The organism is Brevundimonas sp. TWP2-3-4b1, assembly GCF_049897665.1.
Classification (GTDB): domain Bacteria; phylum Pseudomonadota; class Alphaproteobacteria; order Caulobacterales; family Caulobacteraceae; genus Brevundimonas; species Brevundimonas subvibrioides_B.
In genome coordinates, this window is record NZ_JAFCWQ010000004.1 from 1 (window position 1) to 111,338 (window position 111,338).

Below are 111,338 nucleotides of genomic sequence, written 5' to 3' on the forward strand. Positions count from 1 at the left end.
GCCTGGCTCAGCGCCAGATCCAGCCAGCCCAAGTCATCGCATGGTCCCTATGGCGAAGAGCACACCAGGCCGTCGCTCGACGGGCCCACCTCCATATGAAAGCGCAACTGTAATGCTAGCGCTCGCGGGCGGAGCGGCGCTTTACATCCAGCGTAGGCGAATGACTGCCTGAGGCCCAGGCCAATACGAAACAGAAGCGGCCTCGCTGGCGACGGCGGGGCCGTTTGCATGTCCGGTTTCCACCCCTAACAGCCCTGCGGAAGGTCTGCTTTTGGCGCTGGCGCAAGAGGATCCTGCTGCCCACTTCGAAAAGGGCGATTTTGTCCCCGTCGCCCTTGAACTCGTCCGGTGCGGATCGCCTGAATGGCCACGCTCAGAGCGCGTGAGCGGCCGTCTCACTTAGGAGCAACTCGACTGCTGGGGGTCATTTTAGGGGTCACAGTCGAATCGAGCTCCTAAGTAAAAGATAAAATACAAGTGCATAAAACACTTTTTAGATGCCTCTCCTGGCACCAGATTCAAACGGCGTCGCATCGCAAGATGCGGCGCCGTTTTTGTTTCTGCCCTCTCCCCTTGCGGGAGAGGGAGGCCGCGCACGGCGGCGTAGCCGTCGTCCTGGCGCGGTCGGGTGAGGGGTGACACCCTGTCTGATGGGCGAGCCGCAAAACCCCTCACCCTTTCGCGCAAGTCCGATCGCGGGGCTCCCGGGCGCTCAAGCCCTCTCCCGCAAGGGGAGAGGGACTGCTAGACCGCGTCCATGACCGTTTATCTGCATGAAGGCGACCTCCCGGACGGCCTGGACCTGGGTCCCGAGGTCGCCGTCGATTCCGAGACCATGGGGCTGCGCTTCCGCCGTGACCCGTTGTGCGTGGTCCAGCTCTCGGCCGGGGACGGCGACGCCCATATCGTGCGGATGAACCGCCCCGGCTACGACTGCCCGAACCTGAAGCGGCTGATGGCCGATCCCGACGTGCTGAAGATCTTCCACTTCGGCCGGTTCGACATCGGCATGGTGGAACTGCACCTCGGGGTCGAGACGCGGCCGGTCTACTGTACCAAGATCGCGTCCAAACTGGCCCGGACCTATACCGACCGGCATGGGTTGAAGGACGTGGCGCGCGAGATGGCGGGCATCGACCTCAGCAAGGCGCAGCAGTCTTCGGACTGGGGCGCGCCCGAGCTGTCGCAGGCCCAGCTGGAATACGCCGCCTCCGACGTCCTGCACCTGCACGTCATCATGCGCCGGCTGGACGAGATGCTGGTCCGCGAAGGCCGGATGGAACTGGCCCAGGCCTGTTTCGACTTCCTGCCGATCCGCGCGCGGCTTGACCTGCGCGGCTGGGACGAGATGGATATCTTCGCGCACACATGACCTTCGACCCCGGCGAGGACAGGAAGCGGGCCGACGAGGCGCGACTGGCCCAGCAGGCCGGTCGCTGGCGCTCGCGCTCCCGCCGGGTTCATCTGTACCGCCGCCTTCTGCCCATACTCATCGTGGTGCTGGCGGGCGGGGCCCTGACCTGGACCGTGTTCCGCACGGTGATGTCGGGGGTCGAACGCGAGGCGAGCCAGTCGAAGGAGATCCGCCTCGACAATCCCATGTTCCACGGCCAGGACGCGGCGGGCCGGTCCTTCATCATCGGCGCCCAGGGTGCGGTGCGCGATCCGGCGACGGGACGATTCCGGCTCAATGGTCCGGTGCTCAGGCTCAACCTCGGCGGCACCAAGGTGACCGAGATGACCGCCGACGCCGGCATCTACAACGAGCAGGCGCGCAGCGTGACGATCGGGCCGAACGTGCGGATTTCCGACGGCGGATCGGGCTTTGTCCTGACGACGCCGGAGGCCGTGGTCGATACGGCGTCGGGCGTGGTGACGGGCGACAAGGGCGTTCAGGGGCGCGGCCCTCTTGGAACCATCTCGGCAACGTCCTATGCCATCTATGAACAGGGCCAACGGGTCGTGTTCAGGGGCTCTGGCGACAACAAGGTGCAGGGGACCATCAACCCCGCTTCCGGTGAATGACATGAAGACCAGCCACCTCATCCTGACCGGCGCGAGCGTCCTGGCCCTCGGCCTGGGCGGTGCAGCGCTGGCGCAAACTCGTTCCAACGTCAGCAACCAGCCGATCGGCTACGGCGCCGATACGGGCGAGTTGACGAATACGGCGGTGTCGTTGCGTGGCCGGGCCGAGATCACGCAAGGCGACACCCGTCTGCGAGCCAACGCCATCCAGGGCGTGCGTGACGCCTCCGGCGGACTGACGCGGATCGAGGCAACCGGCGAGGTCTATTACGTCACGCCCAATGAGACGATCCGGGGGGACCGGGCGATCTACACCGTATCGAACGCCACCGTTGTGGTGACCGGCGACGTCATCCTGACCCAGGGCCAGAACGTCCTGACGGGCGCCAGCCTGAGCTACAACGTCGATACCGGCGAAGCGCGGGTCGCGGGCGGGACGGCGGCCAACGGCGGCCGGGTGCGCGGGGTCTTCTATCCCGAAGGCGCCAACTAGCTCCTGATGGCCCGCAAGGAACTCTCCGCCCTCAATCTCGAAGACCGCGAGGCCGGCAAGGTCGTCGCGCACGAAGCCGCGCCTGAAAAAGGCCTGAGGGTCCGCAACATCGCCAGGGCCTTCGGCGCGCGTCAGGTCGTCTCCGACGTCTCCCTGACGGTGCAGCGCGGCGAGGTCGCGGGTCTGCTGGGCCCCAACGGCGCCGGCAAGACCACCTGCTTCTACATGATCACCGGCCTGATCCCGGCGGACAGCGGCTCCATCTGGCTGGACGGCGAGGACATCACGGCCCAGCCGATGTACCAGCGCGCCCGCATGGGGCTGGGCTATCTGGCGCAGGAGGCCTCGATCTTTCGCGGCATGACGGTCGAGCAGAACGTCATGGCGGTGGTCGAACTGAACGAGACTGGCAAGGCCATCGAGACCGAGACGACCCGCCTGCTGGAAGAACTGCACATCGACCATCTGCGCCATGCGCCGGCGACCGGTCTGTCGGGCGGCGAACGCCGACGCGTCGAGATTGCACGCTCCCTTGCCGGCAAGCCCAGCTTCATGCTGCTGGACGAGCCCTTCGCCGGTATCGATCCCCTGGCCATCGCCGACATCCGCCAGGTCATCGGCTATCTGGCCGGCGAGGGCATCGGGGTTCTGATTACCGATCATAATGTGCGCGAGACGCTCGACATCATCGACCGCGCCTCGATCATCTCGAACGGCTCGGTCCTGTTCGAAGGCACCGCCGACGAGGTCATTCACGACCCCGAGGTGCGCCGCGTCTATCTCGGCGATCTCTACGGCTGACGCGTAACGGCATCGGTTGGATCTGGCCGTGAACCGTCTCCCGCGCATACGCCGGACGTGCGAAAGCCCGCGTTAACCGGTCGCGTTCATCCTGACAGCAAGGTCCGGGCCACAAAGGCTCGCGGGGGGGCGTTCAGGGTGATTGGTCAGAGGCTCGAGGTTCGGCAGGGGCAGGGGCTGGTCATCACGCCCCAGCTGCAGCAGGCGATCAAGCTGCTGCAATTGTCTAACCAGGAGCTGGACGAATACGTCGAGGCCGAGCTCGAAAAGAACCCGCTGCTGCAGCGCGAGGAGCCGGAGGCCGGCGCGGAGGCTGCGCGCGAGGCGCCGACCGATTCCACCGAGCTGAGCTTCTCAGAGGCCGAGGCGTCGGAGCGGTCCTCGACCGTCGATGCGCGCGAGGACGACGTCTATGGCGACGCGACGCCGGGCGAACGCACCTCCGACCGTCTGTCCGACGAGGCGGCCGAACAACCGGGGCTGTCGGACTGGTCGGCAGCGGGCAAGGGCGGGTCGTTCAATGACGGCGACGGGGGCGAACGCCCGGAACGCCACGACCCCACCCTGTGGGAGCATCTGCAGGAGCAGGCGTCCTCGGCCGGGTTCTCGGCCACGGACCACGCCATCGCCCTGTCGCTGATCGACGGCGTCGACGAGGGCGGCTATCTGCGGGGCGAGCTGGCCGAGATCGCCGACCGTCTGGGCTGCGGCCTTGAGCGGGTCGAGGCGGTGCTGTCGGTCTGCCACGGGTTCGAGCCGACGGGAGTCATGGCGCGGTCGGTGCCGGAATGCCTGAAGGTCCAGCTGGTCGAACGGAACCGGTTCGATCCGGCCATGGGCGCCCTGCTCGACAATCTGGACCTGCTGGCCAAACGCGACCTGTCGGCCTTGCGCAGTGTCTGCGGCGTCGATGCCGAGGATCTGTCGGAGATGATCTCCGAGCTGAAGGCCCTCACGCCCCGGCCCGGCGCGGGTTTCGCCGGCGAGATCGCCCAGACGGTGATCCCCGACGTCCATGTCAGGCCCGATCCGGCCGGCGGCTGGCGGGTGGAGCTGAACTCCGACACCCTGCCGCGGCTGCTCGTCGACAAACGCTACCACGCCTCGGTTTCCGCCGGCGCGCGGACCGAGACGGAGAAGACCTTCGTCGCCGACTGCGCGGCCCAGGCCAACTGGCTGGTCAAGTCTCTCGACCAGCGGGCCAGGACCATCCTGAAGGTCGGGTCCGAGATCGTGCGCCAGCAGGATGCCTTCCTCGCCTTCGGCGTGGAGTTCCTGCGCCCCCTGAATTTGAGAACCGTGGCTGACGCCATCGGCATGCATGAATCGACGGTCAGCCGGGTCACCTCGAACAAATACGTCTCGACCCCGCGCGGCGTGTTCGAGCTGAAATTCTTCTTCACTGCCGCGATCCAGGCGACCGACGGGGGCGCCAGCCACTCCGCCGAGGCCGTGCGTCACCGGATCAAGTCGATGATCGACCACGAAGGTCGCGATGGCGACGTTTTGTCCGACGACCGGATCGTGGAGATCCTCAAGGAAGCCGGCATCGACATCGCCCGCCGCACGGTGGCCAAGTACCGGGAAGCGCTCAGAATTCCGTCGTCGGTCGAGCGCCGGCGCATGCTGAAGACGGGCTGACCGAACAACAAAGCGTGACCGTGAAAACGGTGTTCCCGATTGACACTTTTCGCGGTCGGTCGCGTTCTATCCCTATGCAAGTCCAAGTCAGCGGCAAGCAAGTGGATGTCGGCGAAGCGTTAGGCTCGCGCATCTCCCAGGAACTCGAAGACGGAGTCGGAAAATACTTTGATCGCGGCGGCCAGGACGCCGAGGTCGTGGTGTCCAAGGACGGCTACGGCTTCAAGGTGGACTGTTGGGTCCGCCTCGCGTCCGGGCAATCGCTCGTGACCACAGGCTCGGGCGGCGACGCCCATGCGGCCTTCACCGACAGCCTCGAAAAGCTGGAGAAGAGGGTCCGACGCTACAAGCGTCGGCTCAAGGATCACCACATCGGACCCAAGGGCCTGTCACCCGAGAAGACCGAGATGGCCGCCGCCTCGGTGGCGCGCAGCATGGTGCTGCGCAATCCCGACGATGACGTCGAGGATTCCCTGTTCGAAACGGCCGGCGACGACGACGGACCACCGCCCACGGGCATGGTCATCGCCGAAAGCATTTCGGAAATCCGCACCATCACGGTCGGACGGGCGGTGCTGGAACTCGACATGACCGGCTACCCGGTCGTGCTGTTCAAGAACGCGGCGCACGGCGGCCTGTCAGTCGTCTATCGCCGCCCGGACGGCAATGTTGGGTGGATAGACCCTGAACGCACCGCGTCGCTTAATGGACACGGTTCTGTAAACGGTTCTGGCGCATAAGACTTCCCAGGGGCGCGTGAACCGGATAGACGGCGCGCGCCCCCTCAAGGGGGCCTGCCCACAACCTCGAGTATGAGTCGGGACGATCATGGACATTGGTGAACTGCTGATTCGGGACGGAATCGTCCTGAAGAGCGGCGCGTCATCGAAGCGGCAGGCCTTGCATGTGCTGGCCTCCGCTGCGGCCCAGGCCATGGGCCTGGACGAGATTCGCGTCTTCGACGCATTGATGGAGCGCGAGGCGCTGGGCTCGACCGGTCTGGGTTCCGGCGTGGCGGTCCCGCATGCGCGCCTCGCCGGTCTGGACCGCGTCAAGGCGGTGTTCGTGCGCCTGGACACCCCCGTCGCGTATGACTCGGTGGACGATCGCCCGGTCGATCTGATGTTCGCCCTGTTCGCGCCGCCGCGCGACGGCGCTGAACATCTGCGCGCCCTCGCGGCGGTCTCACGGGCGATGCGCTCACCGGAGCTGCGCGAACAACTGCGTCAGGCCCGGACCGAGGACGCGATCCACGCCCTGTTCGTGCGCGACGCCAACGTGCCGGCGACGGCGGCCTGACGTCCAACCGTTCATCCCGGCCTTCGCCGGCGTGCACGGTGATGGCGCCTAGTGCACCGAAACCGGCGCGAATTCGTGCGCCACGGCGGCGGCGAAGGCTGCCTCGCGATCCATCATGACCGCCAGCCGCTCACCGTCCGCACCGTGCACGGCATAGAGGGTTTGATCGGGATCGATGACCAGCCCGCTGGCGTCTTCCAGGGGCGCGTCGGAGATCGCATCCGCCATCACGTCAGCGGCGGTGATCTCGCGCACGTAAACGAGGTCGGGCGCGCCCAGGCCGGCGAAATCCTTGTTGTTCATCATCGGCGTCATAAAGACCGCCTCCTTTTCAATTAGACAACGCCCGGATGCGCTGCGAGTTCGCAGGCGCGTCATGGCGACCGTTTTCGGTTGAGATCAGCCGACGCTGATCGGGATTCGACGGACCGGTTCGACGTTCTCGGGCCGGAGCAGATCGACGTGCAGCAGGCCGTGCTCCAGCCGGGCGCCCTCGACCTCCAGACCGTCGGCGAGGACGAAGCTGCGGACGAAGCCGCGCGCGGCGATGCCGCGATGCAGAAAGGCCTGGTCCGGCGAGGCGCCTTCGCGCTTGCCGGCGATGGTCAGCTGGCGGCCTTCCATGGTGATCGCCAGGTCGTCGGGCGAAAAGCCGGCCACGGCCAGCGAGATGCGCACCGCGTTGTCGCCCCGCTGTTCGACATTGTAGGGCGGATAGCTCTCGGCCGCGGCCTTGGCGGCGCGGTCGATCAGGGCGCGGGTCTGGTCGAAGCCCAGAAGGAAGGGGCTGTCGAACAGCACGGTTCGGGTCGTCATGGTTCAGTCCTCGACAAGCGACTGCGGCCTTGATGCCCCCCGGGATCGGCGAGGCGTCGGCCGTGATCCGATATGGGCAGGCGCGGCAGAGTGAGCAAGTCCACGCGGGATCTGACTACTGTTCCGTACCCGACCGCCACAGGTTCCGGGTCAGGGGCTCGATCAGATAGGACAGGGCGGTGCGCTTGCGCAGCAACACCACGACCTCGACCGGAAAGCCCGGACGAATCTCGCTGGCCGCGCGTCCCAGTCGCTCCATCTCGGCCGGGGGCACGGAAATCTCCGCGCGATAGTGGCGGACGCCGCTCTGTTGGTTGGTGAAGGTGTCGGGCGAGAGCCGGGTGACCCGGCCATGGATGATCGGCGGGTCGCGCTCGCGAAGACCGGGGAACTTGACTTCCGTGTCCAGACCGACACGGACGTTGTCGATGTCGGCTGGATTGATCTCGGCCACGATGACCTGCGCTGCGGCGTCGGGCACGACTTCCATCAGCACCTGGCCGGCCTGGATCACCCCGCCCTGGGTGAAGACGGCCAGGCCCACGACCTCGCCGGTCGCCGGGCTCCGGATCCGGCTGCGCTCGATCTGATCGCGCAACGAGGAAAGCCGCGGCTGGGTCTCGTTCAACTGAACCTCTATGGCGCGCAGCTGATCGGAGACGTCCTCGTTCATGCCGGTGGTGATGGTCAGCATCTGCAGCCGGGTCTCGCCGATCTGCTGCCGGGTGCCGGCGACCTCGGCCCGCAGCGAGCCGAGCTGGCCGTTGAGGCCGGCGGCGTCACGTTCCAGTGCGCGGACGCGGGTCTGGGGCGCATAGCCCTGGGCCGCCAGGGAGCGCAGACCGTCCAGCTCCTCGGCGATCAGCCGGCTCTGTTCGATGTTGGATTCGATCTGGCGCTGATAGCCCTGGATCCGCTCCTCCAGCTGGCCGATGCGCTGGCGCAGCACCCCGACCTCGGTCGAGCGGCCGGCGCTGCGGGCGCCGTACTGCAGCCGTTGCAGGCGCATGGCCTCGTCGGCCAGGGCGCGGTCTTCGGGCGACAGATTGGCGAACTCTGCGGGAACGGGAATGACGGCCAGCTTGTCGCGCTCGGCGATCAGGCGGGCGCGCTGCGCCGCCAGGGCATAGACCTGTCCGGACAGGCCCCGCTCGGCGGCGGTCAGTTCGCCGGTCGACAGTTCGACCAGGACCTGGCCCTGCTGGACCTTGTCGCCCTCGGCGACGTGCAGGGCGGTCACCGTGCCGCCTTCGCGATGCTGGACCGCCTGGCGGTTGCCGGTCACGGCGACCTGACCGGGTGCGTAGGCGCCCGAATCGAGCGGGGCGATGGCCGCCCAGCCCAGGAACAGGACGAAGAAGAGGGCGATGATGACGCCGCCGAGGATCAGTTCGCGACGCGGCGACGCGGTCTGGGGCTCGACGTGGCCGGGCTCCGGGAAGGCTGCCGATGTAGGAGACCGGAGGCTCATCCCGCCTTGACCTCGTGCAGGCCGCCGGGACGCGGACCGCGCAGGCGGGCCAGGACGTCTTCCCTCGGCCCTTCGGCCTGAACCATGCCGTCGCGCAGCGCCAGCAGGCGGTCGGCCCTGGCCAGGACGCCCGCGCGGTGGGCGACCAGGACCACGGCGGCGCCGCGGGAGGCGGCGGCCTCGACGGCGGCGATCAAGGCGTTTTCGCCGTCCTGGTCGACGCTGGCGTTCGGCTCGTCCAGCACCAGCAGAACCGGGTCGCCATAGAGGGCGCGGGCCAGGCCGATGCGTTGGGATTGCCCCGCCGACAGGCCAGATCCCTGCGGTCCCAGAACGGTGTCATAACCATTGGGCAGGCGCTGGATCAGGTCGTGCACGCCGGCCGCCTGGGCCGCGCGGACGGCGGCGGCGTCGACCTCGGCCGACGGATCGGCGAAGCGCGAGATGTTCTCCTTGACCGTGCCCGCAAACAGGGTCGGGCTCTGCGGCAGATAGCCGATGTGGCGGGCGAGGCTGTCGGAGTCGCGCGCGCCATAGTCCGCGCCGTCCAACCGGATCGAGCCGGTATCGGGCGACAGGGCGCCGGCCATGACCCGGGCGAGGGTCGTCTTGCCCGATCCGCTGGCCCCGATGATGCCCAGCACCTGACCCGGTTCGACGGCCACGGTAACAGTGCGAAGCTGGGGGGTCTCCGCGCCCGGCAGACGGACGCCGACCCCTTCAACCGAGACGCGGCCTGTCGGGGCGGGCAGGGCGGTGCGCGGCTGGCCGTGGCCGGCGGTCTTGATGAACAGGTCGATCAGGCTCTTCCAGCTGGTCCGGGCCTGGACCAGGCTCGGCCAGGCCCCGACCAGCTGTTCGATCGGCATGACCGCGCGGCTGAGCAGGACCGAGGATGCGATGATCGCACCGGGCGACATCTGTCCCCTGACCACCAGGAAGGCGGCCAGGCCGAGAGCCGCCGACTGCAGCGCCAGACGCACGAATTTGATCGCACCGGAATAACGGCCGCCCGTCAGCTGGGCCTCGGCCTGGGCGTCGGTGGCGGTGCGGCGCCCCTCCATCTGGCGAGCGATGATGGCGCGGCGCATGCCCATCGCCTGGACCACCTCGGACTCGCCGGACAGGGCCTCCTGGGCGGCGTAGGCGGCGTTGCCGGCGCGACTGGCGCGGCCCAGACGCGGACGGGTGTCGCGCTCGTTCAGCCAGGCCAGGAGCGCGAGCACGATCCCGCCGACCAGGGTCAGCACGCCGATGGACGGGTGCAGCAGGAAACAGCAGGCGAGGTAGATCGGCGTCCACGGCGCGTCGAACAGGGCCAGCGCTCCCTGACCCGACACGGCGCCGCGCAGGGCGTCGAAGTCGCGCAGGGCCTGAACTCCCTGGGTCCGCCCGCCCGCCTCGGTCACCCGCGCCAGGATGGTACCGGCCAGATCGCGATCCAGCTGGATTCCCGCACGGATCAGGATGCGGGTCCGCAACCAGTCCAGCGCCGCCAGCGACCCGAGCGCCAGGACGGCCACGGCGCTGACCAGCACCAGGGTCGTCAGCCCGGCGGTCGGAACCACCCGGTCATAGACCTGCATCATGTAAAGGGTCGGGGTCAGGTAGAGCAGATTGACCAGGGCGCTGAACGCCGCCGCCCCGATGAAATGGACACGGCACTGCCTCAGCGCCGCAAACAGCGGCTCTGAACCGGGACGTTTGCCGAGAAAGGCGTCCAGCACGGGTCGATCGAGCTCCTTGGCCTGCCGCTGCGACCGCGCAATGCCAGTCTGAGCTATAGGGCCTAACGTCCGCACGACAAAGGCGATGCTCCGTGGGGACGAACTTGGTGGACCGGAAAGGCGAAGCGGGCCGACAACCGCGGGCGCGAACTGGAAGACATGCAGGGCTGACCCTGGCTAATCGTCAGACAAATGAAGGGGCGGCGCTCCCCCACCGCCCCGTTTCCACGATAAGGCTGAACCCATGACCGACACCCTGGACCTGTCCCACTGGATCAATGGCGAGAAGGTCAACGCCGACCGGCCGGGCGAAAGCCATAACCCGTCCAACACCAACGAGATCGTCGCCCGGACGCCCAAGGGCGGCGCCGGCGAGGTCGATGCCGCCGTCGCCGCCGCCAAGGCCGCCTTCCCCGGCTGGTCCGAGGCCTCGCCCGAGGTTCGGTCCGACATCCTGGACCGCGCGTCCAACATCCTGATGGATCGTCGCGAACAGGTCGGCCGGTTGCTGTCGCGCGAGGAGGGCAAGACCCTGCCCGAGGGCATAGGCGAGACAGCCCGCGCCGCCCGGATTCTGAGATATTTCGCCGGCGAGGCTCTGCGGGTTCACGGCCAGAACCTGATGTCGGTCCGGCCGGGTGTGGAGATCCAGACCTATCGCCAGGCTGTCGGGGTGTTCGGCCTGATCACCCCGTGGAACTTCCCCATCGCCATCCCGGCCTGGAAGATCGCTCCGGCCATCGCCTTCGGCAACACGGTCGTGATCAAGCCGGCCGGCCCGACGCCTGCGACGGCCGAGGTCCTGATCGCCATCCTGCATGAGGCCGGCCTGCCCAGGGGCGTGGTCAACATGGTCATCGGCGACGGAGCCGTCGGCCGGGCCATCGTGGCGCATCGTGACGTCGACGGCCTCAGCTTCACCGGCTCGCAGACGGTCGGCGCGGGGGTCGGCAAGGGCGCGATGGAGCGCCAGGCGCGGGTGCAGCTCGAGATGGGCGGCAAGAACCCGCTGATCGTGCTCGACGATGCGGATCTGGAGCGCGCCGTGGCCATCGCCCTGGACGGCTCCTTCTTCGCCACGGGCCAGCGCTGCACGGCGTCGAGCCGGTTGATCGTCCAGGACGGCATCCACGACCGATTCGTCGCCGCGCTGGGCGAGAAGGTTCGGGCGCTCAAGGTCGGCGACGCGCTGGATCCGACGACCCAGATCGGGCCGGCCGTGTCCGAGAGCCAGATGCAAATCTCCTACAGGTACATCGACATCGCCCGCTCGGCCGGCGGCCGGATCGTCACCGGCGGCGATCGGCTGAGCCTCGAAAATCCCGGCTGGTACGTTCAGCCGACCCTGATCGCCGACACGGATGCGACGTCCCGGATCAACAACGAGGAGGTCTTCGGCCCCGTCGCCTCGACCATCCGCGTCAAGGATTACGAAGAGGCCCTGGCCATCGCCAACGGTGTCGAGTTCGGCCTGTCGGCGGGGATCGCCACAACCTCGCTGAAATACGCCCGCGACTTCCAGCGTCGGGCCAGGGCGGGGATGGTGATGGTCAACCTGGCCACCGCCGGCGTCGATTATCACGTCGGCTTCGGCGGCTCCAAGAAGTCCAGCTATGGCGCGCGCGAACAGGGCTTCGCTGCGGCCGAGTTCTTCACCCAGCATAAGACCGCCTACAGCTGGAGCTGAACGTGACGGGCGAGCCGGAACTTGTGTGGGACGTCCAGGCCCAGCTGGGGAGGGGCCGGGATGGTGCGCCCGCGAACGCCGACTGTTGTCCCGCCGGGGTTAACCCGAACGAACAAGGGGCTAGCAGTTTCCTGCTAGCCCCTTGGGAAATTGGTGGAGCTTAGCGGAGTCGAACCGCTGACCTCTTGCATGCCATGCAAGCGCTCTACCAGCTGAGCTAAAGCCCCAGACCTCAAGACGCTAGGTCTTTCGGTTGGTCCGCCGGGTCTGGTGTGGCCCCCGGCGAGGCGGCGGAACCTATGTCGGGTCGTTTTTCAGATCAACCCGGTTCCACATTTTATTTTCGACTTTCGCGAAGGCCCGGGGACGGACCGAAATCCGCCCCCGAAATCCTTTGGAAAACAGGCCTCAGGCCGACCTAGTGATCGTCGTCCTTGCTGCCCTTGGCGATGTCGCCGTCGAAGGCGTCGTCGTCTTCGTCCTCGATGAAGGGAACGGAGTCGTCGTCATCGTCGTCGTCGGCCAGGACGTCGTCGTCGCCATCGGTCGTGCCCATGCCGGCTTCTTCGGACGGATCTGCGGTCGTGTCGTCCTCGTCGTTGGGCGTCAGGATCGGCTCGTGGCCTTCCTGGTCGATCTCGGGGGTGACGACTTCCTCTTCTTCATCGTCGTCGTCGGTCGGCTTCTTCTCGACGACCTGATCTTCGGCGTCGTCGGCGGCATAGCCGCCCGGACGGCCGCGACGGCTGCGCAGCTTGATCGCTTCTTCGGGATCGAACTCGTGCTCGCACTTCGGGCAGTGCGCCGGGCGACGGCCCAGGTCGTAGAATTTGGCCTGGCAGTTCGGGCAGACCTGCTTGGCGCCAAGTTTGGGATCGGCCACGGGTGATGGAGACCTTTGGATGGAGGAGGGGATTTCGGCCGCGTCCCTTGCCACCATGGGGGCCCGCTGTCAAAAGCCGTCTTTGGCGTGGCCGTGGTCCGCTCCCTCCCACATTGCATCCTGCGGAGCCTCCGTGGCCTCCAACGCCCCCCATCTGACCGCGCGTCCCGGCCATCCCTTGCTAGGGACCGTGCGCGCCCCCGGCGACAAATCCATCTCTCACCGCTCGATGATCCTGGGCGCCATGGCGACTGGCGTGACCGAGGTCGAGGGCCTGCTGGAAGGCGACGATGTCCTGGCTACGGCGCGGGCCGTCGAAGCCTTCGGCGCGACGGTCGAGCGGCCGGGCGAAGGACGCTGGCGCATCACCGGCCAAGGCGGCTTCCTGACCCCGGCCGGCGTCATCGACTGTGGCAATGCCGGCACCGGCGTGCGGTTGTTGATGGGAGCGGCGGCCGGATATCCGATCGCGGCCACCTTCGACGGCGACGGTTCGCTGCGGTCGCGGCCGATGGGCCGCGTCACCGACCACCTGACCCGGATGGGCGCGCGCTTCTCCTGGAGCGGCAAGCCGGGCCTGTTACCGGCGACCCTGACCGGCGGAACGCTCCACGCCATCGACCACGTCCAGACCGTCGCCTCGGCCCAGGTGAAGTCGGCCATCCTGCTGGCCGGCCTGAACGCGGACGGCGTCACCTCGGTGACCGAGCCGGAGAAGAGCCGCGACCACACCGAGCGGATGCTGCGGGCCTTCGGGGCGACCGTCGATGTCGAGGACAATGCCGAGGGCTGGGTCATTCGTCTCAAAGGCGGCCAGCCCCTGACGGGGACCACCGTCTCCGTGCCGGGCGATCCGTCCTCGGCCGCCTTCCCTTTGGCGGCGGGGCTGATCGTTCCGGGATCGGAAGTGACCGTTAAGGCGGTCATGCTGAACCCGCTCCGCACCGGCCTGTTCGACACCTGGGTCGAGATGGGCGCGGACCTGACCATCGCCAACCGCCGCGTCTCGGGCGGAGAGGAGGTCGGCGACATCACCGCGCGTCACTCTGCGCTGAAGGGCGTCATCGTGCCGGAGAGCCGCGCCGCCTCGATGATCGACGAATATCCGATCCTGGCCGCCACCGCTGCTTTCGCAACGGGCCGGACCGTCATGCGCGGCGTCGGCGAGATGCGGGTCAAGGAAAGCGACCGCATCCGCCTGATGGTCGACGGACTGCGCGCCTGCGGCGTCGCCGTGGAGGAAGAACCCGAGGGTTTCATCGTCGCCGGCGGACCGGCTCCGGGCGGGGCGACGGTCCACACCGCCCACGATCACCGCATCGCCATGAGCCATCTGGTGCTCGGCCTCGCCGCCGCGAACCCCGTCACGGTCGATGAGCCCGACATGATCGCCACCTCCTTCCCCGGCTTTGTCGAGATGATGCAGGGGCTTGGCGGCGACGTCGGGTGACACAGCGTCCACTGGCGTCGAGCGTCGGTCTGTGCTTCGTCACACCGGAATGAGCAATCCGTTCGTCATCGCCGTCGACGGGCCCGCCGCCTCGGGCAAGGGGACGATCGCCTCGCGTCTGGCGCGCGAGTATGGCCTGCCGTTCCTCGACACGGGCCTGCTGTACCGCGCCGTGGGTCTGGACGTGCTGACCGGTGGAGGCGACCTCGGCGACGCCAGGGCGGCGGAGGCCGCAGCCCGCGCCCTCGACGCCGGGCGGCTTTCGGACGATGCGGCCCTGACCAGCGGAGACGCCGGCGAGGCCGCCAGCCGGGTCGCGGGCTTCCCCGGCGTCCGCGCGGCCCTGCTGGATCTGCAACAGGCCTTCGCGCGTCAGGCAGGCGGCGCCGTGCTGGATGGCCGCGACATCGGCACGGTCATCGCCCCGGAAGCCCAGTCCAAACTGTTCGTCACCGCCACGCCCGAAACCCGCGCGCGACGCCGCTGGCTGCAGCTGAACGGTCGCGGCGATCCCATCACCTACGAGGCCATGCTGGCCGATATCCAGCGTCGCGACGAACGCGACGCCGGCCGCGGCTCGGCCCCCATGGTCCAGGCCGGGGACGCGGTCTTGCTGGATACGACCGATATGGATATAGAGGCGGCCTTCGATGCGGCCCGCCGTATCGTCGAGGCGGCGCGAGCGAAACACGGCCTCTAGGCTCGTTTCGCAAATCCAGCGCTCCGTCCTCGGCTTCCGCGGGCGCTCTGGTTCAGCTGAGCCTCGCGTCCCACGACCGACTTCCCATTCCAACTTTCACCTCGCGCGGGGCCGTTCGGTCGCGCGCCACAGCCCTATCGGAAACACCAGAGCTTCATGTCTGATACCCTCAACCCCACCCGCGACGACTTCTCCGCCCTGCTCGACGAGCAGCTGCAAGGCCGCGACCTCGGCGAAGGCCAGGTCGTTCACGGCCGCGTCGTCGGCATCGAAAAAGACATCATCATCATCGACGTCGGTCTGAAGACCGAAGGTCGCATCCCCGCCCGCGAGTTCGGTCAGGGCGAAGGCGCCGTCATCCCCAAGATCGGCGATGACGTCGAGGTCTACCTGGAGCGCGTCGAGAACGCCCTGGGCGAGGCCGTCATCAGCCGCGACAAGGCCCGTCGCGAAGAGGCCTGGACCCGTCTGGAAGTGGTCTTCGCCGAAGGTCACCCGGTCAACGGGGCCATCGTCGGTCGCGTCAAGGGCGGCTTCACCGTCGACCTGGGCGGCGCCTCGGCCTTCCTGCCCGGCTCGCAGGTCGACATCCGCCCGGTGCGCGACGTCGGCCCGCTGATGGGCAAGGAACAGCCGTTCCAGATCCTCAAGATGGACCGCCCGCGCGGCAACATCGTCGTCTCGCGTCGTGCGATCCTGGAAGAAGCCCGCGCCGAACAGCGCACCGAGCTGGTCGGCCAGCTGCAAGAGGGTGAAGTCCGCGACGGCGTCGTCAAGAACATCACCGACTACGGCGCCTTCGTGGACCTGGGTGGCATCGACGGCCTGCTGCACGTCACCGACATGAGCTGGAAGCGCGTCTCCCACCCGTCGCAGGTGCTCGCCGTCGGCGACACCGTCCAGGTCCAGATCGTCAAGATCAACCCGGACACCCAGCGCATCAGCCTCGGCATGAAGCAGCTGCAGTCCGATCCGTGGGACGGCGTCGAAGCCAAATACCCGCCGGGCGCCAAATACACCGGCCGCATTACCAACATCACCGACTACGGCGCGTTTGTTGAGCTGGAAGCCGGCGTCGAGGGCCTGGTCCACGTCTCGGAAATGTCCTGGACCAAGAAGAACGTCCACCCCGGCAAGATCGTCTCGACCTCGCAGGAAGTCGACGTCGTGGTTCTGGATGTCGACGCCTCCAAGCGCCGCATCTCGCTGGGCCTCAAGCAGGCCCAGGACAATCCGTGGGATGCCTTCGTCGCCGCCAACCCGATCGGTTCGACCGTCGAGGGCGAGGTCAAGAACGCCACCGAGTTCGGCCTGTTCATCGGCCTGGACAACGACATCGACGGCATGGTGCACCTGTCCGACCTCGACTGGTCGGTCTCGGGTGAGGAAGCCATCCAGCGCTACCGCAAGGGCGAGATGGTCAAGGCCAAGGTCCTGGACGTCGACGTCGAGAAGGAACGCGTCTCGCTCGGCATCAAGCAGCTGGGCGGCGATCCCGTCGGCGAAGGCGACACCTACAAGAAGGGCCAGACCGTCACCCTGACCGTCACGTCCATCGAGTCGGGCGGCATCGAAGTGAAGTTCGGCGAAGACGACGCGCCGGTCTCCTCCTTCGTGCGCAAGTCGGACATCAGCCGCGACCGCAACGAGCAGCGCCCCGAGCGCTACGCCGTCGGCGACCGCGTCGACGCCCAGATCACGGGCATCGACAAGGCCACGCGCCGTGTCTCGGTCTCGATCAAGGCCCTGGAAATGGCCGACGAGAAGGAAGCCATCGATCAGTTCGGGTCCTCGGACTCGGGCGCCTCGCTGGGCGACATCCTCGGCGCGGCCCTGCGCGAGAAGGCCGGCAAGGAGTAATCCTTCCGATCTGATCGGGCGTCAGGCTCAACAGGAATGAAGGGCGGCCGGAGCGATCCGGCCGCCTTTTTTCGTGCGTGTTCGCGCCGGCCGAAATGCCGTGTCGCAAGCGGTTGCAACGCGATCTGGCGAGGTTGTCCTTGTACGGTTGTCGACTTTTAATGATCTTCCCTGACGGAAACTGACAATCAGGCCTTTTTCGCTCGCCGGGCGAAGGCTAGGGTGTCCCGGCAACCCGATTGAAGTTGCACCCAATTTGCTCGGTGTGAGCAGGAAAGGGCGAGGGCCTGGCGATGATTAAGTCTGAGCTCATCGAGAAGCTGGCGGCTGAGAACACGCATCTGACCCACGCCGAGGTCGAGCGCGTGGTCAATGTCGTGCTCGGACGCATGACCGAGGCCATGGCCGAGGGAGGCCGTGTCGAGCTTCGCGGCTTCGGGGCATTCTCGGTTCGCGCCCGGCCCGCCCGGGCCGGACGCAACCCGCGAACCGGCGAGACCGTGGACGTTCCCGCCAAGTCGGTCCCGTTCTTCAAGAGCGGCAAGGAGCTGCGCGAGCGGCTCAATGCATCCGGGGACGACTGAGCCCGGTCTGTCACGAGCACGCCCGACGAAACTGAAGGGGAGACGCTGTGAGCTTGCTGAGCGAGTTCAAGGAGTTCGCCGCACGCGGCAACGTCATCGACCTGGCGGTCGGCGTCATCATCGGCGCCTCCTTTGGCAAGATCGTCACCAGTCTGGTCGAACAGGTCGTGATGCCCCCGATCGGCCTGTTGCTCGGCCGGGTCGATTTCTCCGAACTGAAATGGGTGCTGGCGCCCGAAAACCCGGCCACGGAAGCGGTCGAGGAGGTCGCCATCCAGTATGGCGCCTTCATCAACACCTTGATCCAGTTCGTGATCGTAGCCTTCGTGGTCTTCCTGGTGGTCAAGGGCATCAACCGGATGCGCCGCGCCGAGGCGGCCGCCCCCGAACCGGCGACGCCGCCCGCCCCGACCCCGACCGAGGCCCTGCTGGCCGAAATCCGAGACGAACTGAAGGCGCGGAAGTAGGTTCGGGCAGTAGCGAGGTTGAGCGGAGTCTGGAGACGGTCAGCAGCTATCGCGGTCTGGCAGCGCGCGATGGACCTGGCGGTCCTCCTCTGTGACCTGACCCGCATTTTTCCAGAGCGCGAGCAATTCGGGCTGACGTCTCAAGCGCGACGGGCGTCCGTCTCGGTCGCCGCCGACATCGCCTGCCTGCTGCCTGCAGCCTTTCTCAGGCCGCCCGCCGCTCTTCCCCGGTCACTGGCACAGGTCTCAAACAGATGCCGTAGTCGCCGTCGAAGGGCGTCGGTGACCAGGTGTCGACGCCTGGCGTATCCGGGTCGAACTTCACATGACAATGCCCCCAGCCGCCCTCGCGTCGTGCTGAATCCGCAAGCGGGCCGAGGCGGCGCAGCAGGTCCGGGTTGACCGTCTGTATGCGGAGCTTCGCCGCGCCGAGGCTGCGGGTATTGGCCAGCAGCGCCTGCATCAGGGCCGGAATGGCGCGGGGTTCGTCCTCCAGGGCCATCAGATCGATGATCTCCAGCATCGGCGGCTCGATCGGATTGCCCTTGGACATCATCGCCATGGCATAGCCGCCGATGGCCTTGCCGCGATTGAAGGCCAGCAGCAGGGGGCGCAGGGTCAGGTCGGGGTCCGACAGCCGCCAGCGCAGCATGGCCGGGCTGCGGTCAGAAATCATCCGGCCCTCGGTCCTCAGGGCTTCCCAGAAATCCGCATAGCGCGACCGGTCCGCCAGATCGGTCAGGACGGTCACGCCCGTCGGCAGGTCGAGGGCGTCGGGATCGCGCAGGCGTGGGTTCAGCAGTCGCTCGTGTCGAGCCTGCGTCAGACGCGGGGCGTGGCGGTCGATCTCGCGCCACATCCGTCCGCCGGCGCAGGCCAGGGCGTCGACCCGCCAGGACAGTTTCACATCGTGCGTTTCCGGCGGCCAGGCGACCATGCCGTGGCGGCTGTAGAGCGGGCTGGACGCCGGATTGGCGTTGAAGGTGTAGCGGGCGAACAGGTTCCTCTGGCCCGCGAAGGCGGCCAGCAGTTTCCGGCTGTTGCCACGTGCCCGTGGCGTGACGATGATCGAGAATGCCGTGGCGCCGTGGATCGTCCGGTCGCCTTGGTGGAAACGCTGGACGAAATTGCCCGTGAAGCCGCAGGCCTCGCCGGTGTCGGACTCCAGCAGCCAGCCGGCCGGCGCGTTCGTCTCCTGCAGCGCCGGATTGCTCGCCAGCCAGACCCAGCCGGCTTCCGAGCGCTTGGGCCAGCCCACGGAATGGTGCAGGGCGTTGACGGCGTCGTGGTCCCTCGTGTCGATGGGTCGAACTGAAAAACTCATTGGTCTGGTTCCAGAGCGATACAGGCCGCCCCCTCCACCGGACGTCCCTGCACGAGGCAGGCCAACAAGGACATGCTTGAGTAGAGCGGGCAGGGAATCTTCCCGCCGGAGCGATTCCGGTTTGACTCCGGCGACGGCGGAACAAATAATGAACATGGAGTTTTCTATCGCCATGTCCGCCCGTCCGTCGCCAGAGCCAGAAGCCGTCCCGCCGCCCCTTTCGCGACTCTCCGAAGGGCTGGAGGAGGTGTGCGCGGGCGGTATCCGCGACATGGCGGCGGCCCTGGCCTTCACCCTCGGCCGGGCCGTGGTCGGCGAAGGGCGGGGCGTTGTCATGAGCGCCACCCGGGCGTGGCTGGGTGAGAACGGACGGCCCTATGGTCCCGGCCTGGCGGGCTTTCGGACGCGCGACGCCTTCGTCCTGATCGAGACCCGGACGGAGGCGCTGGCCCTGTGGGCCATGGAACAGGCGCTGCGGTCCGGCGGCGCCGCCCTGGTGATCGGCACGGTCGATGGAGCCGAACTGGCCCAGACCCGGCGGCTGGAATTCGCCGCCCGCGACGGGGGTTGTTCCGGCCTTCTGCTGCGCGCCCGCTCCGGCGACCTCAGCGCCGCGCGTCGGCGCTGGCGCATCACAACTCTTGCGGGCAATGGCGACGCCTTCGACGACCGCGCGCCGGGGCGGATGACGATCCGTGCCGAAATGACCCGCAGCCGGATGGAGCGACCGGGCGTCTGGATGCTGGAGCAGGATGATGAGACGCATCGTCTCCGTCTGGCTGATCGACTGGCCGGTGACGGTCTGGACCCGATCGGCCGGACCCAATACGCCTGAGTCTTCCCGGCCTGACCCGTTCGCGGCCGGGGCAGGTCCGCTGGCCCTGATCCTGCGCACGGCGCGGGGGGCGGTGATCCATGCCCTGAACCCGGCCGCCCGGACCCTGAACCTGTCGCGCGGCCAGACCCAGGCCGACGCCCTCGCCATGGTCCCGCATCTGGTCTGTCATCCCGCCGATCCCGCCGCGGACCTGCGCGCGCTGGAGGCCCTGGCCTTCTGGGGCGAGCGCTGGTCTCCGGCCGTCACCGTCGATCCCTCGGAAGGCGGGCTGGAGGGGCTGTTCCTCGACCTGACCGGCGCGACCCATCTGTTCGGCGGCGAGGACGGGGCGATCGACCGCATCGAGCAGCGTCTGGCCGAGGCCGGCATCCGCGCCCGCGCCGCCATGGCCCCGTCTCCCGGCGCGGCCTGGGCCCTGGCGCGCTGGGGCAATGCGACCCGCATCGCCTCCGACGCGGACGTGCGCGAGGCTCTGGCCCCCTTGCCGGTCGACTCCCTGCGCATCGACGACGCGGCCCTGAAACAGACGCGGCGGTTCGGGCTGAAGCGGATCGGTGATCTCTATCCCATGCCGCGCGCAGGTCTGGCCCGCCGCTTCCGCGACGGCGCCGGGGTCGGTCTGGTCCGCCGTCTGGATCAGGCCCTGGGCGCCACGGCCGAGGCCCTGATCCCCACCCGCGCCCCGCCTCGCTACCGCGGGTGGGAAGCCTATGCCGATCCCCTGACCGACACGGCCGGGATCGAGGCGCGCCTGCCCGGGCTCGCCGAAAGCCTGGCCCGGACCATGGAGAGCGACGGGCAGGGGGCGAGGGCCCTGACCCTGACCGCCTTCCGTGTCGACGGCCGGGCCAGCGCCGTCTCGGTGCGCATGGGGCGGGCGCTGCGTGATGTCTCCATCTGGATGCGGCTGTTCCGCGAGACGGGGATCGAGCGGATCGACCCCGGCTTCGGCATCGACGCCCTGATGCTCACTGCCGACCTGACCGAGCCCATGGTCGCGCTCCAGGTCTCTATGGGCGAGGAGCAGCAGGCGCGTCACGCCGAGGGCATGGCCGCCCTGATCGACCGGCTGTCGGCGCGTCTGGGCGAGGCCTCGGTGCGGGTCGCGACGCCTCAGGGGTCGTGGATGCCGGAGCGGGCCGAACGCTGGGCGCCGGCCCTGACGTCCGCCCCGGTCAGGGACAGGCACGATCCCGGCCGGGCCCGTCCCCTGCTGTTGCTCGACCCGCCCGAGCCGGTTGAGACCCTCGCCGACCTGCCCGACGGCGCCCCGGCCCGGTTCACCTGGCGGCGCGTGACCCGCCGCGTGACCCGCGCTGACGGCCCCGAACGCCTGTCGCCCGAATGGTGGCGTCCCCGCCCGGACGGCCGCCAGTCCCGCACCCGCGACTACTACCGCATCGAGGACGATCAGGGCCTGCGCTACTGGCTGTTCCGCGAAGGCCTCTACGGCGCGGAATACACCGGCGCGAAGGACGAGCGCGCCCCCTCATGGTGGATGCACGGGATGTTCCCGTGACGGGCCGGCCCCACCCCGACTGGAACGGCGAGTACGCCGAGCTCGGCGCCATGACCAACTTCAGCTTCCTCGAGGGCGCCTCCCATCCGGGGGAGATGACGATGCAGGCGAAAGCCCTGGGCCTCGCTGCCGTCGGCGTCGCCGACCGCAACACCCTGGCCGGAATGGTCCGTGCCCTGATGGGGGCCGAGGACCATGCCATCCGTCTGGTCGTCGGGGTCCGGCTGGGCTTTCTCGACGGGACTGAACTGATCGTCTTCCCCCGCGACCGCGCCGCCTACGGCCGCCTGTGCCGCCTGCTGACCCTGGGCAAGAGCGAGGTGCTGGACGGGCCTTCGACCAATGTCGTCCCTCTGCGACCGGATGTCGTCGTGGACGGCGAGCCGCATGAGCCCGCCCCCGACCGCACCGCCAAGGGCGAGACCCGGCTGACCTTCGAACAGGCCGCGGCCCACGGCGAGGGGATGATCGCCCTCGCCGTCGCGCCCGAGGCTCCCGACACGGCGTTCGAGTCCCGCCTCCTGACGTGGCGCAAGGCGTGGCCCGACATCCTCTATCTGGCCGCCCAGCCCCTGTGGCGCGGCGACGACCGGGCGCGTCTGAACCGGCTGGCGGCGATGGCGACCCGGACCGGCGCCCCGATGATCGCCACCAATGCGGCCCTGTACCACCACCCCGACCGGCGCCCGCTTCAGGACGTCCTGACCTGCATCCGCGAGGGGATGACCATCGACGCCGCCGGCCTGCGCCTCCAGGCCAATGCCGAACGCCATCTGAAGCCCGCCTCCGAAATGAGCCGCCTGTTCAAAGGCCACGAGGCGGCGCTGGAGCGGACCATGGAGGTCGTGCGGGCCTGCACCTTCTCCCTGCGTGAGCTCAGCTATCAGTACCCGGACGAACCTGTGCCGGGGGGCTGGTCGCCGCAGGGTTGGCTGATCCGCCTGACCTGCAGGGGCGCCCGCGAAAAATGGCCCCGGGAAAACGGGCCGGTTCCGACCTCCGTGGTCAAGACGATCCGCAAGGAACTCCGTCTGGTCCGGGAAAGGAAATACGCGCCCTATTTCCTCACCGTCCACGAGATCGTCGCCTGGGCGCGGCATCCCGATCGCGACATTCTCTGTCAGGGACGGGGCTCCGCGGCCAACTCCGTCATCTGTTTCTGCCTCGGCATCACGAACGTCGATCCCACCGCTCAGGACATGCTGATCGAGCGGTTCATCTCGTCCGAACGCTCCGAGCCGCCTGACATCGACGTCGATTTCGAACACGAACGGCGCGAGCTGGTCATGCAGCATGTCTATGACCGCTACGGCCGCGACCGGGCCGGCATCGTGGCGACCATCATCCACTACCGGCCGCGCTCCGCCATCCGCGACGTCGGCAAGGCCCTGGGGCTGACCGAGGACGTCACCGCCCGTCTCGCCGACACCGTCTGGGGCTCCTACGGCGCGGAGGTGAAGGACGAACACGTCGACCATGCCGGCGTCAGCCGCGACGATGTCCGCATGAAGCTGGCGCTCGACCTGACCGCCGAGCTGATCCAATTCCCCCGCCACCTGTCGCAGCACGTCGGCGGCTTTGTTCTCAGTCAGGGGCCGTTGTGCGAGATCGTCCCCATCGGCAATGCGGCGATGAAGGACCGCACCTTCATCGAATGGGACAAGGACGACATCGATCATCTGCAACTGATGAAGGTCGATGTCCTGGCCCTGGGCATGCTGACGGCGCTGAAGCGCGCTTTCGGCATGATCGCGCAGAGCTACGGGCGATCCCTGGAACTGCACACGGTGCCGAGGGAGGACCCCGAGGTCTACGAGATGCTCTGCAAGGCGGATTCCGTCGGGGTCTTCCAGGTCGAGAGCCGGGCCCAGATGGCCATGTTGCCCCGGCTGCAGCCGCGCGAGTTCTACGATCTGGTGGTCCAGGTCGCGATCGTCCGGCCCGGTCCGATCCAGGGCGGCATGGTCCACCCCTATCTCAAGCGACGAACGGAGCGTCGGGCGGCGGAGGCGCGCGGGAAGGTCTATGATTTCGAGATGCCGGGGCCGGCCGGCGGCGACCCGAACGAGCTCAGGAATGTCCTTCGCAAGACCCTGGGCGTGCCCCTGTTCCAGGAACAGGCGATGCGGATCGCCATGGTCGCGGCCGAGTTCAGCGGCGGAGAGGCCAACGGTCTGCGCCGCGCCATGGCCACCTTCCGGCACATGGGCACGATCGGTCATTATGAGGATATGATGGTCGGCCGGATGATCGGGCGGGGCTATGAGGCCGGGTTTGCCCGGCGCTGTTTTGACCAGATCAAGGGCTTCGGGGAGTATGGCTTTCCCGAAAGCCACGCCTGTTCGTTCGCCTTCCTCGTCTACATCTCGGCCTGGGTGAAATGCGTCTACCCGGAGGTCTTCGCCGCCTGTCTTCTGAACAGCCAGCCGATGGGATTCTACGCCCCGGCCCAGCTCGTGCGTGACGCCCGCGAGCACGGGGTCGAGGTGCGCCACCCGGACGTCAATGCGAGCGGCTGGGACGCGTCGCTCGAGACTCGGGGCGAGGGTGAGGCCTGCGCCATACGCCTCGGCTTCCGCTCCATCGACGGTTTCCGGGAGGCGTGGGCCGAGACCATCGTTCAGCAACGGGCTATCGCCCCCTTCCGCGATCTGGAGGACCTTCGCATCCGCGCCGATCTTTCCCCTCCCGCCCTCGACCGGCTGGCGGAGGCGGACGCCTATGGATCGCTGGACCTGTCGCGGCGCCGGGGAATGTGGGCGGCCAGGGGGGCGGCGCCGGCGTCGACGGCGCCCCTGTTCGCGGCCATGGGGCTGGACGAGGCGGACGGGGCGCCCCCGGCCGCCCTGCCGCGCCTGACCGATGCGGAGGAGGTGGTCGGCGACTATCAGACCATCCGGCTGTCGCTGAAGGGCCACCCCGTCGCCTTCCTGCGCGAACGGCTGACGCGGGCCGGGGCGATGACGGCCGAGGCCTACAGGACGGCGAAGGACAACCGTCGCGTTTCGGTCGGGGGAGTCGTGCTGGTGCGCCAGCGGCCGGGATCGGCCAGGGGGGTGGTGTTCCTGACCATCGAGGACGAGACGGCCGTCGCCAACCTCGTCGTCTGGCCCGATGTGTTCGAGCGGCTACGCCCCGTCGTCATGGGCGCGCGTATGGTTCTGGTCACCGGCAAGGTCCAGCGGGCCGAGGGGGTGGCCCATCTGGTGGTCGAGGACATGGTCGACTGGACGCCCATGCTGGGCCATCTGTCCACGGACCAGACGCCGGGATCGGGCCACGCCCCGACGCGGGGACGGCACCCGCGGGACGTGCGCATCCTGCCGGGGTCGCGGGATTTTCACTAAAAAGTTCCCTCTCCCCCTTGCGGGAGAGGGAGAGCGCGCACGGCGGCGACAGCCGTCGTTCTGGCGCGATCGGCTGAGGGGTGACTCCCGTCGTTGAAGATTTGCGCCGACAAATCCCTCACCGGCCAGGCCGGAGTCACCCCTCATCCGGTCCCCCGTAACGCGAAAGCAGGGGGCCACATCGGTTCCGGGCGACCGCCCGGGCTCCGCCGGCTTCCCCACCCATTCACAGCGGACGAACGATGACTCACGTCCAACCTTCTCCCTCCCCCTCGGGGGAGCAAAAGCGCCCGCGACCCCGGTTGACCTGCGTTCATCGCCGCCTTGTGACGGTTCGATTATCCATAAGGCTTGTCCGGTCTTGCCCGGCGTGCTGCTTATGCCAGCTTGTGCGCGTCCGTTCGGCGCGATGTTAGGGAGTGGGCGGTTGATCAAGACCGACGAGGGAGCCGCAAAAGGGCTTCGACGACTTGTGAACAGTGCAGGAGGTCAGGCGTGAACATCGTCATCCTTCTGGGGGTGATCATCACCCTGGCGACCGGGCTTCCGGTCCTGCTTCAGATCCTCAAAACCCACCCCAAGGGGCTGCTGGTCTGCTTCTTCGCCGAGATGTGGGAACGGTTCTCCTTCTACGGCATGCGCGGTCTGCTGATCTTCTATCTGACCCAGCACTTCCTCTTCGACGACGGTTTCGCCTCGGGCCAGTACGGCTCCTACGCCTCCCTCGTTTACCTGTTGCCGCTGATCGGCGGCATCGTGGCCGACCGTTACATCGGCACGCGCAAGGCGATCATGTTCGGGGCGGTCCTGCTGGTCGCCGGTCACGGCCTGATGGCCTTCGAGGGCAATCCCGCGACCCAGAGCCTGACCTATGGCGGCGCCGTCTATGACATCCAGATCGACGGACGCGGCGACACCCAGACGTCCCAGGTCGTGGTCGGCGGACAGCCGTACCACTTCACCCCCGCCGACGGCGGCGGCCTGACCATCACCGACCTGCCGGCCGGATCGGTCGTCCCCGGCACGCTCGCCGAAGGCAGCTACGAGCTGACCGCCGCGCGCGATCCGATGGGCGTCAACATCTTCTACCTGTCCCTGTCCCTGATCATCATGGGCGTCGGCTTCCTGAAGCCGAACATCTCGACCCTGGTCGGACAGCTCTATCCGCAAGGCGATCCGCGTCGGGATTCCGGCTTCACCCTCTATTACTACGGCATCAATCTGGGGGCCTTCTGGGCCGCCGTGCTGTGCGGCCTGCTGGGCCAGCGTTTCGGCTGGAGCTGGGGCTTCGGCCTGGCCGGCATCGGCATGTTCGCCGGCCTGATCGTCTTCTGGCTGGGCAAGCCCCTGCTTCAGGGCAAGGGCGAAAGCCCGTTCCCCGACCTGATCAAGAAGCCCGTCCTGGGTCCGATCAACCGCGAGGGGTTGATCTATATCCTCGGCTTCGTCGGCGTCGCGGCCCTGTGGTTCATCGTTCCGAACCACGAACTGGTCGGAACAGGACTGATCCTCTCGACGATCGCCTCGCTGGCCTTCATCACCTGGTTCATCGGCTTCAAGCTCAAGGGCGACAAGGTCGCGCGTGAGCGGATGATGCTGGCCATGGTCCTGGTGTTCGGCTCGGTGATCTTCTTCACCCTGTTCGAACAGGCGGGCACCTCGCTGAACCTGTTCGCCGACCGCAACGTCGACCTGTCCCTGACCAGCCAGGCCTACACCTTCCTCGGCATCCCGGTGGGCTCGCCGGACCAGGTGGCCGCCGCGGGCTTCTCGACCTCGCAGTGGTGGGGCTGGATCGACACCTCGATGTCGGCCTCCCAGACCCAGTCGTTCAATGCGGGCTTCATCCTGATCTTCGCGCCGGTCTTCGCGGCGCTGTGGGTCTGGCTGGCCAAACGCAAGATGGACCCCAACCCGGTGGTCAAGTTCGGCCTGGGCATCATCCAGGTCGGCCTCGGCTTCCTGATCGTGGTCTGGGGCGCCCAGTCGGGCCTGGTGGACGACGCCTTCCGCACCCCGATCGTGCTGCTGGCGCTGCTCTACATGTTCCACACCCTGGGCGAGCTGTTCCTGTCGCCGGTCGGACTGTCGGAGATCACCAAGCTGTCGGTGCCGGCCATCGTCAGCTTCATGATGGCCGTCTGGTTCATGGCGTCTTCGATCGCCCACTTTGTCGGCGGCATCATTGCGGGCGCCGCCGGGACCGAAACCGTCGGCGGCCAGGTTCTGGATCCGGAGGTGGCGCTGAACACGTCCCTGGCGTCCTTCAACCTGTTGGGCCTGTGGGGCGTCGGCATCGGCGTCGCCTTCATCGTCGCCAGCGTCTTCATCTCGAAATGGTCGAACGGCGTGAATGACCCGGACAACCACCCGGGACCGTCGCTGACCGATCGGGGCACGGAAGACGGCAGCGTCGCTCGCCCCGGAGCCACCACGACGGGCTGACCGCCTGTCGGCAAGACAAAGGGCGGCGTCCTCGCGGACGTCGCCCTTTTTCACGCAAGGAGCTAGGAATTAATTCGTTCCGCGGCTCTTGTGTCGCGAAACCGGGCCGCCCTCTGTCGTGACGGTCTTTGACATCGCCTGCCGACCCTAAAGGGTCTTGCGAATCTGGATGAACAGCCAGGGGCTCATCCTGGCGCCCCGCTCCTCGCGGAACGAAAGAGGGGCGCTGTTGCGCGGGCCGGAATAGACGAGGCGTTCGCGGCGCTGCTCGCGGTCGGTGGCGTTGCCCAGGTCGAGACGGACGGTCAGGTCGGGCCGGGGCTTCCACTGGCCGTAGACGGTCACGAACGGTTCTTCCTCGATGTTGCGCACTTCGCGGATCCGGTACTGGACCGGGTCGTCGAGATTGCAGCCGTGCTGGAACCCATAGGACCAGCGGCCGCCCCCCAGATCCTGATTGAAGTCGATGCCACACCCGAAGGCGATCTGGCCCGAGAAACGGCGCCCTTCGCCGGTCAGAGGATCTGTCACGCTGGACTGGGAGACGGTGGCCCTGGCCACCAGGCGGGCATTGGGCAGGCCCAGCCGATCCATCGGCAGCGTGACCGCAATCTGCTGATAGCTGGACGAACCATCGCCAATGTTTCCGACGGCCTCGAAGCCGCCGGTCAGGGGAATGACGTCGATCAGGTCTTCCCAACGCTTGATCTGGGCCGTCAGGGTCAGGGCGCCCTCGCCCCAGAAACGGCGCTCGTAGACGGCTTCAAGAACCCAGGCCTTGGCCGGCTCCAGTTCGGGGTTGCCGCCCTCGACCTGGTTCAGATCGACGTCGGCCGAGGCGACGAAGTCGCCGAAGTCGAGCTGGCCGATCTCGCGTTCGGCGCGCAGACGAAACTGGTGGTCGGCGACCGGGGTCCAGGTCACCTGCAGGCGCGGCTTGGGATAGACGAAGGTCCTGGTCAGGTCGCTGTCGCCCGACTGGCTGATCTCCGACACCTCGACCCGCAGGGCCGCCTCGACGGTCAGCCTGGGATCGGGCCGCCAGCTCGTCTGGCCGAAGACCTCGCCGCGCAACTCCTCGACCTTCACCGAGGCGGAAGGCAGCGCCACGGGGACGCCGTTCTCGACATAGGTCGTGGCGCTGTCGAGGAAGTTGTAGGCCGCCTCCCCGCCGCCTTCGAAGGCCCAGCGATCTGACGGGCGGAAGCGCAGGACGGCCCGGCCGATGGTTTCACCGGCTGTTCCTTCGCCACCGAAGGCGACGCTGTTCAGGCCGGAGAAGGAGCGCGATTCGTCGTTGTCGACCTCGTAGCGCTGCAGACCGGTCAGTTCCAGCTCCGCGCGCTCACCCAGGGCACGCGCCCAGTTCAGGCCCAGTTCCGCCTCGACCTCGTCGCCTTCGTTCTCGACCCTCTCGTTCCGGCCGGCTCCGGTGCGGATCAAGGTGTCAATCGAGTTTTCAGCCTTGTTCCAGCCCAGCACGCCGTTGACCCTCAACCGGCCGCCGCCGGTCAGTCCCTGCCAGGCGGCTGTGCTCCGCACATTGCGGAACCGGTCCCAGCGGTCGAGATCGGCGGTCTGGATCGGGACGCCCGCCGCGTTGTAGCGACGACGATAGCCGTCGCCGGTGTCGTCGGTCCGGTCTGTGGTGGCGCTCAGCGAGGCCTCCAGCTGGCTTTCGCCCTCACGGCGGGACCAGGACGCCTGAAGCAGCGGCCCCAGGTGGCCGTCGGGATAGACGTAGGTATTGGCTTCCAGAACGGTCTGGATCTGAACCGTGCGCTTCAGCACGACATTGGCCACGACCGAGCGGCCCTGCATGTCGATGCCAGGAGCCCCGCCCCGGATGAGTTCGATTCGCTCCACGCTCGCAGCGGAGATCCGACGGAGGATCCCATCCAGACTGTCGGACTTGGAGGAGGGGCGGTCCCCGTCGATCAGGACGTTACCGGCGGCGCCCGCGAAGCCCCGGGTGTTGTTGTTGCCCGTGTCCAGGCCGAAGCCCGGCAGGCGGGCGATCATGTCCAGAGCCGTATTCGGACTGCCGTCTGCGAAGAAGGCGGGTTCGAAGACGAGGACGCCCTGTTGCACCGTATCGACGGCTGGCGCGTCGCTTTGGGCGGCGGCGGCGGCGGCGGCGGCGGCGGCGGCGGCGGCGGCGGCGGTGAACGGAGCCGCGACGAGTATCGTCGTCGCCAGCAAGAGCGCCTTGGTCATATGGAATCCCTCTTCCTGAAAGGACCCTTACGGCCGGCTTCGTTCACCGCCAGTTACAAGCGGTTCAGGTGGAAAAGATTGCCGAAAGAGTCGCGGCGATGCTGTGGCGGAGCGCTCAGAAGGTCTTCCGCACGCGGATCTGCCAGAAGGTTCTGGGGTCGATCGGGCGCACTTCGGTGAAAGCGATGGGCCGCGCGGGAGTCCGGTCCGCATACTGGATCCGTTCGACCTGGAAGTCGTTCCAGACGTTGACCTTGACCATGACCGAGAGGGTCGGGGTCGGCTTGTATTCGACGAAGCCCTCGAAATAATCGCTGCCGGTGAAGCCAGAGGTCTGGTCGGGGTCGTATGAGAACTGGCGCAACCCTTCGAGATAGGTGGCCGACCAGTTGACCTTCCAGCTGGTGATGTCCTGGGAGATGGTGAAGCCGGGCTGCGAGGCGCGCACGCCGGAGATCTGGCGCTCACTGCCTGTGGTGGGATCGGTGACGGCCGTGTTGTTCCAGGTGTTGCGGAAGGCGAACTGCCCGCCCGAGAAGCCGGTCCAGTCGAGCGGCACGACGACGTTGACCGCCAGTTGGTCCAGTGTGCCGTCACCGATATTGCCGGTCGCCGACAGGTTGCCGGGCAGGGGCAGGCGGTCGATCACGCCGATGATCTCATCGTGCCGGTAGCCGACCGAGACGATGCCGTCGCCGAGGAATCGGCGTTCGTAGACCAGTTCGGAGATCCAGCGCTGTTCCGGCTCCAGATCGACGTTGCCGCCGAAGACCTGGTCGTCGCCGAGGTCAGCGGATGCGGCGAAGTCTCCGAAGTCGAGCTGGCCGAGCTCACGCTCGAAGCGGAAGCGCAGCTGGTTCTGGGGCATGGGCGTCCAGGTCACCTGAACGCGTGGCTTGGCGAAGAAGAAGCTTTTCTCCTGATCCGCATCGCCCGACTGGGTGATGGTCGAGGCTTCCAGCCGCAGGCCGCCCTCGATGGTCAGGTTCGGTCGGACGCGCCAGGTCGTCTTGGCGAACAGCTCGCCCCGGGTCTCCTCGACCTTTATCTGGTCGGACGGAAGCGGAACGGCGACGCCGCCCTGGAGGAAGGCCTGATCGACCTCCAGCATGTTGTAAGCCACCTCGCCGCCGCCCTCGATGGTCATCGACGACGACCGTTCCCAGCGCAGCAGCGAGCGCAGGATGGTCTCCGAGGAGCTGCCTTCGGATTCGAACCGTTGCTCCGGGCTGACGACGGCGCCGACACGGTTGTTGGAAAGCGACGCGTTTTCGAAATCGCCCCATTCGCGGATGAAACGCGTTTCCGACACCAGGCCCTGACGTAGCGGACGGGTGAAGACGGCGCCGACCTCGCCGCTCGTGCCTTCCTCGTCGAAGCGGTTCTCGCGCAGGGTGCCGGGCGCGTCCTGGCGGCTCCACTGGCTGTAGTCGTTCTGGCCGACCCGGCCCGTCAGGTCGATCTTGCCGCCCAGGAAGGCGTTGGCATAGTTGCCGCGAATGCTCTGTCCGCCGCCCTGCTGGTCGTTGAAATAGCCCTCGTCACGCAGGATCGTGCCGTCGGGACGGGTACGGATGACGCGGCCGACGCCGTTGGAGTCGTTGACGCTGACGCCGTCCGACAGGGTGAAGCCCATGACCCGTTCGCCGTCGCGGGCGGTGAACTGATAGCTGCCGTTGGCGGCGTCCTGGCCCCCCTCGAACAGGAAAGCCGTGCCGGTCAGGATATGTTCGCGGCTGGACTGGGTCCTGGTGATCACGTTCACGACGACCGAATAGCCCTGCATGTCGATCCCAGGAGCGCCGCCGCGAATCAGTTCGATACGCTCGACCTGGGCGACCAGGGTGCGGCCGAGGACGTTGGAGCCGGCGTCGTTCTTGGACGCGGGGCGGGCACCGTTGATCAGAATATTGCCGACGGCGCCTTCGAAGCCACGCGAACCGTCGCCATCCTGGACCGAGAAGCCGGGGATGCGATTGACCATGTCGAGCGCCGTGTTCGGGCGCTGGCCGGCGAAGAAGCCGGGGGTGAACACCAGCACGCCCTGCTGGCTGGGGTCCGCAGTGGGAGCCTGAGTGGCCGAAGCCGGGGAAGGGGGCGCACTTTGCGGCGCGGTCTGCGCCAGAGCGCCGCCGGCGCTGAACATGATGGCCGTCGTGGCCAGAAGAATGGTCTTGGTCATCGCCTGGGGTTCCCCTCGTTGCTGGAGAGAGGTGTGACGACCGGCCGCATTCATCTCCAGTTACAAGCTGGACAGGTGGATTAAATCTCCGACAGCATTACAGGGCCGCAATCTTCGTGGCTTATTCTGGCGAATACTGGAGCGGTTCAGTGTCTTCATTGGCGGCAGTCGATGCAGGACTTTGCGTAGCGGCGATTTCCAGCCGGTGCCAGCGTAGCGCGCGCTCCCCGGCGTAGTCCGGGCGGGGAGTGTCGAAGCCGAAGGCGCGGGATCCGTCGGCCAGGGGATCGGCGGGCGGCGTGGCGACCTTGATGCCCCCCCTGTCGATGACCGGTGTCGGCATGGGCATGCGAGGGGTGGCGTCGCCCAGGGACTCATCGCCGATCCAGGCGGGCGGCGGCAGGGTATCGTCGAGTGGCCGTTCGACGATCCGTTCCAGGGCGGCGCGGTCGAAGCCGTCATTGAGGGCGCCGACCTCCATGGTCTCGCCGGGCAGGACCTCGTGTTCGACAGGGGGGACCACGGCGATGGCCAGGCCCCGGCCGAGCGCCCGACCCGTTTCCGATCCGCCCAGCATGAAGGCGCCGGTTCCGATGACGCCGACCATGGCGACGGCGGCGAGGCCGAGGCGAACCTCGGTGCGGGACAGGGGATGGGCCATGGCGGTCGGGACCTGACGGAAGGATGCGGCGTTAGCGGAACACGGCGGCGGCGGCGCGGTTCCGCCACCAAGGCCACGCTTGAGCCACAACCGATCCCGATATTCCAGTTCGGACATACGGAGAGAATTCGGACATGCGGAAATGGCTCACAGGGCTGGCGCTGCTTGCGACCCTCGCGGGGGCCGCGCCTGCGTTTGCCCAGGATCCCGTCTCCCGGGACGAAGACCGGGTCGAGGATGTCGTGGTCATCGCGCGCCGGGCGGGCGCACCGATGTGGACGGTGAAACGGGGCGACAGCACAGTGATCCTGGTCGGATCGATCCGGGGCCTGCCGCGCGACTTCCAGTGGCGGCCCGAGGCACTGGAAGAGGCGACGGGACGGGCCGACCGAATCCTCTATCCACCCTATGCCCGTGTCTCCGCCGGTGACTTCATGCGTCTGCTCTGGCGCAGCCGCACGATCACGCGATTGCCGGACGACACGACATCGGCGGACCATCTGCCGGTCGGTCTTCAGGCGCGTCTCGAGGCCGTCATGGTCGGGGAAAGGAACGAGGACTGGCGCCGCCGGAGCTTCCTGATCACCAGCGACGACCTGCTGAAGCGGGCGGGGCTGGTGCGGGGCGGACGCGACGCCGACGACGTCGTCCGGGGCGCGGCCCGACGCGCCGATGTTGAGGTCGAGGCGGTCGGCTTCGTGCGGGGCGACGAGATCATCGACAATCTGATCACCCAGTCGCCGTCCGCCTATGAGCCCTGCATGGCCGCCAGCATCGCGGCGGCCGAGGCGGGCGGCGGCCTGTTCGCGGAACGGGCCGACGACTGGCGCAGCCTGCGCGTGGCCGAGGTGATCGCCAACCCTCTGGATGTGGCGCTGGGCCAGTGCTGGCCATGGGGCGATCCGACGATCGGGCCGCAACTGCGAGGGCAATGGCTGACGGCCCTGTCGACGGCGCTGGACGCGCCGGGCGTGACCCTGGCCGTCGCCCCGCTGCGCCTGCTCGCAGAGCCCGGCGGGGTGCTGGACGGACTGGAGGCGGACGGCCTGGACGTGCGGGGGCCGGACTGGACGGCGGAACCCTGACCGGACTCCAAAACACAGTCCGAAGCGACCGAAGCGACCGAAGCGTCCGGACATCCGAAGGGATGGCGAGTTCAAGACCGTAACCGGTCACTCCTAGCAGGTCGCGGCGTCAGATCCGGTCGTGGGCCCCTGGACCATCGTCCGTCCGGTCGACGTTATCGTGCGATCAGCAACGGCCCCAAAGCCGATCCGGCCGGGACCGGCGTGGCCCAGACGGAGCCGTCGGATCGCCAGCCCGTGTCGATGTTGAAGGCGATCTCCCGTTTGGCGGTGGCGACGAAATCGATCAGCAGGCCGGGACCGAAGGCTGTCTGCACGATTGCGCCGGGCGGCGTCGAATCGGTGGCGAAAAGCGCCAGGATCCGATCGGTCGGGGCGAGCATCCCCATGGCGTGACCGTGCAGAGGGAAGACGCAAAAGGGAGCCATCTGGTCCGCGATCGTCCGGCACAGGCCCCAGGTCCAGGCCTGATCGTCCCTGTTGATCAGGGCGGCGGTGTCAGGCAAGCCCGAGACGGTGGCCGTCAACTGCCGACCGTCGTTCAGCAAGGCCGTCTGGCCCAGCGCGGTATCGACCTGCGCGCCGACCACGACGACGGCGTTCGGCTCGATCTCCGTAGACGACAGATAGATGTTCAGCGCGTCTTCGAACGTGAGCGTCGTCGTCTGCAACAGGCGCGTTCGCCTCAGCCAGACCAGCGGCGCGCCGCCCGCCGTCCCTGGGGCGCCAGACGCGAAGGGGCCGTGCCGGACGGCGGCGAACAGATAGAGGGCCATGTCCTCCCGGTTCAGCGACTGGACCGTGTGCGGGGACAGGGTGATCGTCAGATGGCGGGTCACAGCGCTCTCCGGAAGGACATGGAAGCGAGAGCGTCGGGGCGGATCGGGCCCGCCCCGACCGACCTCAGTAGACGCAGGACAGGCCGGAGGTTGAGTTGTTGAAGATCGCCAGGGTGTTTCCGTTCACCGGCAGGACGAAGCTGTGAACCTGATTGCCGGCGAACGGGACGACCACCGGCCCCTGGGCGGCCAGGGTGTAGGTGACGTTGCCTGTCGCAGGATTGGTTGTGGTCGCCGTGACGTTACCGGGGATGATGCCGCCGGCGAAGGCGTGCTGCTGTCCCTTGAGGATGATGGTTTGGGGCATGATTGTGATCCTTGATGAGAGGGAGAGAAAAAAGGACGCGGACGTCCGATGGGGGCGACCGCCCGCGTCAGGTCGGTCAGCAGGGGTCAGGCGTCCTCGATCAAGAGGGGCACCAGGCTCTCGTTCGCCTTGACCGGCACGCCCCAGGTGCCGCCGTCCCAGGCCCAGCCCTTGTTGATGTCGAAGGAGACGGCGCGGGTGTTGTCGGCGGTCAGGTCGATCAGCAGGCCCGACGCATAGGCCTTGTAGATCACCGTGCCGGTGTTGACGGTGTTGGAGGCGAAGGTCAGCAGGACCTTCTCGATCGGCACCACGACATCCAGCATGTTGCCGTGCAGGGGGATGGCGCACATCGGATTGGCTGACCCGTTGTTCATCTGCGAGATGCCGGCCGTCAGGGGCATGCTGGACTGATTGAAGATGGAAATCGCCAGCGGCGTGCCTTCGCTGACCGGAGTCAGGTTCTGGTCCTCATCGACATTGGCGGTCTGGCCCAGATTGATGTCGACATTGGCGCTGGCGTCGATGACGCCGTTCGAGATGATCTGATCCGTCGAGATGTAGGCCTGATACTGCTCGGTCCATTTGACCCTGGTGGTGTTCAGGAAGTTCAGATCGGTGAACCAGACCCGCGGCGCCGACCACGGTGCTCTTGACGGCCTTGAACCCATACAGGGCGTAGCCGCCGTCCTTCAGCTCTTTGACGGTCTCGGGGGACAGGGAGATATCGATTTCATAGGGCGTGGACATGGCGGATCTCGTGGCGAAGGGTCGCCCCGGCAGGGCCGGGCGTGGATGGCGAAATGCAATCCATGCGATAATCGTCGCCGCTATTTACTACTTTAGGTAGGATTGTTCCTTGTGTCCCGCACACGAAAGCGGGCGACCTCTTGCGCGCGGCGCTTCAGGGGGGGGGGCACGGACGGGTTTGAGAATTCTGACGAGGCCGGCCAGCGCGTCGATCGCTTCAGAGGCGCGATCTTCGGACAGGTCCGCCAGAAGCTCTCGGGTCAACCGATCGAGCTTCGCCTCCTCGTCCCGGTGGGCATGGACATGGCCGCGCCCGGTCAGGAGCCAGTCCAGAGAGACATCCAGCGCGCGACAAAGTTTGACGGCGTTGTCCAGCGAGATCGATGGACCCCGGCGCCATCGGCTGATGGCGCTTTCATCGACGCCCAGCTCGACGGCCAGCGCGTATGACTTGTGAATCCTTTGCGCTTTCAGCGCCTGATCCAGTCGTTCCTTCCAGCCCTGCATTGTTCAAACCCCGCATCGCGCCGCGTCCCGAGGCATTCGGGCCGACCTGCAGGACCATAGAACATTTGGTGAACGTCAGGGAGGCACAAGGCGAAGACGGGTGTGTCGGGGACGTCTCAGACCGCCGTGCCACCGACGGTCAGGCCGCCGATCTTGAGCGAGGGCTGGCCGATGCCGACCGGCACCCCCTGGCCTGCCTTGCCGCAGACGCCGACGCCGGGGTCGAAGGCGAAGTCGTCGCCGATCATCGAGACATTGGTCAGGGCTGTTGCGCCGTCGCCGATCAGGGTCGCGCCGCGCACGGGGGCGGTGATCTTCCCGTCCTCGATCAGATAGGCCTCGGTGCACTGGAAGACGAACTTGCCGTTGGTGATGTCGACCTGGCCGCCGCCGAAGTTGGCGGCATAGAGGCCTCGTTTCGTCGAGGCGATCATGTCGGCCTGCTTATCCTTGCCGCCCTCCATGAAGGTGTTGGTCATGCGCGGCATGGGCTGGTGGGCAAACGACTGGCGCCGGCCGTTGCCGGTGGCGCGCTGGCCCAGCTGACGCGCCGACAGACGGTCGTTCATCAGCCCGACCATGATGCCGTCCTCGATCAGCACAGTGCGCGAGGTCGGGGTGCCTTCGTCATCGACGCTGAGTGACCCTCGCCGGCCGGCGATGGAGCCGTCATCGACGATGGTGACGCCGGGGGCGGCGACGCGCTGGCCCATCATGCCGGAGAAGACCGACGAGCCCTTGCGGTGGAAATCACCCTCGAAGCCGTGGCCGATCGCCTCGTGCAGCAGGACGCCGGGCCAGCCGGCGGCGAGAACGACATCCATCTCTCCGGCCGGGCAGTCGACGGCCTCGAGATTGACCAGGGCGCCGCGCAGGGCCTCATCCACCTGGGCTTGCCAGCGGTCGGGCGTGATCCAGTTTTCGAACCCGGCCCGGCCGCCGGCTCCGTTGGACATGGTCTCACGCCGGCCGTCCTTCTCCACCGTGATGGAGACGTTCAGCCGCACGAGCGGGCGCACGTCGCGCACGGTCAGGGCGTCGGCCCGCAGGATCTCGATGGCGCGACGCTCGCCGACGATGGAGGCCGAGACCTGGACGACGCGCGGGTCGCGGGCGCGGGCCCAGGCGTCGATCTCCTGCAGCAGGGCGATCTTGTCAGAGAAGGCGGGCGAGGCGAGGGGATCAACCGCGTCGTAGAGCTTCTGGTTGGTGGCGCGGGGCCCCTCGGCGGAGACGCCGGCATGGCCGGACTTGGCCAGCGCCGCCGAATCGGCGGCGCGTCGGAGGGCGGCCGAGCTGATCTCGTTGGCGTGGGCGTAGCCGGCGGTCTCACCAGCGACGACGCGCAGGCCGAAGCCCTCGGTGGCGTCATAGGCGGCGGCCTTCAGACGGCCGTCGTCGAAGACGAGCGATTCGGACTCGGAGCGTTCGAGGAACAGTTCGCCGTCGTCGGCGCCCTGCAGCGCCTCCCGGAGGATCGACAGGGCTTCGTCAGGATCGACGCCCGAGGTTTCGAGCAGGGGCGGCGGGGGGATGTGGACGGTCATCTCATATAGGTAGGCGCTGGGGCGTCGGACGCCAATCCTCCCCCGTCGGGGGAGCCATCAACCACGAAGTGGTGGAGGGGGCCGGCTTCAGACACCGGGACTGTGGCGGGCCCCCTCCGTCACTACGCTGCGCTGCGCGCCACCTCCCCCCGACGGGGGAGGATTTCGTTCGCGATCAGCGGGCGGGAACCGTGGTGCTGGTGCTGACCGAGACGCCGGGGCCTTGGGCGATCTGACGTGTGGTCGTGACGGTGGTCTCTTCCGAAACGCTGGCGTAGTCGACCTCGCCGGAGCCCGAGACCTGCTGGTTGACCGTCGCGGGCCGGGTGTTCAGTTGCACGTCGCCGGAACCGGCGATGGAGATGTCGGCCCGGCCGGTCGGGGCGACGACGGCGTCCCCCGATCCTGCAATGGCGACATTGGCGTCGATGGCTGCGAGCGACCCGAGATCGGCGTCGCCGGAGCCGGAGATGTCGACTTCCAGAGCGCGGGTGCGGCCCGTCGCCGTGACCTCTCCCGAACCGGAGATGTCGATCGCCAGGGTGTCCTGGTCATAGTCGCTCAGCATCAGATTGGCCGAACCCTCCAGGTTGAAGCTGTTGATGGCGGGCGCCGTGACGACGATCTTCACCTCTTCGGAATGGACCCAGATGCCCCGGCCGTGTTCATTCCGGCCGAAGACGACCGTCTCGTGGTTGGGGCCGTCTGTGTCCGCCCAGGTCAGGCGTCCATCGACCAGTCGCACCTTCTCTACCAGTTGGGCCGGGCCCGTGACGGTGACGCCCGGGGTAGCGCCCTGGACATATTCGACGTCGGCGGACAGATCGACGGTCAGGGTCTGTCCGCCGGTCCATTCCAGGGTCCGGGTCACATCCGGACCGCGCGTGCCGTCGTCGCGCTCGAAGGAGACGGTGTCCCCATCCTTGTCGTGGAAGGTCCACTCCCAGCCGTGGCGGGCCATGTCGCGGCCCCCGAGTGCAAAGGCGCCGCCGAGGGAAGCCGTGGCCAGGACGAGACCGGCGGCGGCGATGATGAGAAGGGTCCGGATCATGCGGGGTCTCCCGTGACAACGTTGGCTTGGGGCGTAAGCGCAGGCTTGAGCAGGCGGTAGTGCAGGCGGGCGAACCAGACGATGCCGTTGACCAGCCAGATGGTGAGGATGGCCAGCAAGGCCCCGGCCGAGGCGGCCCCGGCCATCAGGCCGAGACCCGCCAGCAGTGCTGCGGCGACGCCACCCGGGAACCCGGCGAACGGCCCCGCAACCATGATGGCGCCACCTGAAACGAACAGCGCGATCACAGCGATGAACATGCCGAACAGGGTGCCGATCACGCCCATCAGGATGGGCAGCAGGATCAGGATGTCGATGGCGCCCAGGCCGAGCACCGCGAAGACGGCGGCGGCGGCGGCGGAGGGGTTCTTCTCCTGATGCCAGCGCTGGGCGCCGGCCTCGGCACGGAGTTCACGAGCGAGGCGAGCCGGATCACCGAGCGCGGTCGCCACCTCGGACTCCGAGCGGCCGGCGGCTATGCCGTCGTCGAAATGCGTCTCGTAGTCCGCGACGATCTCGGCGGCCACGGACATCGGCAGGCCGACGAGGCCCTGCCTCAGGCGACTGAGAAATTCGGTTCGTGTCATGCTGCTTCTCCCGGAGCAGGAGCCACGGGTGCTTCGTCGTTGGCGACGATCGCATCCACGGCGCGAGTGAAATGGGTCCATTCGGCGGACTGGGCGACCAGCGCGTCGCGCCCGGCCGGGCTGAGCCGATAGTATTTGCGCGACGGCCCCGACGATGATTCGACCAGATAGGTCTCCACCAGCCCGTCGGTCTGCATGCGGCGCATGAGCGGGTAGATGGTGCCTTCGCCCATGTCGATCGCATCCGACAGGCGGCTGGCGATCTCGTAGGCATAGCTGTCGGCGCGGGCCAGGAGGGCCAGGACACACAGTCCGAGCACTCCCTTCTTCAACTGGATCTCTATGGTTTCGGGCATGTCCGAACACCTCCTTTGATTTCCACAGGCTATCGCAAGGTATCTTGCGGCGCAAGGTAGCTGTTTAAACATGACAGCGATTTAAGAATCCCGCGCCGCGGCGCCGCCGCGACGAAATCGCGCCTGCGACGCCCAATCGCTTGGCAACCGCGAACCGGGGCGATATGGACCGGCCCTTAAACGCCGCGTCTCCAGAGAGCCCGGCCAAGTATATGCGAGTGGATCGCAAATACTTGATGCAGATGACTTTGATGAGGATTTCTCGCATGGGACTGGGCACTCGAGCCCTGAGCACGGCCGGTGGCATTCTGGCCTCCGCATCGCTCGCCGTCTTCTTCGCCACCCCGACGTGGGCGCAGGACCTGATGGGCCAGCCGACGCCGGGCGGCATCGGCCTGCAGCCGGCTGCGTCGCCGCTGAAGCATCAGGCGCATATCTTCCACGATGCCATCCTGATGCCGATCATCACCGCGATCTGCTTGCTGGTGCTGGGCCTGATCATCTGGATCGCCATCCGCTATAACGAGAAGGCCAATCCGGTTCCGGCGAAGTGGAGCCACAACACCCTGATCGAGATCATCTGGACGGTCCTGCCCGTCATGATCCTGGTCGGCATCTCGCTGTTCTCGTTCCGCCTGTTGTTCGCCTATCACGACATGCCGACGCCGGACCTGACGGTGAAAGCCACGGGCAACCAGTGGAACTGGGCCTATGAGTACCCGGACCAGGGCATCGCCGAATACATCTCGGCCATGCTTCCGGAAGACGAGGCCCGCGCCCGGAACGTTCCGTACCGCCTGGCCGCCAGCGAGCCGATCGTGGTGCCGGTCGGCAAGACCGTCCGCGTGCTGGTGACAGCCGCCGACGTGATCCACGCCTTCGCCCTGCCGGCCTTCGGCCTGAAGACCGACGCCGTCCCCGGCCGGGTCAACGAGACCTGGTTCCGCGCCGAGCGTACGGGCGTCTTCTACGGTCAGTGCTCGGAACTTTGCGGCGTCGACCATGCCTTCATGCCGATTCAGATCAATGTCGTGACGGAGGCCGAGTTCGCGGCCTGGGTCGCCTCCAAGGGCGGCTCGATGACCCCGGCCACGCCCGCTGAAGCGCCGGGTGGCACCGCCGCCCAGGTCGCGGTCGGCACGACCGAAGCGACCGCTCCGGCAGCTCCCGTCGCCGGCGCGATCCCGACCGCCCAGACTGCAACCACGCCGACGGCTCCCGCCGCCGGAACCGCTCCTGCTGCGACGGCCCCCGCCGCCGCGGCCCCGGCCGCCCAGTAACCGCGAGCCAGAGACCGAAATGGCCACCGACATCACCGCTGACACGCATTCCAATCCGGGCCACGATGCCCATGCGGAGCATGACCACAAGCCGGGCTTCTTCACCCGCTGGTTCCTGTCCACCAACCACAAGGACATCGGGACCCTCTACCTGCTGTTCGCCATCATGGCGGGCCTGGTCGGCGGTTTCCTGTCCGGCCTGATTCGCCTGGAACTGGCCGCACCCGGAATCCAGTATTTCGTCGAAGGCGGCCTGATCCAGCAGCTGGGCATCGTTGAAGCCTCCAAGCATGGCTACAACGTCACCGTCACGGCCCACGCCCTGATCATGATCTTCTTCATGGTCATGCCGGCCATGATTGGCGGCTTCGGCAACTGGTTCGTTCCGATCATGATCGGCGCGCCGGACATGGCCTTCCCGCGCATGAACAACATCTCCTTCTGGCTGCTGGTCGCGGCCTGGGTGCTGCTGTGCCTGTCGATGTTCGTCGACGGCGGCCCGGGCAAGGGCTTCGGCGGCGGCTGGACCATCTATCCGCCGCTCTCGACCGTCGGCCACACCGGCCCGGCCATGGATCTGGCGATCTTCTCGCTGCACGTCGCGGGGGCCTCGTCGATCCTCGGCGCGATCAACTTCATCACCACCATCTTCAACATGCGGGCGCCGGGCATGACCCTTCACCGGATGCCCCTGTTCGCCTGGTCGGTGCTGGTCACCGCCTTCCTGCTGCTGCTGTCGCTGCCCGTTCTGGCAGGCGCCATCACCATGCTGCTGACGGACCGGAACTTCGGCACCCACTTCTTCGATCCGGCCGGCGGCGGGGATCCGGTGATGTTCCAGCACCTGTTCTGGTTCTTCGGTCACCCCGAGGTCTACATTCTGATCCTGCCAGGCTTCGGCATCATCTCGCACATCGTCTCGACCTTCTCGAAGAAGCCCGTGTTCGGCTACCTCGCCATGGCCTACGCCATGGTCGCCATCGGCTTCGTCGGTTTCATCGTGTGGGCGCACCACATGTACACGGTCGGCATGAGCGTGAACCTGCGCGCCTATTTCATCGCCGCGACCATGATCATCGCCGTGCCCACGGGCGTGAAGATCTTCAGCTGGATCGCAACTATGTGGGGCGGTTCGGTCAGCTTCAAGACCCCCATGCTGTGGGCCATCGGCTTCATTTTCCTGTTCACGGTCGGCGGCGTGACCGGCGTGGTCCTGTCCAATGCGGGCATCGATTACAGCCTGCACGACACCTATTATGTGGTGGCCCACTTCCACTATGTGCTGTCGCTGGGCGCCGTGTTCGCGATCTTTGCCGGCTTCTACTACTGGTTCGAGAAGATGTTCGGCGTGAAATACAACGAATATCTGGGTGCGACGCACTTCTGGATCATGTTCATCGGCGTGAACATCGTCTTCTTCCCGCAGCACTTCCTGGGTCTGCAGGGCATGCCGCGCCGCTACGTCGACTATCCGGAAGCCTTTACCCTCTGGAACCAGGTCTCCTCGGTCGGCTATGCGATCACGGTTGTCGGCGTGCTGGTCTTCCTGATCATGCTGGTCGAGGCCGCCGTTCGTCGTCGTCCGGGTGTCGCCAACCCCTGGGGTGAAGGCGCCACGACCCTGGAGTGGACCCTGTCCTCGCCGCCGCCGCATCACCAGTTCAACGAACTGCCGGTGGTGAAGGGCGACAGCCACTAACCCCTCCCGTCCGTGTTAGGATGAGGGCCGCCTTCCGACCCCGGGAGGCGGCCCCTCTCATTTGATGACTCAAACCCCAGCCCCCCTCCAGGTCCACGTCCCGTCGACAACCCAGCCGGAAGACTTCTTCCAGCTGCTGAAGCCGCGCGTGATGTCGCTGGTGGTGTTCACCGCCGCGACCGGCCTGGTCGTCGCGCCGGGTTCAATCAACCCGCTGGTCGCCGCCATCGCCATCCTGTGCATCGCCGTCGGTGCGGGCGCGGCGGGCGCGCTGAACATGGCGATCGAGGGCGAGACCGACGCCTTGATGCGTCGCACGCGAGGCCGTCCTGTCGCCGCGGGGAGACTGAAGCGCAACGACGCCATCGCCTTCGGCATCGTCCTCTCGGTCTTTTCGGTCATGCTGCTGGGCATGAACACCAACTGGTTTGCGGCCGGTCTGCTGGCCATGACCATCGTCTATTACGCCGTCTTCTACACGATGATGTTGAAGCGCCGGACGCCGCAGAACATCGTCATCGGCGGAGCGGCGGGCGCCTTCCCGCCCGTGATCGGCTGGGCCGCCGCGACCGGATCGGCGCCGTGGCAGGCCTGGCTGCTGTTCCTGATCATCTTCCTGTGGACCCCGCCGCACAGCTGGGCCCTGGCCCTGTATTCGGCCGGCGACTACGCCAAGGCCGGCATCCCGATGATGCCGGTGGCCAAGGGGGCGAAATCGACCCGGCTGCAGATCCTGCTCTACAGCCTGATCTTCGTGCCGGTCGCGATCGCCCCGGGCGTCGTCGGCATGGGGGGGGGCATCTATCTGACCGTCTCGACCGTCGGCGGCCTGGCCTTCCTGGCCCTGGCCGCACGGCTGTGGCGGTCCCGGGCCGGGGACGCGCCCGACAAGGCAGAGGCCGTGGGGCGAGAGGCCGCATTGTATGATGTCCGCGCCGAGGCCAAACCGGCGCGGAACCTGTTCGCCTTCTCGATCCTGTATCTGATGGCGCTGTTCGCGGCCCTTCTGGTCGAGAGCTTCGTCGTTCCCGGAACCTGAGCCCATGCCCGTTTATCTGACGCCTGAACAACTCGCGGCCCGCAACAAGCGCAGTCTGTGGATCGCTGTGGGGCTGGTCGCCTTCATCGTGCTGATCTTCACCACGACCTTCATGCGGATGCAGGCGAACATGACGGCCCGTACGGCCCAGGACCGCGCATTGGCGTCCGCGCCTGCGCAGCCTGCGTCGATGGCGGAAGCCTCCAACTGATGGCCGCGCCCCGATCCGCGAAACTGATCGCCCTGCTGTGCGCCGGGGTGGTCGTGACGATGACCGGCGCCGCCTTCGCGGCGGTGCCGCTGTACCGCATGTTCTGCCAGGTCACCGGCTTCAACGGCACGACGATGAAGGCGGACAAGGCTCCGACCGAGACGCTGGACCGGGAAGTCACCATCCGCTTCGACACCAATGTCCGTGGCCTGCCGATGGTGTTCAAGGCCGAACAGGTTACTCAGCGGGTGAAGATCGGCGAGACCGGCATCGCGTATTTCGACGTCACCAACACCTCGGACAAGCCGATCCTGGCCCGCGCCAGCTACAACGTCGTGCCCGAGCAGACGGGAGCCTATTTCCAGAAGCTGGAATGCTTCTGCTTCGACGATCAGACGATCGCGGCGGGCGAGACCCGCCAGTTCCCGATGCAGTATTTCATCGCGCCCGAGATGGTCGATGACCGCGAGGTCGCGGGCGTCAACGAGATCACCCTGAGCTACACCTTCTATCCCGTGCAGGACGATCAGGGGACTCCTAATCAGAACGCCTCCCGCGGGGGCACTGGCGCGGGCTGAACGCCGACGCTATAGCCCGTTCGAACTTCTCCTCTCTCGCCGATTCAGAGACACGACGCATGGCCCACGCCGCTCCACACCACGACTATCACCTGGTCGATCCCAGCCCCTATCCGCTGGTCGCCTCGATCGCGACGACCGTGATGATGGTCGGCGCTGTGACCTGGATGAAGGGCCTCTTCGGCCTGCCGGAAGGCACGTCGTGGCTGTTCTTCGCCGGTCTGGCCGGCGTGCTCTACTCGGCCTTCGGCTGGTGGTCGGACGTGATCAAGGAAAGCCGCCGCGGCGATCACACACCGGTCGTCTCGATCGGCCTGCGCTACGGCATGGTGCTGTTCATCGCGTCGGAGATCATGTTCTTCGCCGCCTTCTTCTGGATGTTCTTCGAGATGGCGGTCTTCAACGAAGCCCGCGCCCACATCCCGGAAATCTCCAACTGGGCCGATACCGCCGCCGCCTGGTCGACCTGGCCGCCCAAGGGCGTCGAGGTTCTGGATCCGTGGCAGCTGCCGCTGTTGAACACTGTCATCCTGCTGCTGTCCGGCACGACCGTCACCTGGGCGCACCACGCCCTTCAGGTCGGCGACCGCAAGGGCGCCCAGATGGGGCTGATCATCACCGTGGTCCTGGGCGCGCTGTTCACCGCCGTTCAGGTCTATGAATACCAGCACATCCTCCACGAGAACCTGTTCTTCAACGCGGAAGCCGCCAACTCGGGCCTGTACGGTTCGATCTTCTTCATGGCGACGGGTTTCCACGGCTTCCACGTCCTGCTCGGCACCATCTTCCTGGCCGTCTGCCTGCTGCGCCTGCTGGCCGGCCAGATGACGCCTCAGAAGCATTTCGGCTTCGAGGCCGCCGCCTGGTACTGGCATTTCGTCGACGTGGTCTGGCTGTTCCTGTTCGCCTTCGTCTATGTGACGTTCGGCTAGGGACGGCGTTGGACAGCGGTCCACTCCAGCCTGACACTCCTGCGCCGGCGCGGATCGACCCGATCCGCGCCGGTTTGCTTTGCCGCTGCCCGAACTGTGGCAAGGGGCCGTTATTTTCGGGCTTCCTGAAGGTGGTCGAGCGCTGCGCCGTCTGCGGCTTCGACTTCACCCGGCTGGACACCGGCGACGGGGCTGCCATCTTCGTCATGCAGATCGCCGGTGGTCTGGTGGTGTTCGGGGCGCTGTTCGTCCAGATCGCCTATGACCCGCCGATCTGGGCCATGCTGGTCGTCGCCCTGCCTCTGGTCGTGGGGCTGTCGCTGGGACTGATGCGGCCGGGCAAGGGGGTGATGATCGCCCTGCAGATGCGCCACCGGGCGGGACAGACGCGCAACAATGACTGAGCAAGATCCACAATCCTCCCCCATCGGGGGAGGGGGCCAACCCCGGACGCCGAACGTGGAGCGGCCGCCCTCCGTCCCTCCGCTTCGCTCCGGGCCGCCCTCCGTCCCTCCGCTTCGCTCCGGGCCGCCTCCCCCGACGGCGGAGGATCTGGTCCGTGCGCGGTTCCCCATCCTGCTGACCGCGTTCATCGCTGCGTGCGTGCTTGTCCTGTGCGGGCTCGGGACCTGGCAGGTGCAGCGGATGCACTGGAAGGAACAGCTGATGGCCCAGGCCGAGGCGGCGGCCCGACTGCCGCCCGCGCCATTGCCCGAGGTTCTGACCGCTGCCGATCCGGAGTTCCGCAAGGCTCTGGTCGTTTGTCGCGGACTGCCGACCGCAGCCTATGTCGAGTTGCAGTCGATCCATGACGGCCAGCCCGGCAGCCGGCTGATCTCGGCCTGCGTGCCTGAGGGGATGACCCAGACCTTCCTCGTCGATCGGGGCTTCGTGGCCGACAGCGTCCCGGCGCGGCCACGTGTGCTGGCCTCGACCTTGCCTCTGGCCATGGCGGTGGAGCTGCGCCGTTCGCCTCCGCCCGGAGCCATGACGCCGGCGCCGTCGCAGGGGCGGTTCTACGGCCGCGACAACCTCGCCATCGCCACCCAGCTCAGCGCCGCCGCGCCGTCCGAGTTCACCCTGTTCGCCCTGACCTCGCCCAATCCGGAGATCGCGGCGCTGATCGCCTCGGCCCCCCCGGCGGCCTTCTCGAACAACCATCTGGGATACGCCCTGACCTGGTACGGGCTGGCGCTGGCCCTCGTGGGTTTCTATGTGGCCGTGCTCGTCCGACGCTACCGAAAGCCCATCCCCTGACCGCTTCTATTCATACCTTGTCCAACGGCGTCCGCGTCGGTTGCGATCCCATGCCCGGCCTGCGCACCCTGGCCCTGACCGTGGCGGTCAAGGGCGGGGCCCGGTGGGAGAGCGAGAGCCGCTCCGGTTGGTCGCACCTGCTCGAACACCTCGTATTCAAGGGCGCCGGCGACATGGGCGCGCGCGACATCGTCGAACGGATCGAAGCCGAGGGCGGGTCGATCAACGCCGCCACCGGCTATGAGCGGACCAGTTTCGAGATCCGGGCCCTGGACGGATCGCTGGGCCTCGCCATGCAGGTGGTGTCGGATCTGGTTTTCCGCCCCACGCTCGACGCCGCCGAGATCGAGCGTGAGAAGGACGTCGTGGCCCAGGAGATCGCCGAGGCCTTTGACACGCCCGACGACCATGTCTTCGAAATGGCCCAGACCAAGGCCTTCTCAGGCCAGCCGCTGGGCCGCCCGATTCTCGGCTCGATCGCCAGCCTGAAGCCGGTCGATCGCACGACCATCAGCGACTGGCGCGCGCGGCTCTATTCGCCCGACCGGATGGTGGTGGCGGTGTCCGGGGCGGTGGACGAGGTCGAGCTGCTGGCCCTGGCCGAGCGCTGGTTCGCCGACGCTGTGGCCCAGCCCGCCGATGCGCCGGAGCCCGCGACCTTCGTCGGCGGCACGGCGGCCCTGTCGCGCAAGATTGAACAGGCCAATCTGGTGTTCCAGCTTCCTTCGCTGGCGACGGGCGATCCGGGCATTCCGGCGCTGCGGCTGTTCACGGAGATCCTCGGCGGGGGGATGGCGTCCCGCCTGTTCCAGAGCGCGCGCGAGGAGCGGGGACTGGCGTACGCCATCGACGCCTATCAGGAGCCCTATGAGGACGGCGGGGTGCTGGGGATCTATGCTGGCGCGGCGGCGCACCGGGCGGTGGAACTGGCGCAGGTCTGCGCCGACGAGATCCGCGACCTGACGCTGAAGGGGCCGACCGACGCCGAACTGTCGCGCGCCAAGGCGGTTCTGAAGGGCGGGCTATGGATGTCGGACGAGAGCCCGGCCAGCCGCGCGGGGCGCAACGCCGCCCAGACCCTGATGTTCGGCGCGCCGGTGCCGTCGGACGACACGGCCGCCCGGATGGAGGCGGCGACGGTCGCGGACTTGAAGGCCGTCGGCGAGCGGATACTCGCCTCGGGCAAGGCCTCGACGGCGGTGCTGGGGCCCAAGGCGGCGGCGTCGGCGGGCAAGGCGTTCTCGGAGCGGGTGGCGACCTGACTTCCGTCTCCCTCTGGGAGACGGGGGATTGATGCGCTATCTCTTCGTCTATGGCCCTGCTGGACTGGATGACGGATGCGACCGGTCCCGTGGTCGAGGGCGCGGGCGTGCTGCTGCGGCCGCCGCGCACGGGCGATTATTCGGCCTGGGCCGACCTCCGGGAGCATTCGCGGGACTACCTGCAACCGTGGGAGCCGTCCTGGCCCGACGACGACCTGACCCGGGCCGCCTATCGGCGCAGACTGGGCGTCTATGCGCGCGAGATGGAGTTGGGCCACGCCTGGCCGTTCTTCGTCTTCGATCTGTCCGGGCGGACCCTGATGGGGGCCATCACCCTGTCGAACGTGCGCCGCGGCGTCGCAGAGACCGGCACCCTCGGCTATTGGGTCGGGGAACCGTTCGCCGGGCTTGGCGTGGCGACCGCCGCCGTGCGGGCCATGACAGGGTTCGCGTTCCGCTCGGTGCGCCTGCATCGGCTGGAGGCGTCCTGCCTGCCGGCCAACATGGCGTCGCGCCGGGTTCTGGAAAAAGCCGGGTTCCTGAAGGAGGGCGAGGCGCGGGCTTATCTTAAAATTAACGGCGCATGGGCAGATCATATCCTGTTCGGCCTCGTAGCGGACGACGTCGCTGTGTCCTGAAGGAACGCCTGCACCCGTGACCCCGCGACCCCGTACCATGACCTGGGACGCGACCACGGCCATCGAGGCGCTGGCCGCCGCTGATTCCGCCCTGTGGATCTGGACCCCGAGCGAAGATCAGATCCGTTTCACCGGCGCGACCCGTTCGCTGGGACTGGGCCCTTTGGCGCCGGAATGTTCGGGCGCCGCCTTCATCGCCCTCGCCCTGCCCCAGGACCGGTCACTGGCCGAACGGGTGCTGAAACCCGCCGCCGAAGGGACCGAAGTCGCCTTGCGTCTGCGTATGCGTGGAGCCGAGACCTGTCTGTGGCGTGGCGTCTGGCTTGAGGATGGCCTTCGCGCCGCCGGCATGGTGGCGCTGGAAACCAAGATCGCAGGCGCTGACAAGGATGTGCTGACCGGCCTGCTGGACCGCCGCAGCTTCCTCAACCGCGCGGCCGAGACCCTGACCGCGCCCGGCGAATACGACATGGTCGTCGCCGATATCGACCGCCTGCGCCGCCTCAACGAGGCCCTGGGCCACGAGCGCACCGACATGGTGATCTCCGCGCTCGGATCGCGCATGGCCGCCGCCTTCTCGTTCGACGCCAATCCGGCACGGATCGGCGAGGACGAATTCGCCGTACTGGTGCCGCGCGGGGTCGGCAACGCCGCCGATCGGCTCAGGGATGCGCTGGAACAGCCGCTCCGGGTCGCGGGCTTCGACATCTATCCGACCGTCTCGATCGGTTCGGTGACCTTCGAGGGCGGGCCGGACGCGCCGGACGCCGCCGAGCTTTTGCGCCGGGTCGAACTGGCTGTCGGCGCCGCCAAGAAGGCGGGACGCGGCGGGGCCGCCGCCTATGGACGGGCGATGGAGAGCGACAGCCTCAGCCGCCTGGCGCTTGAGGCCGACCTGCGCAACGCCTTCGTGCGCGGCGAGATCGAACCCTTCTTCCAGCCGATCGTGAACCTGAACACCGGCGCGGTGGCCGGGTTCGAGGCCCTGGCCCGATGGCGTCACCCCAAGCGCGGTCTGGTGCCGCCGGACGAGTTCCTGGGCCTGACCGACGAGATGGGCCTGATGAACGATCTGGGCCTGATGATGATGACCCAGTCGGCGCGCCAGCTGGCGGAGTGGCTGAAGCGCCACCCCTCGGCCGGCAAGCTGTTCTGCAGCGTCAACCTGTCGGTCGGCGAGATCGAGCGGCCGAACCTGGTCAAGGATGTCGCGCGCGTGATCCAGGAAACCGGCCTGCCCTGGGGCGCGCTGAAGCTGGAGGTCACCGAGGGCGACATCATGCGGGACACGGCCTCGGCCGCGATCATCCTGCAGAAGCTCAAGGATGTGGGCGCGTCGCTCGCGCTCGACGACTTCGGCACGGGCTTCTCGTCGCTGTCCTATCTGGCGCGGTTGCCGTTCGATACGCTGAAGATCGACCGCTATTTCGTGCTGACAATGGATAAGGACGAGGGCTCGGCGAAGATCGTCAAGTCGGTCGTCAACCTGGGTCGCGACCTGAACCTGGAGGTCGTGGCCGAGGGGGTGGAGAACGCCGGGCTGGCGGCCCTGCTGCTCGACGCCAACTGCCACTACGGCCAGGGCTTCGGCTATGCGCCCGCCCTGCCGGCGCAGGAGGCCGAGGTCTATCTCAATGAAAGCCTTTCCGACGGCGTCGCGCCGCTGAAGGCGCGTTCGGGGTGAACTTTACTCCGCCGCGTGGGCGTGTGCATCGACGCCCGGCAGTGGCCAGTTTTTCCAGCTTCCGGGGGCGAGCGTCTTCGATACGCTGAGCAATTCGATGCCCACCAGCCTGCCTTGAGCATCGAAATCAGCGACGATGCCCGGTGCGAGCTCATCGGTGTCAGCGATCGGCCCTTCGCCCACTACGATGTAGGCGGCGTCGGCATCAGGATCGTACGTGTTGGCGCGCATGTCGCTTTGCTGCTCTTCGGTCCGGGCAGACCGTAATAACATGAAAGTGGTCTTCCGTCTCTCGGACCACCACGCGCAGGTAGCGGCCGCCAAATTCCGGGACGGCTGCGAGCCTCCATCCCAGGGTGGGATCATTGGGATCGGCCTCGATCCATTCGGGCTTTCCGATCGCGCGCTCTACCCACGATTTGCGCAGCATTCGCTCTTTCATCTGGTCAACTGCATGCTGGGAGTAGGTTACGGTCTTCATGGACCGATGCTTACGCCGCCAATCCAATCGAGCAAGGCGCTCGCCTTGGGGCGTTTGCGGAAATCTAGGCCCTGCCGCTCTGCCCCGACAGCATCGCCGCATCGACGCCGAGGCCGGCCAGCGCGCGCGCCCACTTCGTGTCGAAATCCGTATCGAACAGCAGGTCGAGGTCGGCGTCGGCCGTCAGCCAGACGTTCTCGCCCAGTTCCTCCTCCAGTTGGCCGTCGCCCCATCCGGCATAGCCGAGCAACAGGGTCGAACGGCGCGGGCCGGTGAGGGGGTCGGTCATGGCCGCGAGCGCCTCGCGCGTGCCGGTCAGGGCAAGGCCCGCGCCGAACGGTGTGGAGGTGTCGTCGATCATCCAGTCGTCGGTGTGGAGCACGAAGCCGCGCTCGCGCTCGACCGGGCCGCCGACCATGACGGGGCGACCCCTCGACGCGTCGGGGGCGTTGACCGACAGTTTGGTCAGGACGGCCTTCAGGTCGACGCCGGGGGCCGGCCGATCGACGCGCACGCCCATCGCATGGTCGGGCCCGTGGGCGCAGACCAGGATCACCGCATGCTCGAAACGGGGGTCGCCGATGCCGGGCATGGCCACCAGCAGCCGGCCCGCGAGGGATTGGAAGTCGTCCATGACTGAATGATCGGTGCGCCGGGGGCGTTACGCAAGGCGAGAGCGGTCACGATCACGCTTGGCGAGGGCTACGGGTGCGCCTATCTGACCGAAGTCGGCGCACGCGCCTCTTTTACAGACCTCCCGGAGCCTCCCATGACGATCCAGATCGGCGACCGCATCCCCTCGGCCACCCTGTCGCAAGGCACTCCGGAAGGCCCCAGGCCGGTCCAGACCGACGAGTTCTTCAAGGGCAGGACCGTCGCCCTCTTCGCCGTTCCCGGCGCCTTCACCCCGACCTGCTCGGCGCGTCACCTGCCCGGTTATGTCGACAACAAGTCGGCGCTCGCAGACAAGGGCGTGGACGTGATCGCCTGCCTGTCCGTCAACGACGCCTTCGTGATGAACGCCTGGGCCGAGAGCCAGAGCCTGACCCCGGATGACGTGGTCATGCTGGCCGACGGCAGCGGCGACTTCACTCGCACGCTCGGCCTGGTGCTGGACGCACGAGGTTTCGGCATGGGCGAGCGCTCGCAGCGCTATTCGATGCTGGTCAAGGACGGCGTCGTCACCCAGTTGAACATCGAACAGGGCGGCGAGTTCAAGGTGTCGTCGGCGGAACACCTGCTGGCGCAGCTTTAAAGGCTGGCGGCGCATGACGGACGTCTTCTCTCCGGAGAAGCGCAGCGCCGTCATGCGTCGGGTCAAGGGGCGCGACACCGCGCCAGAGATCGCGGTGCGGCGCATGCTGCGCGCGGCGGGGGTCGGCTATCGGCTGGGCGGCTCAGGCCTGCCCGGCAAGCCGGATATTGTGATGCAGGGGCGGCGGACGGTGGTCTTTGTCCACGGCTGTTTCTGGCATGGCCACGACTGCGCGAGGGGCTCGCGAAAGCCCAGGGCCAATGCCGGTTACTGGACCGCCAAACTGGCGAGGAATGTCGCCAGGGATCGTCAAGTCGCCGCCAAATTGATTAACGACGGCTGGCGTGTCGTCACGGTCTGGGAATGTGGGCTGAAGGCGCCGGACGCCGCGTCGAAACTGCTCGCCGAGGTGACCGGTCAGGCGGCGACGGTCTCGGCCTCGCTGGCTTCAGGCTCTTCGCCCGCCAGGACGTGACTGAGGGCGCCCAGCAGGGCGGTCGGGGTCAGGGGCTTGGACACGAAATAGGTCATGCCGGCGGCCATGCAGGCGGAGATGTCGTCGGGCGAGGTGTCGGCCGTGACAGCGATCACGGGGGTCGCGGCGTTCAACCCGCCGCCGGCGCGGAGCCTGCGGGTGGTTTCGCGGCCGTCCAGCTCTGGCATCCGAACATCCATGAAGATGACGTCGAACTCGGCGGTCTCACACTGGGCCAGGGCCAGAAGGCCGTCGGCGGCGGTCGCGATATCGCAGCCCAGCGGAGTGAGGATCAGCTCCACCGCGCGGCGGTTGATGTCGTGGTCATCGACGACCAGCACGCGCAGGGGCCGGTCCGCCTCCTGCTCGGGGTCGTTGCCGATCTCGTTGCCGATCTCGGGGCCGCTCTCGACCGGCAGCGTCTCGGCCTCGGGCTCTATGGACGCAGGAGCGGTCTCAAAGACCGGCGTGGAGGGCGTGGGCGCGGGCGTAGCCGCACGGGGCGTCCGTGGGGTTAGGCTGCGGACGATGTCGCCCCGGCTCTCCTGGTTGAAGCCCCTCGGTGCGACGACGATGGCGTCGCCGCGTGGCAGAAGAAGCGACAGGGTGAAGGCGGCGCCCTCTCCCGGACAGCTGCGGGCGGTCAGGCGGCCACCCATCAGTTCGGCCAGGTCTCGGCTGATGCTGAGGCCCAGGCCCGTGCCGCCGTGGCGGGCGCTGACCCCCTCCGCAGTCTGGTCGAACGGGGTGAACAGCCGGGTCAGCTGCTGATGCGTCATGCCTGGGCCGGTGTCGGCCACCTCGATCAGGATCGCATAGTGCGCAGGCTCTTCCAGCCAGGCCGAAAGGCGCAGGGTGACCGAGCCCTCGGCCGTGAACTTCATCGCGTTTGAGACGAGGTTGTTCAGCACCTGACGCAGGCGCATGGGGTCGCCCTTGACCGAGTGCGGGATGCTGGACGCGCCCTCGACGCGCAGGTTCAGCCCCTTGGCGCGGGCCTCGCCCTGCCAGAACATCAGGGTCTGGGCGATCAGGCCGCGAAGGCTGAAGTCGACGGTCTCGACCGTCATCCGGCCGGCGTCGAGCTTGGAGTGATCCAGAAGATCGTCGAGCAGCGCCTTCATCATGATCCCGGCGTCGGTGATCAGCGCGGCCTGGGCGCGGGCGGCGCCGTCGGTCGCGCCGCGCTCCAGCTCGGCCGCGCCGGTCAGAATGGCGCTGATGGGGGTGCGCAGGTCATGGCCCACGGTGGCCAGGAAGATGGAGCGACCGGCCATGATGCGCTCGGCGTCGGCCCGGCGTTGATCTGCTTCAAGGCGCGCGGCGATCTCGGCGTCGGCGGCCTGGTTCATGCGCTGCCAGGTCGACAGACAGTAGACGCCGAAGACCACAAAGGCGACGGCGGCGGCGGTGACGAACGACGACGACGCGCCGTACCAGGCCATCCAGAACGGGGTGGCGGTCATGTAGAGGAAGTGCGGCGCGATGGTGACCGCCAGCACCATTTTCGAGCGGGGCGAATTGATCACGCCATAGATGGCGCCCGAGGCGACCAGAACGGCGGCGCAGACTCCGCCCATCGGACCGCCGGTCAACCAGAGCGGAATCGACAGACTGCCGAAGGCGGCGGCGTTCAGGAACAGCATGGCCACGCCGGCGGCGGACCGGACCGGTCCCATTCGCTCGACCTTGCCGCTGTTGATGGGGTCGAAGATCATCAGGTCCAGCAGTTGGACCATGAAGTAGGTTCCGACCCAGATGCTCGAGAAGGTCCAGCCGAACAGGGGGCTGAAGACCATGGCGGTGGCGGCGCCCATGCCCAGGCGCTGCAGCAGGGCCTTGCGGCGGCGGCGGACCGCCGGGGCCCACGTCGGCGACGTGATCGTACTGGCCTCCGACATTCTGCCCCCGCTAAAACGCGCGGTCTTCGCCACGCATCAGGAGACTATGCCCGGCTTGCCCCTAACGCTCCGTCAACGGAGGCGCCGAAACCGCCTCGGCGACGCTGGAAAAACCTTCGGCGCGCAAACGGGCGGCGAGATCGCGTTTGATCCGGACGACCAGATCGGGGCCGTCGTAGATCAGGGCGGAATAGATCTGGATGGCCGACGCGCCCGCGCGGAGCCGCTCCCAGGCGTCCTGGCCCGATGCGATGCCGCCGACGCCGATCAGGGGCAGGCGGCCTTCGGCGGCCTCGGCGGCGTTCCGAAGCGCGGCCAGGGCCTTGCCGCGCAGGGGCGCGCCGCTGAGGCCGCCGGTTTCGGCCCGGTCGTGCGAGGTCAGGCTGTCGGGACGGTCGAGCGTGGTGTTCGACACGATCAGGGCGTCGATCCGGTGGACCAGGGCCGCCTCGACGATCATGGCGATCTCGGCGAAGGTCAGGTCCGGCGCGATCTTCAGGAAGACGGGCGCGGCGGTTGTCCGGGCTTCGGCGATGCGGCCCAGCAGGTCGTCCAGCGCCTCCCGACCCTGCAGCGCGCGCAGGCCGGGCGTGTTGGGCGAGGAGATGTTGATGGTGAAATAGTCGCTGAGGCCGGCGAGGCGTCTGAGGCCGGTGACATAGTCGGCCGCGCGATCGTCGGTGTCCTTGTTGGCGCCCAGATTGGCGCCGATCACAGCACCCGAGGGGCGGGCGGACAAATGGCCCGCGAAGGCCTCAAGCCCGGTGTTGTTGAAGCCCATCCGGTTGATGATGGCCCGGTCCTGCGACAGGCGGAACAGGCGGGGTTTCGGATTTCCGGCCTGGGGCAGGGGGGTGACCGAGCCACATTCGACGAAGCCGAAGCCGAGGCGGGCGAGGCCGCGCAGGGCTTCGCCGTTCTTGTCGAACCCGGCGGCGAGGCCGATCGGGTTGGACAGGTTCAGGCCCGCGATCCGGGTCGCCAGGATCGGGTCGTCGGCACGCGGCGCGGGCAGGGGGATGGTCTTCAGAGCCTGGATGGCGAGCCCGTGCGCCGTCTCGGGGTCAAGCCGACGCAGGATCGCGGCGCCGAAGTCGGGGACGGGCATCTATTCCTCCCCCGTGGGGGGAGGTGGCGCGGCGCTTCTTTGCGCCGTGACGGAGGGGGTCCGATCTGGATTCGGTGTCTGGGGTTGGCCCCCTCCACCGCTTCGCGGTCCCCCTCCCCCGATGGGGGAGGAATAGGCCACAGCCTCGGTGACCGCCGTCACCGGCAGGAGGCCGTAGATATGCGGGAACAAGGCGCCGCCGCGCGAGGCCTCCCAGACGATCGTGTCGTCGAGCGTCGTCAGGTCGACGGTCAGGAGCACAAGGTTTTCGCGCCCGGCGTAGTGTTTGCGCGCGGTCTCATCCAGCTGATCGGCGGTCGACAGGTGGATGTAGCCGTCCGCCAGATCGACGGCGGACCCGGCATAGACGCCCTCGGCCACAACCTCGCGCCATTCGGCGGCGTCGATGATCTTGTAGGCGACGGTCTCGGTCATCAGTCCTCGGCCCCGCCGCCGAAGGCCTTGGGTGTGAGGAAGCCGTCGTAGGCGCAGCGACCGGCGACATCGACCTCGAAGATGGCCGCCGCGCCCGTTGGGAACCCACCCGCCATCCGGTCGAGCACCGACGGGGAGGCGGCGCTCTCGGTCAGATACTCCATGGCCAGCAACTGGACGCCGGGATTGTGAGCCATGACGAGCAAACAACCCGCCTTGTCCTCCGCATCCTCGACGAAGCGACGGATGATGTCGGTGGTGGCGTCGTAGAGGCGGGGCTCGATGCGGACCTCGACGTCCCCGAGCGAGTCGTGCATCGCCTCCCAGGTCTGTCGCGTCCGGGTGGCCGAGGACACCAGGGCGAGGTCGGGCCGCAGGCCCTTGTCGGCCAGAATGCGGCCCATCAGGGCGGCGTCGTCCAGCCCGCGCGGCGTCAGGGCGCGATCACGGTCGAGGCCGCTTTCGGCGGCCCGCTCGGTCTTGGCGTGGCGCATCAGGATCAGGCGGTGCATGGGCCCGCGCTTAAAGAGGTTCGGCGTCTGTATCCAGTCTTCGAGACAGAGGATTGCGCGTGATCGGGCCGCGCGTGACGGGCTGGGGCTGTAGCCCGGGCGCCTCGGCGCGCACGCGCAGGGTCGCGCCCGAGGGACGGATGCGGGCGTAGGCCTGACGGGTCGCCTCAAGCAGAATCACCCCGGCGGCGCCCGGCGCGATACGGCGACCGATCTGTTCGAATCCGTCGGCGAGGCCCAGCAGCGGGGTCCATGGCGGAACATAGAGGGTCTGGGACCAGGCGGTCGGCTCCAGGCCGGCGGCGCGGACCAGTCGTTCCAGCTGGCCCCGGGTAAAGGGGCGGCCGTGACCGAAGGGGGTGCTTTCGGCCCGGGCCCACATGCCGCCCCGCGCGGCGGCGGCCAGAATAATGCGTCCGGCCGGGGCCAGGGCGCGCACGGCTTCGGTCAGCAGCTGGGCGGGATCGTCCGCCTCCTCCAGCGCATGGACCAGAAGCACGCGGTCGAACGATCCGGCCGGGAAGGGCAGCCGCCTGTCGTCGACCAGAAGGGTGCGGTTGCGCCCGGCGGCGGGCCAGACCTCGACGCCCTGGCCCGAAGGCATGGCGGCGATGACACGGCGGGCGCCGACGAAGGCGTCCAGCCAGGGCGTGGCGTAGCCGATGCCGAGCACGTCGCAGCCCGGCGCCTCGCCCCAGGCATCCTCCAGCCGCTCCGCCAGCAGCCGACGCACCAGCGCACCGGTCGGCTCGCCGTAGAAGGATCGCAGGTCTTCGATGGCGCGGCGCATGGTCCTGACTATATGGCGATGAGGCTTACCGAACCAAGGACGACCCATGCCCCTGACCGTTCACCTGTTTCCGGCGCGGACCGACAACTACGCCTTCCTGGCGCGGGACGAGGCGACGGGGACGGTCGCGGCCATCGACACGCCGGACGCACAGGTGATCCTGGACGGGATCGCCGGCCTCGGCTGGGGCAGGCTGGACCGGATCATCAATACCCACTGGCACCCTGACCACACCGAGGGCAATGCGCGGCTCCAGGCCGAGACCGGTTGCGACATCTGGGGGCCGGAGGAGGTGCGAAAGGTCGCGCCGCTGGACCGGGTGGTCGAGGAGGGCGACATGGTCATGATCGGCGCCACGCCCCTGCATGTAACCGCGACGCCGGGTCATACGCTGGGCCATGTGGTTTTCCGTTCAGCGGCGGACGCCATCGCCTTCACCGGCGACACCCTGTTCCCGCTGGGCTGCGGGCGGCTGTTCGAAGGCACGCCGGAGCAGATGTGGGACAGCCTCAGCCGCCTGTTGGCCTGGCCCGACGAGACGGTGCTGTACGGGGCGCACGAATATACGGCGGCCAACGCCCGTTTCACCCTCAGCATTGATGATCGGCTGGAGGTGAAGGCGCATGCGGAGGCGATCTTCGCGGCGCGCGAACGGGGCGAGCCGACGGTGCCGACGAGCATGAAGATCGAGCGGGCCTTCAATCCGTTCCTGACCGCCGGCAACGCGGAAGAGTTCGCCCGGCGTCGCGCAGCGAAGGATTCGTTCGCCGGCTAGTCCCGCGTTGCGACGGCCTGGATGATGCTGGAGGACGACGGCCGTCCGGCCTGTCCCTGTCGTGGATCGACGACGACCCGCAGATCGCCGCGCGAGAAGGTCACGGAGCTGCGGGAGCCCTCCACCAGAGTGATGCTGCGCAGGCCGTTGACCCGGTCGCGGAAGGTCGGGGTGCGGGCCATGCGGATGACCGCCTCGGTGGTCACGATCAGGGCGTCGACCATCAGGGCCTCCGACTGTTCGCCCGTCAGGTTGACGACGATCAGCCGGCCCAGGGCCTGGCTGACCAGACTTCCGCGCTGGTTCATCAGGGTGAACAGCCGGATCGGGCCCAGCGTCGGCAGTTCAAGCGGCGGGGCCACCCCGATGCGCGAGGCCGGAGAGCCGTTCGGCGTGCGGGTCGTGTAAAGGGTCAGGCCGCCGTCCGGCGTGACACGCAGGATCTGGGCCCCGCCGTCGTTGCGATAGATGACGTCGCCGCGCGGCGCGGGCGTCGAGCGCAACACCCAGGTCTCTTCCCGTCGCTCGAACCGGAACAGCGGACGCGTGCCCCGGCCGTCGAAGATGAACCGCTCACCGACGTCGGAAGCATAGAGGCCGTTGGCCGGGAGGCCGCGCTGGCTGTCATTCTGGAAGGTCTGATTCTGCTCGGCCTGGGCGTTGCCGCGCACCTGGGCCTCGGCGGCCGAAGCGACCATGATCGCCAGAACGACGACGGCGAACGCCATCGTCGCCGGGACCGGCGATCGCGCCGTCTCGTGCTTGACCCTTGAACTCATGGCCGAAAGCGTTGCGCGGGAGCCGCGGCGGATTTTGGGCGACGAAAAGGTCAGCCGACCAAGTATTGACCACCGTTCAGCGACAGCGTGCAGCCTGTGACATATCCGGCACGCTCGCCCGACAGCCAGGATACCATGTCGGCGATCTCCTCGCCCTTGCCCAGACGGCCCACGGGGATCTGGGCGATGATGCCGGCCAGGACCTTCTCGTCCATGGCTCCGACCATTTCCGTGTCGATATAGCCGGGCGCGATACAGTTGACGGTGACGCCCTTGCGCGCGTTTTCCAGGGCCAGGGCCTTGGTGAAGCCGATCATCCCGGCCTTGGCGGCGGAATAGTTGGTCTGGCCGATCTGGCCCTTCTGGCCGTTGATCGAGGAGATGTTGACGATGCGGCCGAAGCCGCGGTCGCGCATGCCGTTTATCACCTGGCGCGTCATGTTGAACACGCTGTCCATGTTGACGCGGATGACCTCGGACCACTGGTCGGCGCTCATCTTGTGGAAGAAGCCGTCGCGGGTGATGCCGGCATTGTTGATCAGGACATCAATGGGACCCAGGTTCGCCTCGACGTCGGCGACGGCGCGGGCGCAGTCCTCGTAGGAGCCGACATTGCCCTTCACGACCATGACGCCCAGCTCGCGCGCCGTGGCCTCGGCCGCCTCCGCATTACCGGAATAGCCGGCGGCGACGGACATGCCGTCTTCCTTCAGGCGCTGAACAATCGCCTTGCCGATACCGCGGGTTCCACCCGTGACGAGAGCCACTCGAGCCATGTGCGTTCCTGTTTCCCTGACGGTCCGGTCTGGCGCCGAACCTTTGTCAGGGAAATCACTAGCCTGTGGAGGGTTGCGCGGAAAGCCGTGGTTGCGCGCCTGATCCGTCAGACGATCTTCGCAGCCTCGTCGAAGGTCAGCCGGGGGCTGCGCGGGAAGAGATTGTCGTCGTTGCCGTAGCCGAGGTTGATAATGAAATTCGGCTCGATGTCGCCGTCGGGGAAGAACTCGGCCTTCACGCTCGCCGGGTCGAAGCCGGACATGGGACCGACATCGAGACCCAGGGCGCGGGCGGCGAGCAGGAAATAGCCGCCCTGCAGCGAGGAGTTGCGGAAGGCGCTTTCACGACGTCCGGTCTCTTCGCCGAACCAGTCGCGGGCGCCCGGCGCATGCGGAAACAGGTGCGGCAGGTGATCGTGGAAATTCATGTCGTAGCCGAGGATGACCGTGACCGGCGCCTGGGCCGTCTTGGCCTGGTTGCCCTCGCTCATCAGCGGCACGAGGCGCGCCCTGGCCTCGGGCGACGTGACGAAGACAAGGCGGGCCGGGGTGTTGTTCACCGCCGTCGGGCCGAATTTGGTCAGGTCATACAGGCGGTGCAACAGCTCGGTCGGCACGGGACGGTCGGTCCAGCCGTTGCGCGTGCGGGCCTCGGTGAAGACCTGGGCCAGGGCCGCGTCGGTGAGCGGGACGTCTCGGGCGGGGAGAGAGTCGAAAGCCATTGGAAAATCCCTGAAAATCTACAACTGCATCAGCAGCGGTTTTATATAAAGGGATAGGATCGCGCTGGTTCAAGCAAATTCGCATCAACTGCGGTTACAATTAGTCCGCGGCTAGGTGAGCCGGGCGATCAGGGCCTGCGCCGCGGCCGGGTTCCGCACCTTCGCCCCCGAGATGAAATAGGCGAACACCTCGCCGCGTTCGGCCCAGGCCCTCGTCTGCTGCGCCACCGCGTCCAGCTCGCCCGAGGTCATGCCGATCGGCCCGTCCTCGCGGCTGGACATCAGACGCGCGTAGGTGAAGTCGGCGGTCGGCTCGTCGATCTGGGGCCAGGTCGGTGCCTCGTCGTCGACGGCATAGACGATGGCGGCGCCGTATTTCGCGGCGAGATCGTAGAACTGCTGTGTCGCGAAGGTCGGGTTGCGGACCTCGAGCGCGTGCCTCAGGCGGACCCCGTCCTTCTCCATCGGCAGCAGCTTCAGGAAGCCCTCGAAGTCCTCGGTATCGAACTTCTTGGTCCCCATGAACTCCATCGCGCTTAGCTGGCGACGATCAGTTCAACGGCGAAACGTCAACCGAAAAAACGGCGGCTCCGTCGAATGTCTGCTATTCGGGAAAGAGCCAACTTCCGCTTCCGACCCATTGCGGACATGCCGCCGGTCGGTGATGGTTCGGGATGGCCGAGACACCTCAACAGGTTCCAGACTTCTTCCTCCACGATGTCCGGTATGACGTTGGGTCGCTCGTCGTCACGTTGGCCGTTGAAGGTGTTCCCCACTTCGAGGTGCAGTTCGATCCGCCTAGGGCCTTTCGCTCCTACGCGGAGAGCGACTTCTGGGCTTATCTGCAAGCCTTCGAAGGCCAACCGCTGATCACGACTCAGGACGGCGGAACCGGCGTCTTCATGAGCGAGAACGCACCATACGTCGTCGAATATCGAAAACATATGCGTGCGTCTCAGCCCGAACCCACGTTCTCTTGCCTGATAGCGACCGCCCAAGAATGTGTTGAGGTGGTCTGCTTCGAGAGGCCCACGATCAGGTTCCTCTAGGTCCGCTTCCCACCCCGAACTGACCTGCACGATGTCCGCTTTCGGCGTGTCCGTCGAATGTCCGCAAACGGGCGTCAGGCTAAAGGCTGAACCCGACCCAAAGCGGACCTCAGCCCGGGTTGGGCAGCTTAGAAATGAACTGGTCTGAAAAGGGTGCTCCGTGTGCGTGGGGCTCATACCAGATGTCGGTCTTGCCCTCGAAGAACCGGGAAACCTCGTAGCGGTCGTCGAAGACTTCGATTTAGAGGTTCTTCGCTTCCTCGGTCTCCCACTCGACGAGAAAGGTAGGCCAATACCCGGCGAGATGGACGGAGCGGGTCGCTTGGATTTCTGCATGTGTGCAAGCAGGTCGTCGAGATTGCGAACAACCGATGCCGCATATTCATCCGGACGAACCGCTACAACCTCAGCAACAGCCCGCTGCACCATTGCCCAATCGTCAATGCCCTTGCTCATGGCAGCACCTTCGCGTGGCTAAGCGGACTTTGCAAAGCATCCGCTTAGGCCGGAACGGCGCGGTGGCGGACCGCAGCCCTGAGGAGTCTTCCGCCTAAGAGGAGGAGGGCCATCACCACAAACTGATAGGCACCAGCCCACGCGAGAGTAGCCCATGAGCTTGTTGGAGCGGCGAAGTTGGCGCGAAAGACACCAACCCAGAGTATTGCCGAAACTGCCAAGCCCGCGCCGGTCGCCAAGATCAGCGGAAGCGCAGATGTCAGCGGGCGCGCGGAGCGAAACGCGACCACATAGAACGCGGTCGAGCAGGCAGCCGCCAAACCCCAAAGGGGCAGCGGCTGATAAAGCAGTCCAACGAAGAGGACGGTGAGTGTCACCAGCAAGGTCACGAGCAGCCCCCCAAACGCCAGCAGTCTCATCGGAACCTGTTTCATGAGACGTCATCCTACGGGAGCCAATGTCCGCTTCCCACCCAGAGCGGACCTGCACGACGTCCGCTTGCGGCGCGTCCATCGAATGTCTGCAATCGGGCGTCAGGCTAATGGCCGAACCCGACCCATAGCGGACCTATGGCTTCCGCAAGCTGCCTGACGTTGCAATCCACACTCCGATCGACGCCAAAAAGCACGTCGTCGCATATCCGGCATACCAAGGGGCGAGGAGCCACCGAAAGACGCCAATGTCAGTCAGGTATTTCCAATACCTGTGCGTCTCGTCTGTGAGGGCGAGGAAAGCGATGTGACCTGCTACGTAGATGGTGCACAGGGATAGCAGGGCGATAAGAAGAGCATCTTTGAGCCTGTAGCCCCGACGGATTGCCACCGCGTAGGCAAGGCTGAGGCCAACGAGAACTGCCCAAACAAACCAATCCGACGTTTCGCTATTCTGAACCTGCACCCACATGGCTCTGGGCATAGAATGCCGGTTCGGCTGCACAGCGACCAATGCGGTGAAAACAACAGCCGACACCAACGCCCCAACGGCTGCAAATCGATGGGTCTTCCGCTGATCGACCATGCCAAACGGTATCAGCGCGGATGTCCGCTATCCACCCAGAGCGGACATTAAAGAGGTCTTCTTCTGGACGCTGACGGGGGCCGCGATATCGCCGTTGTGTTATTAGTCGTTCATGTTATGAACTGCCAGTTGATCGGGCCCAGCTTGTCGCCCAGCAGGGTCAGGCCCTGGTCGAGGAACCTCGCGAAGCTCTCGCCGCCCTCGGACAGGATTTTCCGGTTGGTGCAGTAGCGGCTGGCCTTCACGGAAAAGACGAAGCCCTCCGGCGTCTCGTCGCGCCATTTCATCCAGCTGTCAGGCTTGAACGTCGAATAGTAGGTGCCGTTGATCTCGATCGAGGTCAGGGCCCGTGAGGCATATTCCAGCTCGCGCTTCTGCGTCAGGTCCGACGGATAGAAGACGCCGCGCCAGGGCTCGAAGGTCCAGCCGCCGATACCGACATGGATGGGGTGGGTCATGGGGTGTCCTCCTCGCCGTCGATGGCGTTATCCTGCCAATTCTCGTGCCCGTGGCGAAAACGCAGGATCAGAACGCCCGCCTCATCGACCGTGTAGATGATCACATGGGATTGGAAAGGACGGGCGCGGATCGGCGGCTGGATCGTCTCCCTCAATCGCGACGCCAGAGGATAGTCGGCGATCTGTTGGACAGCTCGCCGAAGGCCGGCGACATAGGTTTCAGCCTGCCGTCGTCCGAACATTTCCGAGCTGCTGAGATAGATCGATTTCAGATCGGCTTCAGCCGCCCCGGCGTAGCGGACCCGCAATGGTCAGGCCGCCCGCGAACCTGTGCGGCTCCCGGCTTCCGCGCGCGCCTCCGTGATGATCTCGTCGAAGCTCTTTTCACTGACGCCGGACGCATAGGCTTCATCGACCAGTCGCTGCATGCTGGCGATCTTCTCCGCCTTCACCTGCTCCTTGCGGATCAGGTCGCGGACGTAGTCGCTGGAGTTGGCATAGCGGCCATCGGCGGACTGGGCCTCGACCCAGGCCTTCATCTGATCGGGGAGGGAGATGTTCATCGTGGCCATGACGTCAGCGTCTGCCCGATGGCAAACCTTGTCAAGAACCGTAGTCGACGCCGGTCAGATAGAGCCCATCGGACGGCGCCACGGGTCCGCAGGCGGTACGATCCCTCGCCTCGAGCGCCGCCTTCACGTCGTCGGGCGTCCGGCGGCCGAGACCGGCCTCGACCAGGGTGCCGGCCATGGACCGGACCTGGCGGTGCAGGAAGGAGCGGGCCTCGAACACCAGGTGCACCTCCTCGCCCACGCGTCGGACCGTCGCCACATCGAGGGTCTTCTCCGGCGACTTCGACTGGCAGGCCAGGTCGCGGAAGGTGGTGAAGTCGTGGTGGCCGATCAGGTGGTTCGCGCCAGCCTGCATGACCTCGTCGTCAAGGGGTTTGCGCACATGCCAGACCCGGCCCCGCTCCAGCGCCGGGCGGCCGGGGCGGTTGAGGATACGGTACAGGTATTTGCGGCCCGTGGCCGAGAAGCGGGCATGCCAGTCGTCGGCCACGGCCCGGCAATCGAGGACGGCGACGCCCTCCCTGATCAGATGGGCGTTCAGGGCGTTCATCACCGTGGCGGCCGGCCAGTCCTTGTCGAGGTCGACATGGGCGACCTGGCCTGTGGCGTGGACCCCGCTGTCGGTGCGGCCCGCAGCGGCGATGCGCAGGGTCTCGCCACAGAAGGCGTGGATGGCCGTCTCGATCGCGCCCTGAACCGTGGGCAGGCCGTCCTGGGCCTGGAAGCCGTTGTAGGGGCCGCCGTCGTATTCGATGTCCAGCCGATAGCGGGGCATCAGCCCAGGATGGTCCCGACCGGCAGGGCGAAGCCGTTGAGGAAGTCGGCGGGCGACGACTGCGCCCTGCCCTCGCGCTGGACGCGGAGCAGGCGGACGGCCCCGTCTCCGCAGGCGATCAGCAGGCCGCCCTCGAGCAGTTCGCCGGGTTCGCCGGCGCCCTCGCTGGACAGGCAGGACAGCAAGGCCTTCACGCGCACGGGGCCGTCAGGGCCAGGGGCCTCGAACCACGCGCCGGGGAAGGGGGACAGGCCGCGGATATGGGAGTCGACCTCGGTCGCCGGGCGGGTCCAGTTAATTCGGGCCTCTGCGGGGGTGATTTTCTTCGCGTAGGTCGGTTCGCCGGTTTGCGGGGTCTCGGTGACGCCGCCGCGTTCGATGGCGGCGAGGGCCCGGGTCCACAGGGTGGCGCCGACCATCGACATGCGTTCAGCCAGGCTGGCGGCCGTGTCGTCCGGCCGGATCGGCAGGATCTCGCTGAGCAGGATCGCGCCCTCGTCGAGCCCCTCCGACATCCGCATGATCTGGACGCCGGTCTCGCGGTCTCCGGCCATGATGGCGCGCTGGATCGGGGCGGCGCCGCGCCAACGAGGCAGCAGGGAGCCATGCAGGTTGAAACAGCCGAGACGTGGAGCCTGGAGCACGGAGGGCTTCAGGATCTGGCCGTAGGCGACGACGCAGGCCGCATCGAGGTCGAGGCTGATGAAGGTCTCGATGGCTTCGGGGGCCTTCATCGACTCCGGCGAGAAGACCGGCAGTCCCATGGCCTCGGCGAAGGCGTGGACCGGCGACGGCGTCAGTTTCTGACCGCGCCCCTTGGGTCGGGGCGGCTGGGAATAGACGGCCACGATCTCATGGCCCGAGGCGATGAGCTCGGCCAAGGACGGCACGGCGAAGTCGGGGGTACCCATGAAGGCGAGGCGCATGGGGCCGCCTTTAGACGCTCGACCTTGATCGGTTAAGGCGGAATCGCATCGCGATTTCGCCGAGATCGTGAATCAAGGTCGCGCTCAAATGTTGGCGTTTACTGCCAGCGGGTGGAGACGCCGCCGCCCTCGTCCCATTCGCCGCCGGCGTCGAGCGCGTCGTCGAACACCAGCAGACGGTCCAGCAGGACGCCGGCGATGATGCCCAGCGCGGCGACGCCGATCAGGGTGGCGACGGAGCCGATGCCGATCTTTTCGGATCGGGTCAGGCGACGGCGGCCGGTGGGATCGATGACGTAGGACTTGCGGCGGGACATCAGGCGTCCTCTCTCAGGCGCATGGTCTTCTTGACCTTGGACATGGCGCGGTCGCGGCGCAGACGCGACAGGTGGTCGATGAACAGGACGCCGTTCAGGTGGTCGAGTTCGTGCTGGTAGCAGACGGCGTACAGGCCCTCGATCTCTTCCTCGATGCGGTTTCCGTCGCGATCCAGATGGGTGACCCGGACGCGGGCGGGGCGTTCGACCTCGTCGAAATACTCGGGGATCGAGAGGCAACCCTCTTCGTAGCAATAGGTCTCGTCCGAGGCCCAGAGGATCTCCGGATTGACGAAGGCGCGCGGATTGGGAACGCGGCTTTCTTCGCCCTCGGCCGGCTCCTCGGCGCCTTCAGGCAGGGGGCCGTCGCCCAGATCCATGACCACGACACGCTTCAGCTCGCCGATCTGCACGGCGGCCAGGCCGATGCCCGGGGCATCGTACATGGTCTCCAGCATGTCATCCATCAGCGAGCGCAGGGCGTCGTCGACGACCTCCACGGGCTTTGATACCTGTTTGAGGATCGCCAGGTCGGGCGCGTTGTCGATGGTCAGGATACGTCGAATGGCCATGGGCGTCAGGTAGGCGCGAGGGCCGGGAGGGTCAAGTTTGCCTCTCTTTCGTCATCCCTCAGCCAGCCGCGGCCTCGCGGCGCAGACCAGGGGATGACGACAGAAAAATCAGCTCTGACCCGGGAGGGGCCTCGGCTTCCGGTCCTCGTCGATGGCGACATAGGTGAAGACGCCCTCGGTCACGCGGGAGACTTCGTGGGTCGAGCGCGGCCGTTTCCATGCCTCGACGCGGACGCGGATCGAGGTGCGGCCGGTCTTCAGGACCGTGGCGTAGAGCGACACCTCGTCCCCGACCGAGACCGGCTGGTGAAACACCATGGCGTCGACCGCGATGGTGGCGCAGCGCCCCTGGGCCAGGTCGAAGGCGGGCGTCGAGCCGGCCAGGTCCATCTGGGCCAGAAGCCAGCCGCCGAAGATGTCGCCTTCAGGGTTGGTGTCGGCGGGCATGGCGATGACCCGCCCGACCAGCATGCCGTCGGGCGTTTCCGGGGAGGGAACGGTCACGAACCTAGTCCTGGGGCTGGAGGTGCTGGTCCAGCCAGCGGAACACCTCGTTGTGCCATTGCAGGCTGTTCTGCGGCTTCAGCACCCAGTGGTTCTCGTCCGGGAAGACGATCAGCCGGCTCTCGATGCCGCGACGCTGCAGGGCCGTGAAGGTCGACAGGCCCTGGGCCGTCGGGATGCGGAAGTCGCGGTCGCCCTGGATCACCAGCATCGGCGTCTTCCACTGGTCGACATGGTTGACCGGATTGAAGCGCTCATAGCCCTCGGGGTTTTCCCACGGCGTGCCGCCGTATTCCCACTCGGTGAACCACAGTTCCTCGGTGGAATAGCCCATGCCGCGCACGTCGAAGACGCCGTCGTGGTTGACCAGGCATTTGAACTCGTCCGACCAGCGGCCGGCAATCCAGTTGATCATATAGCCGCCATAGGAGGCGCCGAGCGCGCAGGCGTTGTCGCCGTCAAGGAACGAGTAGCGTTCCTGCGCCGCCGCCCAGCCCTTCTGCAGGTCTTCCAGCGGACGGTCGCCCCAATGCTCGGAGATCGCGTCGGTGAAGCCCTGGCCGTAGCCGGTGGAGCCGTGGAAATCGATCATCACCACCGCATAGCCGGCGCCGGCGTAGCTTTCCGGGTTCCAGCGGTATGACCAGGAGTTGCCGAATGAGCCTTGCGGCCCGCCATGGATCAGGAAGGCGACCGGGTATTTGCGACCCTCGACATAGCCGGCGGGCTTGATGACGTAACCGTGGACCGTCTCGTCGTTCCAGCCCTCGAACGAGAACTGCTCGGCCTCGCCGAACATGCGGTTGTCGAGTTCCGGGTTCACGTCGGTGATCTGGATCGGCATCTCGCGGCCGCGGAAGGTCTTCACGTAGAGCTCCGACGGCGAGGTCAGGCTGTCCTGGGCGAAGACGAAGCCGGACGGGGTCAACTCGACCGCCGAGACGTGGCCGGGGCCAGTGATCGGGACGACGGTGCCGTTGGCGACATCGATGGAGAACAGCCGGGTCTGGCCGACATCACCGGCGACGACATACAGGGTTCGGCCGTCAGCGGACCATTGCAGGCTGTCTGCCGAACGGTCCCAGTTGGCGGCGACCTGGCGTTTGGCCCCCGTGGCCACGTCCATCAGGGTAACCTGCCAGCGGTCGGCCTCGAAGCCCGGGCGGGCCATGGCGCGATAGGCCAGGGTGCGGCCGTCGGGCGAGAAGACCGGACCGGTATCCCAGGCGTCGTTGGCGTCGGTCAGGTTGGTGAAGCCCTCGCCCGTCAGACCGTTGGTCTTGAACAGATCGAAATTGGTGCTCCACGGCTCCGACTGGCCGGCGACGCGGGCCGAGAAGACGACGGCGTCGCCCTCGGGGGTGAAGGTGAACTCGCTCTCGTCGCCGAAGGGCTTGGAAGGGGTGTCGCCGTCGAAGCCGTGGGTGACCCAGACCGGATCGCCCGAGCCGTCGGCGTTGACCACGAACAGGTGGTTCTGGGTGCCGTCGGCCCAGGTGTCCCAATGGCGCACGAACATCCGGTCATAGACCTGACCCGTCGACTTGCGGGCGGCGGCTTCCGTGCCGCGCGCGACCGAGCAGGCGAGGTCGTCGCAGGTCGGATAGACGGCCAGGGACACCACGACCTTCGAGGCGTCGGGGCTGAGGCGATAGGCGTTGACGTCCAGGGGCAGGTCGGTGACCTGGGCCGCCGTGGCGCCGGTCGAGTCCGTCTTCCAGACCTGGCTGGACCCCGAACGGCCCGAGAGGAAGTACAGGGCGCCGTCCGAACCCCAGCGGGCGGTGTTGGCGCCGTCGTCGGAGATGGCCAGACGACGCGGCTCGCCCTCGCCGTTGAGGGTCTGGATCATCAGGCTGGAGACGCCGCGGTTGGCCTCCATGTCCGTGGCGCGCACATTGTAGACGACGTGCCGGCCGTCCGGCGACACGCGCGGGTCCGACAGCCGGTTGGCGTTCAGCATGTCGGTATAGGTGAACGCGCGTTCCGCGGCCTGAGCCGTCGGCGCAGCGGGCGCCTCGGCGAGGGCGGGCAGGGCGGTCAGCATCGCCAGTGCGGCGCAGGCGGAAAGCAGGGAACGGTGACGCATCGGACGGCTCCTGGGACTTCGTTGGCGCTGGGGTAGCACCGGGCGAAGTTCACAGGAAGATGTCGTCGGTCAGGGCGTCTCCGCCGTCCAGCGCGCCGTCCAGTCGAGAATTTCCCTCTGCCAGTCGACATAGTTGCGCGGCTTGAGCACCCAGTGGTTCTCGTCCGGGATCTGGACGAAGCGGCTGGGAATGCCCTGACGCTGCAGGGCCGAGAAGGTGGCCAGGCCTTGGTCGATCGGCACGCGGAAATCGCGCGATCCGTGCAGGACCAGCATGGGTTTGGTCCAGTCGCCCGCGAAGTCGCCGGGCGAGAAGGCGCGGTACAGATCCATCCGCTCCCAGGATGGCCCGCCGAACTCCCAGATGAAGTTGCCGATATCCATGGCGTTCATCAGCTGGGGCACGTCGAACACTCCGGCATGGTTGACCAGACAGGCCCAGGGCACGCTCCACTTCCCGGCGATCAGATTGACCATGTATCCGCCGTAGGAGGCGCCGAGCGCGCAGGCCCGGTCGCCGTCGATGAAGCGGTTCGCGGACAGCGCCGCCGCCCAGCCCTTCTGCAGGTCTTCCAGCGGCCGGTCGCCCCAGTGGTCGTTGATGGCGTCGGTGAACGCCTGTCCGTAGCCGGGCGAACCGTGGAAATTGACCATCACCACTGCGTATCCGGCCGAGGTGTAGATCTGCGGGTTCCAGCGATAGGACCAGCTCTCGGTCCAGGGCGACTTGGGCCCGCCGTGGATCAGATAGACGGCCGGATAGGTCCGGCCCTCGACATAGCCGACGGGTTTGAACACCCAGCCGCGCACGTCCTCGCCGTTCCAGCCGGCGAAGGTGAAGGCCTCGGCCTCGGGCAGGTCCAGCGCCGCCATGGCCTCGGCGTTGTGGGTCGTCAGGGCGCGGGCGGCCTCGCCCACGCCGGTCATGATCCGGGTCGGGGCGTCGAAGCCGTCGCGGGCGTAGACGAGCACGTTCGCCCGGCTCTCCACGCCGGAGATCGCGCCGCGTCCGGTCAAGGGTGTGACCTCGCCGGTGCGGGCGTCGATGCGGAACAGCCGGTTCTGGCCATCGTCGGAGGCGGTGGCGAGCAGGCTGCGACCGTCGGAGGACCAGCTCAGCGAGCCGGGACCGCGATCCCAGTCGGGCGTCAGCGGGCGCGGGTTCGATCCATCGGCGTCGGCGACGATGATCACGGCCTGATCGCCGCCGACATTCTCGCGGGGCCCCGCCAGCCAGGCCAGGCGGCGTCCGTCCGGCGAGAAGGCCGGCGCGCCGTCTGAACCTTCATTGGTCTCCGTCAGGTTCACGGCCGCCCCGCCATCCAGGGAGACGCGGAACAGGTCGGAGTTGTTGGTGAAGGCCTCTCCCGACCCCTGCGTCTGGGTCGAATAGACGAGGGTGCGGCCGTCGGGCGAAAGAGTGAAATCATCTTCGGTTCCCTGCGGCTGGGACGGCGTGTCGGCGTCGATCCCGGCCATCAGGTTGCGCGGCGCGCCGTCGGCCAGACCCGATCCATCCAACGCCTGGACGAACAGTTGCTGGCGTCGTCCATCGTTCCAGTGATCGAACTGGCGCAGCGGCATCCGGTCATAGCCGGTGACGGTCGAGGGCGAGCGATTGTCCGCCTCGATCCGGTCCTTCGTGCACTGGAGGGTGTCGCAGTCGACGAAGATCGGCAGGGAGAGGATCAGGTTCCGCCCGTCCGGCGAGACCTTGAAGGCCACGATATCGACCGGATAGGTCGTGACCTGCACCGCCGCATTGCCCTCGACGTCCGCGCGCCAGACCTGGTTCGATCCCCCGCGCGCCGACAGGAAATAGATCGCCTGACCGTCGACGGCCCACCGCCCGGTCGAGGCGCCGCCGGTCGAGACGGCCAGCTTGCGCGGCTCCCCGCCGCTGACGTCCGCGACCCACAGGGCGCTAACGCCCCGGTTGCCGTCCCAGTCGGTCGAACGGACGGAATAGAGCACGCGTCGCCCGTCCGGAGACAGGCGCGGGTCCGAGACCCGGTCCATCATGGTCAGGGCCCGCATCGACAGACCGCCGGGCAAGGCAGCCACGTCGGCGCCGGGAGGCGACGCCTGCTGGGCCGAGGCGGTCATCGGCGCGGTCGACAATGCGAGCGCCAGCACGGCGGTGGAAATGCTGAACTTCATGGGAGCCCCCTCGGTATTTCCCCACCGTGCACCCCGGCGAAGGCCGGGGTCCAGATGGAAAAGGCAGGGCTCTGGTCAAGTCGCCCCGCAAGCCCAATCCCTTGTGTCCTCGATCTGGACCCCGGCCTTGGCCGGGGTGCACGGGAGGGGTGGACACGCTTGCCTGTGTTCCCGCCAGAGGCGACAAGGGGCGTGGATGACCGCTTCGCCGCCCGCCACGACCGAGCCTGCCGCCGTCCCCGCGCGACGGTCGGATCACGTCGTCGACGTCCTGATCGCCGAACGGGCGCCGCAGCTGACGGGGTCGATCCTCTGGCCGGTGGTTCGCCCGGTGTTTTACTCGATCCTCGGCTATGGCCAGGCGCGGGACATGGCCGACGCCATCACGCCTCTGTCGGGACGGGCGGCGCTGGACCATGTGTCGAACCTGCTGGACCTGAAGGTGTCGAGCCTGAACCTCGATCGGCTGCCGGCCACCGGCCGCTGCATCGTCGTCTGCAACCATCCGACCGGGATCGCCGACGGAATCGCCGTCTACGATGCCATCAAGCGCCGCCGGTCCGACGCCATCTACTTCGCCAACGCAGACGCCGTCCGCGTCTCGCCCCGGCTGGACGAGGTCCTCATCCCGGTCGAATGGGTGGTCGACAAGCGTACGCGGGCGAAGACCCGCGTCACCCTGGACGCCGCGAAGACCGCATTCGAGGCGGAACGCTGCGTGGTCATGTTCCCCGCGGGACGGATTTCCCGCGTGGGAAAAGACGGACAGCTGACCGACCCGGAGTGGGCATCGACCGCGACCTCGCTGGCGCGGAAATACAATGCACCGACCATTCCGATCCATGTCAGCGGCCCCTGGTCGACCCTGTTCCACCTGTTCAATCGGGTGTCGCCGGAGCTGCGGGACATCACCCTGTTCCACGAGCTGCTGAACAAGCGGAAGAAGCCCTTCCGTCTCAGCGTCGGCAAGCCAATCCCGCCGACCCGTCTCGATATCGACGCGCCCCGTGCGACCTATGCGCTGAAGGCCTTCGTTGAGCGGGTTCTGCCCGGCCAGCCCGACGCGGACTTCGCCTGATGGTCGGGATCGATCTGGCCGATGCGGAGGCGACCACGGCGCTCGGGCGCGCTGTGGCCCCGCGTCTCGAGCCAGGCGAGACCGTCCTGCTCTACGGCCCTCTCGGCATGGGCAAGTCGACCCTGGCGCGCGGCTTGATTCGGGCCTTGGCGGGCGAGGACGAGGACGTGCCTTCGCCGACCTTCACCCTGGTCCAGTTCTATGAGACGAACCCGCCCGTCGCCCATTTCGACCTCTATCGCCTGACCCGGCCTGAAGAGGCGTTCGAGATCGGCCTGGACGAGGCACTCGACGTCGGCGCGGCCCTGATCGAATGGCCCGAACGACTGGGCGACAATCCTGCTAGCGCCCTGGGGCCCGACCGCCTGACTATCACCCTGGAAGAACGTGGCGAGGGACGGCATGCGACCGTTTCAGGCGCAGGGGCGTGGGCAGAGAAGATCAATGACGTCGTCGAAAGCCTGTCAAAGAACCTGAATGTCTGACCTGACCGATAGAGAAACCCAGCGGGTCGCCTTCCTGACCGGGGTCGGCCTCGCCGACGCGCGCCGGGCGCCCCTGCCCGGCGACGCCTCGACGCGCCGTTATGAGCGGCTGACCCCCGCTAACGGACCGGGCCTGATGCTGATGGATCAGGTCGCGGCGGCCGAGAGCCCGCCGGCCGATCCCTCCTGGTCGCCCGAGCGGCGCAAGGCCGAGGGCTGGAACGCCATCGCCCGCCTGTCCGCCGGGCGGATCGAGGCCTTCGCCGCCGTCGCCTCCCACCTTCGCTCCGTCGGTCTATCGGCGCCCGCCATCGTCGCGCTCGACGCCGCTGCGGGTCTCGCCGTGCTTGAGGATTTCGGCGACGACCTGTTCGCCCGCGTGATCGAGGCCGGTCAGGAGGAGACCCCCCTCTACCTCGCCGCCGTCGACGCCCTGGCCGAACTGCATGCGGCGCCGACGCCGCCGATGCTGACCGGCGCGGCGGGTCCATGGCCGCTGCAGGTCTACGACCAGACCGCGCTCCAGGGCGGGGCCGATCTGTTCGTCGAATGGGCGCCCAAGCTGAAGACAGAACTACGCTTCGACGACGCCGCCATCGCGGACTGGCACGCCGCCTGGGCGCCCATCGTCGCCGATGGCGAGGCCGGCGCCTCGGTGGTGGCCCACCGCGACTACCACGCCGAGAACCTGATCTGGCTGCCCGAGCGCGAAGGCCCGGCCCGCGTCGGCATGATCGACTTCCAGGACGCGGTGCGCGCCCACCCTTCCTGGGACCTGCACTCCCTGCTCCAGGACGCCCGCCGCGATGTGTCGCCGTCGCTCGAGGCCGAGGCGCTTGACCGCTATCTCGAGATGGCCGAGGTCGCCGACCGCCCGGCCTTCCTGCGCGCCTATGCCGGGCTTGCGGCCCTGAACGAGGCCCGCATCCTGGGCATCTTCGCCCGGCTGATCGTGCGCGACGGCAAGCCGCGCTACGCCGCCTTCATGCCGCGCATGTGGGCCCACCTGAACGCCAACCTGACGAAGCCCGGCCTCGAAGGCGTCGCCCGCTGGTTCGACAAGCACGTCCCTGCAGACCTGCGCGCATGACCAGTCCGAAGACAGCCATGGTCCTCGCCGCGGGCCTCGGCACCCGCATGCGCCCCCTGACCGACGATCGACCCAAGGCCCTCGTCGAGGTCGGAGGGCGGGCCCTGATCGACCACGTGCTGGACAGGCTGGCCGATGCGGGCGTCGAAATGGCGGTGGTCAATGTCCACTGGTTCGCCGACCGGCTGGAGGCGCATCTGGCCGCGCGCGGACGCGGCCCCGGGATCGTCATTTCCGACGAAAGCGCCGAGCTGCTGGAGACCGGCGGCGGACTCAAGAAAGCCCACCCTCTGCTCGGCGATGCGCCCGTCTTCGTGGCCAATATCGACAGCGTCTGGATGGATCGCGGCGACACGCCCTGGGCCGACGCACTGGTCCGCCTGTGGGACCCGGTGAAGATGGACGCCTGTCTCCTGCTGGCCACCCGCGAGGGCGCGATCGGGTTCGAGGGCGACGGAGATTTCTTCCTCGCTGACGATGGACGCCTGACCTTCCGGGGCGAGGCTCCCTCTGCGCCCTTCGCCTATATGGGCGTCCACATCACCCGGCCGGACTATGCCGACGGCGGGCCGGACGGACCCTTCTCGCTCAGCCCGTTGTGGCGGGCGTCGGCTGCGGCGGGGCGGCTGTACGGCTGCGTCCTCGACGGCGACTGGATGCACGTCGGCGACCCTCAGGCGCGCGACGAGGCCGAGGCCAGGCTGAGCACATGAAGCGCCCTACCTCTCACCGCGTGGCGGCCCGCTGCTTGAGGGCGGGTGAGTGAGCACGGCGTTCAACCCCTTCCCGGGAGACGGCGGCAAAGACGACCCACGCTGGTTCGTCATCCCCCCGCACCGACCCTTCCTCGAAGACCTGGCGGCCGGCGTGCTCGACTGGCTGGGCGACCAGGCGCCCGAGACCCTGTCCGACGCCACCATCCTCCTGCCCAATCGCCGGGCGGCGCGGGCCTTCACCAGCGCCCTTTCGACCCTTAGCGGCGACCGCCCCGTCCTCCTGCCCCAGGTGCGCCCGCTGGGTGATCTGGAGGAGGACGAGCCGCCGTTCACTCCCGGCGAACTGGGTCTCGACCTGCCGCCCGCCATCGCCCCCCTGACGCGCCGGTTCGAGATGGCGCGTCTGATCGTCGAGAACCACGATGCTGCGCTGTCGCCGATGCGCGCGCTGGAGCTGGCTGACAGCCTCGGCGCCTTCCTCGATTCCTGCCATATCGAGGAGGTCGAGGCGCCCGAGCGCATCGCCACCCTCGTCGAGGAGGACTTCGCCGAGCACTGGCGTCGGTCCGCGCAGTTCCTCGGTCTCGCCGTCGAGGCCTGGCCGCAGCGGCTGGCCGAACTCGGCCTTGTTGACGCCTCGTGGCGACGGACGAAACTGCTGCGCCTCCTCGCCGAACGCTGGAACAGCCACCCGCCCCAGGGTCCGGTGATCGCCGCCGGTTCGACCGGCACGGTCAAGGCCGCCGCCAACGTCCTGATCGCCGTCGCCAGGGCGCCCCAGGGCTGCGTCGTCCTCCCCGGCCTCGACCGTGACCTCAGCGAAGCCGCCTGGGACGCCATCGAGGAACAGCATCCGCAGAGCGCGCTGAAACGGTTCCTCGAACGCGCCGGCGCCGACCGCGCCGCCGTCCGTCCCTGGTTCCGCCGCCCGGCCGTGTCCGATGTCGAGGCGCGCGGCCTCGCCCGCCAGCGACTGATCAACGAGGCCCTGCGTCCCGCTGAGGCCACCGCCGACTGGCGCGCCGAGATTGCCCGGCTGCGCGCAGACGCCGCCGGGGCGGGCTATGCCGCCGACCCCATCGCGCTCGGCCTCGAAGGCCTGTCCGTCGTCGCGACCCGCACCGAGGAGGACGCCGCCGCGACCATCGCCCTGATGATGCGCGAGACGCTCGAAACCCCCGGCCGCACCTGCGCCCTCGTCACCCCCGACCTCGCCCTGGGCCGTCGCGTCGCCGCCCGTTTGGAGCGCTGGGGCGTCGTCGCTGACAGCTCTTCGGGCGCGACGCTGGACCAGATGCCGGTCGGCGTCCTCGTCGATCTGGCCGCCCGCTTCATCGCCGATCCGCTGAAGCCCCAGACCGTGCTGGCCCTGATCAAGCACGCACTGACGACCCTGGCCGAGGCCACGCCCCACGCCGTCGCCGAGCTGGAGAAGGTCGCCTTCCGCGGCCCCCGCACCCGCGACTGGACCCGGATCGAGACCCGCCTGACCAAGGCCGCCGAACCCCGCCGCGACGGCCAGCCCCCGTCCGACGGCGCCCTCGCGCGCCTCGCCGGGGCGACCGCGCTCGCCGGCCGGCTTCAGGCCCTCGCCGCTGCCGCCTCCCCCGGTCGCGCGGCGCCTCTGGATCGGGCCGCCCGCAACCTGACCGCCCTCGTCGAGGCCCTCGCCGGCGTCGACGTCTGGGCCGGACCGGACGGAGAGGCGGCGGCCTCGCTGCTGTCGCAACTGATCGAGGGCGGAGCGTCGCTCGGCGCCGTCAGCGCCAACGACTTCGCCGAACTGGTCGCCTCCCTGCTGCATGACGCCACGGTGCGCACCGGCGGCGCGACCCATCCCTCCCTGCGCATCCTCGGCGCTATCGAGGCCCGCCTCGTCCGCGCCGATCGCATGATCCTGGCCGGGCTGGAGGAGGGCGTCTGGCCGCAGGGCGCGCCGATCGATCCCTTCCTGTCGCGCCCGATGAGGAAGACCCTCGGCCTGCCCCCGCCCGAGCGTCGCGTCGGCCAGACGGCCCAGGATTTCGTCCAGGCCGCCTGCGCGCCTGAGGCCATACTCGTCCATTCCGAACGCCGGGGCGGCCAGCCTGCCGTCCGTTCCCGCTGGCTGTGGCGGCTGGATATGCTCACACGCGGCGCCGGGGTGAAGATCGACCGCCCGTCAGAAACCCTCGCCGCCGCCCGCGCCCTCGATGCGCCGGTGGCCGGTCAGGGAGGGCTGGCGAAACGCCCTGCGCCCAAGCCCCCTGTCGACCGCCGCCCGCGTCAGCTGCCGGTCACCGGCGTCGAGCGCTGGGTGCGCGATCCCTATGCTGTCTACGCCCGCTATGTGCTGAACCTGCGTCAGCTCGACCGGCCGGGTCAGTCCGCGGAGGCCCTGGCGCGCGGCCAGGCCGTCCACAAGGCGGTCGAGCGGTTGACGCTCAGCTGGCCCGACGTGCTGCCCGACGACTGCGAGGCCGAGATCGCGACCCTGCTGCACGAGGAACTGACTCACCACGGCTTCGAGGACGCCGCCATGGCGCGCGAGGGTCCTCTGGCCCGCAACTGCGCTCGCTGGCTGGCCGGGTTCGAGCTGCGTCGCCGCGCGCGCGGCATCGAGATCCGCGTCGAGGAGGAGGTCGTCCTGACTTTCGACGCCCCCGGCGGCCCCTTCACCCTGACGGCCAAGGCGGACCGGATCGAACTGTCCTCCACCGGCGCGGCCATCCTCGACTTCAAGACCGGCGCCGCCCCCTCGGCCAAACAGGTGAAGTCCGGCTTCGCCCCCCAGCTGACCCTGACCGGCGCCATCCTCGCCGAAGCGGGCCTCAAGACCTCCGGCCCCGTTGAGCCCGAGGAACTGACCTATGTCCGGGTCGTCGGCCGCAAGGAGCCGGGCAAATCCGAAGTTCGAGCCCAGGGCGCCGAAGCCTCCGACCTGTCGATGGCGGCCCTGGCCGGCCTTAAGGCCCGCGTCGCCCGGTTCGACGAGAAGACCACCCCCTACCTGAGCTGGGTCGCGCCCCAGTTCATGGGCAATTTCGGCGGCAACTACGACCACCTCGCCCGCGTCTGGGAATGGGCGGTCGCCGGCGCTGACGGAGACGCCGAATGAGCCCGGACAGCACCGTCCGCATCCTGCCCGACTCCGCCCAGATCGCGGCGGCCGACCCGCGCCAGTCGGTCTTCGTCACCGCCAACGCCGGCTCGGGCAAGACCTCGACCCTCGTCGACCGTGTGGCCCGGCTGCTGCTGGAGGAGGTCCAGCCCGGCGAGATCCTTTGTGTGACCTACACCAAGGCCGCCGCCGCCGAGATGCAGGCGAGGCTGTTCCAGCGCCTCGGCGACTGGGCGGTTATGGGTGATGAAGAGTTGGAGGACTCGCTCGCCGACCTTGGCGGTCAGGTCAGGGCCACGCTGTCAGCCGACGAACTTTCCAAGGCGCGCAACCTCTTCGCCAAGGCGCTCGACACGCCGGGCGGGCTGAAGATCCAGACCCTGCACGCCTTCTGCGAAAAGCTGCTGCGCCGCTTCCCGCTGGAGGCCGGGGTCACCCCCGGCTTCACCGTGCTGGAGGATCAGGCCGCCATCGCCCTGTCCCACGGCGCGCGCGAGGACCTGGCCCGCGCCGCGCTCGCCGACGCCGACGGCCGCATCGGCCGCGCCTACGCCCATTTCGCCGTCGAACTCGACTGGGCCAGTTTCGAGAGCCTGCTGGCCCGAATCGAGCAGGACCGCGCCCGGCTGATCGACTATGTCGCCCGCATCGCCGCCGACCCCACGATCAGCCCCTACGCCCTCGTCGGCGCCGATCCCCACGGCGACGTGGCGTCGATCCAGTCCGACTTCATGCGCTTCCTCGACCGGGGCGACTGGCTCGAGATCGCCGAACTGATGTCCACCGGCTCGGTCACGGACCAGGGCTGCGCCGACCGCATGTACGCCGCCGACTGGACCTTCCCCGAGGTGGCCTCGGTCTTCCTGACCAGCGGCGCGCCGCGCAAGTCGATGGCCACCAAGTCCGCGCCCGCCCGCGCCCGCGACTGGCTGACGGCCCTGCAGGACAAGGTCGTCGCCACCCTCGGCCAGGTCCGCAAGGCGCGCGTCGCCGAGGACACCGTCCACGTCCTGACCCTGGCCCAGGCCCACTGCGCCCTCTACGACCAGGCCAAGGCCCGGCGTGGCGCCCTCGACTTCGGCGACCTCGTCGCCCGCACGGTCGAGCTGCTGACCGTCCGCGCCAATGCCGCCTGGGTCCTCTACAAGCTGGACGGCGGGGTCGAACACGTCCTGATCGACGAGGCCCAGGACACCGCTCCGGAACAGTGGGACATCATCCGCGCCCTGACCGAGGGCTTCTTCTCCGGCGCCGGATCGCGTCGTTTCGGGGCCGGCAAGGTCGAGCGCACCGTCTTCGCCGTCGGCGACGAAAAACAGTCGATCTACTCCTTCCAGGGCGCCCGGCCGGAGCGGCTGAACCGCGAGGCGCAGTCCTACGAGACCCTCGTTCGCGGCGCCGGCTTCGCCTACACGGGCGTCGAACTGGCCACCTCCTTCCGCTCGACACCCGAGGTGCTGGGCTTCGTCGATGCGGTGTTCGAAGGGCCCGACCGCACCCGCGCCCTGGTCGGCGAACAGGTCGGCGCCATCCCCGTCCACAAGGCCATGCGCGCCGACGATCAGGGCTGTATCGACCTCTGGCCCATCTATGAGGACGAGAAGCCGCCCGAACGCGACGCCTGGGACGACCCCGTCGATCAGGAGCCGGTCCAGGGCGCGCGCAAGCGGATGGCCGCGGACCTCGCCCGCGAGATCAAACGCCAGGTCGAGACCGGCGTCGCCGTTCAGGACCGCAAGGATCGCGTGCTGCTTCCCTGCGGCTACGGCGACTTCCTGATCCTCGTCCGCCGCCGCGACGCGACCTTCGAGGAGATCATCCGCGCCCTGAAGGCGGCGGGCGTGCCCGTGGCCGGGGCCGACCGGCTGAAGCTGTCCAGCCACATCGCCTTCGACGACCTGATCGCCGTGGCCCGCTTCGCCCTCTACCCCGCCGACGACCTCAGCCTCGCCGGCGTCCTGCGCAGCCCCTTCTGCGACGTGGACGAAGACAGTCTGTTCGAGCTCGCCGGCGCCGAACCCAGGCGCGGCAAGCTCTGGAAGGAACTCCGCGACCGGGCCGGCGAACGGCCGGAATGGGCCCGCGCCCGCGACCTGCTGACCTTCGCCATCGACCAGCGCGGCCGCGATCCTTTCGCCTTCTTCGCCGCCCTGCTGAACCGGGTGGACGAGACCGGTCGTTCGGGTCGCGCCCGCATCCTGTCCCGCCTCGGCCGCGAGGCGGAGGAGGCCATCGACGAGACCCTGAACCAGGTGCTGGCGGCCGAACAACGCGGCGGCCTCGATCTGGAAACGGCCCTGTCGATGCTGGAGGCCGCCGACGTCGAGGTGAAGCGCGAGCTGGAAGGGGCGCGCGGCGAGGTCCGCGTCATGACCGTCCATGGCTCGAAGGGGCTGGAGGCGCCGGTGGTGATCCTGCCCGACACCACGGCGCGGGCGAAAGCCCAGGGGCCGACCCTGATGCCGGTCGAACTGGCCGATGGCGCCGAGGCCTGGCTGATGTGCCCCGGCTCGGAAAAGGAGGACTGCGAGGCCTCGGCCGACGCCCGCGCCGTCCGCCAGCAGCGCGTCGACGACGAGACCTTGCGCCTCCTCTACGTCGCCCTGACGCGCGCCCGCGACCGGATCGTCATCCTGGGGCGCGGCTCGGGTCGGTCGAAACAGGGCTATGAGGACGGCAGCTGGTGGGCCGTCCTGACCGAGACCTTCGACCGCCTCGGCGGACAGGTCCGCGACATCGGCCATGGTCGCCGCCGCTATGGCGTCGATCCGGTCGTGATGGCGACCGCGCGGGTTGTGCCCTTCCCGGGCGCGGTTGTTCCCGCCTGGGCCCGCACCCTGCCGCCGGTCGATCCGTCGGCGCGCTACGTCTCCCCGTCGCAGATGGAGGGCGCCAAACGCATCGCCGCCCCGTCGCCGCTGGCTGTTACATCGACCGGGGAGGGGGCCGCGCTCGGCCGCTTCCGGCGCGGCGACCTGATCCACCTGCTGCTCGAACGCCTGCCCGAGATCGGCGCCGCCAACCGCGCCGGGGCCGCCGCCCGCCTGCTGGCGAAGGAGCGCGACCTGTCCGAAGCCCAGCGCGCAGAGATGATCGAGGCCGCCTTCCGCGTGCTCGACGACGCCCGCTTCAACGCCGTCTTCGGTCCCGGCTCCCGCGCCGAGATCACCCTGATTGGCGGCGCCGAGAAGCTGCACCCCGGCGTCGTCATCAGCGGCCGCATCGACCGGCTGGTGGTGACGCCCGACCGGGTCCTCGTCGTCGACTACAAGACCAACCGCCCCGCCCCCGACCGCATCGAGAACGCCGACCCCGCCTACGTCGCCCAGATGGCGACCTATGTCGCGGTGCTGGCCCGGCTTTATCCGGATCGCCCGGTGGAGGCGGCGCTTGTGTGGACCGATGGGCCCAAGCTGATGCCGGTGCCGCAGGGGCTGATGGATGAGGCGCTGGCGGGGCTGCGCTGAGGTGCTCAGACCGAAGCGGCTCACCGGAACCGGATCGACCGCTCATCCCTTGAGGTCCGCATGAAGACAGCCATCGTCACAGGAGCTGCGGGCCTGATCGGGCGGGGAATCTGCAAGGCCCTGATCGCCGACGGCTGGGCCGTGGCCGCCTTCGATCTGAAGCCGGGGCCCGAGAACACCCTGTCCGTGATCTGCGACGTCGGCGACGAGGCTTCGGTCCAGGCCGCCTTCGCTGAACTGGGGTGGAATGCCCTGGATCTTCTGGTCAACAATGCGGGCATCGCCGGGCCGGATCGCGGACCGATGTCCGAGCTGTCGCTGGGCGACTGGCGCAAGGTCACCGACAGCCACCTGACCGGCGCCTTCCTCATGAGCCGCGCGGCCATTCCCCTGCTGGGCGACGACGGCGCCATCATCCACATGGTCTCGACGCGCGCCTTCATGTCCGAGCCGAACATCGAGGCTTACGCCGCCTCCAAGGGCGCCATGGTCGCCCTGACCCATGCCATGGCGATCAGCCTGGGGCCGAAGGTGCGGGTCAACGCCATCGCGCCGGGCTGGATCTCCGACGGGCAGGACCTCCGGCCGATCGACCACGAACAACACCCGGTCGGCCGCGTCGGCCGCCCCGACGACATCGCGGGCGCCGTCCTTTATCTGGCGGGGGCCGGCTTCGTTACCGGCCAGGTCCTGACCGTAGACGGTGGCATGACCCGCAAGATGATTTACGCCGAGTAGATCAGACCGCGTGGGCCTCCGTTGATTTCCCCCAGAATCGCCCCACATCTCGACCAACATCACGGGCTCAAGTAGGCCGAACGGCCGGTAGCCCCCAGGGAAGAGAGATTTGATATGGCCACGGTCAAGGTCACCGACGAGAGCTTCGACGCCGACGTCCTGAAATCGTCCACCCCCGTGCTGGTGGACTTCTGGGCGGAGTGGTGCGGCCCCTGCAAGCAGATCGGCCCGGCCCTGGAACAGATCTCCGACGAACTGGGCGGCCAGGTCACCATCGCCAAGATCAATATCGACGACAGCCCGCTGACCCCGTCCAAACTGGGCGTGAAGGGCATCCCCACCCTGATGCTGTTCAAGGACGGCCAGATGACCTCGCTCAAGGTTGGCGCCATGCCCAAGGGCAAGATTCTCGAATGGCTCGCCGAGACGGGCATCGCGGCGAAGGCCTGATCCAGGCGCGCCCCTGGTCGCGCTTGCATACCGGCGACGCATCGGGGACGGTCTCTGGACCTACTGTTCAGGGAGTTCCCGATGCGTCGTCTTCTCGTTTCTTGCGCCAGTTTCAGCCTGATTGTCGCGGCGGGGTTGGGAACGGCGGCCCTCGCTCCGGCGCCGGCCGGCGTGACGACCCAGGCGGCTGCGACGGCTGAGGCCGACGCTTCGCTGGCCGCCTTCTTCGAGGCCGCCTACGGCGAACGAATCGCTCTCAGCCCCCAGCAGATGACCTCGCTGGGCATGAAAACAGCCTACGACCGGCTGGACGAATACACCCCCGCCGCCGAGGTCCGCTCCGTCGCCCTGGCCGAGGCCCAGCTGGCGCGGATGAAGGCCGAACACGACTTCGACGCCCTGAGCCCGCAGAGCCAGCTGTCGTGGCGGATGTTCGAGAACGGAGTGGAGCGCCAGGTCTCGGGCGCGCAGTTCAGCGACCACGACTACATCTTCGCCGCCAACGGCAATCCGGCGACCGGCATCCCGGTCTTCATGATCAACAACCACCGGATCGCCACCGCCGAGGACGCCCGCGCCTACGTCGCCCGGCTGGTGGAGGTCGAGCGGGTCATGGGCGAGATCTCCGCCGACGTGACGCGCCGTGCCCAGGCCGGCTTCGTCTCGCCCGCCTTCGTCTTCCCGATCACCATCGCCGACACCCGCAACGTGATCTCCGGCGCGCCGTTCGACGACGCGGCCGACAACCCGGTCTGGGCCGATTTCCAGAAGAAGGTGGATGCGCTCGACGCCTCGCCCGAGGAAAAGGCGACCCTGCTGGCCGCGGCTCGCGAGGCTCTGACCGGTCCGTTCCGTCGCGGCTATGAGCAGATCCTGACGACCCTGGCGGAAGTTCAGCCTCTGGCGACCTCCAACGAAGGCGTCTGGCGCCTGCCCGACGGCGACGCCTACTACGCGGAGCGGGTCCGGAACTCGACTACCACCGACCTGACGCCCGACCAGATCCACGACATCGGCCTGTCCGAGGTCGCGCGCATCCAGACCGAGATGGAGGCGATCAAGACGGCGGTCGGCTTCGACGGCACGCTTCAGCAGTTCTTCGCCTACATCAAGACGGATCCGCGCTTCCAGTATCCGAACACGGAGGCGGGCCGCGAAGCCTATCTAGTCGACGCGCGAGCGGCGGTGGCGGATGCGATGGAGGCGGCGCCGCGCTTCTTCCACACCCTGCCCCGGGCTCCGCTGGAGGTCCGCGCGGTCGAGGCCTGGCGTCAGGAGACGGCCTCGGTCGCCTTCTACAACCGCCCGGCGCCGGACGGGTCGCGCCCGGGCATATACTACGTCAACCTGGCTGACATGACCCAGGTGCTGAAGCCCCAGGTCGAGGGCATCAGCTACCACGAGGGCGCGCCGGGCCACCATTTCCAGATCGCGTTCGCCCAGGAGATCGAGGGCCTGCCGCGCTTCCGTCGCTTCGGCGGTTACGGCGCCTATTCGGAAGGCTGGGGCCTCTACACCGAGCGGCTCGGCAAGGAGATGGGCTTTTACCAGGACCCCTATTCGGACTTCGGCCGGCTCTCGCTCGAGATCTGGCGCGCCGCGCGTCTGGTGACGGACACCGGCCTGCATTCCAAGCGCTGGACCCGCGAGCAGGCGATCGAATATTTCCAGCAGAACACGCTCGTGTCGGAGCGCGACATCGTCAAGGAGGTCGAGCGCTACATCACCAATCCGGGCCAGGCGACCAGCTACAAGATTGGTCAACTGAAGATCCTGGAGCTGCGGGCGAGGGCTGAGACCGCGCTGGGCGACCGCTTCGACGTGCGCGACTTCCACGCCGTGGTCCTGGGCGGCGGCGGCGTTCCGCTGGACATCCTGGAGGAGCGGGTGGACGCCTGGATCGCGGCCGGAGGCGGGCGACCGACGCAGTGATCGTCTCCTCCCCGTCCCGGAGGGATGGGGAGGTGTCGGCGAGCGCTTGGCGAGCTGACGGAGGGGGTCTTCGTGTGGCAAGAACCCCTCCGTCTCTCCGGCTTCGCCTCCGAGCCACCTCCCCGCCGCTGCGCGACAGGGAGGAGACGAACGGGCCAGAGCGCGCTAGATCGCGCGAATGCCCTTTACCGCAACCGTCCTGACCATGTTCCCCGAGGCCTTTCCGGGCGCACTCGGCGTGTCGTTGATCGGCACGGCCTGGCGCGAGAAGGGGCTGTGGGCGCTGGAAACGGTGGACATTCGCGACTTTTCCGAAGATAAGCGCGGCTTCCTGGACGACACCCCCGCGGGTGGCGGCCCCGGACAGGTACTCAAAGCGGACGTGGTGGCCCGGGCTCTAGACAGCCTGACAGGGTCGCCCCGGCCGCTTTTGTACATGAGCGCACGCGGTCGACCCCTGACGCAGGCGCGAGTGAAAGACTGGGCCAAGGCGGACGGCATTGTCGTTCTCTGCGGCCGGTTCGAGGGGGTGGACCAGCGGGTGCTCGACGCACGCGGGTTCGAGGAGGTCTCCGTCGGAGACGCGGTCCTGGCCGGTGGCGAGGCGGCGGCGATGGTGGTGATCGAGGCGTGCGTACGACTGATCCCCGGCGTTCTGGGCCAGGCCGAAAGCCTGAGTTCCGAAAGCTTCGAGGACGGTCTTCTGGAGCATCCGCAGTACACGCGACCGCGGACGTTCGAGGGGATCGACATCCCGGAGATCCTGTTGTCCGGCGACCATCGTAAGATGGCGGCCTGGCGTCAGGCGCAAAGGGAAAAGACCACGCAGGACCGCAGACCGGATCTCTGGGACGCGCATCTTGCGAATAGACCTGCGGAACCCTCCGCCAAATCAAAGCTAAAGGGCGCCAAAGCCCGAGGAGAATAGAACCATGGCCAACATCCTTCAGACGCTCGAAGCGGAAGAAAAAGCCCGTTTGATCGCCGTGCGCGCGATCCCGGTCTTCCAGCCCGGCGACACGCTTCGCGTCAACGTCAAGATCAAGGAAGGCGAGCGCGAGCGCGTCCAGGCCTTCGAAGGCGTCTGCATCGCCCGCGCCGGCGGCGGCGTGAACGAGAACTTCACCGTCCGCAAAATCTCCTTCGGCGAGGGCGTCGAGCGCGTCTTCCCGATCCTGTCGCCGAACATCGAGTCGATCGAAGTGAAGCGTCGTGGCGTCGTCCGGCGCGCCAAGCTGTATTACCTGCGCGACCGTCGCGGCAAGTCGGCCCGTATCGCCGAACGCCAGACCGTCCGCCCCGCCAAGGGCGCCGTGGTCCCGGTCACTGGCACCGCCGACAAGCCGGCCGACGAGGCGTAGGACATTCTTTTTGCGCTACCGCCCTTCGGGCTAATTGAGCGCGAATGACCTGAGTAAGGGCCTCGGCGGAAACGCCGGGGCCTTTTTCTCTGTCCTTCTCCCCTTGCGGGAGAAGGTGGCAGCCGAAGGCTGACGGATGAGGGGTCACGCTGACGTCAGAGGTTGGCGCTGGCTCGGCTCGCTCACGCCGACCGCCGGTGAAACCCCTCACCCGACCGCGCCAGAACGACGGCTGGGCCGTCGTGCGCGATCTCCCTCTCCCGCAAGGGGAGGGGGGCTAACTCACGCTGAACCGGTACTCGGTCCGCGACCGGAAGGTCTCGCCCGGCCTCAGCACGGTCGACGGGAAGCGCGGCCGGTTGGGGCTGTTCTGATAGTGTTGGGTCTCCAGCGCCACGCCGCAATGCGGGCGCCAGGCGGCCCCGCCGCGCCCGACCAGTTCGACCGTGTTGGCCGTATAGACATGCAGCGCCGGCTCGGTGGTCCAGACCTCCAGCGCCCGCCCGCTGAAGGCGTCCGACAGTCGCCCGGTCCGGCGCAGACCCTGACCGCGCACCGCGAAACTGTGGTCGTAGCCGCCGCCGATGCGCAGCTGATCGTTCACCTCGAACAGGTCCCGTCCGATCGGTTTGGGCGTACGGAAGTCGAACGGCGTGCCCGCCACGGGCGCCAGCTCGCCGGTGACGATCTTGTCGGGCGCATAGGCGGCGAAGGCGTCGGCCTCGATCTGCAGCTCGTGATCGAGGATCAGCCGTTCCGGATCGCCCGACAGGTTGAAATAGGAATGGTGGGTCGGGTTCAGCACCGTCGCCCGGTCGGTCAGGGCCAGGTAGTCGATCGTCAACCGGTCGTCGTGCGTCAGCCTGTAGGTGACCGAGATCGTCAGCCGCCCGGGGAAGCCCTGATCGCCGTCGGCGCTGACCAGGGTCAGCACCACGCCCGGCCCGTCGTCGGTCAGGTCGGGCCGTCCCATCCAGTTGCGCTTGGCAAACCCCACCGGGCCGCCGTGGCTCGAGTGCGGTCCTGTTCCGACATCGAGCTGGACCTCGCGGCCGTCCAGTTCGTACCGCCCGTTGGCGATCCGCCCGGCGTAGCGACCGACGGTGGCGCCGAAGTTGCGCGACCGCTCGACATAGTCGGCCAGGCTATCGAGGCCGAGGACGACCTCCGCCATCCGCCCGTTGCGATCCGGTATCGTCAGCGATTGCAGGATGCCGCCCCAGGTCATGACTCTCGCCTGGGACCCCCGGTCGTTGGTGAGGGTGAACAGGGTCACTTCCTGGCCGTCCGCCAGCGTCCCCCAGTCCTTCTGGTCCACCGGCGGCCGATTCATGAAGGGGATCGGCGACATCGCTATTCTGGGCAGGGATCCGCATCCGGCCAGCGGGGTCGTCGCCAGACCGGTCAGCAGGGCGCGGCGGTCCAGCCGCATCAGGCGGCCGGCGGGTTGAGCGCCTCGATGAGGTCGCCGAGGTTGCGGATGAAGGCCTCGGTCGAGATGCATTCCACCGGGAAGTCGGTGTTGTAGGGCGAGGTGTCCCACAGGTCGCCGACGCGGGTGGTCTGGTACTCGCCCCCGGTGACCGCCTCGGGCGACGGGCCGATGTAGGGGTTCGACGTCGTGGTCATCGGCGTCGGCCAGTAGCCGCGCGTGTTGAGGCTCGCCGCCAGCTCGCCCGCCCGCCCTGCCGCCACGGCGCGCAGACGCCGGCCGTCGGTGGACATGTCCCAGATGCTGACGTCTCGCAGGGTGAAATACTTGGGGAGCTTGAGCTTGCCCGGACGCGCCTTCAGCGGCGAGGCGGCGATCAGGGCCGCCGGATCCAGCGCCGCCGCCGCGTCCAGGTCGGCGCGCAGGGCGGCGGTGTCGAGGTTCCGGAACGAGCCGTAGTGGATGACCAGATTGGTCGGGTTCTCGTCGGCGTAATAGCGGCCGTTGCGAATGTTCGACCCCCGGCGGTGGATATAGACCGGGGTGTTCGAGCCCTCGAGGATGAAGGTCGGATGCGTCCGGCCCGGTGCGATCAGGGTCTGGGGCGTCTTGACCTGGTCCAGCCAGTCCAGCGCCTCGGGCAGACGGGCCAGGTATTTCCGGTCGCCCGTCAGCCTGTAGAAGCCGATCATCGACCGGATGTTCGTCGCCGTCGTGTGGGTCGCGAAGGCGCGTGGCTCGATCGTGCGGGCGGGCGCCGGCTTCAGGGTGTCGGGATAGTGTTGCAGCCCCCAGGCCGGCTGCGGCAGAGGCTGCTGGGTGGCGACGAAGATATCCATGCCGCGCTGAATGGCGTCGACCAGCCGCCGGTCGTTCGAGCCGAGGGCCTGGTGGCAGTAGAGCAGGAACTCGATGTTCTCTCCCGCCACGTCGTCGTTGAAGGTGATGTAGGGGGTGTAGTCCGGATTGCCGTGAAGGCCTCCGGCGCCCTCGACGAACGGGAAGCGCTGCGGCCAGCCGCCGTTCGGATACTGGGCGTCGAGGACGAACTGGATCGCCTTGTCGAGCGGCGCCCGATATTTGCGCTCGCGTTTCTCCAGATAGACCCGCAGCAGCAGCTGCGACGCCTCGGCCGTGCCCGCATCGTCGAAGGTGGCGTTGCCGTAGTAGTGCTGGAATTCCTCCAGCCGCCAGGCGTTGCCTCCGATCCGGGCGTACCAGTCCTTCAGGCTGTCCTCGCCCGCCGTATCGATGACGTAGTTCCAGCCGCCGCGCGGGTGCTGGCCGGCAATGAGCGCGTCTGCGGCGGCCCTGGCGGCGTCGTAGAACTGCTCGTCGCCCGTGGCGTGATAGGCGTCAAGATAGGCGTGACCCACGGTCGCCGTGCCTGGCGGCTGGACCCAGATCATCGTCGGGTTGGCTTCCAGTTCGCCCCAGCGACGCGAGAAGTCGGGCAGGACGTTCCAGACATAGCCGCCGCCGACGGCGACCTCGTCGGTCATGAAGGCGGTGGCCCGTTTCATCGTGGCCAGTATGGACGCGCGGTCGGGGGACGCTTGCGCGAACGCGGCGACGGGCGTGGCGGCCAGGGCGGTCAGCGCGGCGCCTCTAGCGAGCAGGGCGCGGCGCGACGGGGTCGGCGACATGGGGAACTCCGGGTCGTTTCCTGGGGACAGACGATCACGAGTCTGACGCTCGCTTGAAATCACGATACATTAATGACACCGGTTTCCTAGAGGCCATTCCTCCCCATCGGGGGAGGTGGCGCGGCGCTTCTTCTGCGCCGTGACGGAGGGGGCCAGCCCCGAAGTCGGCGGCTGCGGTTGGCCCCCTCCACCGCAAGAGTGGTCCCCCTCCCCCGATGGGGGATGAATACTCAGCGCCGGATGTCGAAGCCCTCGGCAGCCATGGCGGCCCGCACCTGGGCCTCGTCGAACAGGTTGAAATCGCCGGGCACCGAATGCTTCAGACCTGCCGCCGCCAGCCCGAAAGCCACGGCCTCGTCGTTCGACCAGCCCCTGTAGATGCCGAACAGAACGCCGGACGCGAAGGCGTCGCCGCCGCCGACCCGGTCCACGACGCCGGTCAGGGCGATGGGGGCTGCGTGATGCTCGCCGTCGCGGGTGATCATGACCGCCGACAGGGTCTGGTCCTGGACGCTGTCGTTGACCCGCAGGGTGCAGCAGATCCGCTCCAGCGAGGGCCAGGTCTCGAACGCGGCCCTGGCGGCGGCGCGACGGCGCTCGGCCGGATCAGCGTCATCGAACGACCGGCCCAGTACGAGGGCGAAGTCGCGGTCGTCGGCGAAGGCGAGGCTGGACCCCGCCAGCATCTGGCCCAGGATGCGCGGCGGATCACCGGCCCATTCGGCCCACAGCTTGCCGCGGAAATTGCCGTCGAAACTGACCTTGACGCCCGCCCTGGTCGCAGCGGCGATGGCGGCCAGCGCAGCAGCCGAACCGGTCGGCCCGGTCGCGGGCGTAACGCCCGACAGGTGCAGCCACTCCACCCTGTCGAGCAGCCTGGCCCAGTCCAGCGCCCCGTCGACATGCTGGACGAAGGCCGAGGCGGCGCGGTCGTAGAGGACGTCCGACGGACGGCGCACGGCGCCCGGCGTCAGGAAATAGAGCCCCATCCGGCCGGGCTTGAAGACGATGCCGCGTGTGTCGACGCCATGCTTGCGCACCTCGTCGCGAGCGGCATGACCCAGCGGATTGTCGGGCAGGACGGTCGCCAGGGCGGCTGGTGCGCCGTAGCGGGCCAGGGACACGGCGACATTGGCCTCGGCCCCGCCGGGGCGGACGGTCAGGCCGGGCGACTGCATCAACAGTTCGCCGTCGTTGGGCGTGAGACGCAGCAGCATCTCGCCGAAGCAAAGGATCGTCATGGCGCTACGCTAGTCGCTGATCAGCGTGCGAGCCAGCCGCCGTCGACCGGAAGCGTGATGCCCTGGACGTAGTCCGACGCCGCCGACGACAGGAAGACCGCCGCCCCGCCGATGTCCGACGGCTGGCCCCAGCGGCCGGCCGGGATGCGCCCCAGTATCTCTTTCGAACGCACCGGGTCGTCCTGCAGCGCCCGGGTGTTGTCGGTGGCGAAGTATCCGGGCGCGATGGCGTTGGCGTTGATCCCGTGTTTCGCCCACTCATTGGCCATCAGCTTGGTCAACCCGGCGACGCCCGATTTGGACGCCGTATAGGAGGGCACGCGGATGCCGCCCTGATAGGACAGCATCGAGGCGGTGTTGATGATCTTGCCCTTGCGGCCGCCGGCGATCATGTCGCGCACCACGGCCTGCGACAGGAAGAAGACCGACTTCAGATTGACGTTCAGGACCGCATCCCAGTCTTCTTCGGTGAAGTCGACGGCGTCGGCGCGGCGGATGATGCCGGCGTTGTTGACCAGGATGTCGATGGTGCCGAGCCCCTTGGTCGCCTCGGCCACGATGCGCTCGATCGGCTCCATGGAGCCGAGGTCGGCCTGGATCGAGATGGCCTTCACCCCCTTGGCCAGGCACTGGCCGACGGTATCGTCAGAGGCGCGGCGCGCGACCGAGGCGATGGACGCCCCTGCGTCAGCGAGAGCCAGGGCGATGCCCTGACCGATGCCGGTATTGCCGCCGGTAACGACGGCGACCTTGCCCTGCAGGCTGAATGGATTGCCCATGGGTCCCTACTTCAGTTGGCTGACGTCGAGGACGTCATGTCGGTATGGTCGATGGTCTTGCCGCGCATCGCCCGGACGAAGGCGTAGTCCGTGATCAGATCGCGGTCGCGCAGATCGTCATGGCCCGCGCCGACCATCGAATCCGGACGGGTGGCGTGGTAAATCCTGCAATCCATGAGGCGATCCTCCAACCGGCGTTTGCGAAGCGTGGTAACCGGTGTCAAAACCAGATGCAAATGATCCCGCGAAGGGGTAGAGCCCTCGCCAGCCCCAAAGACTTGCCGAGAGGAAACCCATGAAAATCGCCCTGATCACCGAGAACAGCCAGGCGGCGAAGAACGCCATCATCCACGATGCGCTGACGGCGGTGGCAGAGCCCCTGGGGCATCAGGTCTTCAACTACGGCATGTACACGGCCGAGGATAAGGCGTCGCTGACCTACGTCATGAACGGCCTGCTGACCGGCATCCTGCTGAACTCGGGCGCCGCCGACTTCGTCGTCACCGGCTGCGGCACGGGCATGGGCTCGATGCTGGCCTGCAACGCCATGCCGGGCGTCTTCTGCGGCCTGGTGATCGACCCGACCGACGCCTTCCTGTTCGGCCAGATCAACGACGGCAATGCCATCTCGATGCCCTACGCCAAGGGCTTCGGCTGGGCGGCCGAGCTGAACTTGCAGGACGTCTATCGCAAGCTCTTCGAGGGCGAACGCGGCTTGGGCTATCCTAGGGAACGCGCCGAGATCATGGCCAAAAACCGCGGCATCCTGAAGTCGCTGAAGGCCGTGACCTGCCACGACATGCTGACCGTGCTGAAGACCGTCGACCAGGACCTGCTCAAGGCCGCCGTCGCCGGCGAGAAGTTCCATGACTACTTCTTCGCCAACGCCACGGACGAGGGCATCCGCGACTACATCAAGGGCCTCGTCGGCGCGAACGTTCTCGAGACGGCGTGAGGTAGCGAAACCCTCTCCCGGTGGGAGAGGGCTTGAGCGTCCAGGAGCGCAGCGACTGGAAACGCATCCGTCCGCTTCGCGGCCCCCTTCTCCCAACGGGAGAAGGAAGGCGTTCACAACGCCCGTGCCGAATCCCTGACAACCAGTGACGGCCTCACCTCCGGCTGGTTCAGCTTCGCCGGATCCAGGCCGCGCATCGGCGCCAGCAGCTTCTCCGCCGCCATCCGGCCCATGTCGCGGATCGGCAGGCGCACCGAGGTCAGGTTCGGCCACACCCGCGACGCCATCGGCAGGTCGTCATAGCCGACCACCGACAGGTCGCGCGGAATCTCCAGACCCATGTCGCGGGCGACCTTGAACACGCCCAGCGCCATCTCGTCGTTGCCGGTGAAGATGGCGGTCGGCGGCGGGTCGAGGGCGAGCAGGGTCCTGGCCGCCTCCACCCCCGATTCGAACGTATAGGCGCCCACGGCGACATAGCGGTCGTCCAGCGTCAGTCCCTTTTCGGCCAGCCCCTCGCGGAAGCCCCCGCCGCGCACCGCACTCGAGCGGAACAGTTCGGGGCCCGAGATGAAGCCGATGCGCCTGTGGCCCAGGTCGGCCAGGTGCCGGCCGGCCTCAGCCGCGCCTATATGATCGTTCGTGACCAGCATGGAGCCCGGCTCGTCCAGCGACACCGAGGCGATGCGGACATAGGGACAGTCGAGGTCGCGCAGAACCTGGATGACCCGTTCGTCCTCGGACATCGATGGCGGCAGGATGACGCCGAACAGCTTCTGGCGCTCCACGAAGGTGCGGATGTCGTTCACCACGGTGTCGGCGGTCCGCACGCACGGGTGGACCACAAGCTCCAGGCCCGAACCGCGCAGCGCGTCCAGCACGCCCTGCTGCATGTTCACGACATAGTTCGGGCTGGGGTTGTCGTAGATCAGGCCCACTAGGAAGGATCGGCGGAAGGCGAGACCGCGCGCCTGCAGGTCCGGGATGAAGCCCAGTTCCTCAATGACCGCATTGACCCGCCCGCGCGTTTCCTCGCGCACGAAGGGCGACTGGTTGATGACCCGCGAAACCGTCTTCTTCGAGACCGAGGCGATACGCGCCACGTCGTTGATCGTGGGCCGTTTTCCGGGCCTCATCACCGCGCGGGCAGATGTCTTGTCGTCGTCGGTCAAGCTCGACCTCATGCTGTGGGCCATGCAGCCTTACAACCGGTCCGGCTGTGACGCCATGCCCACGCTTGCTGCCGGCGGTGATCCCAGCAAGGGCGTTGACACCGGTTTCCTTCCCCTTCAATCATCCCCCAACCGACGAGAAGATCGGCTTCTGGCAAATGATATCGGGACGGCGCGTGACGGGCATTCATCACCATTCGGCGGTCGCGGCATGAGCGCGGCGAACGCCCCGGGCCTGAACGACAGCGTGTCGGACATCGCCGGGCGCTTCGTCGGCGCGCGCCTGTCGCACACCGCGCTGTCGGACTATCCGGGCCCGCGCCCGCTCGACATGGCCACGGCCTACGCGACCCAGGACGCGGCCATCGGCCTGTTCCCGGACGAGATTGTCGGCTGGAAGGTCGGCATGGTGCCCCCGGGCCAGCAGCCGACCCTGCAGACGCATCGCCTTGCCGGCCCGGTCTTCCGCCGCAATTTCTGGTCGACCTCGTCCGAACCGACCCCGCTGCCGGCCATCCCCGGCGGGTTCGCCGCGATCGAGGCCGAGTTCGTCGCCCGCATCGGCAAGGTCGATCCGTCCAGGCTCGACTGGACCCTGGAAGAGGCGACCGCCGCCGTGTCCGCCATGCATATCGGCGTCGAACTGGCGGGCAGCCCGCTTTCGACGATCAACGAGCTGGGCTCGGCCGTGGTCGCCTCCGACTTTGGCAACAACGGCGGCTTGGTGCTGGGCGTCGAGATCGAGGACTGGGCCGCGCGCCTGGACGGCATCGAGGTTCAAACCCTCGTCGATGGCGAGGTCATCGGCACGGCCACGGCGGCCGCGATCCCCATGGGCGTGCTGGAATCGGTCCGCTTCCTGATCGAACACCTGGCGCGTCGCGGACGGCCGGTGACGGAGGGAACCCTGATCTCGACCGGCGCCGTCACCGGCGTCCACCGCGTCGAGATCGGCGCCCAATCCGTCTGCGCCTTCTCGGGCGTCGGCGAAATCCATTGCACGGTCGTTTCGGCCGAGACGTAGTTCAACCATCCCGGAACCCGTCGCGCCGCTCGCGGTGACAAGGCGGGTCAGGACGCGGAAACAGTAAGGACGGGGTCCATGACAGACGCTGCTTCGACCAGGGTCGAACCAATCCAGATCCAGCCGCCGTCGGGCAAATACCGCTGGGTCGTGGTCTGGCTGCTGTTCGCGGCCATGGTCATCAACTACGTCGACCGTCAGGCGCTGGGCGTCCTGAAGCCGACGCTGATGGCCGAGTTCGGCTGGACCGAAACCAACTTCGCCGACATCATCTTCTGGTTCCAGGCCGCCTACGCGGTCTCCTACCTGCTGTGGGGACGGCTGGTCGACAAGATCGGGGCCCGATGGGGCTTCGGCATCGCCTTCATCATCTGGCAGATCGCCTTCATCGCCCACGCCGGCATTCGCAGCCTGAACACCGCCATTATCGCTCGCGTTGCCCTGGGCATCGGCGAGGGCGGCGGCTTCCCGGCGGGCATCAAGGCCGTGACGGATTGGTTCCCCAAGAAGGAACGCGCCTTCGCCGTCGGTCTTTTCAACGCCGGCACCAACATCGGCGCCATCATCACGCCGCTGATCATCCCGCTGATCGCTTCGGTGTGGCTGGGCACGGCCGAAGAGCCCAACTGGCGGATGGCCCTGATCATCGTCGGTGCGCTCGGGTTCCTGTGGGTTCCCGTCTGGTTCATGATCTACAAGCGCCCGGGCGAGCACAAAAAGGTCACCCCGGCCGAGCTGAACTGGATTTCGCAGGACGCCCCCGACCCGGCTCACAAGGTCGGCTGGCTCAAGCTGCTGACGGTCAAGGAGACCTGGGCCTATGCCCTGGGCAAGTTTCTGATCGACCCGATCTGGTGGTTCTTCCTGTTCTGGCTGCCGGGTTTCCTGGGCAAACAGTACGACTTGAATCTGCTGACCTTCGGCCCGCCGTTGATCGCCATCTATCTGCTCTCGGACGTCGGTTCGATCGGCGGCGGCTGGCTGTCGGGACAGTTCCTGAAGCGCGGCATGAGCCTGGGGGCCGCACGCAAGCTGACCATGCTGATCTGCGCCCTTGCGGTCACGCCCGTCGCCTTCGCGGGCAATCTCGACAACATGTGGCTGGCGGTGCTGGTCATCGGCATCGCCACGGCGGCGCACCAGGGCTTCTCGGCCAACCTCTACGCCATGCCCGGCGACGTCTTCCCCCGCTCGGCTGTGGGGTCGGTGGTCGGCATCGGCGGTATGATCGGCGGCTTCGGCGGCATGGCCATGGCCAAATACGCCGGCTACGTCCTGGACAAGATCGGCAGCTACACCCCGATCTTCGTCGTCGCCGCCTCGGCGTATCTGATCGCCCTGCTGGTCATCCACATCCTGTCGCCACGCTACGAGCCGGCCAGGGTCTGATCCCCTGGACCCCTCTCCTGAACGGGAGAGGGGTTTCGTTCCATACCCATCAACGGACGCGCTGATTTCCTTAATCGGATCAAGGCGTGGCCGCATTGAGAGGCCTTTTGTCCATCACGCCCTGATGCGGGGTTATACTGCCGTTCTTCTGGTGGAGGGATCGGCATGGGCCGGATCGGGGACGGAGCGGCTGCGGGCGGGCGCGACTCTGTCGACTCTGTCGAGTCGCTTTTGGAGTCGCGCGGTCAGTCGATCCGGCTGGACGCCCGGCGCCTGCGGTAGCAATACGGCGCGTGAACCTCGCCGGAGCCTGCATGTCCCAGCCTTTCCCGATCCCGTTGCCCGCCGAATGGCGCGCCGAGGCCGAGAAGGCGCTGAAGGGCAGGCCGGTCGAGGGTCTCGTTCATCTCGACGCAGACCACCTGACGACGCGTCCGCTGTACGGCCGGGCCAATGCGACGGCGGCGGTCTTCGCGCCCCGCGCTTCGGACGCCGACGGTCGCCCCTGGGACCTGCGCACCCAGGTCGAGGGCGATGACCCCGAGGCCGCCAATGCGGCGATCCTCGCCGATCTCGAAGGCGGCGCCGCCTCGGTCATCCTCTCAGGCGAGGTTCTGACCGATAGTGAACCACTCGGTCGAGCGCTGCACGGCGTGGCGCTGGAGCTGGCCCCTGTCGGCCTCGACGCCGGTCTCGCCGGGCCGGACGCCGCCAACGCCCTGGCCGTCGTCGCCAAGGGCTCCCCCCGCGCGAAGCTGATGTTCCACATGGACCCGCTGAGCGCCTTCGCCGCAACGGGCGGCTCGCCCCGTTCGATTGAGGAGCATATCAGCCTCGCCGCCAACACCGCGGCCCGCCACGCCGGGGCCTATCCGGAAGCCAGTTTCTTCCTCGTCACCGGCCGGGCCGCGCACGAGGCCGGAGGCTCCGCCGGTCAGGAACTGGGCTTCGCCGCCGCCGCCGCTGCGGCTTGCCTGAATGCCGCCGTGGACGCGGGCCTGCCCATCGAGCGCGCCCTGACCGGGACGGTCCTGGGCGTCAGCGTCGACGCCGAGTATTTCGACAGCCTGGCCAAGGTTCGGGCCCTGCGCCTGATCTGGCGCTCGATCTCCAGAGCCTTCGGCGATGAGACCCCCGCCCGGATCGAGGCCCGCTCTTCGCGCCGGATGCTGGCCGCCAGGGATCCCTGGCCCAACCTGCTGCGCCTGACCGCCGCCGGCTTCGCCGGCGCTGTGGGCGGCGCCGACGCCGTGGTGCTCGACGGCTTCAGCCGCGCGCTCGGCCGGCCCGACGCCTCCGCCCGTCGTCAGGCCCGCAACACCCAGCTGATCCTGATGGAAGAGGCCCACATCGGCCGCGTCGCTGATCCTGCGGCAGGGTCCTGGTATCTCGATCACCGCACCCGCGATCTCGCCGAAGCCGGCTGGGCCGAGTTCCAGCGCATCGAGCGCGAGGGCGGCATCGTCGCCTCCCTGCGCGGCGGCGCCCTGCAGCAGAGGATTGCCGCTGCCCGCGCGTCGGCCAAGGCCGCTCTGTCCGAAGGTGGCGGCCAGATGGTCGGGGTTACGAAGTTCGTCGACGCTGACGTCCGCCCCGTGTCGGTCGAGGCCTCCACCACTGAACCGCCCGCCACCCCGGGCGACCGCTGCCCGCCTCTGCCGCCCTTGCGCTGGGCCGAAGCCTTCGAGCAGGAGACGGCGGCATGACCACCCCCGATTTCACCAGAACCGCCCTCGATCTGTCGCCGCTGAACGGCGCCCTTGACCGCGCGCCCATCCGCACGCCCGAGGGCATCGACATCGCTCCCGTTTACGACGCGGCGGCCATCGCAGACCTCGACTTCATCGACGGCCTGCCCGGGTTCGCGCCGTTCGTGCGCGGCCCCTATCCGACCATGTACGCGTCCAACCCCTGGACCGTGCGCCAGTATGCCGGCTTCTCCACCGCCGAGGCTTCCAACGCCTTCTATCGCCGCAACCTTGCGGCCGGTCAGAAGGGGCTCAGCATCGCCTTCGACCTGGCCACCCACCGGGGCTACGACTCCGACCACCCGCGCGTCGCCGGCGACGTCGGCATGGCGGGGGTGGCGATCGATTCCATCCTCGATATGCGGACCCTGTTCGACGGCATCCCGCTGGACCAGATGTCGGTGTCGATGACCATGAACGGCGCCGTCCTGCCGATCCTGGCCCTCTACGTCGTCGCGGCGGAAGAGCAGGGCGTCGAGCACAAGGACCTGACCGGGACCATCCAGAACGACATCCTCAAGGAGTTCATGGTCCGCAACACCTACATCTATCCGCCCGGGCCCTCGATGCGGATCATCGCCGACATCTTCGCCTGGACGACGCAGGAGACGCCGAAGTTCAACTCCATCTCGATCAGCGGCTACCACATGCAGGAGGCGGGAGCCTCGGCCGACCTCGAGCTGGCCTACACCCTGTCCGACGGGCTGGAATACATCCGCGCCGGTGTCGCGGCGGGCATGGACGTGGACCGGTTCGCGCCGCGCCTGAGCTTCTTCTGGGCCATCGGCATGGACTATTTCATGGAGGTGGCCAAGCTTCGCGCGGGCCGCCTGCTGTGGGCGGAGGCGGTGCAGGCCGAGTTCGCGCCGAAGGACCAACGCAGCCTGTCCTTGCGGGCCCACTGCCAGACCTCGGGCTGGTCGCTGGCGGCCCAGGGCGTGTTCAACAACGTGCCCCGCACCATGGTCGAGGCCATGGCGGCGGCGGGCGGCCAGACCCAGTCCCTGCACACCAACTCGCTCGACGAGGCCCTGGCGCTGCCGACCGACTTCTCGGCCCGGATCGCGAGGAACACCCAACTGCTGCTGCAGCTCGAGACCGGCCTGACCCGGGTGATCGACCCCTGGGGCGGCAGCTTCTTCGTCGAGCGCCTGACCCACGAACTGGCGGAACGCGCGCGCGCCCACATGGCCGAGGTCCGCGAACTGGGCGGTATGGCTGCGGCCATCGAGGCGGGGGTGCCCAAGCTCCGCATCGAGGAGGCGGCGGCCCGCACCCAGGCCCGGATCGACACCGGCCAGCAGACGGTCGTGGGCGTGAACCGCTACCTGAACGACGTCGCGGACGACATTCCCGTGATGAAGGTCGACAACGCCGCCGTGCTGTCGGCGCAGATCGAGAAGTTGAAGCGTCTCCGCGCCGAACGCGACGAGGCGAAGACCCAGGCTGCGCTCGACGCCCTGACAGCCGGCGCCGAAGGCTCGGAGAACCTGCTCGAACTCTGCGTCCGCGCCGGTCGCGCCCACGCCACGGTCGGCGAGATGTCTGACGCCCTGGAAGCCGCCTTCGGCCGCCACGTCGCCACGGTGAAGACCGTCTCAGGCGTCTACGCCCGCGAGGCCGGCAAGGATCCGAAAATCTCACGCGCCCGCGACATGGTCGCCGCCTTCGTCGAAAACGACGGCGGTCCGCCGCGCATCCTGATCGCCAAACTGGGCCAGGACGGCCACGACCGGGGCCAGAAGGTTGTCGCCACGGCCTATGGCGACCTCGGCCTCGACGCCGTCGCCGGTCCCCTGTTCCAGACACCGGAAGAGGCGGCGCGCGATGCGGTGAACAACAATGTCCACGTCGTCGGGGCGTCGTCGCTGGCGGCCGGGCACCTGACGCTGGCGCCCGCGCTGATCGCCGAACTCAAGAAGCTGGGCCGCTCCGACATCATGGTGACGGTCGGCGGGGTGATCCCGCCCGCCGACGTCCAGACCCTGCTGGATATGGGCGTGGCCGCCGTCTATCCGCCCGGATCCGTCATCGCCGACACGGCCATCGACCTGATCGAGAAGCTGAATCGCAAGCTGGGATACGCCCAGAAGGCCTGAATCAGGGGCGCTGGCGCCCCGGCAAGGCCTCGACCTCGGCCTCGGTCAGGGAGCGTTCAATGCGCGCGAAGCACTGGTCCGGGCCGAAGCGGACGTTCGGCAAGGCGATCCGTGCACTGTCGCCGACGCAGACCTGACTGCCGATCCCCGTCGCCGGCGTGATGACCAGGGCGTTGGCGTTTCCGATATCGGGGCAGCCGCCCGCCTGGATCGCGAACACGCCGCCGCCCAGGACCTTGACGTAGATCTGCTCGGTCCCGCCTCGCGTGAAGTTGGTGATCCGGGCGGGCTGGAAGCACTGGCGCGCGCCGCCGTCGGGCGTGCCGATCCCGGAGCCGGGCGCGGCGCCGTCGGTGGGCGCGCATGCGGCGACGCTGGACAGGACGATGACAAGGGCGATCGGTCGGCGCACAGCGGCGTCTCTTCCTTCCAGCTAGACGCGTCGACCGTCCTCCGGCCTTGCGCCGGGCGCAAGGGCCGCTCGCGACGGCGTGATCCGCTCGACGACATTGCGGGGCAGGGGCGAGGGCTGGCCCGAGACCAGCGCGGCGACATGTTCTCCCAGCAGAGGCGCGAGGCAGAAGCCTCGCGATCCCAGGCCGCCAAGGACGAACAGACCGGCATGGCCGGGTACGGCGCCGGCGATCGGCAGGCGGTCTCGCGTGGTCGCCCGGGTCGCGACCCGGGAGCGGACGGCGCCCAGCGCGAGGCCTGCGGCGAGACCCGGCAGGCGGGCTGCGAGCGCGGCGAGATTCCGCTCTGTGTCGGCCGGACGGATGTCCGTGGCGGTATCGTCCCGGACGTGGGTGGCCCCGAACAGGAAGCCGGTCCCCGTCGGCGCGACATAGCCGCCCCAGGCCATGGCTGCGGGTTCGCCTTCCCCTTCGACCCATTCGGCTTGGCCCCGCACCGGCGACAGGCGCAGATCCGGCGCCAGGCCGATGGAGCCCGCGCCTGCGCACAGCACCACCGTCTCCGCCTCCGCGAGCACGGCGCCGGTCGCATCAACAACCCGCCATCCTCGGGCATGAGGTTCGACACGCGCCGCCTCCCCGGCGCGTACCGCGTCGGGACTGAGCCAGTTCCTCAGGATCGTGGGCGGAGCGACGACGAAGGCGCAGGCCATGCACAGGCCCGGGCCCTCGACCGGCTCGCCGGCGATGCGGGACGCTTCGCTGTCGTTCGCCAGGGTGATCTCGCCGTCTGCCCAGATCGGCTGGGTTGCGATCCGCTCGAAGCGTCGGGCATCGCGTTCTGTGCCTGCGAGTTGCAGCACGCCGCGCGCAATGACCGCGCCGGGCAAGAGGCTGTAAAGGGCGCCGGCCCGCTCCAGCGCCTGGGCGAACAGGGCGGCCACCGGCTCGTCGCCGAGGTCGAAGCGCGGCGTCACCAGGGCGGCCGGGAAGCCGGACGCGCCCGCTCCGCGGCCGTCGGCCTCGATCACAACAGGCGTGAGACCCGCAGCCGTCAAGGCGCGCGCCACAGCGGCTCCGGCGATCCCTGCGCCGATGACGATCACGCAGCGGGGCGGCGGGGCGACGGCGGGATCACCGGTCCGGCGCGCCTCGAGCCGCTCGCGCTTGCGGCCGTGTCCGGGGCGTTTGTCGACGGCGAAGCCGCGCTCGGCCAGACCGCGGCGGACCAGGCCTGCGACGGTGAAGGTCGCGACGCGGGCGTCGGGCGCCGACTTCGCGGCGATCTGATCGAAGACGGTCTCGGACCACATGCCCGGGTTCACAGAGGGCGCGAACCCGTCAAGGAACCAGGCGTCGGCGCGGCCCGTCCATTGATCCAGGGCCCATTCAGCCTCGCCCACGGCGAGGTCGAGCACGGCGTGGAACTCCGGCAGGTCGATGCGATGGAAGCCCGGGGTCGTGGCCGGCCAGCGCTCGGCGAGCGCCGCCGTCACCTCGTGAATCTCGGGCCAGGCGGACAGGGCGCGGCTCGCCTGGTCGGCGTCCAGCGGATAGCCCTCGATGGAGAAGATGTGCAGTCGCCCGTCTTCGGGACGATGTCGCCGCCACAGGTCGAGCAGGGCGGCGATGTTCAGCCCGCTGCCGAAGCCCAGCTCGGCGACGGTGAAATCCCGACGACCGGCCCAGGCCTCGGGCAGGCCGCATCCGGTCAGGAAGACCGCCCGGGTTTCGGCCAGCCCGTCTTCGGCCGAGAAATAGATGTCGCCATACCGGCCCGACCGGGGCTCCCCGGCCTCGGTCCAGACCAACCTGGGGTCGCGGTCATCCGTGTCGGTCATCGCGGGGTCTATAGGCGGCGTGGCGTATTGCGGGCACGAAAAAAGGGACCGCCCGGAGGCGATCCCTTTCCGTCAGACGAAGCGAACTCCGTCCGAATACCAGGTCCGTGAGGACTTAGTGAGCGGCCGGAGCGGCCGGAGCGGCCGGAGCCATAGCGGCGTCGGCAGCCGGGGCCATAGCGCCGTCGGCGGCCGGAGCAGCGGCGGCAGCGGCTTCACCAGCGGCGGCAGCAGCGTCCGTGGCGGCAGCGTCGGCGGTCGCAGCAGCGTCCGTGGCGGTGTCGGCGGCGGCAGCGGCGTCAGCCGAAGCGTCAGCGGCCTTGTCTTCGGCGGCGGGTTGGCAAGCAGCCAGGGTCAGGGCGGCGGCGGAGGCGGCGATCAGGGCGACGATGCGCATGATGTATATCCTTCAGAAGGGGGTTCAAGAGAGGTCATGAATCCTCTCCGTTGGGGAGATAACGGGATCGTGAGCGGATTCGCAAGCGAAATCTCACGGCTTCGTGATCGTCCGCGATCCGGGAAGGTTACGTATGAGGGTGAAGCCGTTCACCGGCTTCGGTCAACCGGCCCTGGGCGTCGGGCCTCGGGCTGACGGGATCATGACCGGCGGGAGCCGGCGTGAGGACGCCGTGTTCTGGAGCCCTCGAACGAAATGATCAGGCGGCCTCGGGCGGGTTCGCCGCAAGGTGTTCTTCCATCTCCATGAACGACGGCTGGGCCGACGACGGGATGTCGCCGCGTCCGATCTCGACCGAGATCTGCGCCGCGTTGCCGTGCAGGTGGGCGACCAGCACCGACTGGATGATTTTGTAGAATGCCGCTTCCTCGTCGACGATCGCCTGCAGGCGCGCTGCCAGCGGTCCGACCAGGCCATAGGCCAGGAATACGCCCATGAAGGTGCCGACCAAGGCGCCCCCGATCATCCCGCCGAGGATTTCTGGCGGTTCGGTGATCGATCCCATGGTCTTGATGACCCCCAGAACGGCCGCGACGATGCCCAGAGCGGGCAGGGCGTCGGCCATGTTCTGAAGCGCGTGAGGCGCGCCGGCCGCCTCGTGGTGATGCTTCTCCAGTTGTTTTTCCATCGCGTCCTCGATCTGGTGAGGATCCTCGAGGTTCATCGTCATCATCCGCAGGGTGTCGCAGATGAAATCGATCGCGAAATGGTCCTTCATGACCTTCGGATACTTCTGGAAGATCGAGGATTCGCCGGGCTTCTCGATATGGCTTTCCAGGGCGATGACGCCCTTGGACTTCATCGTCTTGGTCAGGGCGAACAGGAGGCTGAGCAGGTCCTTGTAGTCCTGTTTCTTCCATTTCGGCCCGGCGAAGGCCTTGCCCAACCCGCCCATGGCGGACTTCACCACGCCGATCGAGTTGGAGATCAGGAAGGCGGCGATGGCCGAACCGCCAATGGCCATCAACTCGTGTGGCGCGGCGTGGATGATGACCTCGAACTTGCCCCCGGCCAGGGCGTAGCTGCCGAACACCATGCCGAACAACATGACGATGCCGATGATCTGAAACATTTGGCGGTCCGACGTCCCCGGGAGCAGAGACGCCGACCTTCGCCATTAATGATTAACGGTCGCTTAGTCCTCCCCAAAAGCGAAGTGCAGGGGGAAGACTAAAGCCGGTTGTGGCCGTTCTGGATCGCGGCGAAACCCTCGGCGGTCAGCCTGGTATAGCCGGACTTGCCGCCCCGAACGTAGATCTGGCCGTCGATCTTCGCCGGATCGAAGCCCTCGGCCACCAGATCGACCTTGCGGTATTTGAAAGTCCCGGTCGTCTCCAGCGTCTTGGCCAGGCGCACGAACACGGGCCGCGCATAGGGCGGCAGCTGTTCGTCTGCCCAGACGGCGAAATCCTTGGCGGAGAACCGGCCCTCGACCACCAAGGTGACCATGCCGGCCTTGCCGTCGGCCCCCGGCACCGGGACGCCATAGGCGATGACCTCGTTGACGCCTGGCGCGTCGGCCAGCCGCTGTTCGACCTCGGCAGTCGAGACGTTCTCGCCCTTCCAGCGGAAGGTGTCGCCGATGCGGTCGACGAAGTAGAAATAGCCCTCCGAATCCTGGCGCATCAGGTCACCGGTGCGGAACCAGCGATCACCGCGCCGGAACACATCGGTCAGGATCTTCTTCTCCGACGCGGCCTTGTCGGCATAGCCGGAGAAGTCATGGCGGATGTTGTCGCCGATCATGCCGATGGCCTCGCCGATCTCGCCGGCCGAGGCCTCACGCACCAGGCCACTGGCGAGGCGCACTGGCTCTTCGGTATCGACGTCGAAGGCGACCAGGCGGATGTTGATCTGCTTCTTGAGGAATTTCGGGACCCGCCCGATGGCGCCCTGCTTGCCGTCGAAATTGAACAGCGACACATTGCCTTCGGTGGAGCCGTAGAACTCCAGAATCTCGGGAATGGCGAAACGGGACTGGAAGTCCGGCCAGACGTCGGGTCGCAGGCCGTTGCCGAAGGCCAGGCGGATCTTGTGGCCGCGCTCGCCCTCCTGCGGCGGGCCGTTCACCAGGTAGCGGCACAGTTCGCCGATATAGACGAACATCGTCGCGCCGGAGGTGTTCACGTCCCGCCAGAAGCTGGAGGTCGAGAATTTGCGCCGCAGAATCAGCCGCCCGCCGTTCAGCAGGGCGGGGCCGACACCGACCAGGCCGCCGGTCGAGTGATAGAGCGGCAGGACATTGAAGATCCGGTCCGTCGGCGTCGATTGGGTGCAGCCGGCGAAGGCGCGCATATAGGTCCGTGCCCGGGCATGGTGGATGCGCGCCGCCTTCGGCATGCCGGTCGTCCCGGAGGTGTAGATATAGAGCGCGGTGTCGCGGTTGGTGAGGCCGTCTCGGATGTTGCGGTTCGGGCGCACTGACGATCCGCTGCGCACGGCGTTGTCCAGTCCACGCCGCTCGGAGACCTCGTCGGCGTCCCTCAGGCCCAGGACCCACAGCATCATGGTGCGGCTGACGAAGGGCCGGGCCTCTTCGCACTTCCGCCAGGTCTCCTCGTCGGCCACGACCACGGCGACGCCGGCGATGTTGAGGCAGTGGGCCAGGGCCTGGCCGGTCAGGTTGGTGTTGATCAGGGCGGTGGCGATGCCGGCCTTCGAGAACCCCATCCAGGCGGCGATGTATTCCGCGCGGTTGGTCATCACCAGAGCGATGACGTCTGTGCGCCGCAGGTTCCGGCTGCGCGCCCAGTGGGCATAGCGGTTCGCCATGCCGTCGAGGTCGCGATAGGTCAGCGACCGGTGCTCGTCCTCGAGGGCGATGTTGTCAGAGAACTTATCGACAGCTTCCTCGAAGTCGTCGCAGACCAGAACGTCGCTATCCAGGGCGATCGGCTTGATGCGCTTGAGCAGCCGACGCAGACCGGCCGCGAACTTGAGATCGCGTCGGATGTTGGCCGCCAAACCCATGGTCGCAGTCGCTCCGTATGCAGGCGTAAGTCAAACCGGTGATGAACAACCGGCGGGACGGGGTCAACCGGCAGGGGAATCCGTAGCGTCGGTCGGCGACGTTTCCGCCCGGGCGTGGCGCCGTTGCGTCGGCGCCGCCGGGTAAACCCAAGGCCGGGGCTCCGTTGGATCGAGTCTCCCGCAAGGCCCCCCTCAAGATTACCTGTTCGTGAATGCGAACAGGGGCAAGATTTGGCCGTGATTGCCGCAGACCGCGACCGGTTTGTGTCGATGACGGTGTTTCTTGAAGGCACGGGAGTTGTTTCGGAACCTCGATCGCCGACGGTTGTTTTCCCGGCATAACCTTGGAGTAACGCAGATGACTGTGACCTATACGGATGACGCCATTCGGAACACTTCGATCGAGGCCGATAACTTCGTGCCCCGCTACGCCCGCGCCAGGCGCGCGAACAAGGGTGTGCGGACCTGGATGATCCTCGCGCCGATCGGCGCCCTGGTCCTTATCGGCGGCGGCGCGGCCATGATGATGGGCGGCGGAACCGAGACCCAGCCCCTCGTCGAACCCCAACCCGTCGCGCCGATCGTCCGGCCCCTCGAGGCCGGGCCTGCCCCGCTGGAAAGCTCGGTCGCACCGGCTGCCCTGACGACCCCCGCCGCCGCTCCGGGTCCTTTCGTTCGCGACGCCGCCCCCACCCCGCCTCCCGCGGTTCAGCGTCGCGTCGGCGCCGTCGAAAGTCGAGCCGCTGCGACCGTCGCCGTGGCGCCGCGCACGGAAGCCGTGACCGAACCGACCGGCCCGCTTCCTTACAGGGCTTCGCCTTCAACCGGCGTGACCCCGACCGCCCCGGCGCCGACCGTGACGCCGCCGGCCCCGGCCATCCAGACCACCCCGCTGAACTGATCGGCGGCGAAGACAAGAAAGCCCCCGGTTCGCGCCGGGGGCTTTTTGCTGTCCGCGTTCCCGCGCTCAGGTCGCGGGAACGACCCGCCAGATGACATTGCCCACATCGTCGGCGACGAGCAGGGCCCCCAGTCGATCGACCTGCACCCCGACCGGCCGGCCCATCGCCTCGCCCTCGGCGTTGAGGAAGCCGGTCAGGAAGTCCTGCGGCGCGCCCGATGGCCTTCCGTTGGCGAAGGGCACGAAGATCACCTTGTAGCCGGCCTTCGGCTCGCGGTTCCACGATCCGTGCTGACCCACGAAGGCGCCGTGGTTGTAAGCGGCCGGGAAGGCGGTTCCTTCGTAGAAGGTCAGACCGAGCGACGCCGTGTGGGCGCCCAGTGCATAGTCGGGCGCGAGGGCGGCGGCGACCCTGGCCGCATCCTGGGGCTGGACCCGCGCATCGACTGTCTGGCCGTAATAGCTCCAGGGCCAGCCGTAGAAGCCGCCGTCCCGCACCGAGGTCATATAGTCTGGCACCAGGTCGTTGCCGAGTTCGTCCCGCTCGTTGACTGCGACCCAAAGCGCCTGGCTGTCCGGCTGCCAGGCCAGACCGACGGGATTGCGCAGGCCCGAGGCGAAGACCCGCTGGGCGCCTGTGGCGGTGTCGATCTCGTGGATGGCCGCGCGGCCTTCCTCCTCGTCCATCCCGTTCTCGCCGATGTTTGAGTTGGACCCGACGCCGACATAGAGCTTCGTCCCGTCCGCGGAGGCGACCAGGCTCTTGGTCCAGTGGTGGTTCCGGCCTGCGGGCAGGTTGGCGATCTTTGTCGCCGGCGCCGTGATCTGCGTCTGGCCCGCCTGATAGGGGAAGGCGACGACGGCGTCGGCATTGGCCACGAACAACCTGTCCCCGACCAGGGCCATGCCGAAGGGCGACATCAGGTTCTCAAGGAAGGTCGACCTGGTCTCCGCCACCCCGTCTCCGTCCGCGTCGCGCAGCAGGATGATGCGGTTGGGGCTCGGCGGCGCCGCGCCCGCCCGCTTCATCACCAGACCCATGACCCAGCCGCGAAGGCCGCCCGACTTGCCCTCCGGCTTGGGCGGCGCATTGGTCTCGGCAACCAGGATGTCGCCGTTGGGCAGGCGATAGAGCCAGCGAGGGTGATCGAGACCGCTCGCGAAGGCCTGGACCCGGAACCCCTGTGGCGCGGTCGGCATGACGCCGTCCGGCCACCCGACCGCCGGAGCGATATTCACCGTCGGCGCCAACAGGTTCCTGTGCGGCTCGACCAGGGTCGGCCGGGCTCCAAAGGTCGAGCCCTCGGGCGCGATCGGCCCGCTTCCGCAGGCCGCGAGCGTCAGGGCGGAGGCGCAGACGGCGAGCAGGAGAGGGCGGTGCGTCATCGGGTGCTTCCTAGAAGGCGGGGAATTCGAGGCGGCTGACATCGTAGCCCAGCGACCGGGCGCGCTCTACGAGGGCGGCGCGTTCGGCGGCGTCGGGAACCTCGCGCGTATAGATCCACAGTTTCTCGAACTTCGGATCGGCCGAGATGAACCAGCTGTAGTCCTCGGCGTGGTCCAGCACCCAGTACTCCCAGGTGATCAGACCGCCCAGATACCGCGCCCGGAGCTTGGCGTTGAAGCCGGGGTCGAGGATCGTGCCCGAGGCGCCGATGGCCTTCTCGCGACCGTCCGGCGTATTCTGCTGACACGTGTCGCGCACGCTGATCCGGGTCGGCGACTGGATGACATAGTTGGTCGCCCCGGCCACGCAGCCGTCGGTCAGGCTCATCGGCAGGCGGGCGATTTCCAGCCAGCGGCCGGAGTAGAACCGCTCCAGATCCACCGCTCGCGCCGGCTGGGGCGCGCGGACCTGATCGGCGGGTATGGAGGTGGCGCAGGCGCTGACGGCGACGACCGCGACGGCGGCCATGACCAGGGTTCGGATCGACATCGGCAGTCCTCGCGCGAGATGGAAAAGCATAGATACGAGGCCAGTTCCGTCGGCGGACGCGCTGGACTATCCGGCGGCCAGATCTTTCGGCACGCGGATGCGCCGGAAGCGGGCCTCGACGAAGGCATAGGCGCCGAAGGCGATCAGGCCGACGGCTGTCAGTCCCAGCATCAGGTCGCCGCCCGGCTGACGCTCCAGCGCCTCCAGCGCGGTGCCGAAGGTTTCGACCTTGGACGACTGGGCCCGCCATCCCGCCAGCGTCACGAACAGGGCCAGCGGCAGATAGGCCAGACCCCGCGCGACATAGCCGATCCGCGCCAGCGGCAGCACCCAGCGGCACACCGTCTGCGAACAGACCAGGGTCGCGCCGAAATCGTTGACGACGCCCATGACGACATTCCCGATGCCGACACCGGCGATGATCAGGCCGATGATCATCAGGGCCGCGCCGCCGAACGGCAGGTCCAGCAGGATGGAGGCCTTCTCCTGGTTCTCCGCCAACTGTTCGGCGCCCATCGACGGTCCCACCTCATCCAGCAGCTGGAACACGCCGGAGGCCAGCACGGCATAGGCCAGGCCGCTGAACCCCTGCGTCGCCCGCACGACCCATCCCTGTAGGTTCGAACCCTCGTGATCGACGTCGAACACGGCCTGTAACACGCGCCAGCCGACGAAGGCCCAAAGGCCGGCGCCGATCAGGATCAGCCAAAGCCGACCGAACGGCTGCTGCGCCAGGACATAGAGGACGCCGTGCGGATCGACGGCCTGCCCCCTCATACCGATGGCCGTGGCGAGCATCAGGATGCCGACCGAGACATAGACGAAGCCGTTGGCCGCGAAACCGAAGCGCGACGACGCCTCCAGCGCGTCATGCAGCCGCGGAAACCGGTCGCGCCATGTCCGCCGTTTGCGCAAACGGTCGAACAGGCCACTGAGGCCGGAACGCAGGCGGCCGATGCCGGGGTCGGGGAGTGAGGGAGCCATGTCATCTCGAACACGCGGAGCCGTTCAACGCCGGAGGTTGCGGATCGCTCCCGGGCGCAACATCGAAAGCGCCGCCGGGACAAGGGCCTGCGAAGGGCATGTGGAAATGACGCCGGGCTCAGCCTGGCCAATCCACCAATGTCCGCTTACGCCGCCGCCGCGCCAACCATCGATCGGGCGACGGCCTCGGCCACCTTGATCCCGTCGACGGCGGCCGAGAGGATGCCGCCCGCATAGCCGGCGCCTTCGCCGGCCGGGAACAGGCCGCGCACGGTCAGGCTCTGGAAGTCGGCGCCGCGGGTCATGCGAATCGGGGATGAGCTGCGGGTCTCCACGCCCGTCAGAACCGCCTGGGCGTCGTCGTAGCGGGCGATCTTGCGGCCGAACACGGGCAGGGCCTCGCGCATGGCGGCGATCACATAGTCGGGCATCAGCGGCGCCAGGTCGGTCGGGCGCACGCCCGGCTTGTAGCTGGGAACCACCTCCCCCAGGTCGGTCGAGGCGCGGCCCGCCAGGAAGTCGCCGACCAGCTGACCGGGCGCGAAATAGTCGCCGCCGCCGGCTACGTAGGCGAGGCTCTCCAGTTCCCTTTGCAGTTCGATGCCCGCCAGCGGGTGGTCGCTCCCGTAATCCTCTGGCGAAATTCCCACCACGAAGCCGGAGTTGGCGTTCCGCTCGTTGCGCGAATACTGGCTCATGCCGTTGGTGACCACGCGCCCAGGCTCGCTGGTCGCCGCCACCACCGTCCCGCCCGGGCACATGCAGAAGCTGTAGACGGTGCGCCCGTTGCTGCAGTGGTGCGACAGCGTATAGGCCGCCGCGCCCAGATCGGGGTGTCCGGCGCAGGGGCCGAACATCGCCCGGTCGATCCACGATTGCGGATGCTCGATGCGGAAGCCGATCGAGAACGGCTTGGCCTCGATGTGGACGCCACGCTCATAAAGCGTGTGGAAGGTGTCGCGCGACGAGTGACCGATGGCGACGACCACGTGGTCGGCCTCCAGGGTCTCGCCGGTGTGCAGGCGCACGCCCCGGATGCCGCCCTTGTCGAGCTCGATGTCGGTGACCCGGTGTTCGAAGCGGTATTCGCCGCCCAGGGCCTCGATCTTCTTGCGCATGGCCTCGACCATGGTCACCAGGCGGAAGGTGCCGATGTGGGGGTGGGCGTCAGTCAGGATCTCCTCCGGCGCCCCGGCCGCGACGAACTCGGTCAGCACCTTGCGCGCCAGGAAGCGCGGATCCTTGATCTGGCTGTAGAGCTTGCCGTCGGAGAAGGTGCCCGCGCCGCCCTCGCCGTACTGGACGTTGGATTCCGGGTGCAGCTTGCCCTTGCGCCACAGTTCCCAGGTGTCCTTCGTCCGTTCCCGCACCACCTTGCCGCGGTCGAGAATGATCGGCCTGAAGCCCATCTCGGCCAGGATCAGCCCGACGAACAGACCGCACGGCCCGGCCCCGATTACGATGGGTCTAAGGCGCTCGGCCTTTCCTCCGTCCCGGGGCGCGACGGCGACATGCCGATAGGCGACGTCCGGGGTGGGCTGCACGTGCACGTCGTTGGCGAAGCGGGCCAGCACCGCCGCCTCGTCCTTCACCTCGACGTCGAGGATATAGACTTTCAGGATCGCCGACTTCCTGCGCGCGTCATGCGCCCGCTTCCACACCGACCACGAGATCAGGTCGTGCGCCGGTACGCCGAGGCGCGTGGCAATCGCGGCCGGCAGGGCCTCCGGCGCGTGGTCGAGGGGCAGTTTGAGTTCGGACAGGCGCAACATCGGCGGCCTTGTAGCCGCTGGCGACGCCAAAGGCATGAGGAAGATGGGCGTCGCCTTATCGGCGAAAGCTCAAAGACCGCTTTCGACCCATAGGAGCCTCTCGATAGGTCTGCTTTTCGGCTTAGGGCTCGAACTGCCCTCGACCCTGGAAGGACCGGCTGACGCAACTTTGCTGGCCTTGGAGCCTTGAGAAGTAAGAGGCCGACCGTCGGTCTAGCGTGTGGCACGACAAGTCCGATCGTGGCTGGCCGCCTGAGGTAAGACGATGACCACACCGCAAGATGGCAAAACCCTAATGATCGTCGAGGACGAGGTGCTCGTCGCGATCACGCTCAGGTCCGAACTGGAGGACGCCGGATATCATGTCCTCAACCTGACAGACCGCATCGGAGATGCGCTTGAGGTTGCCAAGGCGAGCCAGCCGGATCTCGCGCTGGTCAATATCCAGCTGGTCGGCATCGAACTCGCCACGAAGCTGAAGGCCCTGGACGTTCCGGTCCTGCTGATCAGCGGGCAGGTCAGCCGCGCCCGGTCGGCCAGAACGGTCGCGATCGCCTCGTTACCGAAGCCCTACGACGCTGCGGACATGGTGCTTGCCGTTACCTACCTGCTGGGGTGCCTTCAGGGCGACGCCTCACTACCGAGGCCGAGCGGCCTCGAAGTGTTCGACGAAGACGGTTTCGGGCTCGCGCCAGCGGCCTGAGGATTGCGGCGGCGGGTGTCCGACGCCTTGAGAGCCCTGGAGAGTCTGGTTTCTGCCGCCACTCAAATGGCTGCGAACCACCCTCAACAGCCGTCCGGAAGGTCTGCTTCCGGGACACAGGGGTTCGATGTCCGGTTCCGGGCCTGATGCCAATGTCGGGGTCCGACCCTTAGCAGACCTCTGAAAGGTCCGGTTTCTGGCCGCCGGTCCGTCAGGTGGTTTCAAGCATCGTCCCAAAGACCGCAGGCGATTCCGGTTGAACGCGAACCCCGCTGCCCCTGCCACCGTGTCCGTGCCGACTTCACCCCGACTGGCTCAGCGGGGAGCCTTGCGTGTCGGCGTCGTTCCAGCTACCGATGTTTTCTTGGGGGGAGACTAAAATGCTATCAAGATTTGCGTGGGTTATTGCTTTTTTATCGTTGGCGATAGGGACGCCGGCCCTCGCTCAGAATATCGACACTAGGGCTGCTGCAACTACGGCGTTTACTGCTTTTGGATACGGGGGCGCT

At 67.7% G+C, this 111,338-nt stretch carries 105 protein-coding genes, 1 tRNA gene and 3 pseudogenes (1 of these 109 running past the window's edge); 53 read left to right on the plus strand and 56 right to left on the minus strand.

Annotation, left to right across the window (positions count from 1 at the left end; genetic code table 11):
* The first annotated feature begins 757 nt into the window (after positions 1-757).
* The 7 genes from ACP7A5_RS04500 to ptsN all read left to right on the plus strand — a co-directional run bounded on the left by ACP7A5_RS04500 (position 758) and on the right by ptsN (position 6,259).
* Entirely contained in the window at positions 758-1,372 is a 615-nt protein-coding gene (locus ACP7A5_RS04500; protein WP_426040792.1) for a ribonuclease D, read from the plus strand.
* Complete coding sequence (lptC, locus tag ACP7A5_RS04505; protein WP_426040793.1) at positions 1,369-2,025, plus strand: LPS export ABC transporter periplasmic protein LptC; 657 nt, start codon at positions 1,369-1,371, stop codon at positions 2,023-2,025. The genes ACP7A5_RS04500 and lptC overlap by 4 nt, the downstream gene beginning before the upstream one ends.
* 1 nt (position 2,026) lies before the next feature.
* Positions 2,027-2,518 (plus strand): LptA/OstA family protein, encoded by a 492-nt coding sequence (locus ACP7A5_RS04510; RefSeq protein ID WP_426040794.1) that lies wholly within the window; start codon positions 2,027-2,029, stop codon positions 2,516-2,518.
* Positions 2,519-2,524: 6 nt separating this feature from the next.
* Entirely contained in the window at positions 2,525-3,319 is a 795-nt protein-coding gene (lptB, locus tag ACP7A5_RS04515) for an LPS export ABC transporter ATP-binding protein (protein WP_426040795.1), read from the plus strand.
* A gap of 138 nt (positions 3,320-3,457) precedes the next feature.
* Positions 3,458-4,960, plus strand: a complete 1,503-nt coding sequence (gene rpoN / locus ACP7A5_RS04520) for an RNA polymerase factor sigma-54 (RefSeq protein WP_426040796.1) — start codon at positions 3,458-3,460, stop codon at positions 4,958-4,960.
* 74 nt (positions 4,961-5,034) lie between these two features.
* Entirely contained in the window at positions 5,035-5,700 is a 666-nt protein-coding gene (gene hpf / locus ACP7A5_RS04525) for a ribosome hibernation-promoting factor, HPF/YfiA family (protein WP_426040946.1), read from the plus strand.
* A gap of 88 nt (positions 5,701-5,788) precedes the next feature.
* Positions 5,789-6,259, plus strand: coding sequence for a PTS IIA-like nitrogen regulatory protein PtsN (ptsN, locus tag ACP7A5_RS04530; protein WP_426040797.1), 471 nt, complete (start codon positions 5,789-5,791; stop codon positions 6,257-6,259).
* 48 nt (positions 6,260-6,307) lie between these two features.
* On the opposite strand, the gene ACP7A5_RS04535 is transcribed toward ptsN, so the two are convergent.
* The 4 genes from ACP7A5_RS04535 to ACP7A5_RS04550 form a co-directional block, all read right to left on the minus strand.
* Entirely contained in the window at positions 6,308-6,574 is a 267-nt protein-coding gene (locus ACP7A5_RS04535) for a DUF1150 family protein (protein ID WP_426040947.1), read from the minus strand.
* Positions 6,575-6,658: 84 nt separating this feature from the next.
* Positions 6,659-7,075, minus strand: a complete 417-nt coding sequence (locus tag ACP7A5_RS04540) for an Hsp20 family protein (RefSeq protein ID WP_425993027.1) — start codon at positions 7,073-7,075, stop codon at positions 6,659-6,661.
* Between the two features lie 115 nt (positions 7,076-7,190).
* Positions 7,191-8,546 carry an HlyD family type I secretion periplasmic adaptor subunit gene (locus ACP7A5_RS04545; RefSeq protein WP_426040798.1) on the minus strand — a complete coding sequence of 452 codons (1,356 nt, stop codon included), beginning with the start codon at positions 8,544-8,546 and terminating at the stop codon, positions 7,191-7,193.
* Positions 8,543-10,273: a type I secretion system permease/ATPase gene (locus tag ACP7A5_RS04550; RefSeq protein WP_426040799.1), complete on the minus strand. Its 1,731-nt coding sequence runs from the start codon at positions 10,271-10,273 to the stop codon at positions 8,543-8,545. Before ACP7A5_RS04550 ends, ACP7A5_RS04545 begins: the two co-directional genes overlap by 4 nt.
* A 244-nt stretch (positions 10,274-10,517) precedes the next feature.
* Here ACP7A5_RS04550 and ACP7A5_RS04555 point away from each other — a divergent pair, with 244 nt between their 5' ends.
* Entirely contained in the window at positions 10,518-11,960 is a 1,443-nt protein-coding gene (locus tag ACP7A5_RS04555) for an aldehyde dehydrogenase family protein (protein WP_426040800.1), read from the plus strand.
* Between the two features lie 151 nt (positions 11,961-12,111).
* On the opposite strand, the gene ACP7A5_RS04560 is transcribed toward ACP7A5_RS04555, so the two are convergent.
* Together ACP7A5_RS04560 and ACP7A5_RS04565 are read right to left on the minus strand one after the other, a co-directional pair.
* Positions 12,112-12,187, minus strand: a tRNA-Ala gene (locus ACP7A5_RS04560).
* A 191-nt stretch (positions 12,188-12,378) separates the two neighbouring features.
* Positions 12,379-12,843, minus strand: coding sequence for a TIGR02300 family protein (locus ACP7A5_RS04565; protein WP_426040801.1), 465 nt, complete (start codon positions 12,841-12,843; stop codon positions 12,379-12,381).
* 133 nt (positions 12,844-12,976) lie between these two features.
* On the opposite strand from ACP7A5_RS04565, the gene aroA reads away from it, so the two are divergent.
* From aroA to ACP7A5_RS04595, 6 genes and pseudogenes are all read left to right on the plus strand, one after another.
* A complete protein-coding gene (gene aroA, locus ACP7A5_RS04570; protein WP_426040802.1) occupies positions 12,977-14,293 on the plus strand; it encodes a 3-phosphoshikimate 1-carboxyvinyltransferase in 1,317 nt (438 codons plus the stop codon).
* Between the two features lie 49 nt (positions 14,294-14,342).
* The gene (gene cmk, locus ACP7A5_RS04575; RefSeq protein WP_426036093.1) at positions 14,343-14,993 is read left to right on the plus strand and encodes a (d)CMP kinase; all 651 of its coding nucleotides are present in this window, start codon (positions 14,343-14,345) and stop codon (positions 14,991-14,993) included.
* Between the two features lie 156 nt (positions 14,994-15,149).
* Positions 15,150-16,853, plus strand: coding sequence for a 30S ribosomal protein S1 (gene rpsA / locus ACP7A5_RS04580; protein ID WP_425991855.1), 1,704 nt, complete (start codon positions 15,150-15,152; stop codon positions 16,851-16,853).
* A 293-nt stretch (positions 16,854-17,146) separates the two neighbouring features.
* Entirely contained in the window at positions 17,147-17,437 is a 291-nt protein-coding gene (locus tag ACP7A5_RS04585; RefSeq protein WP_426036095.1) for an integration host factor subunit beta, read from the plus strand.
* Between the two features lie 47 nt (positions 17,438-17,484).
* Positions 17,485-17,904 carry a large-conductance mechanosensitive channel protein MscL gene (gene mscL, locus ACP7A5_RS04590; RefSeq protein WP_426040803.1) on the plus strand — a complete coding sequence of 140 codons (420 nt, stop codon included), beginning with the start codon at positions 17,485-17,487 and terminating at the stop codon, positions 17,902-17,904.
* A gap of 69 nt (positions 17,905-17,973) precedes the next feature.
* A pseudogene (locus tag ACP7A5_RS04595) lies at positions 17,974-18,027 on the plus strand (hypothetical protein); the annotation flags it as partial.
* An 82-nt stretch (positions 18,028-18,109) separates the two neighbouring features.
* On the opposite strand, the gene ACP7A5_RS04600 reads toward ACP7A5_RS04595, so the two are convergent.
* The gene (locus tag ACP7A5_RS04600; protein ID WP_426040804.1) at positions 18,110-19,228 is read right to left on the minus strand and encodes an N-acetyltransferase; all 1,119 of its coding nucleotides are present in this window, start codon (positions 19,226-19,228) and stop codon (positions 18,110-18,112) included.
* A 148-nt stretch (positions 19,229-19,376) separates the two neighbouring features.
* On the opposite strand from ACP7A5_RS04600, the gene ACP7A5_RS04605 reads away from it, so the two are divergent.
* The 4 genes from ACP7A5_RS04605 to ACP7A5_RS04620 all read left to right on the plus strand — a co-directional run bounded on the left by ACP7A5_RS04605 (position 19,377) and on the right by ACP7A5_RS04620 (position 27,377).
* Positions 19,377-20,063: an ImuA family protein gene (locus ACP7A5_RS04605; RefSeq protein WP_426040805.1), complete on the plus strand. Its 687-nt coding sequence runs from the start codon at positions 19,377-19,379 to the stop codon at positions 20,061-20,063.
* Positions 19,984-21,585, plus strand: a complete 1,602-nt coding sequence (locus ACP7A5_RS04610) for a Y-family DNA polymerase (protein WP_426040806.1) — start codon at positions 19,984-19,986, stop codon at positions 21,583-21,585. The genes ACP7A5_RS04605 and ACP7A5_RS04610 overlap by 80 nt, the downstream gene beginning before the upstream one ends.
* Positions 21,582-24,932 (plus strand): error-prone DNA polymerase, encoded by a 3,351-nt coding sequence (locus ACP7A5_RS04615; RefSeq protein ID WP_426040807.1) that lies wholly within the window; start codon positions 21,582-21,584, stop codon positions 24,930-24,932. The genes ACP7A5_RS04610 and ACP7A5_RS04615 overlap by 4 nt, the downstream gene beginning before the upstream one ends.
* A gap of 495 nt (positions 24,933-25,427) precedes the next feature.
* Entirely contained in the window at positions 25,428-27,377 is a 1,950-nt protein-coding gene (locus ACP7A5_RS04620; protein WP_426040808.1) for a peptide MFS transporter, read from the plus strand.
* Between the two features lie 147 nt (positions 27,378-27,524).
* On the opposite strand, the gene ACP7A5_RS04625 is transcribed toward ACP7A5_RS04620, so the two are convergent.
* The 3 genes from ACP7A5_RS04625 to ACP7A5_RS04635 all read right to left on the minus strand — a co-directional run bounded on the left by ACP7A5_RS04625 (position 27,525) and on the right by ACP7A5_RS04635 (position 32,437).
* On the minus strand, positions 27,525-29,594 hold the full coding sequence (locus tag ACP7A5_RS04625) for a TonB-dependent receptor plug domain-containing protein (RefSeq protein ID WP_426040809.1): 2,070 nt from the start codon (positions 29,592-29,594) through the stop codon (positions 27,525-27,527).
* 115 nt (positions 29,595-29,709) lie between these two features.
* Positions 29,710-31,776, minus strand: a complete 2,067-nt coding sequence (locus tag ACP7A5_RS04630) for a TonB-dependent receptor plug domain-containing protein (protein ID WP_426040810.1) — start codon at positions 31,774-31,776, stop codon at positions 29,710-29,712.
* Between the two features lie 121 nt (positions 31,777-31,897).
* The gene (locus tag ACP7A5_RS04635; protein WP_426040811.1) at positions 31,898-32,437 is read right to left on the minus strand and encodes a hypothetical protein; all 540 of its coding nucleotides are present in this window, start codon (positions 32,435-32,437) and stop codon (positions 31,898-31,900) included.
* A 134-nt stretch (positions 32,438-32,571) separates the two neighbouring features.
* Between ACP7A5_RS04635 and ACP7A5_RS04640 the strand changes: the two genes are divergently transcribed.
* Positions 32,572-33,522 (plus strand): TraB/GumN family protein, encoded by a 951-nt coding sequence (locus ACP7A5_RS04640; protein WP_426040812.1) that lies wholly within the window; start codon positions 32,572-32,574, stop codon positions 33,520-33,522.
* 155 nt (positions 33,523-33,677) lie between these two features.
* On the opposite strand, the gene ACP7A5_RS04645 is transcribed toward ACP7A5_RS04640, so the two are convergent.
* The 8 genes from ACP7A5_RS04645 to ACP7A5_RS04680 form a co-directional block, all read right to left on the minus strand.
* Positions 33,678-34,361, minus strand: a complete 684-nt coding sequence (locus ACP7A5_RS04645; RefSeq protein ID WP_426040813.1) for a hypothetical protein — start codon at positions 34,359-34,361, stop codon at positions 33,678-33,680.
* A 64-nt stretch (positions 34,362-34,425) separates the two neighbouring features.
* Positions 34,426-34,668 (minus strand): hypothetical protein, encoded by a 243-nt coding sequence (locus ACP7A5_RS04650; protein ID WP_426040814.1) that lies wholly within the window; start codon positions 34,666-34,668, stop codon positions 34,426-34,428.
* An 86-nt stretch (positions 34,669-34,754) separates the two neighbouring features.
* Positions 34,755-35,339: a hypothetical protein gene (locus ACP7A5_RS04655; RefSeq protein WP_426040815.1), complete on the minus strand. Its 585-nt coding sequence runs from the start codon at positions 35,337-35,339 to the stop codon at positions 34,755-34,757.
* 166 nt (positions 35,340-35,505) lie between these two features.
* On the minus strand, positions 35,506-35,925 hold the full coding sequence (locus tag ACP7A5_RS04660; RefSeq protein WP_426040816.1) for a helix-turn-helix domain-containing protein: 420 nt from the start codon (positions 35,923-35,925) through the stop codon (positions 35,506-35,508).
* Positions 35,926-36,041: 116 nt separating this feature from the next.
* Positions 36,042-37,472, minus strand: a complete 1,431-nt coding sequence (gene tldD, locus ACP7A5_RS04665; protein ID WP_426040817.1) for a metalloprotease TldD — start codon at positions 37,470-37,472, stop codon at positions 36,042-36,044.
* A gap of 175 nt (positions 37,473-37,647) precedes the next feature.
* The gene (locus tag ACP7A5_RS04670; RefSeq protein ID WP_426040818.1) at positions 37,648-38,523 is read right to left on the minus strand and encodes a GIN domain-containing protein; all 876 of its coding nucleotides are present in this window, start codon (positions 38,521-38,523) and stop codon (positions 37,648-37,650) included.
* Complete coding sequence (locus tag ACP7A5_RS04675; protein WP_426040819.1) at positions 38,520-39,110, minus strand: DUF1700 domain-containing protein; 591 nt, start codon at positions 39,108-39,110, stop codon at positions 38,520-38,522. The genes ACP7A5_RS04670 and ACP7A5_RS04675 overlap by 4 nt, the downstream gene beginning before the upstream one ends.
* Complete coding sequence (locus tag ACP7A5_RS04680) at positions 39,107-39,466, minus strand: PadR family transcriptional regulator (RefSeq protein WP_425991817.1); 360 nt, start codon at positions 39,464-39,466, stop codon at positions 39,107-39,109. Before ACP7A5_RS04680 ends, ACP7A5_RS04675 begins: the two co-directional genes overlap by 4 nt.
* 266 nt (positions 39,467-39,732) lie before the next feature.
* Between ACP7A5_RS04680 and coxB the strand changes: the two genes are divergently transcribed.
* The 11 genes from coxB to ACP7A5_RS04735 all read left to right on the plus strand — a co-directional run bounded on the left by coxB (position 39,733) and on the right by ACP7A5_RS04735 (position 50,046).
* Complete coding sequence (gene coxB, locus ACP7A5_RS04685; protein ID WP_426040820.1) at positions 39,733-40,746, plus strand: cytochrome c oxidase subunit II; 1,014 nt, start codon at positions 39,733-39,735, stop codon at positions 40,744-40,746.
* A 19-nt stretch (positions 40,747-40,765) separates the two neighbouring features.
* Complete coding sequence (gene ctaD, locus ACP7A5_RS04690; RefSeq protein ID WP_426040821.1) at positions 40,766-42,445, plus strand: cytochrome c oxidase subunit I; 1,680 nt, start codon at positions 40,766-40,768, stop codon at positions 42,443-42,445.
* 64 nt (positions 42,446-42,509) lie between these two features.
* Entirely contained in the window at positions 42,510-43,484 is a 975-nt protein-coding gene (gene cyoE, locus ACP7A5_RS04695) for a heme o synthase (RefSeq protein WP_426040822.1), read from the plus strand.
* 4 nt (positions 43,485-43,488) lie between these two features.
* Positions 43,489-43,695 (plus strand): hypothetical protein, encoded by a 207-nt coding sequence (locus ACP7A5_RS04700; RefSeq protein WP_426040823.1) that lies wholly within the window; start codon positions 43,489-43,491, stop codon positions 43,693-43,695.
* On the plus strand, positions 43,695-44,273 hold the full coding sequence (locus ACP7A5_RS04705; protein ID WP_426040824.1) for a cytochrome c oxidase assembly protein: 579 nt from the start codon (positions 43,695-43,697) through the stop codon (positions 44,271-44,273). Before ACP7A5_RS04700 ends, ACP7A5_RS04705 begins: the two co-directional genes overlap by 1 nt.
* Positions 44,274-44,332: 59 nt before the next feature.
* Entirely contained in the window at positions 44,333-45,205 is an 873-nt protein-coding gene (locus ACP7A5_RS04710; RefSeq protein ID WP_426040825.1) for a cytochrome c oxidase subunit 3, read from the plus strand.
* A gap of 8 nt (positions 45,206-45,213) precedes the next feature.
* Positions 45,214-45,609, plus strand: coding sequence for a DUF983 domain-containing protein (locus ACP7A5_RS04715; protein ID WP_426040826.1), 396 nt, complete (start codon positions 45,214-45,216; stop codon positions 45,607-45,609).
* Positions 45,610-45,850: 241 nt separating this feature from the next.
* The gene (locus tag ACP7A5_RS04720) at positions 45,851-46,462 is read left to right on the plus strand and encodes an SURF1 family protein (protein WP_426040827.1); all 612 of its coding nucleotides are present in this window, start codon (positions 45,851-45,853) and stop codon (positions 46,460-46,462) included.
* A gap of 50 nt (positions 46,463-46,512) precedes the next feature.
* Complete coding sequence (locus ACP7A5_RS04725; protein WP_426040828.1) at positions 46,513-47,724, plus strand: M16 family metallopeptidase; 1,212 nt, start codon at positions 46,513-46,515, stop codon at positions 47,722-47,724.
* Positions 47,725-47,774: 50 nt separating this feature from the next.
* Positions 47,775-48,362: a GNAT family N-acetyltransferase gene (locus tag ACP7A5_RS04730; RefSeq protein ID WP_426036151.1), complete on the plus strand. Its 588-nt coding sequence runs from the start codon at positions 47,775-47,777 to the stop codon at positions 48,360-48,362.
* 37 nt (positions 48,363-48,399) lie between these two features.
* A complete protein-coding gene (locus ACP7A5_RS04735; protein WP_426040829.1) occupies positions 48,400-50,046 on the plus strand; it encodes a putative bifunctional diguanylate cyclase/phosphodiesterase in 1,647 nt (548 codons plus the stop codon).
* Positions 50,047-50,049: 3 nt separating this feature from the next.
* Here the strand turns inward: ACP7A5_RS04735 and ACP7A5_RS04740 are convergent, their stop codons facing one another.
* Genes ACP7A5_RS04740 through ACP7A5_RS04750 form a run of 3 tightly spaced genes read right to left on the minus strand, consistent with a single transcriptional unit; the run spans position 50,050 to position 51,161 of the window.
* Positions 50,050-50,277, minus strand: a complete 228-nt coding sequence (locus ACP7A5_RS04740) for a DUF2283 domain-containing protein (protein ID WP_425993181.1) — start codon at positions 50,275-50,277, stop codon at positions 50,050-50,052.
* A complete protein-coding gene (locus tag ACP7A5_RS04745) occupies positions 50,252-50,629 on the minus strand; it encodes a DUF4258 domain-containing protein (RefSeq protein ID WP_426040830.1) in 378 nt (125 codons plus the stop codon). The genes ACP7A5_RS04740 and ACP7A5_RS04745 overlap by 26 nt, the downstream gene beginning before the upstream one ends.
* On the minus strand, positions 50,592-51,161 hold the full coding sequence (locus ACP7A5_RS04750) for a YqgE/AlgH family protein (RefSeq protein ID WP_426036155.1): 570 nt from the start codon (positions 51,159-51,161) through the stop codon (positions 50,592-50,594). Before ACP7A5_RS04750 ends, ACP7A5_RS04745 begins: the two co-directional genes overlap by 38 nt.
* 135 nt (positions 51,162-51,296) lie before the next feature.
* Between ACP7A5_RS04750 and ACP7A5_RS04755 the strand changes: the two genes are divergently transcribed.
* On the plus strand, positions 51,297-51,782 hold the full coding sequence (locus ACP7A5_RS04755) for a peroxiredoxin (RefSeq protein WP_426040831.1): 486 nt from the start codon (positions 51,297-51,299) through the stop codon (positions 51,780-51,782).
* A 13-nt stretch (positions 51,783-51,795) separates the two neighbouring features.
* Complete coding sequence (locus tag ACP7A5_RS04760) at positions 51,796-52,257, plus strand: very short patch repair endonuclease (RefSeq protein ID WP_426040832.1); 462 nt, start codon at positions 51,796-51,798, stop codon at positions 52,255-52,257.
* Here the strand turns inward: ACP7A5_RS04760 and ACP7A5_RS04765 are convergent.
* The 5 genes from ACP7A5_RS04765 to ACP7A5_RS04785 form a co-directional block, all read right to left on the minus strand.
* Positions 52,200-54,158: an ATP-binding protein gene (locus ACP7A5_RS04765; protein ID WP_426040833.1), complete on the minus strand. Its 1,959-nt coding sequence runs from the start codon at positions 54,156-54,158 to the stop codon at positions 52,200-52,202. The two genes, ACP7A5_RS04760 and ACP7A5_RS04765, sit on opposite strands and share 58 nt — an antisense overlap.
* A 61-nt stretch (positions 54,159-54,219) precedes the next feature.
* Positions 54,220-55,266: a quinone-dependent dihydroorotate dehydrogenase gene (locus ACP7A5_RS04770; RefSeq protein WP_426040834.1), complete on the minus strand. Its 1,047-nt coding sequence runs from the start codon at positions 55,264-55,266 to the stop codon at positions 54,220-54,222.
* The gene (locus ACP7A5_RS04775) at positions 55,267-55,701 is read right to left on the minus strand and encodes a DUF952 domain-containing protein (RefSeq protein ID WP_426040835.1); all 435 of its coding nucleotides are present in this window, start codon (positions 55,699-55,701) and stop codon (positions 55,267-55,269) included. It abuts the gene before it with no gap.
* Entirely contained in the window at positions 55,701-56,213 is a 513-nt protein-coding gene (locus tag ACP7A5_RS04780) for a SixA phosphatase family protein (protein ID WP_426040836.1), read from the minus strand. Before ACP7A5_RS04780 ends, ACP7A5_RS04775 begins: the two co-directional genes overlap by 1 nt.
* Before the next feature lie 10 nt (positions 56,214-56,223).
* On the minus strand, positions 56,224-57,003 hold the full coding sequence (locus tag ACP7A5_RS04785; protein ID WP_426040837.1) for a class I SAM-dependent methyltransferase: 780 nt from the start codon (positions 57,001-57,003) through the stop codon (positions 56,224-56,226).
* Between the two features lie 46 nt (positions 57,004-57,049).
* Between ACP7A5_RS04785 and gloB the strand changes: the two genes are divergently transcribed.
* Entirely contained in the window at positions 57,050-57,778 is a 729-nt protein-coding gene (gloB, locus tag ACP7A5_RS04790) for a hydroxyacylglutathione hydrolase (RefSeq protein ID WP_426040838.1), read from the plus strand.
* Here the strand turns inward: gloB and ACP7A5_RS04795 are convergent.
* The 4 genes and pseudogenes from ACP7A5_RS04795 to ACP7A5_RS04810 form a co-directional block, all read right to left on the minus strand.
* On the minus strand, positions 57,775-58,557 hold the full coding sequence (locus ACP7A5_RS04795) for a DUF4908 domain-containing protein (protein ID WP_426040839.1): 783 nt from the start codon (positions 58,555-58,557) through the stop codon (positions 57,775-57,777). The two genes, gloB and ACP7A5_RS04795, sit on opposite strands and share 4 nt — an antisense overlap.
* A gap of 50 nt (positions 58,558-58,607) precedes the next feature.
* Entirely contained in the window at positions 58,608-59,333 is a 726-nt protein-coding gene (gene phbB / locus ACP7A5_RS04800) for an acetoacetyl-CoA reductase (RefSeq protein ID WP_426040840.1), read from the minus strand.
* Between the two features lie 107 nt (positions 59,334-59,440).
* A complete protein-coding gene (locus tag ACP7A5_RS04805) occupies positions 59,441-60,055 on the minus strand; it encodes a malonic semialdehyde reductase (RefSeq protein ID WP_426040841.1) in 615 nt (204 codons plus the stop codon).
* Between the two features lie 111 nt (positions 60,056-60,166).
* A pseudogene (locus ACP7A5_RS04810) lies at positions 60,167-60,583 on the minus strand (DUF72 domain-containing protein); the annotation flags it as partial.
* A gap of 146 nt (positions 60,584-60,729) precedes the next feature.
* On the opposite strand from ACP7A5_RS04810, the gene ACP7A5_RS04815 reads away from it, so the two are divergent.
* A complete protein-coding gene (locus ACP7A5_RS04815; RefSeq protein ID WP_426040842.1) occupies positions 60,730-61,104 on the plus strand; it encodes a hypothetical protein in 375 nt (124 codons plus the stop codon).
* A 500-nt stretch (positions 61,105-61,604) separates the two neighbouring features.
* Here ACP7A5_RS04815 and ACP7A5_RS04820 read toward each other — a convergent pair whose 3' ends face one another.
* From ACP7A5_RS04820 to ACP7A5_RS04870, 11 genes and pseudogenes are all read right to left on the minus strand, one after another.
* Complete coding sequence (locus ACP7A5_RS04820; RefSeq protein WP_426040843.1) at positions 61,605-61,994, minus strand: hypothetical protein; 390 nt, start codon at positions 61,992-61,994, stop codon at positions 61,605-61,607.
* A 699-nt stretch (positions 61,995-62,693) separates the two neighbouring features.
* Positions 62,694-63,035 (minus strand): annotated as a pseudogene (locus ACP7A5_RS04825) (DUF72 domain-containing protein); the annotation flags it as partial.
* Positions 63,032-63,343, minus strand: a complete 312-nt coding sequence (locus ACP7A5_RS04830) for a type II toxin-antitoxin system RelE/ParE family toxin (RefSeq protein ID WP_426040844.1) — start codon at positions 63,341-63,343, stop codon at positions 63,032-63,034. The pseudogene ACP7A5_RS04825 and the gene ACP7A5_RS04830, both read right to left, overlap by 4 nt.
* A 3-nt stretch (positions 63,344-63,346) precedes the next feature.
* Positions 63,347-63,607 carry a type II toxin-antitoxin system ParD family antitoxin gene (locus ACP7A5_RS04835; protein WP_426040845.1) on the minus strand — a complete coding sequence of 87 codons (261 nt, stop codon included), beginning with the start codon at positions 63,605-63,607 and terminating at the stop codon, positions 63,347-63,349.
* Positions 63,608-63,638: 31 nt separating this feature from the next.
* A complete protein-coding gene (gene truA, locus ACP7A5_RS04840) occupies positions 63,639-64,382 on the minus strand; it encodes a tRNA pseudouridine(38-40) synthase TruA (protein ID WP_426040846.1) in 744 nt (247 codons plus the stop codon).
* The gene (gene fmt, locus ACP7A5_RS04845) at positions 64,382-65,308 is read right to left on the minus strand and encodes a methionyl-tRNA formyltransferase (RefSeq protein ID WP_426040847.1); all 927 of its coding nucleotides are present in this window, start codon (positions 65,306-65,308) and stop codon (positions 64,382-64,384) included. The genes truA and fmt overlap by 1 nt, the downstream gene beginning before the upstream one ends.
* 98 nt (positions 65,309-65,406) lie before the next feature.
* Positions 65,407-65,625: a hypothetical protein gene (locus ACP7A5_RS04850; RefSeq protein ID WP_425991762.1), complete on the minus strand. Its 219-nt coding sequence runs from the start codon at positions 65,623-65,625 to the stop codon at positions 65,407-65,409.
* Positions 65,625-66,197 carry a peptide deformylase gene (gene def / locus ACP7A5_RS04855; protein ID WP_426040848.1) on the minus strand — a complete coding sequence of 191 codons (573 nt, stop codon included), beginning with the start codon at positions 66,195-66,197 and terminating at the stop codon, positions 65,625-65,627. Before def ends, ACP7A5_RS04850 begins: the two co-directional genes overlap by 1 nt.
* Positions 66,198-66,305: 108 nt before the next feature.
* Positions 66,306-66,668, minus strand: a complete 363-nt coding sequence (locus ACP7A5_RS04860) for an acyl-CoA thioesterase (protein WP_426040948.1) — start codon at positions 66,666-66,668, stop codon at positions 66,306-66,308.
* 37 nt (positions 66,669-66,705) lie between these two features.
* Entirely contained in the window at positions 66,706-68,790 is a 2,085-nt protein-coding gene (locus ACP7A5_RS04865) for a prolyl oligopeptidase family serine peptidase (protein ID WP_426040849.1), read from the minus strand.
* A gap of 69 nt (positions 68,791-68,859) precedes the next feature.
* Positions 68,860-70,950 carry a prolyl oligopeptidase family serine peptidase gene (locus tag ACP7A5_RS04870; RefSeq protein WP_426040850.1) on the minus strand — a complete coding sequence of 697 codons (2,091 nt, stop codon included), beginning with the start codon at positions 70,948-70,950 and terminating at the stop codon, positions 68,860-68,862.
* A 196-nt stretch (positions 70,951-71,146) separates the two neighbouring features.
* On the opposite strand from ACP7A5_RS04870, the gene ACP7A5_RS04875 reads away from it, so the two are divergent.
* The 11 genes from ACP7A5_RS04875 to rplS all read left to right on the plus strand — a co-directional run bounded on the left by ACP7A5_RS04875 (position 71,147) and on the right by rplS (position 85,367).
* On the plus strand, positions 71,147-72,028 hold the full coding sequence (locus ACP7A5_RS04875) for a GNAT family N-acetyltransferase (protein ID WP_426040851.1): 882 nt from the start codon (positions 71,147-71,149) through the stop codon (positions 72,026-72,028).
* Complete coding sequence (gene tsaE / locus ACP7A5_RS04880) at positions 72,028-72,513, plus strand: tRNA (adenosine(37)-N6)-threonylcarbamoyltransferase complex ATPase subunit type 1 TsaE (RefSeq protein ID WP_426040852.1); 486 nt, start codon at positions 72,028-72,030, stop codon at positions 72,511-72,513. Before ACP7A5_RS04875 ends, tsaE begins: the two co-directional genes overlap by 1 nt.
* The gene (gene amgK / locus ACP7A5_RS04885) at positions 72,506-73,603 is read left to right on the plus strand and encodes an N-acetylmuramate/N-acetylglucosamine kinase AmgK (protein WP_426040853.1); all 1,098 of its coding nucleotides are present in this window, start codon (positions 72,506-72,508) and stop codon (positions 73,601-73,603) included. Before tsaE ends, amgK begins: the two co-directional genes overlap by 8 nt.
* Positions 73,600-74,316: an N-acetylmuramate alpha-1-phosphate uridylyltransferase MurU gene (gene murU, locus ACP7A5_RS04890; RefSeq protein WP_426040854.1), complete on the plus strand. Its 717-nt coding sequence runs from the start codon at positions 73,600-73,602 to the stop codon at positions 74,314-74,316. Before amgK ends, murU begins: the two co-directional genes overlap by 4 nt.
* A 49-nt stretch (positions 74,317-74,365) precedes the next feature.
* Positions 74,366-77,416 carry a double-strand break repair protein AddB gene (gene addB / locus ACP7A5_RS04895; protein WP_426040855.1) on the plus strand — a complete coding sequence of 1,017 codons (3,051 nt, stop codon included), beginning with the start codon at positions 74,366-74,368 and terminating at the stop codon, positions 77,414-77,416.
* The gene (addA, locus tag ACP7A5_RS04900; protein WP_426040856.1) at positions 77,413-80,886 is read left to right on the plus strand and encodes a double-strand break repair helicase AddA; all 3,474 of its coding nucleotides are present in this window, start codon (positions 77,413-77,415) and stop codon (positions 80,884-80,886) included. The genes addB and addA overlap by 4 nt, the downstream gene beginning before the upstream one ends.
* A gap of 60 nt (positions 80,887-80,946) precedes the next feature.
* The gene (locus tag ACP7A5_RS04905; protein WP_426040857.1) at positions 80,947-81,624 is read left to right on the plus strand and encodes an SDR family oxidoreductase; all 678 of its coding nucleotides are present in this window, start codon (positions 80,947-80,949) and stop codon (positions 81,622-81,624) included.
* Between the two features lie 114 nt (positions 81,625-81,738).
* Positions 81,739-82,074 carry a thioredoxin gene (gene trxA, locus ACP7A5_RS04910; protein WP_426040858.1) on the plus strand — a complete coding sequence of 112 codons (336 nt, stop codon included), beginning with the start codon at positions 81,739-81,741 and terminating at the stop codon, positions 82,072-82,074.
* Between the two features lie 81 nt (positions 82,075-82,155).
* Complete coding sequence (locus ACP7A5_RS04915) at positions 82,156-84,006, plus strand: DUF885 domain-containing protein (protein ID WP_426040859.1); 1,851 nt, start codon at positions 82,156-82,158, stop codon at positions 84,004-84,006.
* 178 nt (positions 84,007-84,184) lie between these two features.
* On the plus strand, positions 84,185-84,934 hold the full coding sequence (gene trmD / locus ACP7A5_RS04920) for a tRNA (guanosine(37)-N1)-methyltransferase TrmD (protein WP_426040860.1): 750 nt from the start codon (positions 84,185-84,187) through the stop codon (positions 84,932-84,934).
* Between the two features lie 4 nt (positions 84,935-84,938).
* The gene (gene rplS, locus ACP7A5_RS04925) at positions 84,939-85,367 is read left to right on the plus strand and encodes a 50S ribosomal protein L19 (RefSeq protein ID WP_303696550.1); all 429 of its coding nucleotides are present in this window, start codon (positions 84,939-84,941) and stop codon (positions 85,365-85,367) included.
* A 277-nt stretch (positions 85,368-85,644) separates the two neighbouring features.
* On the opposite strand, the gene ACP7A5_RS04930 is transcribed toward rplS, so the two are convergent.
* The 5 genes from ACP7A5_RS04930 to ACP7A5_RS04950 all read right to left on the minus strand — a co-directional run bounded on the left by ACP7A5_RS04930 (position 85,645) and on the right by ACP7A5_RS04950 (position 90,641).
* Positions 85,645-86,799, minus strand: coding sequence for an aldose epimerase family protein (locus ACP7A5_RS04930; protein ID WP_426040861.1), 1,155 nt, complete (start codon positions 86,797-86,799; stop codon positions 85,645-85,647).
* Positions 86,799-88,445, minus strand: coding sequence for a pectate lyase (locus tag ACP7A5_RS04935; RefSeq protein ID WP_426040862.1), 1,647 nt, complete (start codon positions 88,443-88,445; stop codon positions 86,799-86,801). The genes ACP7A5_RS04930 and ACP7A5_RS04935 overlap by 1 nt, the downstream gene beginning before the upstream one ends.
* A 230-nt stretch (positions 88,446-88,675) precedes the next feature.
* Complete coding sequence (locus ACP7A5_RS04940) at positions 88,676-89,686, minus strand: sugar kinase (protein ID WP_426040863.1); 1,011 nt, start codon at positions 89,684-89,686, stop codon at positions 88,676-88,678.
* Positions 89,687-89,706: 20 nt separating this feature from the next.
* On the minus strand, positions 89,707-90,465 hold the full coding sequence (gene kduD, locus ACP7A5_RS04945; protein ID WP_426040864.1) for a 2-dehydro-3-deoxy-D-gluconate 5-dehydrogenase KduD: 759 nt from the start codon (positions 90,463-90,465) through the stop codon (positions 89,707-89,709).
* 11 nt (positions 90,466-90,476) lie between these two features.
* Positions 90,477-90,641: a hypothetical protein gene (locus ACP7A5_RS04950; RefSeq protein ID WP_426040865.1), complete on the minus strand. Its 165-nt coding sequence runs from the start codon at positions 90,639-90,641 to the stop codon at positions 90,477-90,479.
* Positions 90,642-90,760: 119 nt separating this feature from the next.
* Between ACP7A5_RS04950 and ACP7A5_RS04955 the strand changes: the two genes are divergently transcribed.
* Positions 90,761-91,420: an RpiB/LacA/LacB family sugar-phosphate isomerase gene (locus tag ACP7A5_RS04955; RefSeq protein WP_426040866.1), complete on the plus strand. Its 660-nt coding sequence runs from the start codon at positions 90,761-90,763 to the stop codon at positions 91,418-91,420.
* Between the two features lie 113 nt (positions 91,421-91,533).
* Here the strand turns inward: ACP7A5_RS04955 and ACP7A5_RS04960 are convergent, their stop codons facing one another.
* The gene (locus ACP7A5_RS04960) at positions 91,534-92,592 is read right to left on the minus strand and encodes a LacI family DNA-binding transcriptional regulator (protein ID WP_426040867.1); all 1,059 of its coding nucleotides are present in this window, start codon (positions 92,590-92,592) and stop codon (positions 91,534-91,536) included.
* Between the two features lie 211 nt (positions 92,593-92,803).
* On the opposite strand from ACP7A5_RS04960, the gene ACP7A5_RS04965 reads away from it, so the two are divergent.
* The 4 genes from ACP7A5_RS04965 (at position 92,804) to scpA (ending at position 98,852) form a co-directional block, all read left to right on the plus strand.
* The gene (locus ACP7A5_RS04965; protein WP_426040868.1) at positions 92,804-93,616 is read left to right on the plus strand and encodes a 2-keto-4-pentenoate hydratase; all 813 of its coding nucleotides are present in this window, start codon (positions 92,804-92,806) and stop codon (positions 93,614-93,616) included.
* Between the two features lie 78 nt (positions 93,617-93,694).
* Positions 93,695-95,005, plus strand: coding sequence for an MFS transporter (locus ACP7A5_RS04970; RefSeq protein WP_426040869.1), 1,311 nt, complete (start codon positions 93,695-93,697; stop codon positions 95,003-95,005).
* Positions 95,006-95,319: 314 nt separating this feature from the next.
* On the plus strand, positions 95,320-96,711 hold the full coding sequence (locus ACP7A5_RS04975) for a methylmalonyl-CoA mutase family protein (protein ID WP_426040870.1): 1,392 nt from the start codon (positions 95,320-95,322) through the stop codon (positions 96,709-96,711).
* Positions 96,708-98,852 carry a methylmalonyl-CoA mutase gene (scpA, locus tag ACP7A5_RS04980; RefSeq protein WP_426040871.1) on the plus strand — a complete coding sequence of 715 codons (2,145 nt, stop codon included), beginning with the start codon at positions 96,708-96,710 and terminating at the stop codon, positions 98,850-98,852. Before ACP7A5_RS04975 ends, scpA begins: the two co-directional genes overlap by 4 nt.
* A 1-nt stretch (position 98,853) precedes the next feature.
* Here scpA and ACP7A5_RS04985 read toward each other — a convergent pair whose 3' ends face one another.
* From ACP7A5_RS04985 to ACP7A5_RS05005, 5 genes are all read right to left on the minus strand, one after another.
* On the minus strand, positions 98,854-99,264 hold the full coding sequence (locus ACP7A5_RS04985; RefSeq protein ID WP_426040872.1) for a hypothetical protein: 411 nt from the start codon (positions 99,262-99,264) through the stop codon (positions 98,854-98,856).
* 21 nt (positions 99,265-99,285) lie between these two features.
* The gene (gene mnmC, locus ACP7A5_RS04990; RefSeq protein ID WP_426040873.1) at positions 99,286-101,106 is read right to left on the minus strand and encodes an FAD-dependent 5-carboxymethylaminomethyl-2-thiouridine(34) oxidoreductase MnmC; all 1,821 of its coding nucleotides are present in this window, start codon (positions 101,104-101,106) and stop codon (positions 99,286-99,288) included.
* Between the two features lie 115 nt (positions 101,107-101,221).
* The gene (locus tag ACP7A5_RS04995) at positions 101,222-101,503 is read right to left on the minus strand and encodes a hypothetical protein (protein ID WP_426040874.1); all 282 of its coding nucleotides are present in this window, start codon (positions 101,501-101,503) and stop codon (positions 101,222-101,224) included.
* Positions 101,504-101,762: 259 nt separating this feature from the next.
* Entirely contained in the window at positions 101,763-102,635 is an 873-nt protein-coding gene (motA, locus tag ACP7A5_RS05000) for a flagellar motor stator protein MotA (RefSeq protein ID WP_426040875.1), read from the minus strand.
* A gap of 98 nt (positions 102,636-102,733) precedes the next feature.
* A complete protein-coding gene (locus tag ACP7A5_RS05005; RefSeq protein ID WP_426040876.1) occupies positions 102,734-104,533 on the minus strand; it encodes a long-chain-acyl-CoA synthetase in 1,800 nt (599 codons plus the stop codon).
* Positions 104,534-104,891: 358 nt separating this feature from the next.
* Here ACP7A5_RS05005 and ACP7A5_RS05010 point away from each other — a divergent pair, with 358 nt between their 5' ends.
* On the plus strand, positions 104,892-105,434 hold the full coding sequence (locus ACP7A5_RS05010) for a hypothetical protein (protein WP_426040877.1): 543 nt from the start codon (positions 104,892-104,894) through the stop codon (positions 105,432-105,434).
* A gap of 66 nt (positions 105,435-105,500) precedes the next feature.
* Here the strand turns inward: ACP7A5_RS05010 and ACP7A5_RS05015 are convergent, their stop codons facing one another.
* The 4 genes from ACP7A5_RS05015 to ACP7A5_RS05030 form a co-directional block, all read right to left on the minus strand.
* Entirely contained in the window at positions 105,501-106,820 is a 1,320-nt protein-coding gene (locus ACP7A5_RS05015; RefSeq protein ID WP_426040878.1) for a PQQ-dependent sugar dehydrogenase, read from the minus strand.
* Positions 106,821-106,830: 10 nt separating this feature from the next.
* Positions 106,831-107,370 (minus strand): lipocalin family protein, encoded by a 540-nt coding sequence (locus ACP7A5_RS05020; protein WP_426040879.1) that lies wholly within the window; start codon positions 107,368-107,370, stop codon positions 106,831-106,833.
* Positions 107,371-107,436: 66 nt separating this feature from the next.
* A complete protein-coding gene (locus ACP7A5_RS05025; RefSeq protein ID WP_426040880.1) occupies positions 107,437-108,354 on the minus strand; it encodes a DUF1206 domain-containing protein in 918 nt (305 codons plus the stop codon).
* Positions 108,355-108,500: 146 nt separating this feature from the next.
* Positions 108,501-110,126, minus strand: a complete 1,626-nt coding sequence (locus ACP7A5_RS05030) for an NAD(P)/FAD-dependent oxidoreductase (protein ID WP_426040881.1) — start codon at positions 110,124-110,126, stop codon at positions 108,501-108,503.
* 265 nt (positions 110,127-110,391) lie between these two features.
* Here ACP7A5_RS05030 and ACP7A5_RS05035 point away from each other — a divergent pair, with 265 nt between their 5' ends.
* Both ACP7A5_RS05035 and ACP7A5_RS05040 read left to right on the plus strand, forming a co-directional pair.
* Complete coding sequence (locus ACP7A5_RS05035; RefSeq protein WP_426040882.1) at positions 110,392-110,829, plus strand: response regulator; 438 nt, start codon at positions 110,392-110,394, stop codon at positions 110,827-110,829.
* Between the two features lie 380 nt (positions 110,830-111,209).
* Positions 111,210-111,338: the beginning of an IPTL-CTERM sorting domain-containing protein gene (locus ACP7A5_RS05040; RefSeq protein ID WP_426040883.1), read on the plus strand. 540 nt of this gene lie beyond the right edge of the window; only the first 129 of its 669 coding nucleotides appear in the window; the start codon lies at positions 111,210-111,212; its stop codon lies beyond the right edge, outside the window.

Bases quoted from the DNA above. Each gene is read 5' to 3' on its own strand.
- ACP7A5_RS04745 (WP_426040830.1), bottom strand. From the start codon at position 50,629: ATGCGGCGATGCTGTCGGGGCAGAGCGGCAGGGCCTAGATTTCCGCAA.
- ACP7A5_RS04805 (WP_426040841.1), bottom strand. From the start codon at position 60,055: ATGGCTTTCGACTCTCTCCCCGCCCGAGACGTCCCGCTCACCGACGCG.
- addA (WP_426040856.1), top strand. From the start codon at position 77,413: ATGAGCCCGGACAGCACCGTCCGCATCCTGCCCGACTCCGCCCAGATC.
- ACP7A5_RS04820 (WP_426040843.1), bottom strand. From the start codon at position 61,994: ATGAAACAGGTTCCGATGAGACTGCTGGCGTTTGGGGGGCTGCTCGTG.
- phbB (WP_426040840.1), bottom strand. From the start codon at position 59,333: ATGGCTCGAGTGGCTCTCGTCACGGGTGGAACCCGCGGTATCGGCAAG.
- ACP7A5_RS04965 (WP_426040868.1), top strand. From the start codon at position 92,804: ATGAGCGCGGCGAACGCCCCGGGCCTGAACGACAGCGTGTCGGACATC.
- ACP7A5_RS04610 (WP_426040806.1), top strand. From the start codon at position 19,984: ATGAGACGCATCGTCTCCGTCTGGCTGATCGACTGGCCGGTGACGGTC.
- ACP7A5_RS04865 (WP_426040849.1), bottom strand. From the start codon at position 68,790: ATGCGTCACCGTTCCCTGCTTTCCGCCTGCGCCGCACTGGCGATGCTG.
- trxA (WP_426040858.1), top strand. From the start codon at position 81,739: ATGGCCACGGTCAAGGTCACCGACGAGAGCTTCGACGCCGACGTCCTG.
- ACP7A5_RS04930 (WP_426040861.1), bottom strand. From the start codon at position 86,799: ATGCGGCTGGACCGCCGCGCCCTGCTGACCGGTCTGGCGACGACCCCG.
- ACP7A5_RS04785 (WP_426040837.1), bottom strand. From the start codon at position 57,003: ATGCGCCGCGCCATCGAAGACCTGCGATCCTTCTACGGCGAGCCGACC.
- fmt (WP_426040847.1), bottom strand. From the start codon at position 65,308: ATGCGCCTCGCCTTCATGGGTACCCCCGACTTCGCCGTGCCGTCCTTG.
- motA (WP_426040875.1), bottom strand. From the start codon at position 102,635: ATGTTTCAGATCATCGGCATCGTCATGTTGTTCGGCATGGTGTTCGGC.
- ACP7A5_RS04625 (WP_426040809.1), bottom strand. From the start codon at position 29,594: ATGACCAAGGCGCTCTTGCTGGCGACGACGATACTCGTCGCGGCTCCG.
- ACP7A5_RS04780 (WP_426040836.1), bottom strand. From the start codon at position 56,213: ATGCACCGCCTGATCCTGATGCGCCACGCCAAGACCGAGCGGGCCGCC.
- lptB (WP_426040795.1), top strand. From the start codon at position 2,525: ATGGCCCGCAAGGAACTCTCCGCCCTCAATCTCGAAGACCGCGAGGCC.
- ACP7A5_RS04660 (WP_426040816.1), bottom strand. From the start codon at position 35,925: ATGCAGGGCTGGAAGGAACGACTGGATCAGGCGCTGAAAGCGCAAAGG.
- ACP7A5_RS04735 (WP_426040829.1), top strand. From the start codon at position 48,400: ATGACCTGGGACGCGACCACGGCCATCGAGGCGCTGGCCGCCGCTGAT.
- ACP7A5_RS04535 (WP_426040947.1), bottom strand. From the start codon at position 6,574: ATGACGCCGATGATGAACAACAAGGATTTCGCCGGCCTGGGCGCGCCC.
- ACP7A5_RS04995 (WP_426040874.1), bottom strand. From the start codon at position 101,503: ATGCGCATCGTCGCCCTGATCGCCGCCTCCGCCGCCGCCCTGACCCTG.
- ACP7A5_RS04720 (WP_426040827.1), top strand. From the start codon at position 45,851: ATGCACTGGAAGGAACAGCTGATGGCCCAGGCCGAGGCGGCGGCCCGA.
- ACP7A5_RS04725 (WP_426040828.1), top strand. From the start codon at position 46,513: ATGCCCGGCCTGCGCACCCTGGCCCTGACCGTGGCGGTCAAGGGCGGG.
- ACP7A5_RS04860 (WP_426040948.1), bottom strand. From the start codon at position 66,668: ATGCTGGTCGGGCGGGTCATCGCCATGCCCGCCGACACCAACCCTGAA.
- ACP7A5_RS04755 (WP_426040831.1), top strand. From the start codon at position 51,297: ATGACGATCCAGATCGGCGACCGCATCCCCTCGGCCACCCTGTCGCAA.
- ptsN (WP_426040797.1), top strand. From the start codon at position 5,789: ATGGACATTGGTGAACTGCTGATTCGGGACGGAATCGTCCTGAAGAGC.
- ACP7A5_RS05015 (WP_426040878.1), bottom strand. From the start codon at position 106,820: ATGACGCACCGCCCTCTCCTGCTCGCCGTCTGCGCCTCCGCCCTGACG.
- ACP7A5_RS05010 (WP_426040877.1), top strand. From the start codon at position 104,892: ATGACTGTGACCTATACGGATGACGCCATTCGGAACACTTCGATCGAG.
- ACP7A5_RS04640 (WP_426040812.1), top strand. From the start codon at position 32,572: ATGCGGAAATGGCTCACAGGGCTGGCGCTGCTTGCGACCCTCGCGGGG.
- ACP7A5_RS04740 (WP_425993181.1), bottom strand. From the start codon at position 50,277: ATGCGCGCCAACACGTACGATCCTGATGCCGACGCCGCCTACATCGTA.
- ACP7A5_RS04545 (WP_426040798.1), bottom strand. From the start codon at position 8,546: ATGAGCCTCCGGTCTCCTACATCGGCAGCCTTCCCGGAGCCCGGCCAC.
- ACP7A5_RS05025 (WP_426040880.1), bottom strand. From the start codon at position 108,354: ATGGCTCCCTCACTCCCCGACCCCGGCATCGGCCGCCTGCGTTCCGGC.
- def (WP_426040848.1), bottom strand. From the start codon at position 66,197: ATGGCCATTCGACGTATCCTGACCATCGACAACGCGCCCGACCTGGCG.
- ACP7A5_RS04875 (WP_426040851.1), top strand. From the start codon at position 71,147: ATGACCGCTTCGCCGCCCGCCACGACCGAGCCTGCCGCCGTCCCCGCG.
- tldD (WP_426040817.1), bottom strand. From the start codon at position 37,472: ATGACCGTCCACATCCCCCCGCCGCCCCTGCTCGAAACCTCGGGCGTC.
- hpf (WP_426040946.1), top strand. From the start codon at position 5,035: ATGCAAGTCCAAGTCAGCGGCAAGCAAGTGGATGTCGGCGAAGCGTTA.
- rplS (WP_303696550.1), top strand. From the start codon at position 84,939: ATGGCCAACATCCTTCAGACGCTCGAAGCGGAAGAAAAAGCCCGTTTG.
- ACP7A5_RS04510 (WP_426040794.1), top strand. From the start codon at position 2,027: ATGAAGACCAGCCACCTCATCCTGACCGGCGCGAGCGTCCTGGCCCTC.
- ACP7A5_RS04775 (WP_426040835.1), bottom strand. From the start codon at position 55,701: ATGACCGAGACCGTCGCCTACAAGATCATCGACGCCGCCGAATGGCGC.
- mnmC (WP_426040873.1), bottom strand. From the start codon at position 101,106: ATGACCGACACGGATGACCGCGACCCCAGGTTGGTCTGGACCGAGGCC.
- ACP7A5_RS04835 (WP_426040845.1), bottom strand. From the start codon at position 63,607: ATGGCCACGATGAACATCTCCCTCCCCGATCAGATGAAGGCCTGGGTC.
- amgK (WP_426040853.1), top strand. From the start codon at position 72,506: ATGTCTGACCTGACCGATAGAGAAACCCAGCGGGTCGCCTTCCTGACC.
- ACP7A5_RS04915 (WP_426040859.1), top strand. From the start codon at position 82,156: ATGCGTCGTCTTCTCGTTTCTTGCGCCAGTTTCAGCCTGATTGTCGCG.
- lptC (WP_426040793.1), top strand. From the start codon at position 1,369: ATGACCTTCGACCCCGGCGAGGACAGGAAGCGGGCCGACGAGGCGCGA.
- ACP7A5_RS04870 (WP_426040850.1), bottom strand. From the start codon at position 70,950: ATGAAGTTCAGCATTTCCACCGCCGTGCTGGCGCTCGCATTGTCGACC.
- ACP7A5_RS04770 (WP_426040834.1), bottom strand. From the start codon at position 55,266: ATGCCCGTCCCCGACTTCGGCGCCGCGATCCTGCGTCGGCTTGACCCC.
- ACP7A5_RS05005 (WP_426040876.1), bottom strand. From the start codon at position 104,533: ATGGGTTTGGCGGCCAACATCCGACGCGATCTCAAGTTCGCGGCCGGT.
- tsaE (WP_426040852.1), top strand. From the start codon at position 72,028: ATGGTCGGGATCGATCTGGCCGATGCGGAGGCGACCACGGCGCTCGGG.
- ACP7A5_RS04950 (WP_426040865.1), bottom strand. From the start codon at position 90,641: ATGGATTGCAGGATTTACCACGCCACCCGTCCGGATTCGATGGTCGGC.
- ACP7A5_RS04815 (WP_426040842.1), top strand. From the start codon at position 60,730: ATGGCCGAGACACCTCAACAGGTTCCAGACTTCTTCCTCCACGATGTC.
- ACP7A5_RS04650 (WP_426040814.1), bottom strand. From the start codon at position 34,668: ATGCCCCAAACCATCATCCTCAAGGGACAGCAGCACGCCTTCGCCGGC.
- ACP7A5_RS04635 (WP_426040811.1), bottom strand. From the start codon at position 32,437: ATGGCCCATCCCCTGTCCCGCACCGAGGTTCGCCTCGGCCTCGCCGCC.
- cmk (WP_426036093.1), top strand. From the start codon at position 14,343: ATGAGCAATCCGTTCGTCATCGCCGTCGACGGGCCCGCCGCCTCGGGC.
- ACP7A5_RS04795 (WP_426040839.1), bottom strand. From the start codon at position 58,557: ATGAGTTCAAGGGTCAAGCACGAGACGGCGCGATCGCCGGTCCCGGCG.
- ACP7A5_RS04600 (WP_426040804.1), bottom strand. From the start codon at position 19,228: ATGAGTTTTTCAGTTCGACCCATCGACACGAGGGACCACGACGCCGTC.
- gloB (WP_426040838.1), top strand. From the start codon at position 57,050: ATGCCCCTGACCGTTCACCTGTTTCCGGCGCGGACCGACAACTACGCC.
- ACP7A5_RS04760 (WP_426040832.1), top strand. From the start codon at position 51,796: ATGACGGACGTCTTCTCTCCGGAGAAGCGCAGCGCCGTCATGCGTCGG.
- ACP7A5_RS04955 (WP_426040866.1), top strand. From the start codon at position 90,761: ATGAAAATCGCCCTGATCACCGAGAACAGCCAGGCGGCGAAGAACGCC.
- scpA (WP_426040871.1), top strand. From the start codon at position 96,708: ATGACCACCCCCGATTTCACCAGAACCGCCCTCGATCTGTCGCCGCTG.
- ACP7A5_RS04970 (WP_426040869.1), top strand. From the start codon at position 93,695: ATGACAGACGCTGCTTCGACCAGGGTCGAACCAATCCAGATCCAGCCG.
- ACP7A5_RS04540 (WP_425993027.1), bottom strand. From the start codon at position 7,075: ATGACGACCCGAACCGTGCTGTTCGACAGCCCCTTCCTTCTGGGCTTC.
- ACP7A5_RS05030 (WP_426040881.1), bottom strand. From the start codon at position 110,126: ATGTTGCGCCTGTCCGAACTCAAACTGCCCCTCGACCACGCGCCGGAG.
- ACP7A5_RS05035 (WP_426040882.1), top strand. From the start codon at position 110,392: ATGACCACACCGCAAGATGGCAAAACCCTAATGATCGTCGAGGACGAG.
- ACP7A5_RS04765 (WP_426040833.1), bottom strand. From the start codon at position 54,158: ATGTCGGAGGCCAGTACGATCACGTCGCCGACGTGGGCCCCGGCGGTC.
- trmD (WP_426040860.1), top strand. From the start codon at position 84,185: ATGCCCTTTACCGCAACCGTCCTGACCATGTTCCCCGAGGCCTTTCCG.
- ACP7A5_RS04700 (WP_426040823.1), top strand. From the start codon at position 43,489: ATGCCCGTTTATCTGACGCCTGAACAACTCGCGGCCCGCAACAAGCGC.
- ACP7A5_RS04605 (WP_426040805.1), top strand. From the start codon at position 19,377: ATGAACATGGAGTTTTCTATCGCCATGTCCGCCCGTCCGTCGCCAGAG.
- ACP7A5_RS04500 (WP_426040792.1), top strand. From the start codon at position 758: ATGACCGTTTATCTGCATGAAGGCGACCTCCCGGACGGCCTGGACCTG.
- coxB (WP_426040820.1), top strand. From the start codon at position 39,733: ATGGGACTGGGCACTCGAGCCCTGAGCACGGCCGGTGGCATTCTGGCC.
- ACP7A5_RS04630 (WP_426040810.1), bottom strand. From the start codon at position 31,776: ATGACCAAGACCATTCTTCTGGCCACGACGGCCATCATGTTCAGCGCC.
- ACP7A5_RS04975 (WP_426040870.1), top strand. From the start codon at position 95,320: ATGTCCCAGCCTTTCCCGATCCCGTTGCCCGCCGAATGGCGCGCCGAG.
- ACP7A5_RS04705 (WP_426040824.1), top strand. From the start codon at position 43,695: ATGGCCGCGCCCCGATCCGCGAAACTGATCGCCCTGCTGTGCGCCGGG.
- rpsA (WP_425991855.1), top strand. From the start codon at position 15,150: ATGTCTGATACCCTCAACCCCACCCGCGACGACTTCTCCGCCCTGCTC.
- ACP7A5_RS05020 (WP_426040879.1), bottom strand. From the start codon at position 107,370: ATGTCGATCCGAACCCTGGTCATGGCCGCCGTCGCGGTCGTCGCCGTC.
- ACP7A5_RS04850 (WP_425991762.1), bottom strand. From the start codon at position 65,625: ATGTCCCGCCGCAAGTCCTACGTCATCGATCCCACCGGCCGCCGTCGC.
- ACP7A5_RS04750 (WP_426036155.1), bottom strand. From the start codon at position 51,161: ATGGACGACTTCCAATCCCTCGCGGGCCGGCTGCTGGTGGCCATGCCC.
- ACP7A5_RS04940 (WP_426040863.1), bottom strand. From the start codon at position 89,686: ATGACGATCCTTTGCTTCGGCGAGATGCTGCTGCGTCTCACGCCCAAC.
- ACP7A5_RS04555 (WP_426040800.1), top strand. From the start codon at position 10,518: ATGACCGACACCCTGGACCTGTCCCACTGGATCAATGGCGAGAAGGTC.
- ACP7A5_RS04670 (WP_426040818.1), bottom strand. From the start codon at position 38,523: ATGATCCGGACCCTTCTCATCATCGCCGCCGCCGGTCTCGTCCTGGCC.
- ACP7A5_RS04585 (WP_426036095.1), top strand. From the start codon at position 17,147: ATGATTAAGTCTGAGCTCATCGAGAAGCTGGCGGCTGAGAACACGCAT.
- kduD (WP_426040864.1), bottom strand. From the start codon at position 90,465: ATGGGCAATCCATTCAGCCTGCAGGGCAAGGTCGCCGTCGTTACCGGC.
- ctaD (WP_426040821.1), top strand. From the start codon at position 40,766: ATGGCCACCGACATCACCGCTGACACGCATTCCAATCCGGGCCACGAT.
- ACP7A5_RS04935 (WP_426040862.1), bottom strand. From the start codon at position 88,445: ATGTCGCCGACCCCGTCGCGCCGCGCCCTGCTCGCTAGAGGCGCCGCG.
- ACP7A5_RS04680 (WP_425991817.1), bottom strand. From the start codon at position 39,466: ATGCCCGAAACCATAGAGATCCAGTTGAAGAAGGGAGTGCTCGGACTG.
- ACP7A5_RS04905 (WP_426040857.1), top strand. From the start codon at position 80,947: ATGAAGACAGCCATCGTCACAGGAGCTGCGGGCCTGATCGGGCGGGGA.
- ACP7A5_RS04730 (WP_426036151.1), top strand. From the start codon at position 47,775: ATGGCCCTGCTGGACTGGATGACGGATGCGACCGGTCCCGTGGTCGAG.
- ACP7A5_RS04675 (WP_426040819.1), bottom strand. From the start codon at position 39,110: ATGACACGAACCGAATTTCTCAGTCGCCTGAGGCAGGGCCTCGTCGGC.
- cyoE (WP_426040822.1), top strand. From the start codon at position 42,510: ATGACTCAAACCCCAGCCCCCCTCCAGGTCCACGTCCCGTCGACAACC.
- ACP7A5_RS04655 (WP_426040815.1), bottom strand. From the start codon at position 35,339: ATGGGTTCAAGGCCGTCAAGAGCACCGTGGTCGGCGCCGCGGGTCTGG.
- ACP7A5_RS04710 (WP_426040825.1), top strand. From the start codon at position 44,333: ATGGCCCACGCCGCTCCACACCACGACTATCACCTGGTCGATCCCAGC.
- truA (WP_426040846.1), bottom strand. From the start codon at position 64,382: ATGCCCCGCTATCGGCTGGACATCGAATACGACGGCGGCCCCTACAAC.
- murU (WP_426040854.1), top strand. From the start codon at position 73,600: ATGACCAGTCCGAAGACAGCCATGGTCCTCGCCGCGGGCCTCGGCACC.